Source organism: Wenzhouxiangella sp. XN79A, assembly GCF_012272825.1.
GTDB lineage: Bacteria > Pseudomonadota > Gammaproteobacteria > Xanthomonadales > Wenzhouxiangellaceae.
The window spans coordinates 48,133-134,731 of the sequence record NZ_JAAWWS010000156.1; the positions used below are offsets into that span (position 1 = coordinate 48,133).

Genomic DNA, 86,599 nt, shown 5'->3' on the forward strand with positions numbered 1-86,599 from the left:
GAAACGCTTGTAGCCCTGGGCAGCAACAACCCAGAGGTGAGCAAGACAGCAGAACCACAGCGGCCACGAGTGCACTAGCCAAGGCAGGGCCAGGCTGATCGTCACTGGTCGGCCACGATCGTCCACCGAAGCGGCCTGTGTTCGAACCGAGTCACCGGCAATGATCCGGCTTCGCCTCGGGTTCCAATGCCCCTGTACCCGGCAAGCCCTTCCATCTCCGCGGCACTTCGCGATTTTCCGCGCCACGACCCTCGCCGGAGGGCAAACCCCGACAGGTACGCGCGCTTGTAAAAAAGCCCTTTTGGGTACTTTTGTGGCGTTTGACAAAAGTACCTCGCCAGAAAGCGGACGAAGTCCGCGTGGCGAAACGCTTGTAGCCAAGGGAAGCAATAACCCAGAGGCAAGCAAACCGCCGAACGCAAGACATCCGCCCACCGAAGGGCCGTTCACCCAACCGAGCCGCAACCAACCATCCGGCTTCGCCTCGGGTTCCAGCCCCTCTGTACCCGGCAAGCGCTTCCCACTCCACGGCACGAAGCGATTCTTCGCGCCACAACCGTCACCGGAGGGCAACCCCCGCCCGGTGCGCGCGCTTGTAAAAAGAATTTTTCGGTACGTTTGTGGCGTTCGACAAAAGTACCTCCATTGACACCGGATCGAGCTAGCTGAATGCGCTAATGCACAGACTGATCAGCCCGCCGGAAAACAGGCCCAGTCCGAGCATGGCCAGGCCGTTGATCGACAGCACGGTCTGGAAATCGAACGGTGCGGTCACCGGCGTCGTGTTTTCCGGCTCGTCGAAGTACATCAGCTTGACCACCCGCAGGTAGTAGAAGGCACCGATCACCGCAGTGACCACGGCCAGGATGGCCAGGCCGGTGAAGCCGGCGTCGATCGCCGCGGCGATGACCTGCCACTTGGCGAAGAATCCGACGAACACCGGAATTCCGGCCAGCGAGAACATCAGCATCAGCATCATCAGCGCGAACCACGGGCTGCGTGCGTTCAGGCCTTTGAAATCGTCCAGGTTCTCGGCCTCGATCCCGTTGGCCGACAGCAGGATGATCATCGCGAACGCGCCCGCCGACATCAGCGCGTAGACCAGCGTGTAGAAGGTGGCCGCGGCATAGCCTGCGGGCGAGGCGGCCAGCAGGCCGAGCAGGATGAAGCCGACGTGCGAAATCGTCGAATAGGCCAGCATCCGCTTGATATTGCTCTGCGCGATCGCCACGACATTGCCCAGCACCAGCGACAGCGCCGCCAGCACCGCCAGCATGGCCTGCCAGTCCTCGTGCATCGGTCCCATGCCGTCAGCGAGCAGCCGGATGGCCAGGGCCAGGTAACCGATCTTCGGCAACGAGGCAATCAGAAGGGTCACCGCCACCGGGGCGCCGTGGTAGACGTCGGGCAGCCACATGTGGAACGGCACCGCGCCGAGCTTGAATGCGATCCCGACGACCAGGAAGACCAGCCCGAAGGCCAGCAGCGCATCACCCGAAGCAGCCTGACCCAGAGCGCCGGCAATCTCCGACAGGGCCAGCGAACCGGTCGCCCCGTAGATCAGGCTCATACCGAACAGCAGGATGCCCGAGGCCAGCGAACCGAGAATGAAGTACTTCATCGCGGCCTCGGCGCCACGCGCCGAATCGCGATTCAGTGCGACCAGCGCGTAGCTCGACAGCGCCAGCAGTTCCAGACCGAGATAGACGGTCAGCAGGCTCGAAGCGGAGATCATGATCATCACGCCGAGCAATGCGAACAGGCTCAACGAGTAGAACTCGCCCTTGTACAGTCCGGCCATGCGCAGGAAGTGCTTGGCGTAGACGAATACGCCGATCAGCACCAGATAGGCGAACAGCTTGAGGATATCGCCGAAGCGATCGCGCACGAAGGTCTCGCTGAATGCGGTGACCGTTTCACCGACCGGCATCATCAGCCGCAGCGTGATGATTCCGGCGAAGGCCAGCACCAGCAGCGCCAGCGAATGCGTCAGGCCGCGGCGCTCGTCGGAGACGAACAGGTCCGCGATCAGGACCACGCAGGCCATCGCGGCAATGAAGATTTCCGGCAGCGCGAGCTGCAGTTCCGAAACGATCATCAGTCGACCTTCGTTGTCATGATGTGGTCAACCAGGTTGGCCACGGAGGGTTCCATCAATTCGATCAGCGGATACGGCCACAGTCCCAGGCCCAGAGTGAGCAATGCCAGCACGGTCAGCAGCACCCACTCGCGGGCGTTCAGGTCCTCGAGCTCGGCGACCTTGTCGTTGCCGACTTCACCGTAGAACACCCGCTTGACCAGCCACAGGCTGTAGCCGGCACCGAGGATCAGGGTCATCGCCGCGAAGAAGGCGAACCACGGGTCGGCCTTGAACGCGGCCAGGATCACCATGAACTCGCCGACGAAACCGCTGGTGCCGGGCAGGCCCGAATTGGCCATGAAGAAGAACACCGCGAACATCGCGAACCACGGCATCACGTTGGCCACGCCGCCGTAGTCGGCGATCTCACGGCTGTGGACCCGGTCGTACAGCACGCCGACGGCCAGGAACATCGCACCGGAGATGAAGCCGTGCGAAATCATCTGCACCATCGCACCGGAAATGCCCAGACCGGCGCCGCTCAGCTCTCCGGTATTGCGGGCGATCGCGAAGGCCAGGAACAGACCCAGGGTGACGAAGCCCATATGCGAGATCGAACTGTAGGCGATCAGCTTCTTCATGTCGCTCTGGGCCAGCGCAACGAAGCCGATGTAGACGATCGCGACCAGCGACAGTCCGATCACCAGCCAGTCCAGCGCGCTGGACGCGTCGGGGGCGATCGGCAGCGAGAACCGGACCAGGCCGTAGCCGCCGATCTTCAGCATGACCGCGGCCAGCACCACCGAGCCGCCGGTCGGCGCCTCGACGTGGGCATCGGGCAGCCAGGTGTGGACCGGCCACATCGGAATCTTGACTGCGAAGGCAATCAGGAAGGCCAGGAACACCCAGATCTGCGCCTCCAGGCCGATCGGCAGCGAGTGCAGGTCGGCGATCGCGAAACTGCCGGCCTGCAGGTACAGCCAGATCAGCGCGATCAGCATGAACACCGAGCCGAAGAACGTGAACAGGAAGAACTTGATCGTGGCGAAGATCCGATTCGGCCCGCCCCAGATCCCGATGATCAGGAACATCGGCACCAGCATGGCTTCGAAGAACACGTAGAACAGCATGGCGTCGAGCGCCGCGAACATCCCGGTCATCAGACCCGACAGGATCAGGAATGCGCCGAGATACTGGTTGACCCGCTGCGTGACCGAGCCGGCGGCGATCACTACCAGCACCGTGGTCAACGCGGTCAGCACGATCAGCGGCAGAGAGAAACCGTCCACCCCCAGGTGGTAGTGGATATCGAACGCGGCGATCCAGACCACCTTCTCCTGGAACTGGTAGGCGGCGGTGCCGAGTTCGAAGCCGGCCAGCAGCACCAGGCTCAGCGCCAGCGCCCCCAGGCTCGATACCAGCGCGATCAAGCGGCCCAACGACGAGCGCGCTTCCGGAACGAACAGCAGGATCGCACCGGTAATGACCGGGATCCAGACAACCAGGCTCAGCAACGGCCAGCTCATGACACCCATGCGTGAATCAACCCTTCAGCAGCACGAACGCGAAGACCAGGGCCACCAGGCCGATGATCATGGCGAACGCGTAGTGATACAGGAAACCGGTCTGGACACCGCGCACGCGAGCGGCCACGGCGCCCACCAGGCGCGCCGATCCGTGCACGATCCAACCGTCGATGATCATCCGGTCGCCGCGGCGCGACAGGAAGCCGGCCAGCTTCAGACCGCCCCCGGTGACGATGTTCTGATAGAACTCGTCGAAGCCGTACTTGCGGTCCAGGACGGTCCACAGCCAGTGGAAACGGCGTTTGACGTTCTCGGCCACCGAGGGCTGGAACAGGTAGATCCAGGTCGACAGACCGACTCCGAGCATCGCCAGCCAGAACACCGGTGTGACGAAGCCGTGCAGCGCGAACGCGGCCGGGCCGTGGAAGTGACTTCCGACAGCGGCCACCGGGTCGTTCGCCGGGTCGATGTAGATCGCATCCGACAACGCGCCGCCGAACAGCAGCGGCTCGACGGTGAAATATCCCACCAGCAGCGAAGGGATCGCGAGCAGCACCAGCGGCAGCGTGACTACCCAGGGCGACTCGTGGGCGTGTGACAGCATCTCCTCGTCGGCACGCGGTTTGCCGTGGAAGGTCAGGTACAGCATCCGGAAGGTGTACAGCGCGGTCACCACGACGCCGGCATAGACCGCGAACACCGCGAACGACGCCCCGGTCCGGTCGATCTGCTTGACCGACTCGATGATGATGTCCTTGGAGAAGAAGCCGGAGAAGAACGGGAACCCGATCAGGGCCAGCGAACCGACCCAGGCGGTCACCGCGGTGATCGGCATGATCCGGCCCAGGCCGCCCATTTCGCGCATGTCCTGCTTGTGATGCATGGCGATGATCACCGAACCGGCGGCCAGGAACAGCAGCGCCTTGAAGAACGCGTGCGTCATCAGGTGGAAGATCGCCACCGAGTAGGCCGAAGCGCCGAGCGCCACGGTCATGTAGCCGAGCTGCGACAGCGTCGAGTAGGCGACCACGCGCTTGATGTCGTTCTGGACGATGCCGATCAGGCCCATGAACAGCGCGGTAATCGCGCCGATGATGAGGATGAAGCTCAGCGCCGTGGTCGACAACTCGTACATCGGCGAAAGTCGGGCGACCATGAAGATGCCGGCCGTGACCATGGTGGCGGCGTGGATCAGCGCCGAGATCGGCGTCGGGCCTTCCATGGAGTCCGGCAGCCACACGTGCAGCGGAACCTGGGCCGACTTGCCCATCGCGCCGATGAACAGACAGATGCAGATGAAGGTCATGACCGACCATTCGACCCCGCCGAATACCGTCATCGTCTGTCCGGCCACGGTCGGCGCGGCGGCGAAGACCTCGGCGTAGTCCAGCGAGCCCATGTACATCAGCACCGCGGCCACACCGAGCAGCAGGCCGAAATCGCCGCCGCGGTTGACCAGGAAGGCCTTCAGGTTCGCTCGGACCGCCGATTCCTTCTTGAACCAGAAGCCGATCAGCAGGTACGAGACCAGGCCGACCGCTTCCCAGCCGAAGAACAGCTGGAGAAAGTTGTTGGCCATCACCAGCATCAGCATGGCGAAGGTGAACAGGTTGATGTAGGCGAAGAAACGCTGGTAGCCCGGATCGTCCTTCATGTAGCCGATGGTGTAGACGTGCACCATGAACGAAACGAAGGTGACCACGACCATCATCAGCGCGGTCAGCGAGTCGATCAGGAAGCCGACTTCCAGTTCGATGCCGTCGACCACCGCCCACTTGTAGACCGTGTAGTTCAGGACCTCCCAGTCGGTCATGAAGACCTGCCAGGCCACCCAGGCCGACAGACCGAAGGAGCTGGCCACGGCCAGGATGGTCACGGTATGCGCTCCGCTGCGGCCGATCGGGTGGCGCAACAGCCCCGCGATGGCACTGCCGATCAGCGGCAGCAACGGAATCAGCAACAGAATCGTCTTGATATCCACGTGTCAGTTCGTCCGTACGGTTCGCGGCGGTCGGTTCGAAGGCGTCCGGAGCCCGGGCATCAACCCCGGAGCTCCTCGATGTCCTCGACGTTGATGGTCTGGCGATTGCGGAACAGCACCACCAGGATGGCCAGACCGATCGCGGCTTCGGCCGCAGCAACGGTCAGGATGAAGAACACGAAGATCTGTCCATCCATGTTGTCGAGGAAACGGGAGAACGCGATGAAGTTCATGTTCACCGCGAGCAGCATCAGCTCGATCGACATCAGCAGGATGATGATGTTCTTCCGGTTCAGGAAGATGCCCGCCACCCCGATCGAGAACAGGATCGCGCCGAGCGTCAGGAAATGGGCCAGCGTCAGCATGTCAGGAATCCTCCCCTTCGGACTCGACCCGGACCAGGCGAACGCGGTCCTCGCGGCGGATGCGCACCTGCTGGGACGGGTCCTGGTACTTGGTCTGCGGCCGGCGGCGATGGGTCAGCATGATCGCCGCAACGATCGCCACGAGCAGGATGAACCCGGCGATCTCGAACGGATACAGGTACTCGGTAAACAGCACCTCACCGAGCAACCGGGTGTTGCTGCCCTCGTCGGCGGCATGGACCAGGACCTGGCTGTCGAGGCCGCGCGACCATACCAGGATGAACAGCTGGGCCGCCATCGCCAGTGCCACCAGGATGCCGACGGGCAGGTAGCGTGCGAATCCGGCCTTCAACTTCGTGAGGTTGATGTCGAGCATCATCACCACGAACAGGAACAGCACCATCACCGCCCCCACGTAGACCAGCACCAGCGTGATGGCCAGGAACTCCGCTTCCAGCAGCAGCCAGATGCAGGCCGCCGAGAAGAAGCACAGCACCAGGAACAGCACCGAGTAGACCGGGTTGCGCGAGGTGATCACGCTGAGCGCCGACAGCGTCAGCACGCCGCCGAACAGGTAGAAGATGATTTCGATGATGGGCATGGTCGTCGTTTCGGTTCAGTACGTGCGGTCGTGCGCGAACACCGCTTCTGCGGTACGTCGGTCGGGTTCGGGCACGTTCACCTCTCGTTCGTGATAGTCGGCGGACCGCCGTCCGGACCCTGAAGCCGGACGGCATCCATGATGTTCAAGCGACGGTCAGCGGTACGGCGCGTCCTTGGCCCGGGCCGCGGCAATCTGCGGCTCGAGTCGGTCGCCGAGGGCCAGCAGCTGATCCTTGGTCACGATGTTCTCGCCCCGGTTCTCGAAGTGATACTCGGTGAAATCGGTCTCGACGATCGAGTCGACCGGGCAGCTTTCCTCGCAGAACCCGCAGTAGATGCACTTGAACAGGTCGATGTCGTAGCGCGTGGTGCGGCGCGTTCCGTCTTCGCGCTGGGTCGAATCGATGGTGATCGCCAGTGCCGGGCAGACCGCTTCGCACAGCTTGCAGGCAATGCAGCGCTCTTCGCCGTTCGGATAGCGACGCAGCGCGTGCAGCCCCCGGTAGCGCGGCGACTTCGGCGTCTTCTCCTCCGGGTAGCTCAGCGTGAATTTCGGGCGCGTGAAGTACCGGAACGTGACGTTCAGTCCCTTCATCAGCTCCAGCAGCATCAGTGAGCGGAAATACTGTCGAACGGCTTGCATGCTCAACCTCCGTACAGGCCGGTTACGCGGAACACGGCGGCGACCAGGATCCAGACGATCGTGATCGGGATGAAGACCTTCCAGCCCAACCGCATGATCTGGTCGTAGCGGTAGCGCGGGAACGTGGCGCGGAACCACAGGAAAAGGAACATGAACCCGACGGTCTTGATCAGGAACCAGTGAGCGCCCGGCTCTCCGATGATCGGCACGCCGGCGAACGGACTCAACCAGCCACCGAAGAACAGCAGCGCGGTCAGCGCCGAGATCAGGATCATGTTGGCGTATTCGGCCAGGAAGAACAGTGCGAAGGCGCTGCCCGAGTACTCGACGTGAAACCCGGCAACGATTTCCGACTCGCCCTCGGCGACGTCGAACGGCGCACGGTTGGTCTCGGCCACGCCGGAAATGAAGTAGACCACGAACAGCGGGAACAACGGCAGCCAGAACCAGCTCAGAAGCCCGCCCGACTGGGCGTTGACGATCGTCGACAGGTTCAGGCTGCCCGACAGGATGATGACGCCGACCAGCGCGAAGCCCATCGCGATCTCGTAGGACACGATCTGGGCCGCCGAGCGAAGGCAGCCGAGAAAGGCGTACTTCGAGTTCGATGCCCAGCCACCGACGATCACGCCGTAGACGCCCAGCGAGGTCATGGCCAGGATGTACAGCAGACCGGCGTCGATGTCGGCCAGCACCAGGCGATCCGAGAACGGCACCACCGCCCAGGCCGCGAAGGCCGGCACCAGCGTCAGCATCGGCGCCAGGATGAACAGGAACCGGTTCGAATTGGCCGGAAGAATGATCTCCTTGAGCAGCAGCTTGAACACATCGGCGAACGGCTGGAACAAGCCCTTCGGACCCACCCGGTTCGGACCGACGCGCGACTGCATGTAGCCGATGACCTTGCGTTCGGCAAGGGTGTAGTACGCCACTGCCAGGATCAGCGGCACCATGATCATCAGGACCTTGGCGACCGTCCAGGCCAGTACCGTGAATTGCTCGATCATCAGGCGGACTCTCCATTCGAGGCTTCGATCGCGAGCGGACCCCAGGCCGCGCCCAGGCGGCTGGACAGGCAGCTGGTGACCGGCAGCCAGGCCGCGCCCGGCGGCACGCCGTCGTCGTAACGGACCGGGGCGGTCACGGATACATCGCCCTGGCCGATCATCACGCGTTCGGCATCGCCGAGAGCCAGCGCGTCGCGCGCCGAGGGATGCAGCACGCAGTAGGCATGGTCGGCATGGTCGGTCGCCTGCAGCGCTTCGGCCCGGCGCAGCAGCGCATCCCCACCGAACATCGGCACCACGCCGACCCGCCACAACGGCGCCTCGGCCTGATCGGCGGCCTCGAACGCGCCGGCACCGAGTTCCGGAGACAGCGCCGGCGACTCGTCGAACACCGGATCGACCTGGTTCAGACCGGTGAACTCGAAGCCGTCGAGTTCGAGACGCTCACCGAGCACGCGCAGGATCTTCCAGCCGGGCCGCGCATCGCCCGGACTGCGTGCAGCGGCGGTCAACCACTGGCGGGTGCCGTCGGCATTGACGTAGCTGCCGTCGGTCTCCGGGGCCGGCGAAAGCGGCAACAGCACGTCGGCGACATCCAGAAGATCGGTGCCGGCGAAGCTGGCTACCGCGACCACCACTTCGGCAGCGTCGAGAGCCGCGCGCGACGCGGCCGGGTCGGCCAGATCGAATTCCGGCTCCAGGTCGTACAGCAGGTAGGCCTGGCGCGGCGAGGCGATCTGCTCGGCGGCGCTCAGGCCGCCGGTTCCCGGCACCGCACCGGCGCGCCATGCGCCCTCGGCATTGGCCGCGGCCGGCAGGAACATGCGGGCGGTCTCGAGCACCCGGCACAGCTCGTCGGCCAGCGCGCGCAGCACTGCGGCCTGGGGGTGGGCCGATGCGACGTCGCCCAGCAGCAGGCAGGCGCGCTCGGCGTCGCGCAGCGTCTCGGCCACCGCCCGGGCCGGTTCGTCCGGGACATGGCCGGCGACGAAGCGCCCGAGGTCGGAGTCCGGCACCGAGACCTCGCTGGCCTGGTAGGCGGCGTGCAGCACCCGGGCCAGGGTCACGACCATCTGCTGCGGCGGGACGATGAGGCGCTGCGTGAGGTCGTACGGAAGATCCCAGGCGATCGGGTTCAGGTCCATGATCCGGGCGCCGTGGCTGCGCCACGCGGTCCGCACCCGATGGTTCAGGATCGGCTGGTCGTGCCGCAGGTAGCTGCCGACCAGGAACACCGCGTCGGCCGAGGACAGGTCCTGCATCGGCCGGTCGAGCCGCGCGCGGCCGACGTTCGGATCTCGCGGATCGCTCACACGCAGGCGGTGATCGATGTTCGGCGTGCCCAGGCCGTCGGCCAGCTGCCGCAGCAGTCGATGCTCCTCGCTGGTCGCGCGCGGCGAAACCAGGACGCCGAGCTGGTCGGCCCCGTGCGTCGCCGTGGCGTTCCTCAAGGCCTGCGCGGCGAAGGCCAGCGCGGTCGGCCAGTCGACGGTTTCCCATTCGCCGTTGCGCTTGATGCGCGGGGCGGTCACGCGATCGTCGGCGGCCAGGCCGAAGTGACTGTAGCGGTCGCGGTCGGCCAGCCAGCACTCGTTGATGCGCTCGGCATCGCGCGGCACGCTGCGCATGATCTCGCCGCGACGCACGTGGTAGAAGAGGTTGGAACCGACGCAATCGTGTGTGCCGATGTACGGCTTGGCCGACATTTCCCAGGCGCGCGCGGAAAACCGGAACGGCTTGTTGGTCAGCGCGCCGACCGGGCACAGGTCGATGATGTTGCCGGACAACTCCGATTCGATGTTGCGCTCGATGAAGGTCGAGATCTCGGTCTTCTCGCCGCGATTGACATCACCCAGCTCGGCACTGCCGGCGATCTCCTCGAGGAACCGCACGCAGCGCGTGCAGTGGATGCAGCGCGTCATGTCGGTGGCGACCAGCGGGCCGAGGTTCTTGTCCTTGACCACGCGCTTGCGCTCGGTGAAGCGCGAGATCGAGCGGCCGTAGCCCATCGCCAGGTCCTGCAGCTCGCACTCGCCGCCCTGATCGCAGATCGGGCAGTCCAGCGGGTGGTTGATCAGCAGGAACTCCATCACGCCGCGCTGGGCATCGACGGCCCGGCGCGAGCGGGTGAACACCTTCATGCCGTCGGCCACCGGCGTGGCGCAGGCCGGCAGCGGCTTGGGCGCCTTCTCGACGTCGACCAGGCACATCCGGCAGTTGGCCGCGATCGACAGCTTCTTGTGGTAGCAGAAGCGCGGAATCTCGATGCCCGCCTGATCGGTGATCTCGATGATCATCTGGCCCTTGCGCGCCTGAAGCTCGCGGCCATCGACCTCGATCGTCACCGTATCCACCGGCTTGTTTTCGACAGTTGCCATGACTGAATCCAGTAAGACTCGATTTAACCGCGGATGAACGCGGATGAACGCAGATTGAAATGAAACACCCGGCAAACGAGAGCCTTGCCGTTCGAACGGCGCGACTCGATCTCGGTCGTGGACGTTTCAGGGGTTCTTTTCACGATTTTCATCTGCGTTGATCTGCCTTCATCTGCGGTTCGATTGTTGAATATGTGTCGACGGTCAGGCCGCGACGCCGAGCTTGTCGGCGACGATCGAGCGCTTGTGTTCGATCATGTATTCGAACTCGTGGCGGAAGTGGCGCAGGAAACCCTGCACCGGCCAGGCCGCCGCTTCGCCGAAGGCGCAGATGGTGTGCCCTTCGATCTGGCCGGCGGCCGAGGCCAGCAGGTCGATGTCTTCCGGCCGGCCCTCGCCGTTCAGGATGCGCTCGAGCACCCGGTACATCCAGCCGGTGCCCTCGCGGCACGGCGTGCACTGGCCGCAGGACTCGGCGTAGTAGAAGCGCGCGATGCGGGTGCAGGCCGCCACCATGCAGGTCGTCTCGTCCATGACGATCACCGCGCCCGAGCCGAGACCGGAGCCGGCCTTCTGCAGCGCGTCGTAGTCCATGGTGATGCCCATCATCACGTCGGCCGGCAGCACCGGCATCGACGAGCCTCCGGGAATCACGCCCTTCAGATCGCGGCCGTTGCGCATTCCGCCGCACATCGCCAGCAGTTCGGGAAACGGAGTGCCGAGCGGAATCTCGTGGTTGCCGGGCTTTTCGACGTGGCCGGAGACGGAAAAGATCTTCGGCCCGCCGTTGTTCGGCTTGCCGAGGTTCAGGAACCAGTCGGCGCCGTTGCGGATGATCGCCGGCACCGAGGCCAGCGTCTCGGTGTTGTTGATCGTCGTCGGTTTGCCGTAGATGCCGAAATTGGCCGGGAACGGCGGCTTGAAGCGCGGCTGGCCCTTCTTGCCTTCCAGCGACTCCATCAGCGCGGTCTCCTCGCCGCAGATATAGGCGCCCGCGCCCAGCGCGGTATACAGGTCGACATCGATGCCGGAACCCTTGATGTCCTTGCCCAGCAGCCCGGCGTCGTAGGCTTCCTTCAGTGCCGCCTCGAAGCGCTCGAACGGTTCGTGGTGGAATTCACCGCGAAGATAGTTGTAGCCGATCGTCGCTCCCATCGCATAACAGCCGATCGCCATGCCTTCGATGACCGCGTGCGGGTTGTAGCGCAGGATGTCGCGGTCGTGGCAGGTGCCCGGCTCGGATTCATCGGAGTTGCACAGCAGGTACTTCTGCCCCGGCGCCGAACGCGGCATGAACGACCATTTCAGGCCGGTCGGAAACCCGGCCCCGCCGCGCCCGCGAAGGGCCGATTTCTTGACTTCCTCGATGATGTCTTCCTGCGGCGTCTTCTCGCCGAGGATCCTTTCCCACGCCTGGTAGCCACCGTGCTTGCGGTAAGCGGCCAGCGACCAGCACTCGGGCTCGTCGAGGTGGGTGAAACAGACGTTGTGTTCAGCCATGGCTTGAATCACCTTGATTCGAATGGAACCGCAGATGAACGCAGATGGACGCAGATCGAAAACCACAGGAACGGAAGAACGCGCGTGGACAGCGCGACAACTCATGTTCGGGACCGGTCTTCGCTTTTGACTTCATCTGCGTTGTTCTGCGTTCATCTGCGATAATTCATTTCGTTCCGTCACTCGAGTCCGTCGAGGATCTCGTCGATCTTCTGCTCGGTCAGGTTCTCGTGGTAGTGGCCGTTGACGATCATCATCGGCGCGCCGGTGCAGGCGGCGACGCATTCCTCCTCGATCTTCAGGAAGATCCGACCGTCGGGCGTGGACTCGCCCATCCTGATGCCCAGCTTGTTCTCGACGTGTTCGACGACCTTGTCGGCGCCGCACAGCATGCAGGAGATGTTGGTGCAGATCGAAATCGAGTTCCGACCGACCGGCCTGGTTTCGAGCATCGAATAGAAGGTCGCCACCTCGTAGACCCACAGCGGCGGAAGCTCGAGGTAGTCGGCCACGGCGTCCATCAGGTCTTCGGTCAGGTAGCCGCCGTTCTGCACCTGGGCGGCGTACAGCGCCTGGATCAGGGCAGAACGACGTCCTTCCAGCGAATCGGGAAACTTGGTCTTCCAGTGGTCGATGGTCGAGCGGGTGTCGTCCGACAGCAGCTCGGCCTTGCCGGCCGCCGGGCTTTCGTGGGCCTGGAAACTCATCGATCGATTTCTCCGAATACGATGTCCTGGGTGCCGATCAGCGCAACGACGTCGGACAGCATGTGGCCGCGCGCCATTTCGTCCATCGCCGACAGGTGAGCAAAGCCGGGCGCACGCAGGTGAACCCGGAACGGCTTGTTCGCGCCGTCGGAGATCAGGTAGCAACCGAACTCGCCCTTCGGCGCTTCGACCGCGGCATAGGTCTCGCCTTCCGGCACGCAATAGCCCTCGGTGAACAGCTTGAAGTGGTGGATGAGGGCTTCCATGTCGTCCTTCATCTCTTCGCGCGAGGGCGGCGCGACCTTGTAATTGCCGACCATCACCGGGCCCGGATTGTCGCGCAACCAGCGGATGCACTGCTGGCAGATCCGGGCCGACTGGCGCATTTCCTCGACACGCACCAGGTAGCGGTCGTAACAGTCGCCGTTGACGCCGACCGGGATGTCGAAGTCGACATCGCGATAGCGGGCGTAGGGCTGTTTCTTGCGCAGGTCCCAGGCCACGCCGGAACCTCGCAGCATCGGGCCGGTGAAACCCAGCTGGCGTGCCCGCTCCGGGCCGACCACGCCGATGCCGACGTTGCGCTGCTTCCAGATGCGGTTGTCGGTCAGCAGCGTTTCGTACTCGTCGACGCGCTCGAAGAAGTCGGCCATGAAGGCATCGAGAAAGTCCAGCATCGAGCCTTCGCGCCACTCGTTCAGGCGCTTGACGTCGGGCGCCTTGCGGAAGCGGCTTTCGGCCACCTTGGGCATTTCGTCGGGCAGGTCGCGATACACGCCGCCGGGGCGGTAATAGGTGGCGTGCATGCGCGCACCGCTGACCGCTTCATAGCAGTCCATCAGCTGTTCGCGCTCGCGGAACGCATACAGGAACAGCGTCATCGCGCCCAGGTCCAGCCCGTTGGCGCCGATCCACATCAGGTGGTTCAGGATCCGGGTGATCTCGTCGAACAGCGTGCGGATCCATTGCGCGCGCTCCGGCGGCTCGATGTCGAGCAGCTGCTCGATGGCCCGCACGTAGGCGTGCTCGTTGCACATCATCGACACGTAGTCGAGCCGGTCCATGTAGCCGATCGACTGGTTGAAGGGCTTGGACTCGGCCAGCTTCTCGGTCGCGCGGTGCAGCAGACCGACGTGCGGGTCGGCGCGCTGCACGACTTCGCCGTCCATTTCGAGGATCAGGCGGAGCACACCGTGGGCGGCCGGGTGCTGCGGGCCGAAGTTCAGCGTGTAGTTGCGGATCTCGGCCATGTCACAGGCCTCCTTCGCGGCGGTCGAGCTGGTCGCCGACGTAGCGCGAATCCTGCCGGATCACGCGCGGCACCAGCACCCGCGGCTCGATCTCGGTCGGCTCGTAGACCACGCGCTTCTTCTCTTCGTCGTAACGCACGGTGACGTTGCCGATCAGCGGGAAGTCCTTGCGGAACGGGTGGCCGATGAAGCCGTAGTCGGTCAGCAGCCGGCGAAGGTCCGGATGACCTTCGAACATGATGCCGAACAGGTCGAAGGCCTCGCGCTCGTACCAGTTGGCCGAGGCCCAGACGTCGACCAGCGACGGCAGGGTCGGAAAGCCGGCATCCTGCGGGTGGCAGCGCAGCCGGACGCGATGGTTGTGCACCGTCGACAGCAGGTGCACGACCACGGCGAAGCGATTCGGGATCGCCTCGGCCTCGGGCCGGCTGGCCCAGTCGAAGCGGCCCGGACCGAGGTGGTCGACGCCGCGCGAGAATCCGCTGCCGGTGGCTTCGGCGGTTTCCCATTCGTCGTCGCCGTAGCCGAGGAAGTCGACGCCGCAGAGGTCGACCAGCATGTCGAACTCGAGCTCGGCGTCGTCGCGCAGGCGGGTACAGGTATCGACCCAGTCACGCGCCTGGACTTCGACGGTCAGCTGCCGGACCTGCTCGCGCACGGCCACGACCCGGTCGCCGAGCAGCGACTCGATGCGCTTGACGATCTTCTGGTTGCGTTCGGTGAACTGGCTCATGCGGCAGGCGCCATGATCGTGTTGGTCCGGCGGATCTTCTTCTGCAGCTGGATGATTCCGTAGACCAGCTGCTCGGCCGAGGGCGGGCAGCCGGGCACGTAGACATCGACCGGGACGATCCGGTCGCAGCCGCGGGTCACGGCGTAGGAATAGTGGTAGTAGCCGCCGCCGTTGGCGCAGGAGCCCATCGAGATCACCCATTTCGGGTCGGGCATCTGGTCGTAGACCTTGCGCAGCGCCGGCGCCATCTTGTTGCACAGCGTGCCGGCGACGATCATCACGTCGGACTGGCGCGGGCTGGGGCGGAACACCACGCCGAACCGGTCGAGGTCGTAGCGCGATGCGCCGGCGTGCATCATTTCCACCGCGCAGCAGGCCAGGCCGAAGGTCATCGGCCACATGCTGCCGGTCCGCGCCCAGTTGATCAGCGTATCGACCGACGTGGTGACCATGCCCCGGGCGAGCAGCGGGTTGCTGTCGGCATCGGGCCGGAGAATGTCGTCGACCTGGTTGAGTTCCGCAATCACTCCCATTCCAGCGCACCCTTCTTCCATTCGTAGATGAACCCGATCACCAGCACCGCCAGGAAGATGGCCATCGCGACCAGCCCGGTCATGCCGATCGCATCCAGCGCGACCGCCCACGGGAAGAGGAAGGCGATTTCCAGGTCGAAGATGATGAACAGGATGGCGACGAGGTAGAACCGCACGTCGAACTTCATGCGCGAGTCCTCGAAGGCCTCGAAGCCGCACTCGTACGGCGAGTTCTTCTCGGCATCGGGCCGGCGCGGTCCGAGGATGCCGCCGGCCAGGATCAGCGCCACGCCCATACCGGCCGCCACGCCCAGGAAGATCAGGATCGGAAAGTATTCGGTCAGCATGTCGTCTCGTTTCCTGCGAAGCCCCGGACCGGACCGCGTCCGGAAACGGGGCGGGATGAGAAGCGAAGCGCCCGGTGATCCCGGGCGTCTCGTCGTCATCCACGTCGTGTCGTGATCCTGGTGCCGAAGGCCGGACTCGAACCGGCACGGCCGTTAGGCCACTGCCCCCTCAAGACAGCGTGTCTACCAATTCCACCACTTCGGCAGGAACACGACGTGAACTCGAAAGTCGTTGAACTCGTTGCCCCGGTCAGCCGACCGGAGGCTCCGGAATCGTCTCGGCCTCGCTGTCCGATTCGATCTCCGTACCGGCCGCGTCGGGCTCGGCTTGCGGCTCGGCCTCATCGCCGGACGGCGCGCTGTCGAGCTGCTCGATGACGGCATCGACGGCCGCTTCCGGATCGTCTTCGGGCGCGGATTGCTCCAGCGCACCGACCACACCGAGGTCCTCCGACTGTCCGCCGCCACCGGCCGCGAGGACGGCCATGGCCAGGCTGATGCCGAAGAACCCGACGGCCAGCCAGCCGGTGGTGCGGGTCAGGAAGTTGCCGGCGCCGCGCGAACCGAACACGGTGCCCGAAGCACCGGACCCGAACGCCGCACCCATGGTCGCACCGGGCCCGCGCTGGACCAGAACGATGGCGATCAGGCCAGCGGCCAGCAGGACGTGCAACACGATCAGTACCGTAAACATGCGTGACTCAGATTCCGTGGTTGATTCTCGCTCCCGCGTTCCGGCGGGAAGATTCCGCGTCTCAGGCGACCGCGGCCTCGACGATGCCGAGGAACGACGCAGCGTCCAGCGACGCACCGCCGATCAGGCCGCCGTCGATGTCCTCGCAGGCCAGCAGGGCCGATGCATTCCCCGGCTTCATGCTGCCGCCGTAGAGGATCCGTATGCGGCCCGCTATTGTAGCACTCTCGTTCGCGAGGCGGGTTCGAATGAACGCGTGAATCTCCTGGGCCTGCTCCGGCGTGGCGGTCCGGCCGGTGCCGATCGCCCACACCGGCTCGTAGGCGACGACCGCCTGCTCGAAGGCCGCGATTCCGGCCTCGCGCACCACCGCGTCGATCTGCGCGCCGATCACCGCCTCGGCCTGGCCGGCGTCGCGCTGGACCAGGGATTCGCCGACGCACAGCACCGGAATCAGCCCGCCGTCGATCGCGGCGACGAACTTCGCGGCCACGATTGCGTCGGTTTCGCCGTGATCCTCGCGCCGCTCCGAGTGGCCGACCAGCACGAACTCGGCGCCGAAATCGCGCAGCATGGCGGCCGACACATCGCCGGTGTGGGCGCCGGACTCGCGCGGACTCAGATCCTGGGCACCGAGCGCCAGCTCGGCCGAGCCGTGGGCCGCGACCAGGGTCTCGCGGGCCGCGGCCAGGTAGGGAAACGGCGGCATCACCGCCACCTCGGGACCGACCGGCCGGCCGGCGAGGATGCCGGCGATCAGTTCGCGGGTCATGGCCTGCGATCCGTTCATCTTCCAGTTCCCGGCGATCAGCGGGCGGCGGTCAGGGTGCATGTCGACTCTCCTCGTCGGCGGCATGGGCATGGGCTTCGGGCTCGCGTCGGCACGGGGACCGGCGCGGCGGTCAAGGATAGGCGCGCGCGCCGCGCCGCGCAATGCACGCGGCCCGATCGGCCGTACTTGGCCCGTTCTTCACGAGGCCCCGACCATGATGATCCAGCGACCCTGCACACCCGACTCGGCCATCCGGAGGAACCGAAATGAATCGCCTGCTGACTTCGACCCTGCTGACCGGCGCCGCACTGGCGGCCACCGCGCTTGCGCCCGCACCGGCCGCCGCCGCGCCGGAGACCTACGTCATCGACACCCGCGGCGCACACGCCTTCGTCCAGTTCAGGATTTCGCACCTCGGCTTCTCGTGGCTGTACGGCCGCTTCAACGACTTCGAGGGCGAATTCACCTTCGACCCGGACGCCCCCGAGACGTCGTCGGTGGCCGTCGAGATCCGCACCGCCAGCATCGACAGCAACCACCGGCGCCGCGACGAACACCTGCGCGGCGAGGACTTCCTGAAGGTCGAGCAGCACCCGGTCGCGCGCTTCCGCTCGACCGCCTTCGTACCGACCGGCAAGGACCGGTACCGGCTCGAGGGCGAACTGACGATGCTCGGGCAGACCCGCGATCTGGCGATCGAGGTCGAACAGACCGGTGCCGGCGAAGACCCCTGGGGCGGGTTCCGGCGCGGCTTCGAGGGCACGACCACGCTCACGCTGGCCGACTGGGGCATCGATTACGAGCTGGGTCCGGAGGCGCGAACCGTACAGATGACCCTGACCATCGAAGGCATCCGCCGCGACGGCGAGACCTGAACAGGTCGGACCCGCGCGACCCGGACGGCCGCCGTCGGGGTCACTCCCCGGCGACGGTCATGCGTTCGATCAGGATCGACGGGGTCTGGACGTTGCGCCGGGTCTCGACATCGTTGCCGAGCGCGACGACTCCGGCGTACAGGTCCCGCAGGTTGCCGGCAATGGTGATCTCCTCGACCGGGTAGGCCACTTGCCCGTCCTCGATCCAGTAGCCCGACGCGCCGCGCGAGTAATCGCCGGTGACCAGGTTCACGCCCTGCCCCATCACTTCGGTCACGACCAGGCCGCGGCCCATCTGCCGGATCAGCTCGGCCTGCGAGGCCTTGCCCGGCCGGACCAGCAGATTGCGCACGCCGCCGGCGTTGCCGGTGGTCTCCAGCCCGAGTTTTCGTGCCGAGTAGCTGCCCAGCAGATAGCGGACCAGCCGACCGGCTTCGATCAGCGGCGCCGGCTTCGTGGCCACGCCTTCGGCGTCGAACGAACTCGACCGCGCTTCACCCGGCCGATGCGGATCTTCGTGGATCTGGACGAAGTCGGGGAAGATCGCTTCGCCGCGACGATCGAGCAGAAAGCTCGAGCGGCGATACAGGTTGCCGCCCGAGGCCGCGCCGACCAGGTGGCGAATCAACCCCAGCGCGGTGTCGGGCGTGAACAGCACCGGCGTCGGGCCGGTCGGCGCGCGGCGCGCGCCGAGCCGCTTCAGGGCCCGCTCCGCAGCGCCCCGGCCGGTGAGCTCGGGCGCGGCCAGGGCGTCGAAGCGGCCCTGGTCATCCCAGTCCCAGTCGCGCTGCATGCCGCGCTCATCGCGCGCCACCAGCACACAGCTCTGGCCGTAGCCGGTGTGCCGATCGGCAGCGAGAAACCCGTGGCTGTTGGCATACACGCCGATCGCTGCCGACGTCGAAACGCCGGCGCCCTCGGAGTTGTCGATCCGCGGGTCGACCTCGCGGCCGGCCGTCTCGATCGCCCGTGCGCGCTCGAGCAGTGCGTTCATGTCCGGCGTCGCGGGATGCCAGCAGTCGAAGTCCTCGATGCGTTCGGCCATGCGCTCGGCATCGGCCAGCCCGCCGGCCGGGTCGGGCTGGGTGTAGGTCGCGATCGCCAGTGCCTGCTCCACGGCACGCTCCAGCGCCTCGGGCGACAGGTCGCCGGTGGTTGCCGTGCCGCTGGCCTTGTTGCGATACACCGTCACCGTCACGCCGCGGTCGCGTGCTTCCTCCAGCGTGTCGACCTCGCCGAGCCGCACGCTGACCTCGCGGGCCAGGCTGGAGCTGACGCGCACCTCGGCCTGCTCGGCGCCGCCGGCCCGCGCCTTTCGCAGCAGGCCCAGGGCAATCTCCGACAGCATCGCCTGTTCGCCGTCCGGATCGACCAGCAGTTCATGGGCCCCGCGGGCCTTCGGTTCGGGCAGCGCGCTCATGCCGTACCTCCGACCGTCAGGCCATCGATGCGCAGGGTCGGCTGACCGACGCCCACCGGCACGCCCTGGCCGTCCTTGCCGCAGACGCCGACCCCGGCGTCGAGCTCGAGGTCGTTGCCGACCATCGCCACCCGGGTCAGCACGTCCGGGCCGTTGCCGATCAGCGTGGCGCCCTTCAGCGGCGCGCCGACCTTGCCGTTCTTCACCCGGTAGGCCTCCGAGGCCACGAACACGAACTTGCCGGAGGTGATGTCGACCTGCCCGCCGTTGAAGTTGACCGCATAGATGCCGTCGTCGACCGAGGCCAGGATTTCCTCCGGATCGTGCTCGCCGGGCCGCATGTAGGTGTTGGTCATGCGCGGCATCGGCAGGTGCGCGAACGACTCGCGCCGGCCGTTGCCGGTCGCCGGCATGCCCATCGCGCGGGCGTTGAGCTTGTCCTGCATCAGGCCGACCAACCGGCCGTCCTCGATCAGCGTCGTGCAGTGGGTCGGCGTGCCCTCGTCGTCGATGCTCAGCGAGCCGCGGCGACCCGGCAGCGTGCCGTCGTCGACCACCGTGCAGTGCTCGGTGGCCACCTTCTCGCCCATCTTCCCGTTGAACGCGGAAATGCCCTTGCGGTGGAAATCGCCTTCCAGGCCGTGGCCGATCGCCTCGTGCAGCAGCACGCCGGGCCAGCCCGGACCGAGCACCACGGTCATGAACCCGGCCGGCGCGTCCTCTGCGGCCAGGTTCAGCGTGGCCTGGCGGACCGCCTCGCCGGCCAGTTTCTGCCAGGCCTCGGGGCGCATCAGCTCATCGAGCGCGTAGCGCCCGCCGCCGCCGGCGTTGCCGGACTCGCGCCGGTCGCCTTCCTCGGCGATCACCCGGACATCGAGCCGGACCAGCGGCCGCACGTCGCCGGCCCGGGTGCCGTCGCTGGCCGCGATCAGCACCGATTCGTGCTGGCAGGCCAGCGAGACGTTGACCTGGGTGATGCGCGGGTCCAGCGAGCGGGCGTAGGCATCGATGGTACGCAGCAGGTCGACCTTGTCGGCCGAACCGCGCGCCTCGATCGGGTTGTCGGCCGAATACAGCGCCGGCGTATCGACACGGCGCGCGACCGGCAACTGCCCATCCTCGCCGCTGCGGGCGATCGAGCGCGCGCTGCCGGCGGCTTCGAGCAGCGCAGGCAGCGTGATCGCGTCGGCATAGGCGAACCCGCTACCGGTGCCGACCACCGCTCGCACGCCGACGCCCTGGTCGATGTGGAAGCCGCCGGCCTTGACGATGCCGTCTTCCAGGCTCCAGGTCTCGGTCTGGCGATTCTGGAAATACAGATCGCCGAAATCGACCCGCCCGGCGACCAGCCGGCCGAGCACGCGATCGAGGTCGTCCGGCTGGAGCTCGGCCGGGGTCAGAAGATGTTCGGTTGCCAGTTGCAGCATGTCGTGCTCACTTGAAGTCGTCGTTGAGGGCTTCGTTCGCGCCGTCGAAACCGGGAAGGTGTCCACACCAGAACACGGATGGACACGGATGAAGATCAGGAATTCGTCACCGTCGGACCACGCCGTTTCGTAGAAGGGCGGAGCAACGTCGACGGCGCCTTGGACCGCGCCGGGCGCGATCGTTCGTGATGCGTCCGTTTCCCGGGCAACGGGCCGCGCCGAACTTCACGTCCACTCATTATCGGTGTTCATCCGTGTTCATCCGTGGACAAACAAACCAGGCGCGTCCATGACCCGAACAGATATCCGGGCGCCGGCGCGGGATTCAACCTCCGCCGCCTTCGTCCGGGGGCGATTCTTCGCCCGGCAGGGCCTCGACGCCGCGGGCGCTGATCGGCACGATCGAGGGGTCGCTCCACGGGCCGGTGACCGCGTACTGGACCTCGGAAATGCCGCGCAGCGGCTTGTCGAGCAGCTGCTGCAGCGCGGCACCGGCCGCCGCGCCGATCGGGCCGCCGGTCAGCGCGCCGATGATCGGCAGGGTCGAGCCGACGCCGGGCTGGACGATCAGGGTCTGGTCGTAGGTGCGATCGACCAGGTCGGTGCGACCGCGCACCCGGACGATCGCCGCCGGCGCCTCGATCACCAGGTCGTCGGTCACCGCCTCGCCGTCGGCCAGCTCGAAGTGGCCTGCCACGCGGTCGAAGGTCAGGCCCTCGGCGAACACGTCGGTGAAGTCCAGCCGGAGCCGACGCGGGATCGAGTTCAGGCTGACCAGACCGAGCAGGCGGCCGGCGCCGGGCTGCGCTTCGGGAATCACGCCGTCGCCGATCACCAGGTCCAGCGCGCCGTCGAAGCGCTGAAGCGTGAAATCGAGCGGGCTGCCCGGCCAGCGACCGTCGAGCGTGATCACCGCCTGGCCGCGCTGCAGGGCCAGATCGAAGCCGGCCTCGTTCAACACGCGGCCGAGGCCGTCGGCGGTGAAGCGGAACCGCCCGCCGGCGGTCGGCCGCCCGTCTTCGCCGGACCGCCAGTTGCCGCTGCCGGTCAGCGCCAGCGCTTCGGACTCGGTCGCGAACTGCTCGATCTCCAGCCCGTCCGGCGCGGCGTGCGAATTCATCGTCAGCCGACCGAGCTCGAGCTCACCGAAGCGCAGATCGTCGATCCGCAGGTCGATCTCCGGGAGCCGGCGCGGGTCCAGCGTCGACGGCCGGCCGGGCGGCTCGTCGACCGCCGGCCCGCGCGGCCAGTGGACCCGCTGGAACTCCGCGACGATCGCCGGGATGCCGCTGCCGCCGCCCGGCAGTCGGACCCGGCCGGCCACCGCCGGGCCGTCGACGCCGAGCCGCCAGTAGTCGTCCTCCCGGCCCAGGTCCAGCGTCATCGCACCCAGCGAAGTCCGGCCGAGCCGCGCATCCTCGATCCGCAGCGCGACGCGGCCATCGACACGGGCCGCGGCTGCGGCCCCGGCCGCACCGCGTTCCAGCAGCGGCGCGGCCAGGCCCAGCCAGCCGCCGAGGTCCAGCACCGGCAGTTCGCCGTCGACGTCGAAGCGCCCGCTGGCCGGCAGTTCGGCCGCGCCCGAACCCAGACCGACGCCGATCCGCTCGGACCCCGACCACAGGACCTCGGCGCGGTCGACGAGATCGAGCCGGACCGGCGCGTCGGCCCGGCCGAGCGGCACGACCAGCTCGAACGGCCAGGCCGCGCCGGCCGCCTTGTTCATCGGCGCGGGCAGATCCAGCGACAGCCCGACCAGGTCGCTGGCCACGCGCAGATTGCCGCTGCCCTGGCTGCCGGCGCCGCCGCCGAGCACTTCGACGGCCAGCGGCACGGTGCCGGAGACCCGGTCCAGCCAGCCGGTCAGCGTCTGCGGATCGAGCCCGAAGGCGTCGTCGGGCAGCGCGCGGTCCAGCGGCCAGCGTCCGGCAAGATGCAGCGCGAAGCGCGGCGCGAAGTCGGCGCGAACATCCAGCGACAACGGCGTCCCGTCGCGCTCGACCTCGAGCCGGGCCGGGCCGAAGCCCGCGCGCTGGAAGCCGATCGCACCGCGGATCGCGTCCAGCCGGTAGCGCGGCGTGTTCCAGTCCAGCGCCGCACCGTTGAAGCGGACCGCACCGGCCAGCCGCCAGTCGCGCAGTCCGCGCATCGGCAGCCAGACCGCGGCCTCGGCCGAGGCCGGGCCGGACCAGCGACCGGCGTCCAGCGCCTCGCGGGCGCCGGCCAGCGGCAGCGCCCGGGTCAGTCGGGCCAGGTCGGCCGCACCCGCGCCCGGTGCGCTGGCCAGGTCCAGTTCGATTTCGGCGCTGGGCAGGTGGGCGATCCGGACCGTCGGGGCCCGCAGCGCCACGCCGGCCACGCGCCCGGCCTCGACCGCGCCGTCCATCGACGGGCCGAGAAACTCCAGCCGCCCGTGCAGGTCTTCGCCGCGCGGCCAGCCGCGCGCATAGTCCAGGGTCAGGCCCTCGAACCGGATCCGGCTGTTCAATGCGCCTTCCGCCATCGATCGCTTCCAGGTGGTCGGGTCGCCGAACAGCGTGGTTCGGGCCTCGACCCGCTCGACCGCGATCAGCGCGCGGGCCAGCCAGCGGCGCACGTCGGCCGGCAGCCCCTTCAGCGGCAGCCAGCGCTGCGGCCGCTCGGCGGCAAGGCGTGGGGTGTCGACCAGCAGGTCCAGCATCACGCCGGAGGTCCAGGACGGATCGGTCAGCACCCCGCCATCGACCCGCAGGACCCGCTCGGCATCGGCAATTTCGAGCCCGTCGAATTCGATCCGACCCGGCCGCCAGCCCAGCGCGCCGTCGCTGCGATCGAAACGGACCGGCTCCGGGAACAGCGTCGGCCAGTCGAGCGCGAGCGCGCCCGACGGCTGCAGGCGCAGCGCGTCGCCGGCGAGGCCGAAATCCAGTTCGTCGAGCTCGAGATCCAGCGATTGCGCTTCGAAGCCGGCCCGCAGCGCGCGGATCCGGCCCCGGGCGGCATGCGGCCGGCCCTCGGCGCCGGCGCCGAACGCGAAGTCGTGCAGCGTCCCGCCCAGCGCGCTCGGCACGTCCAGGCCGCGTCCGCGCCACGGGGCGACCCAGGCGTGCAGGCGGGCCAGGTCGACGAACTCGGCAGCCATTGCGTAATGCGCCCGATCGGTGCCGAGCGCGGCGCGCGCGACCCAGGCCTCGCCGGTGCCGGGATCGGCAAGCTCGAACCCGATCTCGAATCGCGTGCCCTGCCCGCGCAGCGCCGATTCCAGCCGCGCCCGCTCGACCGCCTCGTCGTCGACCCGTCGGACCAGGTCGAGATCGACCAGGCCGTCGAGCCCGTCGCGGGCGGTCCAGTCGATCCAGCCTTCGCCGGCCAGGACCAGGCCCGTACCGGCCTCCGGGTCGGCATCGATCTGCAATTCCGGGACGCGGGCATGGCCGTTCAGGCCGGTCAACCGGCCGTCGTCGAGGTCCAGCCGCAGCGCCACCCGGATCGGATCGCCGACCGCGCCGTCCGGACGGGCCAGCAGCTCCAGCGCGAGCCGGTTGCCATCGCGGGCCAGCGCGGCTTCCGGCACGTCCAGCGCCAGCGCCGGCAGCGCGCGTGGCTCGACCCGGATGCCGACCTCGCGCAGGGTCAGGTCGCCGGCGGTCAGGATCCGTTCCCAACCCCGCTCGATCCGGCCCTGCTCGAGCTGCCAGCTCCAGCGCCCGTCGGCGGCCTGGATCACGGCCACGTCCAGCCCCAGCGCAGCCAGGCCCAGCGTGTTGCGCGCCGGGCGAGCCAGGTTGTACAGGCGCAGCTGCAGCCGGGCCTGGTCGAGCTGCAGCAGCGGCGCCTCGGCCGAACCGATCTCCAGCCCGATCAACCGGATTTCCGGCGACATGCGCGGCCAGCGCGCGCGCAGCTCGCGGATGCGGACCGGCTGGTCCAGCGCGTCGCTCAGCAGGCGCTCGACCAGCGGGCGCGAGACATCGGCATACGGCGCCAGCAGCCGGCCGAGGCTGACCAGCGCCGCCGACACGATGATGATCACCGCCAGCGACTTCCAGAACACCCGCCGCAGCGCACGCAGGCGGCGGCGGGCCCGATCGCGGCGTTCCGACGAACGCGTCCGGCTCAAATCAGCGCCTCCGTCACAGCAGCACGACGTCGAATTGCTCCTGGCCGTACTGCTCCTCGGGCTGGAACCGGATGCTGGTGCCGAGCTGCTCGGTCAGTTCGGCGACGGTCCGGGTGTGGTCCTCGAGGATCTTGTCGACGACCTGGGGGGAGGCCATCACCATCAGTCGGCCGGTTTCGAACTGGCGCACCGCGCGCAGGATCTCGCGGAAGATCTCCGAGCAGACGCTGTCGACCGATTTCTGCCAGCCGCGCCCGTTGCAGTGCGGACAGGGTTCGCACAGGCGGTGCTCCAGGCTTTCGGTGGTTCGCTTGCGTGTCATTTCGACCAGGCCCAGCGGCGAGATCTCCGACACCGAGGTCCGGGCCGGATCGCGGGCCAGCGCCTGCTGCAGCATGCGCAGCACCTGGCGCTTGTGCTCCTCGTCGGTCATGTCGATGAAATCGACGATGACGATGCCGCCGAGGTTGCGCAGCCTCAGCTGCCTGGCCAGCGCCTGGGCCGCCTCCATATTGGTCTTGAACACCGTCTCGTCGAAGTTGCGCACGCCGACGTAGCCGCCGGTGTTGACATCGACGGTGGTCATCGCCTCGGTCTGGTCGATCGTCAGGTGGCCACCGGACTTCAGCGGCACCTCGCGCTTCAGCGCCCGCTCGATCTCGTCCTCGACGCCGAACAGGTCGAACACCGGGCCGGTGCCGGCGTGGGCGTCGATCCGGTCGGCCCACTCGGCGACGAAGGTGGCCGCGAAGGCCTGCGCCTGGCGCAGCGTGGTCGGATCGTCGATGCGCACGCGGTCGATGCCGCCGTGCATCAGGTCGCGGATCGCGCGCAGCGGCAGCGACAGGTCCTCGTAGATGCAGTCGCCGGGCTTCGGCTGGTCCGACATCCGACGCTCCAGGTCCCGCCACAGCGTGCGCAGGTAGAACAGATCGCGCTCGAGCTCCTCGCGCCCGACGCCTTCTGCGTTGGTCCGGACGATCAGCCCGGTTTCGTCATCGGCGCCGAGCAGGTCCTCGACCAGCGCGCGCAGGCGCGAGCGCTCCTCTTCGTTGTCGATGCGCAGCGAAACGCCGACCGAGCGCACGCCGGGCAGATAGACCAGAAATCGCGACGGCAGGCTCAGCTGGGTGGTCAGCCGCGCGCCCTTCGAGCCCATCGGATCCTTGACCACCTGGACCAGCACGTTCTGACCTTCGCGGATCAGCTCGCTGATCGGCGGCACGGTCGATTCGACCAGCTCGTCGTCCAGCGCGGCGCTGAGCTCCGGGCGCGGCCGGGCGATCTCGCCGGCGTGCAGGAACGCCGTCCGGCTCAGCCCGATGTTGACGAACGCCGCCTGCATGCCCGGCAGCACCCGCTCGACCTTGCCGAAGTAGATGTTGCCGACGTAGCTGATGTCGTCGGCGCGCTCGAGGTGGACTTCCTGCAGCAGCCCGTTCTCGACCAGCGCGACACGGCGCTCCGATGGGGTCACGTTGATCAGCAGTTCGTTGCTCACGGGGTTCGGGCTCGCGCGGGGTGGACGACGGACCGGACCGCCGATGCAGCGCGGACCCGGCCCGAAAGCATAGCATCCGGGGGGATCTGCACCCCTCCGGGCTCAGGCCGGGTCGAAGCCGGCGGCGCGCAGCAGTTCGGCGGTCTCGAACAGCGGCAGGCCGACCACCCCGGAATGACTGCCGTCGATGGTCCGGATCCAGGCCGCAGGCGCGCCCTGGATGCCGTAGGCGCCGGCCTTGTCCAGCGGGTCGCCGGAGGCCACGTAGCGGGCCATCCAGCCCTCGTCGAGCGCGGCGAACTCGACCGCGGTGACCGATTCGCGAACATCGATCCGGCCATCGGGGGCGCGCAGTGCCACGGCCGAGTGAACGTGATGGGTGCGGCCGGCCAGAGCGCGCAGCATCCGCACGGCGTCCTCTGCGTCGCTCGGCTTGCCGAGTATCGAGCCGTCGAGCACCACCGAGGTATCGGCACCGATCGTCCAGGCCGCGAGATCGAGCGCGGCCGCCTTCTCGCGCGCCATCCGCTGCACGTAGTGCGACGGCGATTCACCGTCGCGGACCGATTCATCGATATCGGCCGGCCGGACCTCGAAGCGCTCGATCAGCACGGCCAGCAGCTCGCGCCGGCGCGGCGAGCCGGAGGCCAGGACCAGGGTCGGGCTCGATTCCAGCGCGTCGTTCATGGATTCACTTGTGATAGGGGTGACCGGTGGTCACCGTCCAGGCCCGGTAGAGCTGTTCGGCCAGCAGCACCCGGACGAGCATGTGCGGCAGCGTCAGCGGCCCCAGCGACCAGCGCTGCTCGGCGGCGGCCAGCACGGCGTCATCCAGCCCGTTCGCACCGCCGACCAGCAGCGCGACCGTCCGGCCGTCCATCTGCCAGTTCTCCAGCCGCTCGGCCACGTCCTCGGTGCGCCACGGCGTGCCGCGGCCATCGAGCGCGATGACGCGGGCGCCGTCGGGGATCTTCGCCAGCAGCTTTCCGCCCTCGTCGCGGCGCACGTCGGCCGGCGAAGAGCCGCGCCCGGCGTCGAGTTCGACCAGGTCCAGGTCCAGGTGGGGCGGCAGGCGCTTGCGGTATTCGCCGAAGCCCTCGGCGATCCAGCCGGGCATCTTCCGCCCGATCGCGATCAGGGCCAGCCGCACGACGGTCGGACTACAGCGACTGGGCGGGCGGCGCGGCCGAGCGCTCGCGGGTCGAGGCGTCCCAGAGCTTCTCGAGGTTGTAGAAGGCCCGGGTCTGCGGGAGCATCAGGTGAACGACCACGTCGGCCAGGTCGACCAGCACCCACTCGCCGCCCTGCTCGCCCTCCACGCCCAGCGGCGGCGGCAGGCCCAGCGACTTCAGCTTCATGGTCAGGCGATCGGCCATGGCCTTGACCTGGCGGCTCGAGGTGCCGCTGGCCAGGATCATGTAGTCGGCGAAGGTATTGCGTTCGCGCAGGTCGAACACCTGGAGGTCCTGCGCCTTGGCGTCTTCCAGCACGGCGACGGCAAGATCGCGCAGGCGCTGGACGGATTCGGCATTGTCGGAGGGGTTCAAGAGGTCGGACCGTCTCGCTTCATCGAAAGAGGATGCCATTGTACGCCCGTCGACCCCTGCGCGCGACCACCCGCAGAATCGCGTACCGAGGCGCCGGAAGGCCGGCGCCGCAGAATGGAAACGACGCGCACTGCCCGGTCAGTTCGGGCAGCTGCCGACGTTGGACAGGCGGGTCAGCGTCCGTTCGGTCGCGTAACTGGTGTTGATCGGCGGACCGATCTCGAACTCGATCGACTCGTTGGCGCTGGTCAGACCGTCGAAGGAGCGCGAGACCGTTCCGACCGGACTGTTCGTGATCGGCCCCTCCTCGCAGTAGATGCACCAGCCGCGGTACTCGAGCAGCTCGAGCACCTTGACGTCGCCGCCCGGCTCGCTGACACCGAGCACACCGCTGGCCAGCAACCAGCGCGGCTCGCCGACCGCGTCGAAGTAGTAGCGCACCCAGGCCTCGGTGGTGGCGGTGTAGAGCAGCGTCACGCCGCCTTCGGTCACGCCCTGCGGGAACCAGTGGCCGAGCAGCTGCTGGGTCTGCCCGTCGATCTCGGGGCAGTTCAGGCCGTGGTCGGGGGTGAAGATCTCCGATCCGTGGTAGCCGTTCAGGCGCCAGTCGAAGATCAGCTCGGTCTCGCTGAGCGCGGTCAGCTGGATCTCGCCGACCACGTCGACCGTCTGGCGCAGGCCGTTGCTGGTCACCCGGAAGATCGGCTGGCGGAAGTACGAGCTGTCGGCCTGCGGCGACACGCTGTTGGAGATATAGAACGCAGCCCCGCCGTCCTCGTCGTAGGTGTACCAGGTCACGAAGGCGTTGTTGCCGGCCACCTGGTACTCGATGCCCTGGTTGATCAGCCGGTCGCGCGGGCTCCACAGGCCGCGCTGGGGCGGGATGCCCTCGTCCTCGGTCACCTCGGCGGTGACCGTGACCGAGGCCTCGGCGTTGGCGCCGTTGTCCATGACCAGGAAATACAAGCCGGACGGGATGGTGGAGGCAGCGCCCGATGGCGTGACGCTGGCCGTCCAGATGCCGCCCGACACGCTGCCTGTGGTCACGAACTCGCCCAGCGTCGGCAGCGGCGGCGGCGTGATCGACGGCCCGCCCGGCGGTCCGAAGTTCGCGTAATCGAATCTGCGGATCTCCAGCGACTCGATCGGCCCGTCCACGGTGATGTCGAGCCGTGTTGCAGTCGGCGGCACGGCGATGCCCGACGTCGCGTGGACCGTCTGCGGCGGAATGACCAGCGGATAGGCCTGGCCTTCGAACAGCGCCACGCCCTCGGGCTCATTGTCCGCGGTCCGATCCACGGTCACCGGGATCACGCCGACATTGGCCGTGAAGTCCGGCGACGAGGCGATGCCGACCGCGCCGATCCAGCGCTCGGTGCGGCGCATCGCCGGCTGGTCCCAGTAGACCGGCAGCGTCAGCGTTCCCCCCGGGTGCACCGCCGGACCGGATACGACCAGGCTCGGGTCGAGGTCCTCGCTGAGCACCGCGAACTCGAACGGCACGTTGTCGGTCGCGCCCGGAGAAGACGCCAGCCAGTTCTGGACCACGATCCAGTAGGTGCCCGGCAGGGGCGTCTCGATCTGGCATTTCTCGAGGTCGCTCGGCGTGGTGGATTCGCAGAGCAGTTCGCTCGGTTCCGGGTTGCCGTCGCCGTCGGCGTCGCGGCCGACGAACAGGTCGATGTCCTGCGAACCGGAAATGAAGGTCTCGACGTGCAGCAGCAGCGCATCGGCCGGCACGTCGACCAGCTCGACGGCCACGCCGGGTCCGCCGTCGAACGGATCCTGGTTGGACGTATCCTGCGACAGACCGACCACCCGCGATTCGGGCAGCGTCAGCGCGCTGGTTCGGTACAGCGCTTCGGACACCGCGCCGAGCTGTTCGATGACCAGCTCGCCGCGGCCGCGGTTGGTCTCGGTGGTGTAGTCCTGCTGGCCCGGCAGCACGCCGGCCGAGATGAACGCGCCGACCGGCAGCCGCTGCTGGCTCCAGACATCCCCGCCCGAGGTCAGCACGACCGCGCCGCTGGCCCAGGTACCGATCTCGGTGTCGCCCGGCGAGACGGTCACGGTCAGCGTCTGCGACTGGCCCGCGCTGAGCGTGAAGTCCGACGGTGACACGTCGATGTCCAGTGGGCCCTCGGTCGTCACGCTCCAGACGCCATCGCCGAGTGCGCGCACGGTCCGGGTGAACACGCAGTTGCCGGCGCAGCCGTCACTGGCGATGCCCGGCAGGTTCAGCTGGCCGGGATCACCGCCCAGCGAGGGATTGGCGTCCTCGAACTCCTGGATGCTGACCGGCAGGTACAGGCCGATGTTCGAGGCCCGGTCGACCCGGACCCCACCGGCGCCGCGCTCGATGGTGCTGGCCGGCGAGCCGTCGTCCAGCGTCACGGCCTCGGGGTCGGCGGTCGTCATCAGCGCAGAAAAGACCTGATCCGGCCCCCAGTCCGGGTGCGAGCGGCGCAGCAACAGCGCGGCTCCGGCCACGTGCGGCGACGACATCGAGGTGCCGGTCAGGAACGCGATGGAGTTCGTACCGTCCGCGCCGGCGGCGATGATATCGGTGCCCGGCGCGGTAATGTTCGGTTTCATGACGTTCGGTGCGCCGATCGACGGCCCGCGCGAACTGCTGGTGTTCAGTCGGCCGCCGAACTCGCCGCTCTCGACGCGCTGGGTACCGGTCAGTCGGCCCTGGTGCGCGCTGCCGCCGTCGAGCCAGCTGCGGATGCGATCGCCGGCCTCGTCGCCGAGGTGCATCGCCGGCAGGCAGTGGCGATCGCTGTTGACGCTTTCGCCCTCGGCATCGGTGTTGGCCAGGATCATTCCACCGGCGCCGGCGGCCAGCACGTTGCGGCCCTTTTCGATCCGCCCGTAGGTACCGCGGTCGCAGACCACGATCTCACCGTTGAAGGTGCCCGGCGCGAACGGATTGGTCGCGCCGCTGTTGTCGGCGCAGGTCGGGCCGAGTTCGGCCGTTCCGGTGCCGCACAAGGCGTTGCCGAAGTCGCCGGCGTAGACGATCGGGCGGATGTCGGTGCCGCCGGAAATGCCCGGGCCGGTCAGGGCGCCGAGCACGAAATTGCCGCCGGAGGCGTCGAACAGCCGGTTGGCGAGCACCCGGTCGTGGGTTGCGTTGGCCACCGCGAAGGCCCACGGCGCGTTGGCCGGCGTGCCGACGGTCCCTTCGCCCGGTCCGGAGTTGCCGGCCGAAGTGACCGCCACCACCCCGGCGGCACGCAGATTGAGGAAGATTTCCTGCGAGGTCGTGAACGACTGGCCGATGCCGGCCCAGGGGTCGGTCGGCGACCCGCCGATCGAATAGTTCAGCGCATCGACCTCATCGGTGATCGCCTGCTCCAGCGCCGCGGAGGTGTCGCTGCCGAAGCACACGAACGTGCCTTCGTCCGGGTCGTCCACGCAGGCCTTGTAGGAAATGATGCTGGCTTCCGGCGCTACGCCGGAGGTCGAGAAGAAGATCGGAATGTCCTCGCCGCCCGAGCCGAAGTTGAGCGTGAACGACCACGGCAGGCCGGCGGCGGTGCTGGCCACGTGCGACCCGTGCACGTCCGGATCCTTGCCGTCGGTGCCTTCGTCGGTGAAATCCCAGACACCGATCAGCTTGTCGTTGCACGGCACGTTCGGCTGATCGCACAGGCCGTAGAACTGCCCGCGCGGATTCTCGATCGTCGGCGTACCGGGCCGCGACGGGTCGAAGAAGGTCGATTCCCAGTTGATGCCGGTGTCGACCACGCCGATCACGGTGCCCTCGCCCCGGTTCGGCGCAACGATGTCGCCCTGGCCGGTCCAGTACCGGTCGGCGCCCATCCATTCCGGTCCGTTGTCGGTGAGCGGATAGTGGATGAACTCCGGCTCGACCGAGCGCACGCCCGGCAGCTCGGCCAGCGCGCGGGCCTCGGCCAGCGTCAGCTCGACGGCGAAGCCGTTGAGCACGTGACGATAGACGTGCTTCGGTTTGATCGCGCGGCCCAGGGTGGCCTCGGCGCGCGTCAGCAGCTCGGCGCGCGCGCGGTCCAGGTGGGTGACGTAGTCGACCACGGCCGGCACGTCGGTGTCGAGCTTCGGCGCGCCGGTGACTTCGGGCGCGGTCGGCGCGAAGCGCTTGGCCGTCTTGCGGCCCTGGTCATCGAAGGTGTCGATGGTGCCGCCGCGGAAGGTCGGGGTCGGCGCCGAGTCGAGTCGGACGATGAAGGTGCCGGCCTCGAGACCCTTGGCGACCTCGGGTCGCAGGTCGCTCTTCGCGCCGGCGACCGTCCCCCCGACGGTCAGCGCGAGCGCGGCGGCAGCAAGAAGAAGGCTTCGGATTCGAGAATGATTCATGGATGGATCTGCTCCAGTTGTGATTGCCAACGCGGCCCCGCCCCCGGGGCCATGAAACGAACACGAACTCACTGGCCGGTGTCGACCGGCACGCGCATCGTGACCAGCTCCTCGGCGCTGGTCGGATGAATGCCAATGGTGCGATCAAAATCGGCCTTGGTCAAACCCGCCCGCACCGCCACCGCGAAGCCCTGGACGATTTCGCCGGCATCGGGGCCGACCACGTGCAGGCCGACCACCCGATCGCTGGCGTCTTCGACCAGGATCTTCATCAGCGCCTTCTCCTGGCGCCCGGCCAGGGTGTAGCGCATCGGCGTGAACTCCGAACGATAGACCCGCAGCGGATCGAAGCGTTCCCGCGCCTCGTGTTCGGCGAAGCCGACGCTGGCTGCCGGCGGCTGGCTGAACACCGCCGAGGGCACGTGCTCGTGGTCGGCCTGGCGCGGCATCTCGCCGAACTGCGTATCGGCGAAGGCATGGCCCTCGGCCAGCGCCACCGGGGTCAGCTGGACGCGGTCGGTCACGTCGCCGACGGCGAAGATGCTGTCGACCGAAGACCGGCTGTCGCCGTCGACCTGCACGTGCCCGTTCCAGCCGAGCTCCACGCCGGCATCCTCGAGGCCCAGGTCGCCGACGTAGGGCGAACGTCCGGTCGCGAAGAACACCTGGTCATAGGTGCCGGTCGTATCATCCGTGTAGGTCACCTCGATCCGCCCGTCGTCGGCTCGCTCCAGCCGCGCCGGGCAGACTTCGGTGCGGATGTCCACGCCGCGCTGGCGCATGCCCGCATCGACCACCCGTCGGATGTCGTCGTCGAAGCCGCGCAGGATGCGATCGCCGCGATAGGCCACGGTCACCTTCGTGCCCAGGCCGTTGAAGATGCCGGCGAACTCGACCGCGATGTAGCCACCGCCGACGATCAGCAGGTCCTTCGGCTGCTCCGGCAGGTCGAACGCGTCGTCGGACACGATGCCGAGCTCGGCCCCGGGGATATCGAGCCGGGTCGGCCGACCGCCGACCGCGACCAGGATCGTCTCGGCCGTGAAACGGCGCTCGCCGACCTGCACGGTATGCGCATCGACGACCCGCCCGCGGCCTTCATGAACCGTCACGCCAGCGGCTTCGAGCATCCGCCCGTACACACCTTCGAGCCGGGTGATCTCCCTTTCCTTGGCCTCGACCAGCGCATTCCAGTCGAAGCGCGTCTCGCCGACGGTCCAGCCGTAGCCGGCGGCGTCTTCGAAGGCCTCGGAGAACTGGCTGGCGAACACCATCAGCTTCTTCGGCACGCAGCCACGGATCACGCAGGTGCCGCCGAGGCGCGATTCCTCGCACAGGCCGACCCGCGCGCCGTGGCCGGCCGAGATGCGCGCGGCGCGCACGCCGCCGGAGCCGCCGCCGATGACGAAGAGATCGTAGTCGTATGAATGCATCGATGAATTCCGGACGTCTGGGGAAGGTAGAATCGAGCGCGTTGGATCCGGCGCTGGAACGTGAACATCAAACAGGGACCGTCCGAACGGCCCGTTTCTTGCCGCGCCGGATGATACCGCACCGCCCGCGAAGCCTGACCGGAGAACCCTCGATGTCCGCTGCCCCGCTGCCCAGCTCGCTGCTCGACGCGTTCCGCGCGACGATCTACCGGGTGCGCCTGAACAGCGGCGGCGAGGTCGATCTGCACATCGATCAGCCGGCCGGCTGGCCGGACGAAGTCGCCGGATCGATCCGACGCTGGATGATCCTGACCGCCGACAACCCGGCCGCCGAGCAGCGCGACGAGGTCGCCAACCGCAGCGCCCGCGCCGAACTCGACGCCGCGCTGGCCGAGGCCCGGCTGCCGGTCCGCGGCATCACCCGCCACATCGACCCGGACGGTCGCTGGCCGGAAGAGCGCGGCCGGCTGATCGAGCTGCTGCGCTTCGACGACGGGCTGGCCCTGGCCCGGCGCTTCGGCCAGGCCGCCGTGGTCTGCGGCGAAGGCAACGGTCCGGCCCGGCTGGTCACGGTCTGTCGCGACGACCGGGCCTGCCGATGAGCGAACTGCTGGCCGCCGATGCCCTGGTCTTCGAGCGCGCCGGCGAAGCGGTGTTCGAGCCGGTCTCGCTGGTCGTGTCGACCGGTGACGTCCTGGCCCTGACCGGCCGCAACGGCGCCGGCAAGACCACCCTGCTGCGCGCACTGGCCGGCATTCTCCGACCGGCCGCGGGCACCCGCACCGCACACGCCGACTGCGCGTTCCTCGGCCACCTGCCGGCGGTCAAGCACGACCTGAGCTGCCGCGAGAACCTGGCCTTCGAGCGCGGCCTGGGCCCGGCCGGGCTGACCGAGGCCGAGGCGCTGGCGCGGGTCGGCCTGGCCGGCCTCGGCCGGCGTCCGGCCCGCGCACTGTCGGCCGGTCAGCGCCGCCGGCTGGGCCTGGCCCGGCTGCTGGTCCGGCGCACCCCGCTGTGGCTGCTCGACGAACCCTACGCCAGCCTCGACGATGACGGCTGCGCGATCGTCGATGCGCTGATTGCCGGCCAGGTCGATGCCGGCGGCGCAGTGGTCCTGGCCACCCACCAGCGCTTTCCCGACCACCCGGCGCTGCGCCGGCTGGCCGTGGTCGCCGCCGAGGCCGCGGCGTGAGCGGCTGGACCGAGGCCCGCGCGCTGCTGGCGCGCGACCTGCAGCTGGCCTTTCGCCGGCTGGGCCAGACGCTGCTGCCGCTGTTCTTCCTGTTCGCCGTGGTCGTGCTGATCCCGCTCGGCGTCGGCCCCGGCCCGGACCTGCTGGCGCGGCTGTCGGGCGGCATGCTGTGGGTCGCGGCCCTGCTGGCCAGCCTGCTGGCGCTGGAGCACCTGTTCCGGCCCGATCTCGACGACGGCTCGCTGGAACAGTGGTTCGTCGGCCGCCGCGAAGGCTACCTGGCCGTCTATGTCCGTCTGCTGGCCTACTGGCTGGTCACCGGGCTTCCGATCGTGCTGTTCTCGCCGCTGGCCGCGATGATGCTGAACCTGCCGACCCAGGCCCTGGGCACGCTGGTGCTTTCGCTGCTGATCGGCACCCCGGCGCTGACCCTGGTCGGCGGCCTGGCCGCGGCGCTGACGCTGACCACGCGCGGGGCCGGCGCGCTGCTGGCCATCCTGGTGTTTCCGCTGGTCGTGCCGCTGATGATCTTCGCCGCCGGTGCGGTCGGCCTGGCCGCCGACGGCTTCAGTCCGGCCGCTCACCTGGGTTTGCTGGCTGCCTTTACAATACTGTGTCTGACCCTGGCGCCGATCGGCATCCGCGCCGCGCTGAAGACGAATCTCGAATGATCTGGTCCACCCTCAAGCTCTGGTTCCACAAGCTCGGCTCGCCGCCCATCTTCAGCGTGTTCGCGCGCCGCGTCGCGCCCTGGTTGTGGGCCGCGTTCTTCGCCTGCACCCTGTACGGGGTGTACCTGGCGCTGTACGTCGCACCACCCGACTACCAGCAGAGCGATTCGGCCCGCATCCTGTACATCCACGTGCCGGCCGCCTGGCAGGCCATGCTGGCCTACGTGATCATGGCCGTGCTGGCCGCGATCGCGCTGATCTGGCGGATCCGCACCGCCGAGATCATGGCCATGGCCGCCGCCCCGATCGGCGCGGCGCTGACCCTGATCTGCCTGGTCACCGGCTCGCTGTGGGGCAAGCCGATGTGGGGCACCTGGTGGGAATGGGACGCGCGGCTGACCTCGATGCTGGTGCTGCTGTTCATCTACGTCGGCATCATGGCCCTGTATGCCGCCTACGACGACCCGCGCAAGGGCGCGCGTGTGGCCTCGGTGCTGGTCATCGCCGGGCTGGTCAACCTGCCGATCATCCACTTCTCGGTCGAGTGGTGGACCACGCTGCACCAGGGCCAGACGATCCGGATCTTCGGCGAGTCGAAGATGGACCCGTCGATGATCCCGCCGCTGATCTGGACCACGCTGGGCACCAAGTTCCTGTTCGGCGCCGCGCTGCTCGACCGCGCCCGCAACCTGCTGCTGGCCCAGGACCAGCACAAGGCCTGGGTCAGGCGCGAACTGGCCCCGGCGCTCGACGACAGGAAACAGCCGGCATGAACCGCGCCCGTCCGAGCGCAGCAACAATCGATTTCGAGGTGGATTTCCGATGATCCCCGAGCTGAACTATGCGCCGTTCGTCTGGTCCAGTTATGGAGTGTTCGCGGCCGTATGCGCGTGGCAGTTCCTGGCCCCGCTGATCCGCCGCCGGCGCCTGACCCGCCAGATCCGGGAACAGCTCGAAGAAGAACGCGCCGCGGCGGCCGTCGGTCGCCCCGCGCCCCGGTCATAAGGAGGCTTCGTCCATGACCCGCACCCGCAAGCGCCGCATGATGATCGTGCTGCTGATCCTCACCGGCATGTCGGTGGCCACGGCCGTGGCCATCACCGCGATGCAGAGCAACGTGATGTTCTTCGTCAGCCCGACCAACGTGGCCGAGCAGGAACTGGCCCCCGACCGCAAGTTCCGGCTCGGCGGCCTGGTCGCCGACGGCACCGTCGTCCAGTCCGGCGACAGCCTGGACGTGCAGTTCGACGTCACCGACGGCAACCACAACGTGACCGTCGTCTATACCGGCATCCTGCCCGACCTGTTCCGCGAGGGCCAGGGCGTGATCGCCCACGGCTACCTTCGCAACGGCCGCTTCGAGGCCTACGAAGTGCTGGCCCGGCACGATGAGACCTACATGCCGCCGGAAGTCCAGCGCGCGCTGGAAGAAGCCGGCCACCCGGCCGCCGGCGGCGAAAGCAAGCCAGCCTACGGAGCCGACGCATGAGCGGCCTGCCGCACGGCCTGCTCGGCGAACTCGGCCAGGTGGCGATGATCACCTCGCTGGCGATCGCCTTCCTGCTCGCCACGCTGCCGCTGATCGGCGCCTGGCGCAACGATTCGAAGCTGATGGCGCTGGCGCCGTCGCTGACCCTCGGCCTGTTCGTGTTCGTCACGCTGGCCTTCGGCATCCTGGTCACGGCCTTCGTCATCAACGACTTCACGATCGCCTACGTCGCCACCAACTCCAACCTGCTGCTGCCGGTGTACTACCGCGTGACCGCCGTCTGGGGCGGGCACGAAGGCTCGCTGCTGCTGTGGGTGATGATGCTGGCCGGCTGGATGATCGCCGTGGTGATGTTCTCGCGCTCGCTGTCGCGGCCGTTCCTGGCCCGCGTACTGGCCGTGATGAGCTGGATCGTGATCGGCTTCCTGCTGTTCACGATCCTGACCTCCAACCCGTTCCAGCGCCTGCTGCCCACGCCGCCCGACGGCGCCGATCTGAACCCGCTGCTGCAGGACCCGGGCATGATCTTCCACCCGCCGCTGCTCTACATGGGCTACGTCGGCTTCGCGGTGGCCTTCGCCTTTGCCATCGCCGGCCTGCTCGGCGGTCGGGTCGAGCGCGACTGGGTGCGCTGGATGCGGCCGTGGACGCTGGCGGCCTGGTCGTTCCTGACCGGCGGCATCGCACTGGGTTCGTGGTGGGCCTACTACGAGCTGGGCTGGGGCGGCTGGTGGTTCTGGGATCCGGTCGAGAACGCCTCGTTCATGCCGTGGCTGGTCGGCACCGCGCTGATCCACTCGCAGCTGGTCACGGAAAAGCGCAACGCCTTCCCGGCCTGGACCGTGCTGCTGGCCATTGCCGCCTTCTCGCTGTCGCTGCTGGGGACCTTCCTGGTCCGCTCCGGCGTGCTGACCTCGGTCCATGCCTTCGCCAACGATCCCGAACGCGGCCTGTTCATCCTGGCCTTCCTCGGCATCGTCACCGGCGGCGCCCTGCTGCTGTTCCTGCTGCGCGCGCCGAAGCTGGCCCACGGCGAGGGCTTCGACTGGTTCTCGCGCGAATCCCTGCTGCTGTCGAACAACCTGCTGCTGGTGGTCTCGGCGGCGATGGTACTGATCGGCACGCTGTACCCGATCCTGGTCGACTTCATGGGCTGGGGCCAGGTCTCGGTCGGCCCGCCCTACTTCGGCGCCATGTTCATTCTGCTGATGACGCCGCTGGTGCTGCTGCTGCCGTTCGGCCCGATGAGCCGCTGGAAGCAGGACCGCTGGGCCCGGGCCGCCAGGCCGCTGCTGATTCCGGCCGTCGTCGCCGTGGTCGCCGGCACCGTCCTCGCCTGGCTGCTCGATGCCTTCACGCTGCGCGCCGTGACCGGCTGGATCGGCGGGCTGTGGCTGATCTTCGGCGCGCTGGCCTTCGTCGCCCGCGCCCTGAAGTCCTCGTCGGGCTTCCTGCGCGGCCACTGGGGCATGACCGCAGCCCACCTCGGCGTCGGCGTGTTCGTCATCGGGGTCGCCATGGTCGAATCAGCCACCTCCGAGCGCGACTTCGCGTTCACGCCGGGCCAGACCATCGAAACCGCCGGCCTGGCCTTCCGCCTCGACGAGGTGGTCACCGTCAAGGGCCCGAACTGGGCCGCCGAGGAAGCCCGCTTCACGGTGCTGAAGAACGGCGAACCGGTCACCACCATGGCCCCGCAGAAGCGCCGCTATTACCGCTCCGGCCAGGTCATGACCCAGGTCGCGCTCAAGCCCGGCCCGTTCCGCGACCTGTACATCGCCATGGGCCAGCCGCTGGACAACGGCGCCTGGTCGATCCGCGTCCACGTCAAGCCCTTCATCCGCTGGATCTGGGGCGGCGCGGTGCTGATGCTGATCGGCGGCCTGCTGGCCGCGACCGATCCGCGCTACCGCCGGCTGGCCGCGCACGCGGCGAACAAGGCCGAGCGCGAACGGCTGCAGGGCGAGGTCGCGCCGGCGTGACGCGGCTGGTGGCCATTCCACTGCTGCTGTTCGGCGTGCTGCTGCTGTTGCTGTTCGCCGGGCTGAAGACCGCCGACCAGCGCCAGACCATACGCAGCCCGATGATCGGCAAGCCGGTGCCGGCCTTCGAACTGCCGTCGCTGGCCGAGCCCGGGCGCATGATCACCAACGCCGACCTGGCCGGCGAGCCGTACCTGCTCAACGTCTGGGGCAGCTGGTGCCCGGCCTGCCGGGTCGAGCACCCCTACATCGTCCGTCTCGGCGAAGAAGCGCCGGTGCCGCTGGTCGGCCTGAACTGGAAGGACGAGCGCCGCGATGCGCTGCGCTGGCTCGAGCAGTTCGGCGACGGCTGGGACCTGCAGATCGTCGATTTCGAGGGCGTGCTGGCCATCGACCTGGGCGTCTACGGCGCGCCGGAGACCTTTCTGGTCGACCACAACGGCGTCATTCGCCACAAGCACATCGGCCCGATCGACCAGCCCGTGTTCGACGACCTGATGGAACGCGCTGGCGGGCTGGCCGCCCTTGCCGACCAGGCCGCCGCCCCACAGACAGCGCAGGTAAGCGCGGGAGACACGCCATGACCGTCCGGACCCTGGCCGCAACACTGCTGATCGTCATGGCCACCGCGGTCTCGGCACAGAGCATGCCCGAGGGCCAGAACACCAACCCGATCCAGCCGCTGGACTTCACCAGCGAGACCGAGCGCGAGCGCTACCACTCGCTGATCGGTGAACTGCGCTGCACGGTCTGCCAGAACCAGGCGCTGTCGAGCTCCGACGTGCCGCTGGCCGCCGACCTGCGCAACACCGTCTACCGCCTGATCCGCGACGGCCGCACCGACTTCGAGATCCGCCAGTTCATGCGCGAGCGCTACGGTGACTTCGTGCTGTACGACCCGCCCCTGGCCGGCCACACCCTGCTGCTGTGGGCCGGTCCGCCGCTGCTGCTGATCATCGGGGCCGTGCTGTCGGTCGTCATCGTGCGCAACCAGCGCCGCCGCATGGCCGAGCGCGCCCCGGCCGAACCGCCCGCAGAGTCCTAGCCGCGGCCGTCAAGCCGCCGCATGGTCCGCTCAACCCCGGAGAGTCCTGACCCGTGTTCCTGTTCCTGAGTGCGCTCGCCTGTCTTCTCGCCCTGATCTTCGCGCTGGTGCCGCTGTTCCGTTCGACCCCGGAAGCGCGCGCTGTCCAGCGCCGTCTCGACGCACTCGATGAACTGAGGGGCGACCTGCCCGACGACGAGTGGCAGCGCCGCCGCGAAGCACTGGAGGCGGAGCGGGCTCAGCACGTCGGCCCGTCACGCCACGGCGTCACCGCGGTCTTCATCGCCGTGCTGCTGCCGGTGCTGGTCGTGCTGTTCTATCGGATTGCCGGCACGCCGGAGGCCATGGGGCCGACCGACCCGCAGGCCAGCGAGATCCGCGGCGCGCTGGGCGAACTGGCCGCCACGGTCAACGACGATCCCGACAACGTCGAGGCCTGGACCCGCATGGGCATGATCTGGAAGACACTGCAGCAGTGGCCGGCCGCAGAAGGCGCGTGGCGCCGCGTGCTGTTCCTCGACGAGAACAGCGCCATGGCCCGCGTCGAACTGGCCGAGACGCTGCTGTTCGCCTCCGGCCGGCCCGAGATGCCCGACGAGGCCCTGCTGCTGCTGACCGAGGCCGTGCTGCTCGACCCGAACAACCAGAAGGCGCTGTGGCTGTCCGGCATGGGTGCGTTCCAGCAGGGCCGCTTCGCCGACGCCGTGGCCGACTGGGAACGCCTCGATACCCTGCTGCCAGAAGGTAACGTCAAGGACCAGGTCCGCCAGCAGATCGACCGCGCCCGCGCCGCACTGGCCAACGAAGCCCATAACGGCATGATGGCCCCGACCGACCCGGGCAGCGCCGAGCCGACAACCGGGCCGGTGGCCGCCGAAGACGGCATCGAACTGACCGTCACCGTCGAACTCGCACCTGAAATCGCCGGCGCCGTCACCGGCAGCGAGACCGTGTTCGTCTTCGCCCGCGCCAGCAGTGGCCCGCCGCTCCCGCTGGCCATCGCGCGCTTCACCGCCGGCGACCTGCCCCGCACCGTCACCCTGACCGACGCCGACGCCATGGCACCCAACATGACCCTGTCGACCTTCGACACCTGGGACGTCGTCGCCCGCATCAGCGCCAGCGGCAACGCCACCGCGTCGCCGGGTGATCTTCAAGGCGTGCGCGAGTCGGTGACCGTCGAGGACGGCGAGATCGCGGTACGGATCAACGAGCGGGTGGAGTAAGGAGCCGAACGCATCGATCGACCGCGTGAACGGGCGAACTCGGATCCAATTGCATTAGAAAAGCGAAACCCTGTGCGAATCGGCAGCTCCTCACGAACGCCTGTTGGTTTCATTGATCGCACCACAACGTACTTTCGCCCAGTCCACGGTGCGAACGCCGGAAGCGGCATGAACGCGGACGAGATAACCGAAAGTATCGGGGTATTCAGCGGTGAATGCGGTCAACCAGGATACGTCATGCTGGCTGAAGCTTTTCGGGCTTCGCCCGGACCGACTGAGCTTCCACTCCATCACCAACCGCGGGTGATGAGCGGCGCGCCAGTTTTCATCCCACGCCGTTGCAAGAGCGTCGTTCCAGATCACCAGGTCTTTCGGAGCCGACTGCCGGGAACAGGCTCGAGGCTGGGGAACAGCCCCTTCGATTCGAACCTGAGCGAGATCGGATACCGCTGCACCTGGCTGAATTTGCGCGGCCAGGAACCTGTGCGCAAAGAGATTGACGCAATCGCGCTCCTTTCCCTGCCAACTCGCGCTGAGAAACCAGTGCGAGAAATCCTCCAGGGCATCTTCTACGAATCGATCGAGGCGACTGCGCATGTCCAGCTGAAGTCTTAACTCAGCGGCGCGGTTCTAGCCGCGTCCGGTGGAGGTCCGAAGGGCCGGAACGTACTTGAGCGACTTGCTTATGCGATTTGCTGTAGCGAGTTGGCAAGATCTCGGCCAGCTGTCGGTGGCGGGAGGGGCTTCCCCTCCTTGTGGTAAAGATCGATGATATCGTCCACGATCTGACAGAGTTGGTCGAAGACCTCCTTCTCGTCGTCGCCGTGGCAGCCGCCATAGACGAGGCCGGGTGCGCTACCCACAAAACACTGGTCTTCCTCCGACCACTCCACAATCTTGGCGTAGAGGGCACTTTCCTTCATTTCTTCGCCTCCTGGACGGCCTTTTCTACCGCCCGAATCTGGTATTTCCTGGCGTCATCTCCGAGTTTGCCGGAAATCGTCACAGGTTTCGACACATTCGGGTGGACGAAATTCCGGTGGCAACCCTTTCCACCCCGGTTCCGGAAGCCTGCCTTTTCGAGGCTCTTGACGAGTTCACGGACTTTGGGCGGCACTAGCGGCTCCTAGCTGGAAACCCCTTATCACATAACGTCTGAGCTAAGCGGCGCGGCTTTAGCCGCGTCCGGTGGAGGCCCGAAGGGCCGGAACGTACTTGAGCGACTTGTTAGGCATCATTGCCTTCGGCTTCCGAACTATGGGGGGACTTGTACCGCTCCAACATTTCGGGATTGTTCTGCGCGACCTGAAAGAAGAACTTGCTCATTTTTTGTAGCAGCCACCGCAACATCTGCTCAAGCGCCAATAACTCGGATTTCTCCAGATGCAAACCCTCGTTGAATTGGAAGTGCGGAAAATTGTACTCGCCATCTAGAACAGGAAATGTGCTCGTACGAAAGTGCATTTCTTCTTCGTCAGAATGCGCAATAATTTTCCTTCTCAGATGCATAATGCGGTCAAGAAGCTCTCGATGTCCCTGATTGAGTTTGATTCCCAGAGCGCGCAAGCTAAGCTGAGATCCGGCTCGCGAATTCTCAAGTGGTCTAGCCATAGAGATAATCAGCGTTGTTTCGAAGCAACGGAACTTCCTCAAATCGACCCGACTATACCTTTCTTCGAAGTCACACTCCTCAAGAAGAAATGTCAGCGCGGACAACGCCTGCTGCAGATCCCATGATGCGTAGATTGCCCTAATCAACTGCGCCTCAGTTATCCTCATGATGCCTAACCGTCTGAGCTAAGCGGCGCGGCTTTAGCCGCGTCCGGTGGAGGCCCAGAGGGCCGGAACGCAATTGAGCGACTTGTTATGCGGCATCTTACCCTCGCCGCAACTTATTGAATAAAAGGTACCCCAGGAACATACCACCAGCCACAATTACCGCGAAAATTGCCAAAACAAAAAGTGTGGCAAACAGCGCCCCGAAACCATGAACGGTGCTGCCGTTCCAGGTAACTGTTCCCGCACCAAAGACTCCCGCCAAGCCTAAAAGCCCAATCAACAAGCCCCAGCTACAGAGAAAACTGCCGACGAAATCCAGAAAATCGGCGCCGGCTTGTAATGGCTTGTGTTGCACGCCCTTTATGGCGTTCAGCTCGCCCTCCAGACTGGCAGCACGTTGCGATTTCTGTTCCATTGCGTCTGAGAGCTTCTTAGCTCGCTCGGGGTATGCTGCTCTATCAATACTGGACAAAGCTTGCTCCAGCTCTGCGATAGTGTATTTATCTATGTCACCCATAACCTGTTCCGCATAACTAGAAAATATGTGGCGAAAAGGCTGTGTAGCGAGTAGGCGTGCAAAAATGCTCGTTAGTACGCGTGTTTCCGCAGTCAGGAATTGCCAAGTATCTGATTTTCAACGCCCTGCCCCACAGTTCGTTCGGAGATATCCTGCACGAACGCCGCTTAGCGCGCAAGTTTCCTACGCGATTCCGGGTGATTTTCCGATGGTGCGTCGCGTTTCTTCGTGGCGGAATGGGATCCAGTCCTCACGCGGCAGCCCCGATGGCCGAGAAGCTTCTCGATCGAATGCGCCGGATCATCCGGGTCCGGCACTACAGCAGAAAGACCGAGCAGGCGTACCTGCGCTGGGTTCGGCGATTCATCCTGTTTCACGGGAAGCGTCACCCGAAGACGATGGGGGCCGAGGAGGTCACGGCCTTTCTGAGCCACCTGGCCGTCGAGCGGGGCTGCGCGGCTGCGACCCAGAACCAGGCACTGAACGCGATTCTCTTCCTGTACCGCCGAGTACTGGAGATCGAACTGCCCTGGCTCGACGAGGTGGTCCGGGCCAAGCGGCCGCAGCGGGTGCCGGTGGTGCTGACGGCGTCGGAGGTTCGGGCCGTTCTTGCACAGCTGCCGCCGCCCCACGATCTGATTGCGCAACTGCTCTACGGCTCGGGCCTGCGTGTGGGCGAGGCCGCCGCGCTCCGGATCAAGGACGTGGATACGGACCGCCGGTCGATCACGGTCCGGGACGGCAAGGGTGCCAAGGACCGCATCACGGTGCTGGCCGATCGCTGCATCGAGCCCATCGGCCGACAGATCGAACGGGCCGCCACGCTGGCCAGGCGGGACCGCGATCGGGGCGAAGGCGGCGTGATCCTGCCCTTCGCGCTGGCCCGGAAATACCCGAACGCGCAGTTCGACGAGGCCTGGATGTTCGTCTTCCCCGCGCGCCGGCTCAGCCGGGAACCGCGAAGCGGACGAATCGCTCGCTATCACGTGCTGACCGGTACGATTCAGCGCGCGATCAAGAAGGCGGCGCAACGCGCCGGCATTCGCAAGCCGGTGACCAGCCACGCGTTCCGCCACAGCTTCGCGACCCACCTGCTGGAATCCGGCGCCGACATCCGAACGATCCAACAACTACTGGGCCATTCCGACGTGCGCACGACGATGATCTACACCCACGTCGTCCAGCGCGGCGCGCTGGGGGCGCGGAGTCCCTTCGACGGTTGATCGACGGCGGATCGAAGAACGATCCCGCGGGCTAATCGTCTTCGCGAAGCACCATCCGCACCGCGCGGGCCTCTTCGCCCCACGGCGCGATGTTGGTCATCTGCAGCACCAGCGTGTCGTCGGGACGCTGGCTGAGCTTGATGCGCCAGTGCCAGTCGGGACCGGTGCCGGCGGGGTAGCTGTATTCAGCGGCCAGCAACGCGCCGTGGGCGGCGACGGGGGTCAGCGCTACGCCTTCGGGCTGGTGCCAGCTGTCGTGCCAGCGCAGGCCGTCGTCGGCCCAGGTCAGTTCGCCGGAATGGGGCGTGCCCTTGTAGACCCAGGTGTAGGTCATGCGGTCGTTGCCGACCTGCAGCGTCGCGTCGCTGGTCTCGCCCTCGTTGCCGCTGGGGTCGACCCAGAGTTCGGCGCGGCCCGACCACTCGCTGCCGGCCCGGGCCGCGGCCCATTCGTTCAGGTTCTGCATGGCGTCGTCCTCGCTGGCGTCGGCCGGGGCGGCTGCGGCAAGCAGCAGCACGGCGGCGATGATGCCGATCCGGTTCCAGGTGTTCATGACCGTGTTCCCGCTCTCTGCGCGCCGACGGGATGCGGCGCACGGGTCCAGCCTACTCCCAACCCTGCCGCCAGCGCGAGCGGTCGGTGAGCTCGCGCCAGTCGATCGCCGTCTCGCGCTTCGAGAGCACGGCCTGCAGCGTACAGGCCACGACGTTCTGCTCCTCGTCGTATTCGACCTCGGTGACCAGGAAGTGCTTCTCGCGGTTCACCGGTTCGACCGCGGTCCACTTGCTGTTGCGGAGTTTCTTCGGGTGGATGCGGTTCATGCGTTGGAGCCCGGGGCGTCTTCGAGCAATTCCCGGTGGACCCGGACCGCGGTGTTGCGGGGCCGGATGCGGTGCCCGCGCTGCTCGAGCCTGGCCCGACAGATCGACGCGCCGATCAACAGGATCAGCGACGAGTAGTTGACCCACAACAGCAGCAGCACCAGCGATCCGGCCGCGCCGTAGGCCGAGGCCGCGGCGGTGTTGGCCAGGTACCAGGCAATCAGGGATTTCCCGACAGTGAACAGCAGCGCGGTGATGAACGCACCGGCCAGCACGTCCTTCCAGGTCAGCACGACATCCGGAAGAATCCGGAAGATCGCGGCGAACAGCAGCGTGACGACGGTCAGCGAGAGCAGCGGCTCGACGCCGAGCATCAGCCAGGCCGGGATCGGCAGCCACTGCTCGGCGTGCGCGATGACGGCGCGCACGACCACGCCGAGCACCAGCGAGACCAGCAGCACGAAGCCGATCGACAGCACCATGGTCAGCGACAGCAGCCGGGCCTTGATGAAGATCCACAGGCTGTTCTTCGTCGGCCGGGGGGCGACGTCCCAGATCTGGTTCAGCGATTTCTGCATCTGGGCGAAGACGGTCGTTGCGCCGACGACGGTCGCGGCCAATCCGGCCAGCGTCGGCCACAGGCCGCTGTCCTGAATGTGCGAGTTGGTGATCGCGGTTTCGATCACGCCGACGGCCTGGGCGCCCATCACGGCTTCGAGCTGGCCCATCAGCTCGGCCCGCGCGGTGTCCTCACCCAGCACCAGGCCGAGCACCGCGACGACCAGGATCACCACCGGTGCGATCGAGAACACGGTGAAGAAGGCCAGCGCCGCGGCATAGATGAACGCCTGGCTGTCGAGCCAGTTCTTGCCGGCGGCCTGGAAGATCTCCAGCCAGTGGCGAACGAATCGCCCGATGGAAGAAGGACTCGAAAGCATCATGATCAAAGGATAACGGACTGACCGGAACCCGCGCTGGCGTCGGAAGACCTGCCTGCAGGAACGCTCTTCGCGCCTTCTTGGCCAATCGCGCCCGACCTGCCAGAATAGCCGGCATGACTGCCTCCAGATTTCCTCGCCGGGGTGCGCGCATGACCCGGCTCGAGACCTTTACCGATGCCGCCTTCGCCTTTTCCGCGGCGCTGCTTGCGATCTCGATCGACGAGGTGCCCTCCGACTACGACGGTCTGATCCTGGCGCTGAAGAGCACGCCGGCGTTTGCGGCCAGCCTGCTGGTCATCCTGTTCTTCTGGCACGGGCATCAGCGCTGGAGCGACCGCTACGGCCTGGAGGACACCTCCTCGGTCTACCTGACCTTCGGCCTGATCCTGATGGTCATGGTCTACGTCTATCCGCTGAAGATCCTGATGGGCAGCGGCTTTGCCTATCTCACCGGCGGCTGGCTGCCGTCGGAATTCGACTTCGACAGCTTTCGGCAGTTTCGCGTGCTGGTCTCGATCTACGGCAGCGGCTTCGCGGTGCTGTGCCTGATCATGGCGGGGCTGTTCTGGCATGCATGGAGACTACGCGCAGCGCTGGCCATGAGCGCCGAGGAAGCGTTCGATACACTCGGCGAAATGACCCTCTGGCTGTTCCCCGTCGTGTTCTCGATCGTGATCGTGGCCTTGATGTGGGCGATCCCGGATGAACAGGTCGCGATGGTCCCGTTCCTGTTCTTCCTGCTGGCCTTGTTCAGCCCGGTCAACAGCCGCATCGCCCGCGGCATGGCCCGACGCCGGTTCGGTCGATCGGATTGAGCGACGCCGGTCCGCCTCGCATCCGTCGACGGCGGCGGCAACGAGGCGCCGCTCCGCTTCCTTCCGGACCGGCGCCGTCACTGGGAGTGACCGTCTCGATCGCGGCGCCGCGCCTCGATCCGCTGCGCGATCCACCACGTCCCCAGGAACGCGATGCCGCCGAGGCCGATGCCGTAGACCGGCACCACCGCCAGCAGCAGCCCCGAGGTCGAGGACCCGGTCCGGGTGCCGTCGAGGTCGAGCATCCAGGCCAGGTGGGCCGGAATCGACACGGCCATTGCCGCCACCAGGAAGCCGATCGCGCCCCGGCGCACCGGCGCGTTGTGCTGCGAATGCCCGAGCCAGAACAGGATGCCGGCCAGGACCAGCGGAAGGGCATTCCAGAACACCCAGGGGTTGATCAGCACGCCTTCGGCGACGTAGATGAAGACCAGCAGCCCCACGAGAACGGCGATCAACGGTTTCACATCAACCCGCCTTCCGGCCGTCTTCCGGCCAGTCGCGGGCGCGGCGGTGGCGCGCCGGCCTGACACCTGCGGCCCGCTCATCGTCCCGGGCGCTGCCGGCGATCGTCCATTGCCGATCCGGACGATCGCGCCGGAGGGAAGCCACCCCGCGCTTCAGGAAGCCGCTGCGCTCGGCGCCTGTGCTCGCCCGGCAGGGCCCGCAGCCGTCCGCCTTGCGGCCGAAGCTCTCGGTGCTGTCGTGGGCCTCGGGTTCGAGGACATCCCGGCTGCCCGTCCCGGGCTCGAAGCCGGGCGGATGGGCGGCGGCGCGGATCGGCGGCCAGGCCGCCTCGCCGCTGTCGCCGCGCAAGGCCACGATCACGCCGCCACGCCGAACAGGCGGCCGACCCCGGCGGTCAGCGCCATGGCAAGCGCGCCCCAGAACATGACCCGGATCGCACCCTTGCCGATCGGCGCGCCGCCCGTGCGCGCAGCAATGCCGCCGAGCAGCGCCAGGAACCCCAGCGAGGACAGCGCCACCAGGCCGATCAGCAGGTCCAGCGGCGCCGCCCAGGCCACCAGCAGCGGCAGCGCGGCACCGATCGTGAAGGTGGCGGCGGAAGAAAGCGCGGCCTGCACCGGACGCGCAGCGACCGTGGTCGAAATGCCGATTTCGTCGCGCGCATGGGCCCCCAGCGCATCGTGCGCCATCAGCTGCTCGGCGACCTGGCGGGCCAGCGCCGACTCGAGGCCGCGCTGCTCGTAGATCTCGGCCAGTTCGCGCGTTTCGGACTCGGGGTGCTGCTTCAGCGACCTCGATTCCAGCGCCAGGTCCGCGCGCTCGGTGTCGGACTGCGAGCTGACCGATACGTACTCGCCGGCCGCCATCGACATTGCCCCGGCAACCAGTCCGGCCACACCGGCCAGCAGGATGCCCGAGTGCCCGGTGCTCGCCGCGGCCACGCCGATGATGAGGCTTGCGGTGGAGACGATGCCGTCGTTGGCGCCGAGCACGGCGGCGCGCAGCCAGCCGATGCGGTGAGAACGGTGGATCTCTTCGTGGGTCATGTCGTGCCCTCCTGTGCGAGTGGCGGGTCGGTCTTTCCCGGGCCCGTGAGGCCGGCCGACGCCCTCATCGGCTGCGTGTCATGGCCGCCTTCGAGCGCGGCTTCTTCGACTTCGGCGGCGGCAGTTCGGCGGCGGTGTCGATCAGCAGCTGCCGCAGCGTCTCGGTCTCGTCGAGCAGTTCATCGGCCACCGGATACGGCTTGGCACCCGGGTACGGCGGGCGCATCGGCAGGTCCGGGCCGTGTCGCTCGAGCGCCGGGGCGGCCTTGATGAAGCAGCTGCCCCGGCAGGCCAGCGCGATGAATCCGCCTTCGAAATGGACGCCGTACTCGCCGAACATCGCCCGGGCGGTCAGGCGCTCGGCCAGCCCGGCGGCATCGAGCAGGTGTCGATGAAACCGGGTCCGGTGGCCACCGGGGCACCTCGGCGAGCGGTGTCCAAGGACTCGATCATCGCGCACCCGGGCCCCGGCTGCAACGGAGCCGGCCCGTGGAAACAGCGAGCGCGGCATCGCTGGCGGGAGACGGTGTGCCTCGCACCTGCACGGCTCGAAAACGGTTGAGACTGTTTCCGGCGGAATACTGCATCCCATCCAGGAAACAACGATCGTTCGTTCAACACGAAGGGAGATTGACCATGACGTCCGCCACCCTCGCACGCGCTGTCGTGCTTACCGGCCTGCTCGGCCTCCTGCTGGCGCCTTCGGCCACCCCGGCGCAGGCGACCGCATTCGCCTACCAGGGCCAGCTGACCGACGCCGACGGCCCGGTGAACGGAACCTGCGATTTCGACTTCTCGCTGTGGTCGGCGTCGAGCGCCGGAAGCCAGGTCGGGACCGATGCAGCGCCCGGCCTGGCCGTTTCCGGCGGTCTGTTCACGGCCCAGCTCGACTTCGGCGCCGGCGCCTTCGACGGCAGCGAGCGGTGGCTGGAAGTCGTCGTGGACTGCGGCGACGGGCCGGCCACGCTTCCGCGCCAGCAGCTCACCGCATCGCCGTATTCGCTGACCAGCCTGTCGACCGTCGGCCTGCAGGGCCGCCCGGTCAGTGGTGCCGCGCCGGGCGCGGGCGAGGTGCTGGCCTGGGACGGAAACCAATGGGCGCCGGCGCCGGACCAGGACAGCGGCGGCGATATCGAGGCGGTGCTTCCCGGCGTCGGCCTGAGCGGCGGCGGGACCAGCGGCACGGTGGGTCTCGACGTCGAGTTCAACGAAGTCCAGCGGCGCGTCGATGACGCCTGCCCGGCCGGCTCCAGCATCCGCTCGATCGCTTTCAACGGCGACGTCGCGTGTGAACTCGATTCCGACACCACCTACAGCGGGGCCGATTTCGCGCTCAGCAACCAGCAGTGCCCGGCCGGTCAGTTCGTGACGGAGATCGATAGCGACGGCAACGCCGTCTGCGGCTCGACCGGCGGGTTGAGCATCACGATTCGAACGGATACGGTCACCGCGCAGAACCTGTCGGGCACGCAACAGCTGTTCGCCACGGCGAACTGCCAGGCCGGGGAATTCCTGACGGGGGGCGGTGCCTCCGCCTCGCCCCGGATGCGGTTGTACCGCTCGTACCCGCTGTCGGCAACCCGCTGGACCGTGTCCGCCCTGAAGCGCTCCGACGATGCCGCACCCGGCGAAACGCTGGAGCTGACCGCGTACGCCATGTGCGCATCGCTCTGACGCCATCGCCATGAGAACGCTTGCTGGAATTCTCATCGCGAGGGGCCTCGCCTCGGCCGGGTCGGCCGAGGCCGTCGAAGGGACTGCCGCCCGGGCCGTTACGCCGTGCCCTTCCACGCCGAGCGCTACGCTCGGTCGGCCGGACGCCTCGCAGACCCGATCGGGCGTCGCGGTATCGCTGACCGGCGGCTGCGGATACGCGACCGCAGTGACCGACCTCGACCTCTCGGGCACGCTGGCGATCGAACGCCCGCCGGACCTGCAAGCCTCGACCCCATTCGCGGAAGACCCGGCCGGCATGCCGACCCGGATGCTGGCGCCCGGGCAGATGGCGTTCGAATGCGTCTCGGCCACGGGGCTCGAAATCGGCTGAGACGTTTTCCGCCGAAATGCTGCATCCCTTTTCGAGGAAGCAACGATCGATCGTTCAACACAAGGGAGATTGACCATGACGTCCGCCAACCTTGCACGCACTGTCGTGCTTATCGGCCTGCTCGGCCTCCTGCTGACGCCTTCGGCCGCCCCGGCGCAGACGACCGCCTTCACCTACCAGGGCCAGCTGACCGACGCCGACGGCCCGGTCAACGCGACCTGCGATTTCGGATTCTCGCTGTGGACCGCGGCCAGTGGCGGGGTCGAGGTCGGGACCGACGCTGCGTCCGGGCTGGACGTTTCCGGCGGCCTGTTCACGACCGTGCTGGACTTCGGTGCTGCGGTGTTCGACGGTACGCCGCGCTGGCTCGAGGTTGCCGTCGACTGCGGCGACGGGCTGGCGACCCTGCCGCGCCAGCAGCTGAATCCCGCCCCCTACGCGCTGACCAGCATCTCGACCACCGCGTTGCGGGGCAGTCCGGTCAGTACGGCGACTCCGGCGACCGGCCAGGTCCTGACCTGGGACGGTGGTGCGTGGGCGCCGAGACCGGAAACGGGCGACATCGCCGGAGTCACCGCCGGCAACGGCCTGACCGGCGGCGGTACGACCGGAACGGTCGTACTGGACGTCGATCCGGCCAGCGTCCAGAACCGCGTCACGGGCTCCTGCCCCGCCGGCGAGAGCATTCGTGAAGTCAACGAGGACGGCAGCGTGGTCTGCGAAGCCGATTCGGTCGGCCTCACGGGCTACCAGTGGGTACGCGCCGTCGAGACCGTCGACCTCAGCGTGAACGAATGCGGTTCCGTTCGCGCCGAGTGTCCGTTCGGCAAGAAACTGATCGGGGCCTGGACCGGTTCCTCGAGCAACACCATCGTTCCGTCGGCCGGCAGCACCGGGATCCGGTCGGGAACACCACCCCGTCCGCCGTCCTCGTACAGCTCGTTGTTCTGCAACCTGTGCCGGGTCGGCGTCCAGGTCGGCTGCGGTGCCACACCGACCACGGCCACCATCCGCGTCGAGGCGATCTGTGTCGATGAATAAGCCAACCCCCATCCCGAACCGGGCTCTTCGCATGGCCCGCACGATGAGCGCCCTGGCGGCTTCGATCCTGCTGATCGAGGCATCGGCCCAGTCCGTCGAGTGGCGCAGCACCGACGCGGCGGCCGCTCGCCTGACCGACGGCACCTATACGCTGACGGCCACCCTCGGGCAGCCCGACGGAGGCGCACCGCAATCGGCCGGCGGCCTGACCCTGTCCGGCGGCTTCTGGCCGGTGGCCACGCTGGCCGACCTCGAACTCGACGCCACGGCGCTGACCGACCCCGTGATCGCCGGCACGCGCGCGGAGTACCTGCTCGAAGTTCTGAACCGCGGGGCCGCCTGGAGCACCGGCACCCTGTCGATCGCCTTGCCGGCCGACCTCGACTCGCCGGTCACCTCGGGATGCGCCGAAGATCCCGCCGGCGTTCCGACCTGCACCCTGCCGCTGCTGGCGCCGGGAGAGACCGCGAGCATCACGGTCGAGGCCGACGCCGCCGGCCTGCTGCCTCCGAGTCTGACCACCGACTACTCGATCGCGGGGACAGCGTTCGAATCGGACCCATCCGACAACGGGCTGCAGCTGGCGACACCGACGGGCGCAGACACGACGCTGACGCTGTCGAACACCGCCGATCCCGACCCCGCGGTGGCCGGAGGCACCTTGACCTACACGCTGAGCGTTGCCAACGGCGGCCCGTCGGACGATCCGGCGACTGCGCTGACGTCGACGTTCGACCCGGCGCTGGCCTGCGGTTGGACCAGCGTCGCGACCGGGGGCGCGGCCGGCAACACCGACGCGACCGCCCCGGCGGTGCTCGACGAAACCCTGCAGCTGCCGAACGGCGGCGCGGTGACCTACACGATCGAGTGCGCGATCGACCCGGCCCAGCAGGCGGCGTTGACCAGCCGCTTCGATGCCGTCAGCAGCGTCGATGCGGCCGACCAGGTCACGGCCGAAACCGTGACCGGCATCGACACCGTCGCCGACCTCGCGCTTTCGCTGGAGGTGTCGGATCCGAACCTCCTGGCCGGCGAGATCGTCGACTACCGCGTGTCGGTGCTCAACCTCGGCGTCTCGACGTCGCAGGCCCCCGAACTCGAATTGACGCTCGGCGATGGGCTGGTGTTCGACATGGCCGACGCCGGCTGCACGTTCGGAGGAACCGATACGGTGCGTTGCACTCTGGCCGACCTGCCGCCCGGCGACACCGCCGTCCGGACGATTTCGGCGATCAACGAGCCGTCGCGCGGGCCCCGCGAGGTCAGCGTATCGGTCGCCTCGACCACGCCGGATCCGGACCTCGAGAACAACTCGACGACGTTCACCGGCTTCTCGGTGGTGCCGATTCCGGTGGCCTCGCTCCCGGGCAAGCTGCTGCTGATGCTCGGGCTGCTGGCCTTCGGCCTGCTGGCGCTGCGTCGGGCCGGCGGCTGACGGTCCGGGCCGGGGCGGTCGAAGGTCAACCGGCGCCGGCGGCGGCCAGCACGGCTTCCGCACGGCGCCGGATCTCGGCGCCCTCGGCGAACTGCTGCTCCAGCACGGGGGCCGTGACCGATGCCAGCCGGCGGGCTTCTTCGATCCGTCCGAGCGCTGCGAGGGCCTGGGCGCGCAGGACGTCCAGAATGCGGCGCTTGGGGTGATCCGGCGCGAACGCCGTCGGGAACGAACGCTCGATCCGCTCGATGGTTGCAAGCGCCCGATCGGCCCGACCGGCGTCGAGGTCGATCCGGACCGCATCCATCCGGGCCCGGCGCAGACCGGTCGCCGCCATCGGCCCCAGGGCTTCGAGCGCGGCCACTGCATCCGCCATGCGGTCCATCGCCACGCCGTGCTCGCCCCGCGTCGCCGCGATCAGGGCGCGCTGGACCTCGGCGACCTGCCAACGATAGGCATTGTCCGGATGATGCTCGGCCAGCGCGGCCTGCGCGGCATCGAGCAGGGCCTCGGCTTCGTCCACGCCACCGCGCTTGATCAGCAGCCGGGCCAGGTTGACCCGGGCGCGGATCAGGGCCAGCGCTTCGGGCCCTGCCAGGTCCTGCCGAAGCCGGATCGATCGGCGGAACAGCGGCTCGGCCCGCGCAAGGTCACCATAGTCCTCGTACAGGCTGGCCAGGTTGTTGACCAGGAACACGTGCAGCAGCGGATCCCGCGCCGGGTCACGCTCGACGCTGGCCAGGGCGTCCCGGTAGGCACGCTCGGCGTCGCGGTAGCGCCCGGCGTCGTGATGGAGGTTGGCCACTTCATTGCCCAGCGAGGCCAGCGAGATCGAGTCGTCGCCGTAGACCGCTCGCAGCAGGCCGAGCAGTTCTTCGAAGACGGCGGCAGCTTCGGTCAAGCGACCGGCGCTCCGGAGCGCCCCGCCGAGGGTCTGCATCGAGCGCAGGCGCGACGGATGGCGGACGCCGAGCTGACGGGTCTTGGCCTCGATCACTTCTTCGAACACGTCGATCGCTTCGTCGTAGCGACCCTGCTCGGCCAATGCAATGGCCAGGTTGTGGCGAAAGCGGGTTCGCATGATGTCGTTCTGGCGGGTCTCGGGCAGCGTATCGGCCACCGCCAGCGCGCGCTGCGCCTGGAGCTCGGCCTCGCGATAGCGCTCGGTCTCTTCGAGCACGATGCCGTAGTTGTTGTACGCGCTCGCCAGCGCCTCGGCCGGCCCGCCCTCGTTCTCGAGGGTCTCGATGGCCGCGAGCAACCGAGCCTCGGCGTCGGCGTGCTCGCCGCGCTCCCGCTGAAGGTCGGCCAGTTCCAGACGCAGGTCCCAGGTCTCCTCGTCATCGCTTTCGACCCGACGGGCAAGGGCTGATTCATAGAGCGGGACCGCGTCGTCGAACAGATCCAGATTGCGATACGCCACGGCCATGCGGTGGAGCAGTCGGGCATGGACGGCCGGCGATAGGTCGGTCTGATTTCCGATTCGATCGACGCCGCGGTCGAGCAGCTCGCGCGCAGTCAGGGTCTCGCCCTGGTGCGTGGCCGGATCGGCGGCCCCGAACAGGTCGACCAGGTAGTCTGCGATCTGTTCGGTGGTGTCGACGGCCTCCAGGGCGGTGGTTCGCTCCTCGTCCAGCTTGACGGCCAGCGCGATCAGGCCCGCCAGCAACGCGGCGACGATCAGGCCCGACGTCCCGATCGATGCGGCCAGCGCCCGATTGCGCCGGGTGAACTTGACCAGCTGCTCGGCCCAGTTCGATCGACGGGCTCGCACCGGATGATCGGAGACCCAGCGCTCCAGATCATCGACCAATGCCGCAATACTCGGATACCGCTGGTCCGGCGCTTCGGCCATGGCCCGGTCGATCACGGCATCGAGGTCGCCGCGAACCCGGCGGGCTTCGCGCGGTCGGCGCTGTTCGACGAGCAGCGCCGAGGCCGACGCACGCCGGCCATCGCGCTGCGCCGCCGGGTCGTGCGGTGAGTGGCCGGTCAGCAAGCGATACAGCAAGGCCCCGAGGCTGTAGATGTCGGTGGCGATGGTGATGGCTCCACCGCGCAGCTGCTCCGGACTGGCGTAGGCGGGCGACAACGCTGCCCCGCCGTGAATCGTCCGGGCCGGATCTGCCGCCGGTGAAACGGAATGCGATCCGACCGCTCCGCCCGATGAAGGCGTGGTCTCGACGAGTCTTGCGATGCCGAAATCCAGCAATCGCACGCGACCGGTACGGTCGACCAGCACATTGTCGGGCTTGATGTCGCGGTGGATCACCAGGTTGGCGTGAGCGTACTGGAGCGCTTCGCCGACCTGTCGAACCAGCTCGACACGTTCGCGCAAGTCGAGCTTCTGTGCTTCGCAGTATCGTGAAATGCTGCAGCCGTCGACATAGTCCATCACGAGGTAGGGACGGCCGTCGGCCAGCGATCCCCCATCGAGCAGGCGGGCGATGTTGGGGTGATCGAGGTCGGCCAGGATCTGGCGCTCGCGCGAGAATCGCTCGGCCATTCCGTCGGCCATCGGCGCGTCCAGCACCTTGACGACCGCGGTCTGGCGGTACACCTCGTCGTCGCGCTCGACGAGATACACCGCCCCCATGCCGCCGCGGCCAAGCAGTCGCCGGATCGCCCAGCAGTCGACCCGCTCGCCGGACGCAAGCGTTCGGGGCAGCAGCGTTTCGGTGAAGCGGCGGAGCCGCCCGCCGATCGGATCATGCGCCCGATCGGCCGCGACCAGCCGGGTCAGCTCGGCGATCAGATCGGGCCGCTCCTCGGCGACCGTCTCGAGAAACTCCTCCAGAGCGTCGGCCTCGAGCGTTTCGGTCTGACCGAACAACCGCTCGAGGTCTCTCCAGGCATCGGGACCGAGCGTACTCATGCAGACGCATCCCCGACCCCGAGGCGCGAGGCGACGAAGGCCCGGGCCATCCGAAGGTCGCGATGAACACTGGCCCGGGATCGTCCGGTCACGCGGACCAGTTCGTCATAGCCGAGCCCGCCGAAGTAATGCAGTTCGAGCATGTCGAGCTTGGCCGGATCACGCTTTCCCAGCGCCTCCATCGCCGCCTCGAGCGCCAGCAGGTCGACGTTGGGGTCGGAACCTGCGACCGAGGATTCGTCCAGCGTGACCCGCACGGCCTGGCCGCCGCGCTTCTGGGCCATCCGCTGCTTGGCGTGATTGATCAGGAAGTTGCGCATCATCCGTGCAGCCAGCGCGAACAAGTGATCCCGGCTCTCGCAAGCCGGCGGTCGATCGAGCAGCTGCATGACGACTTCGTGCACCACGGCCGTCGGCTGCAGCGTGACCTGGTGGAGTTCGTGCTGCATCTGCCCGCCTGCGATCTCGCGCAACCGCTGATAGACGAGCGTCGAAAGCAGATCGCCGGCGGCGTCGCTGCCGGCCTTCCAGTCCGCCAGAAGCCGCGTGATCTCCGCGGGTGTACGTTCGCCTGTCGGTTCCACGGAATCGGACATGATGCACATGCAAAGCGCGACCGGGGCGAAGCTTCCACTCGATCGTCGACGCGTGAGTCAAGAGTATGCGAACTGTATGAAAACGCCGTCGTCCGCGCAAGGCCGTAGCGGTCGATCGAGGCCGGAAGGCCGCATTCGTCGACGCCACTTCGTCGCTTCGCTGCATCCGCCGCCGCGCCCTTCGACAGGTCCGGGCCATGCTTGGCGAGCGCCGGCGTGGCCTTGATGAAGAAGCCGTCCTGGCCGGCCAGCGCGGTGAATCCGCCTTCGACACGGACGCCGTGTTCACCGAACATCGGCCGGGCCGTCAGGCGATCGCCCGGCCCGACGCTACCGAGCAGCTGTCCGATGAAGCCGGGATCGACGGCCATGATCCGTGGCCGAACGATCGGTCGATTGCCGCCTTCTCAGCGCCCGATCGCCGGACGCGACTCAGGTCGCCGTCGTCCGCGCGGCGCGCCGGAACAGCAACGCCGCGACCAGGAACGCCGCGGCGAAGAACCCGTTCAGGCCGAGCAGCTCCAGCGCCGGGCTGTGGGGGCGGCCCAGCCCGGCAGCCAGGGCGTAGCCGCCGATGATCGTGGTCAGCAAGGCCATTGCGGCCAGGGTGCGCGCCATGCCCCGGGGCCGGCCGCGCGAGATCACCAGGCCGAGGACACCGACGGCGATCACAGCGAGGTACATCGCATTGGCCGGGTCGCCGTCGGCGCCGATGATGCCGACGCCGAGGCTCAGCCACACCAGCAGCAGCGACGAGACCAGGGCCCCGATCCAGGCCAGGCTGCGGGAAGCGGAGCGATCGAGCGTCATGGTGAATCCTCCGGGCCCGCTTGCATCCACCGCCGCGCCAGCTCCAGCGAGCCCAAGGCCGCGCCGCCACCGAAGAAGAAGGCCCAGACGGCATCGTCGAGCACCAGAGGCCAGGGTGCGATGCCGTCGCCGGACAGCAGGTTCATGGTCTGCAGGAACAGCGGCACGAAGATCGCCGTGCCGAAGGCGCCGCACAGCACCACCGGAATTCGACCCGAGGCCGCGAAGCGGCGGCGGCTGAGCAGCAGGCCGGTGCCCCACCAGAACACCGTGCCGCAGATGACGCCGATGACCGAGAAGCGAACGGCCAGCGATGCGACGATCTGCCAGCGAGGCACGCCGTCGCCGGCTTCGCCGGAGACCGCGAACATCGAAAGCACCAGGCCGATCGCGCCGAAACCGATGCCCCACAGGATCGCGTTGCGCACGCTGCCCTGAAACCGCCCGAATCCACGGGGCCCGGCCGCGCTCATCGATCGATCTCCGCGCGCGCCCTGCGCTGGCCGACCTTGCCGACGATCAGCGCGAGCACGCCGGCCACGATCAGGCCCAGGGGAATGGCGCCGGGCTCACCGTCGACGATGACCTTGCCGCCGGCCAGCACGGCGCCGAGCAGTGCGACCAGCGCGCCGGCAACGATCGGCCGACGGGTTCGGAACATGGACTGCATGGGGCGGACCCTCGATGTGGAGCAGACCGCCATCCTGCGGGGCGGATCGGGCAATGATCGGGCAATGATCGGGTACTGTCCGGACAATGATCGAACCGTGATCCGGCAACACGCCGATCGCGGCCGGCGACGGGCGCTTCGGCGCCCGGACCCTGGCGACGCTGGCGGGATGCCGACCGTGGCGCCGACGTCACAGCGCGTGGGCGGTGCTGGTCTCGATCCGGTACAGCAGCCGGTTGGCCAGTTCGGCGGCCAGCGGCTCGGGCAGGTACGGCACGGTCTTCTCGCCGTGCGGCAGGCGGATGACCAGCGTGGCCAGGCCGTGGCGGCGTTGATAGGGGCTGCGCGTGACCTTGACCTGCTGGCAGCGTGCGTCCTCGAACAGGATGATCGTCGTGCCGATCAGGCCCGCGCGCACCTCCAGGCCCTGGTCGCCGATGTGCACGCCCCAGCGCTTCCAGCGGAAGTGGACCAGCACCGCCGCGATCGCCGCGATCGCAAGTGCCGCGAGCGGCGACCACCACGGACCGCTGCCGAGCAGGAAATGCGCCGCCAGGATGGCCAGCAGCGGAAGCAGCACGACACGCTGCCAGAGGATGCGACGAAACCGGACGTGGATGCCCCGGAAGGCCGGCGGCGACCAGGCGCGACCGGCCAGTTCGGACGTGACCTGCTCCAGCCGCGCGGTCGGAATGCCGGGAACCAGGAAGCGCTTGTCCTGGTTCATCGGGTTCATCGCGTCGAGCGCGGCCTGGTGGCCGACCGCGTGCCAGCGGCCGAGCAGCCGGCCGAACGCGGTCTGGACCAGCTCCAGGCTGTGCAACTTGGACCGTTTCAGCGACTTCTCGCGCTTGTCGAGCAGTCCGTAGACGGCCTGCAGTCGCTCGGCGTCGCCGGTCAGCCGGTAGCCGTGGAAACGAACCCAGGCAATCAGGCCCGAGACCACCAGCCCGAGCGCGATGAAGGCAGCAATCAGCGCCAGCACGAGCCCGGCGGCCAGCCACGGCGCCGCCGACAGATCGCCGACGCCGACCAGGCCCGAACGCTCCAGCCACTCCACCGAGTCGACAACGCGGTCGCCGACCCGCTCGGCCAGGGGGCCGCCGACGACGCCGAGAATGATCCAGAGCTGGCTGGAGGTCATGCCGTAGCGGAACAGATCGCCGAACCCGGGCGCGAAGATCGCCGATTCGGCGGCGTCGAGATCGTCGCCCTCGCCGTCTGCGGGCTGCGCATCGGCCGCGGGAGCCCGCCGGTGCGCCCCGGCAATGCGATCGCGCAGCGCCTGCGCCTCGTCTGTGCGGATGCCCGGAAGTTCGACCTCGGTCTGCGCCGCCCCCGGCGTCTCGAGGTTGACGCGGATCAGCCCCAGCGGCTTCAGGTACAGCGGCTGGCTGAACGCGACGTTCTGGACTCGCTCGAAGCGGACCTTGAGCTCCTTGATCTCGAACAGGCCCTTGCGGACGCGAATCGCGTTGTCGGCGATCAGGAACCGGAAGCGGCGGTGATAGATCAGCGTGCCGAGCAGCCCGATCAGCAGCAGGCCACCGGCGATCAGTGCGATTTCGCGCAGTCCGAGGGCGTCGGAGACGACCGCGCCGGTGCCGCCACCGATGACCAGGAACAGGTTCTCGCGCACCGCCTTCTGCGCGCCGCTGATGTACATCGCGATGACCGCGGCGGTCGGCAGGCGTTCCCAATCGGGGCCGACGGTCCCGGCCGGTTCCGGCTCGGCGGTCTCGTTCACGCGTCGAGCTCGTCCCGGCGGTCGCCATCGTCGCTGGCCAGCGCATCGCGCAACCGGATCTGCTCGGCCAGGTGCTCGCGCAGCGTGTCGGCGGCCTCGGCGTCGAGGCCGATCAGCGTCAGGTCGGCGGTGATGCCGCCGGCGGTGAACAGCTTCAACCGGGCCAGGCCGCGCCAGCGTTCGACCGGGCCGCTGGAGGTCTCGACATGCTGGATGCGGGCGAACGGCAGGGTGGTGACCGAGCGCCAGAAGATGCCCTCCTTCGCCGCGATGTCGTGCGCGCGCACCGCCCAGCCGCGATGACCGGCGTCGACCCAGCGGTAGATGCCGATCAGCACGGCCAGCAGCAGCACGCCACCCGGTATCAGCAGCCCGGCCAGCAACGGCAGATCGGGAAGGAAATTCATGGCTGTACCCACCAGCACGAACGGCAGCCAGTAGAGCAGCGTGGTGATCACGGTGTAGCCGCGGAAGCGCTCGGCGACCGGTTCGAACTCGAGCTCGCGGTAGTCCGGCAGCGCCTCGCGGGGCGTCTGCGGATTCTCGAACGCGTCGGTTTCGTGAAGGGCGTCGTCCATGGCCTTGTCCCAGTGCTTCCGATGAGTCGGCACCGGCATTGTCGCCGATCCGGCGGGATCCGTCGTGTGCCGGAAGTCCGTGCCGGCGGTTGACCGCGGCGGGTCAGCCGCGAACGCCGCTGTCGTGCCAGCCCGAGGTGATCGGGTAGCGCCGGTCGCGGCCGAAGGCCTTGCGGGTCACGCGCGGGCCCGGCGCGCCCTGGCGGCGCTTGAACTCGGCCATGAGCACCAGGCCGGCCACCCGGCGGACCATGGCCTCGTCCAGCCCGGTGGCCTCGACGATGTCGGAGATCGGCCGGTCCTCTTCGACGTACAGCTCGATGATGCGGTCGAGCAGCGGGTACGGCGGCAGGCTGTCGTCGTCGCGCTGATCGGGTTTGAGCTCGGCCGACGGCGGGCGGTCGATGACGCCGGGCGGAATCGCCGGAGACTGTTCGTTGCGCCAGTTCGCCAGCTCGTAGACCATGCCCTTCAGGCAGTCCTTGATCGGGCTGTAGCCGCCGCACATGTCGCCGTACAGCGTGCTGTAGCCGACCGCCAGCTCGCTCTTGTTGCTGGTCGCCAGGACCAGGTGCCCGAACTTGTTGGAAAGCCCCATCAGCAGCATGCCGCGGGCACGGGCCTGCAGGTTTTCCTCGGCGATGTTCTCCGGGCGACCCTGGAACGGGCCTTCGAGCTGCTGCAGGCCGGCCTGGAAGATCGGTTCGATCGAGATCGTGTCGGTCGCAAGCCCCAGCAGGTCGACCTGCTCGGTGGCCAGGATCAGCGACAGTTCGCTGGTGTGACGCGACGGCATCAGGATGCCGTGGACGCTCTCGCCGCCCAGTCCGTCGGCGGCCAGCGCGGCGCAGATCGCCGAGTCGATCCCGCCGGACAGGCCCAGCACCACCGAGCGGAAGCCGTTCTTGCGCACGTAGTCGGTCAGTCCGCGCTGCAGCACCCGCCAGGTCACCGGCAGGCGATCGGTCTCGCCTTCGGGCCAGTGCAGATACTCGAGCCGGCCGGCGCCGGCGTGGAAGCCGACGTGCAGCAGCACCTCGTCGCACAGCGCGGCCGGCGGAGAGAGCGTGCCGTGGCCGTCGATGCAGAGCGAATGGCCGTCGAAGACCAGCTCGTCCTGGCCGCCGACGCAGTTCAGGTACAGGATCGGCAGGCCGGTCTCGGCATGGCGGGCCTTCAGCACCTGGCCGCGGTCGATGTGCTTGTCGTGGTAGTAGGGCGAGGCGTTCGACGACAGCAGCAGTTCGGCACCGGCCTCTTTCGCGGCGCGCGCGGCCTCCGGCGCCCAGGTGTCCTCGCAGATCAGCACGCCGACCTTCACGCCCTTGATCTCGACGACCAGCGGGGTGTCGCCCTGGACGAAGTAGCGCCGTTCGTCGAACACGGCATAGTTCGGCAGGTCCCACTTGTCGTAGGTGCCGAGCACCGAGCGATCGCGGATCCAGGCCGCGGCGTTGTAGCGCTTGTCGCCGTCGGCGCGCGGATAGGTCAGCACCACGTCGATGCCGTGGACGGCCTGGACGATTTCGTGGAACAGGGTCTCGGTTCGCCGCATGAAGCCCGGCCGCAGCACCAGGTCCTCGGGCGGGTAGCCGGTCAGGGCCAGCTCGGGGAACAGGATCAGGTCGGCGCCCAGTTCGTCCCGGGCCCGCTCGATCGAGGCCAGGATCCGGTCCCGGTTGGACGTGATGTGCCCGACGAGGAAATCGTCCTGGGCCAGCGCGATCTTCAGCATCGGGTCGGTTTCCGCGATGGACGGAGGGTCGGTCTTTCGACCGGTTCACCCGCGCCGGCGGCCGGCGCGGATGCGATCGGGCGCGTCAGCCCTTCAGCCGGTCGGCAATCGCCGTGCCCAGCTCGACCGGCGAACGCACGGTGGTCACACCGGCTTCTTCCAGCGCGGCGTACTTGGCCTCGGCCGTGCCCTTGCCGCCGGCGATGATGGCGCCGGCATGGCCCATCCGCTTGCCGGGCGGCGCGGTGACGCCGGCGATGTAGCCGACCACCGGCTTGGTCACGTTCTCGGCGATGAATTCGGCCGCTTCTTCCTCGGCCGTGCCGCCGATCTCGCCGACCATGATGATGCCCTCGGTTTCCGGGTCTTCCTGGAACAGGTCGAGGCAGTCGATGAAGTTCATGCCGTTGATCGGGTCACCGCCGATGCCGATGCAGGTGGTCTGTCCGAGACCGGCATTGGTGGTCTGGAACACCGCCTCGTAGGTCAGCGTGCCGGACCGCGACACGATGCCGACCTTGCCGGGCTTGTGGATGGCGCCCGGCATGATGCCGATCTTGCACTCGCCCGGGGTGATGATGCCGGGGCAGTTCGGGCCGATCAGGGTGACGTCCTGATAGTCGGCCAGCGCGGCCTTGACGCGCATCATGTCCAGCACCGGGATGCCCTCGGTGATGGCCACGATGATCCGGACGCCGGCGTCGGCGGCCTCGAGGATCGCGTCGGCCGCGAAGGGCGGCGGCACGAAGATCATCGACGCATCGGCGCCGGTTTCCTCGACGGCCGCCTCGACGGTGTCGAAGACCGGCAGGCCCAGGTGTTCCTGGCCGCCCTTGCCGGGGGTCACGCCGCCGACCAGGCGGGTGCCGTATTCGATGGCCTGTTCGGAATGGAAGGTGCCCTGCGAGCCGGTGAAGCCCTGGCAGATCACGCGGGTGTTCTTGTTGACCAGTACGCTCATTGAAGTCTTCCTTCAGGCTGCCGCTTCTGCAGCCTTTCTCGTATTCGTTTGTCAGGCCGCCGCTTCGACGGCCTTCCGGGCACCGTCGTTCAGGTCGTCGGCGGTGATGATCTTCATGCCGCTGTCGGCCAGCAGCCGCTTGCCCTGCTCCACGTTGGTGCCTTCCAGCCGCACCACCACGGGCACCTCGACGCCGACGTCCTTGACCGCGCCGATGATGCCCTCGGCGATCAGGTCGCAGCGCACGATGCCGCCGAAGATGTTGACCAGGATGGCCTGGACGTTGTCGGACGACAGGATCAGCTTGAAGGCCTCGGTGACGCGTTCCTTGGTCGCACCGCCGCCCACGTCGAGGAAGTTGGCCGGCTCGCCGCCGGCCAGCTTGATGACGTCCATGGTGGCCATGGCCAGGCCGGCGCCGTTGACCATGCAGGCGATGTTGCCGTCCAGGGTCACGTAGTTCAGGTCGTGCTTGCTGGCGGCCAGCTCGGTCGGGTCTTCCTGCGACTCGTCACGCATCTCGACCAGGTCCGGATGACGGAACAGCGCGCTGCCGTCGGCATTGATCTTGGCGTCCAGGGCGCTGAGGTTGCCTTCGCCATCGATGATCAGCGGGTTGACCTCGACGATCGCCAGGTCCTTGTCGATGAACAGCTTGTACAGGCTGTCCATGATCTTCGTGAGCTGGCGGACCTGCTTGGCGTTCAGGCCCATGCCGAAGCCGACCTGGCGGGCCTGGTAGGGCATGAACCCGGCCGCGTTGTCGACCGTCACGCGGATGATCTTTTCCGGGGTTTCCTCGGCGACCTGCTCGATGTCGACGCCGCCGGCAGCCGAGCCCATGAACACCACGGCGCGCTGGCCACGGTCGACCAGCGCCGACAGGTAGAGCTCCTGCTTGATGTCGGTGGCCTCGGCGATCAGTACCGAGTTCACCGGCAGCGCGCGCCCGCCGGTCTGATAGGTCTCGATGGCCATGCCGAGCATCGTCCCGGCGATCTCGCGGACCTCGTCGAGGCTGTTGGCCAACTTGACGCCGCCGGCCTTGCCGCGGCCGCCGGCGTGGACCTGGGCCTTGACCACCCACTGGCTGCCGCCCACCGCTTCGGCGGCCTTGACTGCTTCGTCGGCCGTGGTGGCCAGTTCGCCGCGCGGCACCGGAATGCCGTAGGCAGCGAACAGGTCCTTGGCCTGGTACTCATGAAAATTCATGCTGGATTCCCATTGCTTGGATCGTTGTGAGGTCGCGTAGGACGGCCGCTTCGGACCGCCGGCCGGCAAGGCTGCGCCGGCAACCGACGAAATATAACAAAACAGCCACGCCCGCAGGGTCCGGCCGAGCCCGAATGCCTTTGCCATCCGGCCCCGATCCGCTATAGTGCATGCAGGCACGAGGATCAGACCATCACCGGGGGATTCGCGTGAGCGACCTGTTCCAGAAGACCGCCGCCGACAGCGATCTGACCCGTCGATCGCTGAACTACCTTGCGGCCTTCCGACTCGCCCTGTCCGCGGTGGTCGTCGCGGTTGCCTTCGGCGGGTTTTCCGACCCCATCGCCGCTGAATACAAGCTCTTCCTGTCGCGGGCCGCGGGCCTGACCTACGTCGGTGCGGCGCTGGCCTTCGCGTTCTTCCAGTGGCGACCGATCCACGATTACCAGGAGCTGGCCAAGTTCTCGCTGGCCACCGACATCGTCCTGCTGCTGCTGGTGCTGCACTGCTTCGGCGGGCTGGCCAGCGGGCTGGCCATCCTGCTGATCTTCGTGGTCGGCATCGCGGGCCTGCTGCTGCCGCTGATCACCGCCCTGTTCTTCGCCTCGCTGATCTCGCTGGGCATCCTGCTGGAGGCCTGGCTGGCGATGACCGCCGGCTCCTCGGAGTCGCTGGCGCTGCAGGCCGGCATCTACGGGATCGCGACCTTCGTGACCGCGCTGGGCTGCTCGCTGCTCGGCCGCTGGGGGCGCGAATACCAGCTGCTGGCCGAGCGCCGCCGCAACGACCTGGTCGGTCTCGAGCAGGTCAACGACCTGATCATCCGCCGGATGCGTTCCGGCGTGCTGGTGGTCGACGCGGAACTGAAGATCCGCCAGATGAACGAATCGGCCTGGTACCTGCTGGGCAGCCCGCCGGTCAGCGAGGACCGGCTCAACGTGATCGCGCCGGCGCTGGTCGAGCGACTGAACCTCTGGCGCAGGACCGGCCGGGCCGAGGACGAGGGGCTGCTGCTGAAATCGACCCAGGCCGCCGTGGTGCCGCAGTTCGTTCGGCTGCCCGGGGTGGTCGGCGAGGCCACGCTGATCTTCCTCGAGGACACCTCTGTGGTCAGCCGACGTGCACGCGACCTGGCCCAGGCGTCGCTGGCCCGCTTGTCGGCGTCGATCGCCCACGAGATCCGCAATCCCCTGGGCGCACTGAGCCACGCCGCCCAGCTGCTCGGTGAATCGCCGGACCTGCCGAAACAGGACCAGCGCCTGATCAGGATCATCCACGACCACACCGTACGGATGAACGACATCGTCGAGAACGTGCTGAAGCTGTCGCGCCGCGAACGGGCCAGCATCGAGCAGGTCAACATTTCGGACTGGCTGCGGACCCTGGCCGAGGAGTTCCGCGGCCAGCACCGGCTGCCCGAGTCGCGGATCCGGGTCGAAGCGCCGAAAAGCGAGATCCAGGTGCTGATGGACCCGACCCAGCTGCAGCAGGCGGTGAGCAACCTGATGGAGAACGCGCTCCGGCATGCCGGCAGCGACACCCACCAGCCCACCGTCACCCTGCGCCTGAGCCCGATCCGCGGGCACCGCGAGATGGCGCTGGACATCATCGACGACGGCCCGGGCATCCCGCTGGAGAAACGCAGCCAGATCTTCGAGCCGTTCTTCACCACCCACAAGCAGGGCTCCGGCCTGGGCCTGTTCCTGGCCCGCCAGATGTGCGACGCCAACGCCGCCCCGCTGGAATATGTTCAAATCCCGAATGCAGGGGCCTGTTTCCGGATCCTGCTGCGCCGGGCCGGCCGCGACGACGCGGCCCCGGCCACGCCGCACGCGAAACTGGCCGACGCCTGATGTCCCGTCTCGAAGAGGCTTTGGAACACCGATGAGTCAACCCCGTGCACTGGTCGTCGACGACGAACCCGATCTTCGCGAGCTGCTCGAACTGACCCTGTCCAGGATGGGCGTGGAGGTCGAAACCGCCGAAGACCTGGCCGACGCCCGGCGCAAACTCGGCGCCGGAACCTTCGACTTCTGCCTGACCGACATGCGGCTGCCCGACGGCAACGGCCTGAGCCTGGTCAAGGAGATCAGCCGCGACATTCCCGACATGCCGGTTGCCATGATCACCGCCTACGGCAAGGTCGAGGACGCGGTCACCGCGCTGAAGTACGGCGCCTTCGACTTCGTCTCCAAGCCGGTCGATCTGGAAGCCCTGCGCAACCTGGTCCGGACCGCGATCAAGCTTCGCGAGGACGACGCCGAAAAGGCCGGAACCGCCGCTGAACCCGGGGCATCGGAGGGCGAAAGCGCTCCAGCGTCCGGCGAGTCGACCGATGCCGCTCCCGACGCTGCGCGCCAGGGCGTGATCCTGGAGCGGATGATCGGGCGTTCGGATTCGATCAAGCGGGTCCGCCAGACCATCGTCAAGCTGGCCCGCAGCCAGGCGCCGGTGATGATCAGCGGCGAGTCCGGCACCGGCAAGGAGCTGGCGGCTCAGTTGATCCACGACCTGAGTCCGCGCACCGAAGGGCCGTTCGTGGCGGTCAACTGCGGTGCGATCCCGTCGGAACTGATGGAAAGCGAGTTCTTCGGTCACCGCAAGGGCAGCTTCACCGGCGCCGACGCCGACAAGGACGGCCTGTTCGTGTCGGCCAACGGCGGTACGCTGTTCCTCGACGAGGTCGCCGACCTGCCGCTGAACATGCAGGTCAAACTGCTGCGGGTGATCCAGGAAAAGCGGGTCCGTCCGATCGGCGGCAAGGAGGAAGCGCCGATCGACGTGCGCATCCTGTCGGCCTCGCACAAGGCGCTGAAGCCGCTGGTCGACAGCGGCGACTTCCGTTCCGACCTGTATTTCCGACTCAACGTCATCGAGCTGCCGCTGCCTGCGCTGTCGGATCGCCAATCCGACATTCCTCTGCTGATCGAGCATTTCCTCGCCGTGATTTCGGAACAGTGGGGGGAAGCACCGAAAGGCCTGCAGCCGGCCGCGCTCGACGAGCTCTGCCGGCACCAGTACTCGGGCAACGTGCGCGAGCTGTTCAACATCCTGCAGCGCGCGGTCACCCTGTGCGACGGGCAGACCATCGAGGTCGACGACCTGCAGCTGCAGCGAACCCGGCTCGACGACGGCGACGACCTGCCGACCGACCCGGGCGAGCGCAGCCTCGACGACTACATGGAAAACATCGAGAAGCGGATTCTCGAGAACGCCCTGAAAGACGCCAAGTACAACAAGACCGAGGCCGCGCGCCGGCTCGGCATCACCTTCCGCTCGCTGCGCTACAAGCTCGACAAGTACGGGATCGAGTAAGCCCCCTCGGCCTGCCCGGCCGCCCGCCGGCCGGGGCCGGAAACGAGAACGCCGCCCGCGGTCGAGACCGGGGCGGCGTTCCTTGTGGCGCGAAGCGCGCCGGACCTTCGATCGGTCTACTGGATCGAGGTGGTCTGGGTCGAGCTGTCGTCGCCGGTGTTGATCCGGGTCTCGCTCGAGTTGGTCACGGTCACCGTGCCGGAAATCACATCGCTGCCCGGCACCGCGCCGCTGCCGACGTCGATCGGCACCGTCAACACCGCGGCACCCGGCGAATCGGCCTGCAGCGAGGCGACCGACCAGACCCCGGCGGTGTAGCTGCCGAGCAGGTTCGATGTCACCGAACCCAGCGTCACATCGGCCGGCAGCACGGTGGCCAGGTCGAGGTCGATGACCGAAGCGTCGGACGGGCCGAGGTTCACCAGCTGGAATTCATAGATGAGCGTACCGCCCGGGGCCACCGGGTCCGGCAGCTCGAGCGAGGTCACGCGCAGGTCGATTTCGCGATCCACCGTGGTCTGCGCCTGGTCGCCCACCAGCGGGTCGACGAGCACCTGGCCGGGATCGACCGTGACGTTGCCGAAGTCGGCCTGGACGAGCTCGCCGTCCGGTGCCGACGGGCCGACGTCGTACCACAGCGAAGCGGTGGCCGACTGGCCGGCCGGCAGCGTGGCGATGGACCAGGCCCACAGGTTCGGGTCGGTGCCGTCCTGGACCAGCGTGCCCAGCGACACCGCAGGCGTTACCGTCACATCGACGGGCAGCGAGAGCACGATGTCGGCGTCGATGTTGTCGGCATCGAAGGTGGTGTTGTTGTTGGTCAGCGTGAACTGCTGGAAGGCGTTGCCGGGGTTGCCGCCGGGCGCGCTGCCGGCCACCACGCCGGCGTCGGAGGTGCTGGCCACCGTCAGGTCCACCGTTTCCGGCCCGATCACGTCCAGGCAGCGCTGGGTGATGCTGCTGCCGGCGATCGAGACCTGGGCGCCGGGCACGCCATCGACCGAGACCAGATCGACGCAGAACGCATCCACGCCCGGCTCGAAACTGTCGATGCTGAACTCGAACAGCAGCTCCTCGTCGAGCGAGCCGATCAGCGGCGACCAGGTCGGCGGCAGGAAGTCGTTGTCCGACTCGATCAGCGTCACGCCGCTGCCACTCGGATACTGCAGCGCGATGTCGACGACCGAATTCAGCGTCGACGGCCCCTGCGGCGAGGCGAGGACCGAGAAGTTCACCGCAGCCGGGCCGGCAGTAAGATCGATCTGGCTCTGCGGGAAGCTGACGATGGTGAACTCGAGCGCGGCCTGCTTGATCACGTCGAGATCGGCGCCGGCGGCGTTATCGGCCGGGTTGATGTCGGCAACCGTCGGTGAGTCGATGACGGCATCGGCGGTCGCCAGCTCGCCGATCGTGGCCGCGGCATCGGCGGTGAAGAGCAGCTGCATCTCGACCTGCGCACCGGCATTCAGGTCGCCGATCGACCAGGTGCCGCTGCAGTTGGCGTCGAAGGCGAAGCCGGCGCCGCCGGAGACCACGCTCGGGCAGCCGATCGAGCCGCTGCCAGGCAGCAGTACGTCGAGATCGACGGTTACCGAAGTGGCATCGAGCTGGCCGGTGTTGGCCGCGCGCAGCGCCAGCGTGGTGCCGGCGCCGCCGGCGACCAGGTCCAGCGCGCCACCGCCGGGCACGGTGTCCCAGCTCACGCCCAGGTCGGCGGCGATCGGCTCGAAGTCGCCGGAAAAGATCGGCGTCCCGCCGGGCGCGCAGACGAGCACGGCACAGTCCGGACCGTTGCAGTCGTTGATCCTGGCATCGCTGGTGACGATGCTCAGCGTGACCGGGTCACCGGAAATGGCCGCGCCCAGCTGCATGATGCTGCCGTCGGCCTCGACGACGTACTCGCCATCGACGTCGCCCGGCAACTGATCGAGCGCGAACACGAAGTCCCCCGGCTGCGGAATCGGCAGCGTGACCGCCGGTCCGTCGGGGTTCGGCACGCAGCGCAGGTCGTCCCAGGCAGTCTGCACCTCGAGACGACGGGCGGACGGGCGGTACACGATCGAATTGATCGGGCTCTCGGTCTCGATGGCCGGCTGACCGTCGACGCTGAGCTGGACCTGGCCATGTGCGGGTACGGACAGCAGCCCGCCGAGGACCACGCCGAGGGAAAGCAATCGGTTCATAGGGTTCGCCAAATGTAATCAATGTGTTGCGTGCCGGGTGCTATTATCACACAAGCATCCGTTAAAACCTCATTCAGGCACGGCAAAAGATTCGCTCGCAATCGGGAAACGATGTGCGATGCGACGCACGCACTGCGCTCGGACGCGTGGCGCGCGCCACAGTTCCTGCAGATCGACGGATTCACCCAACGCCCCAACCCGACGATTCGAATGACAGCCACAGGGAACCACCTTGCCGCGCGGACGTCGACGCCGCCGGACATCAACCTCGTTTCACACCGGACCGCCGATTCGAACACCTGGATCGGCGCCTTCCGCGCGGTCCGCGAAAGCACCGAACACCTGGTCGCGAGCCTCGGTGCCGAAGACCAGAACCTCCAGGCCATGCCGGAGGCCAGCCCGATCAAGTGGCACCGCGCGCACACGACCTGGTTCTTCGAAACCTTCATCCTGGCCCGCGAAATCGATGGCTGGCAGCCGGTCGACCCGGCCTACTGCGAGCTGTTCAACAGCTACTACAACGGCATCGGACGGCAACACCCGCGCGCACGCCGGCACCTGATCGCGCGCCCGGACCACGCCGAGGTCACCGCCTACCGGCAGCGGATCGACGATGCGCTGGTCGACTGGCTCGAGCGCGCCGATTCCGACGTCGTGGCCCGCGTCGCGCCTCGCCTGGTACTCGGACTGAATCACGAGCAACAGCACCAGGAACTGATCCTGACCGACTACAAGGCCGCGCTGCCCGACAATCCGCTCGGCCGTCCGCTGGGTGCACCGCCGGTCAAGGCCGCAACGCCCGCCGGCGATGTCGGGGCCGACTGGGTCCGGTTCGCCGGCGGCGAGGTCGAGATCGGTCACGCCGGGCCGGCCTTCGCGTTCGATAACGAAACCCCGCGTCACAAGGTCATCCTGAACCACGATTTCGAACTGGCCCGACGCCCGGTCACCTGCGGTGAATGGCGCGCGTTCATCGACGACGGCGGTTACCGCGAGCCGCTGCTGTGGCTGTCCGACGGCTGGGCCTGGCTCGCCGAAACCCGCACCTGCGCGCCGGCCTACTGGCGCGAGGACGGCCGGATCCAGACCCTGGCCGGCGTGCGCGAGGCCAGCGACGACGAGCCGGTTACCCACATCAGCCTGTACGAAGCCGCGGCCTACGCCGAGTGGGCCGGCGCGCGGCTGCCGACCGAGGCCGAATGGGAGCACGCGGCTAGCGGCCGGCCGGTCCGGGGCCACTTCGCGAATCGCGGCCGTTTCCACCCCGAAGCCCTGTCGGCCGAGCCCGGCGACGACTTCGAACAGCTGTTCGGCGGTGTCTGGGAATGGACCCAGTCGGCCTACCTGCCCTACCCCGGTTTTGCCCCGGCGCCCGGCGCGGTGGGCGAGTACAACGGCAAGTTCATGGCCAATCAGATGGTACTGCGCGGCGGCAGCTGCGCAACGCCGGCCGGCCACGTGCGGGCCAGTTACCGGAACTTCTTCTATCCGGCCGATCGCTGGCAGTTCACCGGCCTGCGCCTGGCCAGGAGCGCCCGATGAACGACACCCCGACCGATTCGATCCACGCCGCTTCGACGGCGACCGATCAGGACGCGAGCGACGACGGGACGACGACCGCGAAGTCGAACGACCTCCCCGATCCGAGTCGCGAGTTTCTCGCCGACGCGATCGCCGGGTTGCAGGGCCAGCCGCGCACGCTGCCGTGCAAGTACCTGTACGACGAACGCGGCTCGGAACTGTTCGAGCAGATCTGCGCGACCGACGAGTACTACGTGACCCGCGCCGACCTGGCGCTGCACGAGTCCTGCCTCGACGCGATCGCCGCGCAGGTCGGCCCCGATGCCCACATCATCGAATTCGGGTCGGGAGCCGGAATCAAGATCCGGCGGCTGCTCGAGACCTGCCAGCGGGTCCGCGCCTATTCCCCGATCGAGATTTCCGGCGAGGCGCTGGCGATTTCCGTCGCCCGGCTCGCCGACGGCTTTCCGCACCTGGAGATCCTGCCGCTGGAGGCCGATTACACCCAGCCGCTGCCCGACGGAGTGTTCCGCCTCGATCCGCCGGCGCGCCGGCGCGTGGTGTACTTCCCGGGCTCGACGATCAGCAACTTCGAACGTGGCGAAGCACGTGACTTTCTCGGCCGCATGGCACGCATCGCCGGTGCCGGCGGCGGGGTGTTGATCGGGGTCGACCTGGTCAAGGACGTCGACCGCCTGCGCGCAGCCTACGACGACGACGCCGGCGTGACCGCAGCGTTCAACCTCAACCTGCTGGAGCGGCTGCGCAGCGAGTTGGGCGCCGGGATCGAGCTCGATGCGTTCAGTCACGAAGCGCGCTGGGACGCCGAACGCCAGCGGATCGAAATGCACCTGGTGGCCGAGCGGCCGACGGTCATCGTCCTGGCCGACCGACGCTTCGAGTTCCAGGCCGGCGACAGCATCCACACCGAGAACAGCCACAAGTACACGATCGAAGGCTTCCGCGAACTGGCTCGCTCGGCCGGCCTGGTGCCGGTCGAGACCTGGCTCGATCCGGATGGCCTGTTCAGCATGCACTACCTGGAACCGGCCCCGGTCGGCTGACCGGGCCGAGCCAGGCGCCTTTGCGCCGCGTTCAGGGGCTCGACGATGCCGAAGACGCTCCCGGCGCAGGCAGGGGCTCGGGGGCGCGGCCCTGCTCCAGCCGCAGCGCGTTGCGGTAGCAGCGCGTGGCGGCCTCGAGCTGGCCGCCTCGATCGAACACCCGCGCCAGCGCGGCAAAGGCCTCGGCGTCCGGCCGCGCGCGGACCGCGGCCTCGAGATGCTCGCGCGCCCGTTCGTCCTCGCGCGCGTCGAGGTAGAGCCGGCCCAGCGCCAGCTGCAGCGCGGCCGACTCCGGTGCACGCGCCAGCCACTCGCGACAGTGCTTGATGCGGGCCGCGCGATCGGCCTCGTCGGCCTGGGCGTACAGCACCAGCAGGTCGTCGTCGAGGTCGCCGGCCAGCACCCGGCGCAGCTCCGGCTCGGCCAGCTCGGCACGATCCAGTTCCAGCGCTCGCCGGGCGAACGCGGCAACCACTTCCGGACGTTGCTTCAGCCCGCCCTTCAGCGCACGCCAGGTCGACTGCAGCGCAGCGACGTCGTGGGCGGCGGCCAATTCGCGCCCGGCCGCCAGCTCGACCAGGCCCTGCGCACGCTCGGCATCGACCAGGTCGGCCTTGCGCATGGCCGGCACCAGCAGGCGCAGCTCGTGCCAGCGCTCGGCCTGCTGGTAGGCCTGCAGCAGCAGGCGCAGCACGCCTTCGTGCTTCGGTTTCTTCAGGTGCAGCTCTTCGAGCGGCGCGATGGCGCCCTCGGCATCGCCGTCGGCCAGCAGCAGGCGGGCCCGGGTCAGCTGGGTGATGAAGTGCTTCTGACCGAAGCGACGATCGGCGTGCTCGAGGTAACCGTCGCGCCGCTGCTCGGCACCCTGCCCCTGCGCGGCCCGCGCCGCGGCCAGGTAGCCGGCGGTCGATCCATGGTGGGCCAGGGTCTTGTTCAGCGCGCGCTCGGCGTCGGCCCAGCGGCCCTCGGTCAGGGCCATGAGCCCGCGATCGAGATTGCGGCGGTCGCGCGCATCGCGCAGTGTTCGCGCCGCTCGGCCGGGCGCCCGCAGCAGCGCGACGACCACGGCCAGCGCCAGCCAGGACAGCAGCACGCCGCCGACCAGCACCAGCAGCGACATCTGCAGCCGCCAGCCGCCGAACTCGACCAGCACGTAGCCGGGGTCGTCGAGAAGCCGCGGCGCCAGCCAGGCCCCGCCGATCACCGCCAGCGCCAGGACCAGCAGCAGGACGATCAGAACGACCAGGCGCTTCATTCCTCCCGCTCCAGCGCCGCGTCGAGGCCGTCCAGCACGTCGTCGTAGGCGGCCGGCAGGGCCGGCGGCTCGGGCTCGGCGCCGAGCTCGTTCAGGCGCTCCAGCGCGTCGCCGACGATGGTCGTGTCGCGATCGAAGTACCCCGTGACGGTCTGGCGAGCATCGTCGACCAGGGCCGCGGCCGTGGCCCAGTCCTGGCGGGCGGTCGCGATCGCCGCGGCCTCCAGTATCGAGGTGATCCGGCTGCGCGCCCGGTCCAGCTCGACCGGCGTCGGCGGCGCATCGTCGATGGTCTCGACCTTGACCAGCGCGCCGAACGCGCCGGCCACGCGGTCGCGCCACGTGGCCGACGATGGGTCGCCGGGGCCGGGCGACGAGGTCGTTTCGTCCGTGACGGTCCGCGACGCGCTCGGCCAGTCGGCGGCGCTCGCGGCCAGCCGCTGCAGCGCAGCGACCCGGTCGGCGGTATCCGGGCCCTGCAGGCGTTCGGCGCTTCGCAGCAGCCGGTCCATGGCCTCACCGGCGGCCGCGTCCGGCCCGATGTCGGCCAGCCGGGCTGCCGCGCGCTGCCAGGCCGCGCGCGCGGCGCCGGCGTCGGCGTTCAGCATCCAGGCATCGCGGCCCTGGACCAGCAGCGCGCGGGCGTGCACAGCCGCCAGGCGGCGGGCACGGGCCTGGCCGATCGCCTCGAGATCGGCCCCGAGGCTGCCGAGCTGGTCCTGCAGCGCTTCCACCCGCTGTTCGATCCGCTGCTCCAGCGAGCCCATCCTCGCCTCGAGGCTGGCCTCGCCGCTGGACTGGCTGCCTTCCAGCCGCCCGATCCGACGCGCCAGCGCGTCGAGCGCGTCGGGATCGCGTTCGGCCGCCTCGCGGACCTCGGCCAGGGCCTGTTCCAGTGCGGTGATGTCGGACTCCAGGCCCGCGCGAAGCTGTCCACGCTGCTCGTCCAGCGTATCGACCCGTCCGGCCAGCGCCTCGAGCCGACCGTCCAGTGCATCGAATTCATCGGCCCCGATCCGGTTTTCGTTCGTCGGCGCATCGTCGGCCGGTGCCCAGAACGGAAAACCGGCCAGCGCCAGCGCTCCGAGGGCGATCAGCAGCGCCAGCCAGGCAAGACCGCGACCGCCGCCGGTTCGCTGGGTGCTGTCCGGCGTGGCGGGCGTGGTGGAGGCGCGCCCGGAGGCAGCGCCGGACGTCGACCGGCTCGATTCGGGCGACGCATCGTCGTCCGAGGCCGGCGGCCGGGCCGCCGAGGCCGAGGGATCGGCCTCGCGGCCGGCCGGCGTGCGCGAGTCGTCGGAATGCTCGCTCATGGGACCCATCCGTTTCGAAACCGCATTCGATGCTACCGGAACTTCGCCCCGAGCGGGGTCACGGACCCGGGGCGAGGCCGGTCAGCCGCTCGACGGCGACCCGCAGGGCGGTATCCGACGCCCCATCGGCCTGGACGATTTCGCCGATCCCGAGTGCCCGGGCGCGCGCGGCCAGGCGCGCCGAAGAGACGACGAATCGACCGGCTCGCCAGCGGCGACGCAGCGGTTCCGGCAGGGTCTCGGCCAGGCGCTCCAGCGTGGCCGGACTGCTGACGAGGGTGATCACCGACCGATCACCGCCGAGCGCCTCGAGCAGGGCCGGCGGCGGTTCGAGCGGTACGCGACGGTACGGGGCGAGCACATCGACCGTCGCACCTCGCGCGCGCAGGGTTCGGGCAATCCGGGTGCGGCCACCCGGCGCGGCCAGGATCACGAATCGACGACCCTCGATCCGCGCGGCGGCCAGCTCGGACAGGGCCAGCACGTCTTCACTGGTGCCGCCGCTGGCCGGATGAACGACCGCCATGCCGGCCTCGCGCAGCGGTCCGGCCGTGCCCGGCCCGGGTGCCACGAGCCGGCAATCGGCCAGGCGCTCGGTGCCGAGGGCGCGCAGCGCGACGGCAGCAGCGCGCGGGCTGGTGATGACCAGCCCGTCGACCGGCCGGCAGTGCTCGAAGGCCTCGGCCAGGGCGCGCTCGTCGACCGGCTCGAGCGCGAACATCGGCGCCCGGATCACGGCCAGGCCCGCCTCCGACAGCACTGCGCCCAGCGAATCCTCGTCGGTTCCGGCGCGGGTCACCACCACGAGCGGGGCGGCCCGCTCGCTGTCGCCGGGCCGGTCATTCATCGGCGATGTCCGGCGCGCACGTGCTCGGGCCCGGCCGGCGACGGGAATCGACCGAAGCGATGCGCGCAGTTCGAAGTGGCCGATCCGGCCGGCGCAGAAAAAGAAGAAGCCCGCTGGCGAGAGCGGGCTTCTGGGATAGATTCCGGGTGTCTGACGAAGCCGACCAACGTGCAGGGGGCTTGCGTGTTGGCGTTGGCAGTAGGGGGACGCACATCAATCAGCAACGTCGTGGACGACACCCGGAAAAGCGAATCGTGTCTTGCAGCGTACTGCAACCCTAGTGCATGTCGTGTGAAACCTGCCCCTCTCTCACTCTATGACTCGATTGTGGCACAGCCGATTCGGCGTGTCCAGCCCCAGTTTCGACCCCGATTCTACGACTTTAGTCCAACAAGAATCGCCTCGCCACCTTCGGCCAGCAGCCGCTCGGCGGCCCGACGTCCCAGCGCATCGGCCCGGCCGGCCGGGCCTTCCAGTTCGACCTCGACCCCGACACCCCGCTCGCCGCCCAGCCGCGCGCGCAGGCGCAGTCGCTCGCCGTCGAGTTCGGCATGGGCCGCCAGCGGCATCCGGCAGTCGGCGCCGAGCCGGTCGACGACCGCACGCTCGGCGGCCACCGCGGTGCGCGTGGCTTCGCAGGACACCGCGGCGAGACGGGCCCGGAGCTCGACATCGTCGGCCCGGCATTCGATCGCGATCACGCCCTGTCCGGGTGCAGGCAGCCAGCGATCGGTCGACAGCTCGATCGCGGTGGCCGGCTCGACGCCGAGCCGGCGCAGCCCGGCCGCGGCCAGCACGGTGGCATCGATCCGGCCCTCGAATACGGCGTTCATGCGCGTCTCGACGTTGCCGCGCAGCGGCACGATCTCGAGGTCGGAACGAAGCGCCTCGAGCTGGCGGATGCGGCGCAGGCTGGAACTGCCGACCCGGCTGCCGGGCGGCATCCGCTCGATCGGCGTGGCGTCGCGGGTGATCCACAGGTCGCCGGCATCGGCGCGCGGCAGCCAGGCGGCCAGCACCAGGCCGTCGGGCATCCGCGCCGGCACGTCCTTGAGCGAATGCACGGCGAAATCGGCCCGACCCTCGACGATGGCATGCTCCAGCTCCTTCAGGAACAGCCCCTTGCCGCCGATCTCGGCCAGCGAGCGGTCGAGCACTTCGTCGCCGCGCGTACTCATCGGCATCAGTTCCACCGCGAGATCGGGGTGCGCCTCGACCAGCCGATCGCGGACGTGCTCGGATTGCCACAGGGCCAGGCGACTCTTGCGCGTGGCGAGATAACGGGGATTCATCGGCGGCATCGGGGTCTCGTTCGGAGTTTCGGTTGGAATCTCGGGCGCGATTCAGTGCGGGTCATCGTGGCCGGTCAGCAGCCGCTTCACGGCCGCGTGGTTGCGGCGCGACACCTCGGGCTGGTAGTCGATGCCGGCCAGCGTGACGCGCTCCACGCCGCCGGCGTCGCGAAACAGCGAGCGAACGTGCCGCCGGTTGACCAGCGCCGCACGATGGACGCGCAGAAACTGCTCGGGATGGCGCGCTTCGAGCTCCTTCAGCGTGGCGTCGGCCAGCGCCCGACCCTCGGTCGAATGCACGACGGTGCACTTGTCTTCCGACGACAGCGCGCGGACCTGGTCGAGCGGAATCCGCAGCCGCCGCTCGCCGACCCGTGCCGAGAGCATCGGGCCCTCCGCGTCGTCGGCCGGGCGATCGCCGCCGGTGCGTGCCGCAAAGCGCTGAAGCGCCGCGCGCAGCCGTTCCCGACGAACCGGTTTGACCAGATAGTCCAGCGCCGCGACGTCGAACGCGTCGACCGCGTACTCATCGTGCGCGGTCACGAAGATCACCGCCGGCGGCGAATCGAGCCCGCGCAGCGCACGGGCCAGCTCGATGCCGTCGATCCCGGGCATTTCGATGTCGAGCAGCAGCAGATCGGGGACGAGCTCGCGGCAGCGCTCGAGCACGCGGTCGGGCCTGGATTCACAGCCGACCACCTGCACACCCGGCTCGCCGCGCAACAGGCCGACCAGGCGCTCGACGGCCAGCGGCTCGTCGTCGACCACCATCACCGGGCGCGCCGGACCCGGCGTCATCGCTCGGCTCGCCAACGGGCGTCGAGCCAGCGATCGATCGCGGTGATTTCATCGGGATGCACGCCGTGCTGCATGACCCAGGCCTGCCACTGCACCTCGACGTCGGCCGCGGCCAGCGCTTCGGCCGCGTGCCGGCCCAGCGCCATCGGCACGATCGGATCGACGCTGCCGTGGCCCATGAACACCGGCGCGCGGCGACCGGCCTCGGTCGACCAGCGGCTCAGCCCGTCGCCATCGAGCAGGTAGCAGGACAGCGCGATCACGCCGGCCAGGGTTTCGCGCTGCGCCAGCCCGCAGCGCAGCGCGATCGCCCCACCCTGGGAGAAGCCGGCCAGCACGATCCGCGCCGCCGGCACGCCGCCTTCGATCTCGCGGTCGATCAGTCGCTGGACCCTGGCCTGCGAGTCGGCAATGCCCTCGACATCCTGGTCACGGGCAATGTCGAAGCCCAGGATGTCGTACCAGGCGCGCATCGCCATGCCGCCGTTGACCGTCACCGGCCGGACCGGCGCGTGCGGGAACACGAACCGGACCGAACGGCCCGCGGTGGCCTGCCGGAGCTGCGGTACAATCGGCTCGAAATCGTGGCCGTCGGCGCCGAGCCCGTGCAGCCAGATCACGCTGCAGGACGGGTCGGGACCGGTTTCGGTCACGATGCATTCCAGTTCATTCGATTCGAGGTGGCTCATGCAACGGATTCTACCCGCTGCACTCCGCATCCTGTCCGCGGCGCTGCTTGCCGCGCTGCTGCTCGGCGGTTGCGGGCTGAAGGTCGACCTGGTGCTGCCCGAAGCCGCACCGGCCGAGGCCGACGACGACCGCGAGCCGGAGGACGACGAGGCATGAAGCGCATCCCCGAACCCGAGCTCATGGACAGCCAGGACCAGGTCGAGGCCTATGCCGCGGCCGACTTCGCCGACGGCAACCGGGCCTTCAGCGAGCGCGTCGCCGAGGCGCTGGCCGGGGCCGCGGCGGGCACGCTGATCGACCTCGGCTGCGGGCCCGGCGACATCTGCCGGCGGCTCGCCGCCGCGCTGCCGGCCTGGTCCATCGAAGGCCTGGACGCCGGCCCGAACATGCTCGAGACGGCCGAGCGCGACACCGTCGGTTCACCGCACGCCGACCGCATCCGCTATCGTCTGGCCCGACTGCCGGACCCGTCGCTGGCCTCGTCGGCCTACCAGGCCGTGGTCTCCAACAGCCTGCTGCACCACCTGCCGGACCCGAGCGCGCTGTGGCAGGCCGTCGTCCAGCTCGCCGCACCCGGCGCCTACGTGCAGGTCATGGACCTGGACCGTCCCGACACTCCGACCGCGGCACGCTCGCTGGTCGAGGCCTACGCCCGGGACGAGCCCGAGGTGCTGCGCGAAGACTTCTTCAACAGCCTGTGCGCGGCCTGGACCGCCGAGGAAGTACGCGACCAGCTCGCTCAGGCCGGCCTTGCGCTGGCCGTCGAGCGAGTCTCCGACCGACACTGGCTGGTGCACGGTCGCCTGCCGGCATGACCACCGACCGCGCGCCGGTCCGGTTCGCCAAGCTCGAAGGCCTCGGCAACGATTTCATGCTGGTCGACGCGCGCAGCGGCGCGCCCACGCCGCCGCTGGACCCGGCCATCCTGCGCCGGCTCGCCGACCGCCGCCTCGGCGTCGGCTTCGACCAGTTCCTGCTGCTGCTCCCCAGCCGTGATGACGCGGCATTCGCGGTCGTCATCCACAACGCCGACGGCAGCCCGGCCGAGCAGTGCGGCAACGGCATGCGCGCGCTGGCCGCGTGGCTGGACGCGCACGACCAACTGCCCGAGCACGGCCTGGTGGTGGCCACCCCGGCCGGTCCGGTCCATCTCGACCGCGCCGAGCCGATCGACGGGCAGGCGGCCTGGAGCGCCGAGCTGCCCGGCCTGCAGCTGCTCGAACGCGGGCCGGGACGGCGCGAGGTGCGGTTGGGCAACCCGCACCGCGTGCTGCGCGTCGACGTACCGCCCGATGCCGAAGCGCTGGCCGCCGCGTTCCGCGCCGAGCCCGACGCGGCCGGGCTGAACCTCGGGCTGGCCTGCGCCGTCGATCGCCACCGCATCGCGCTGCGCGTGCACGAGCGCGGTGCCGGGCCGACCCCGGCCTGCGGCAGCGGCGCCTGCGCGGCCGCGGCCTCGATGATTGCCTCCGGCGAGGTCGACCGGCCGGTGCGCGTCGATCAGCCCGGCGGAAGCGTTGTGGTAGATTGGCAACCCGGCGAGTCCCGGGTCCGACTCACCGGCCCGGCCCGCCCGATTTTCGAAGGATGGATCGCATGGCCGAACCCGACGCCCCCGAACTGACCCCCTCCGCCGACCTCGACCCCGAGCGTGTCGCCGACTGGCTGGCCGCCCACCCCGGCTTCCTGGCCGACCGCCCGGAACTGGCCGAGCGGCTCTCGCTGCCGGACGCCGACAGCGCGGTATCGCTGACCGAGTTCCGCAGCCGGCGACTGGTCGAAGAGAATGACCGCCTCAAGCTGCAGCTGGCCGAACTGGCTTCCAACGCCGGCCGCAACGAGGACCTGACCCGCCGACTGCACGTGCTGACCCTGGCCCTGGCCGAGGCGCCCGACGCCGTGGCATTGTTCGACGAACTGGCCGGACGGATGACCCGCGATTTCAGCGCCGAGGTCCTGCACCTGCGCCTGAGCGACGCACCGGATGTCGCCGTCGAAGGCGTGCACATCGAGGGCTGGCCCGCCGAGCGCCCGGACTGGCTGCGCGCCCTGCTCGACGAAGGCCGACCGGAATGCGGCCGGCTGACCCGCGCCAAGCGCGATTTCCTGTTCGGCGACGAGGCCGAGGGCATCGGCTCGGCAGCGCTGGTGCCGCTGGCCGACGACGGCCTGCTGGCGATCGGCGCAAGCGACCACGACCGCTTCCAGCCCGGCATGGGCACGCTGTTTCTCGAACTGCTGGGTGAAACGCTGGCCCACCGCCTGCGCGCCCTGGCCGCCGACGGTGAGCGCCGCCGACGCGCCTGATTCCGAGGCGCCGGCCGGCGAAGTCGCCGAGGCGGTCGTCGCCTTTCTCGCCGACGCCGAGCGGGCCGGGCGACTCAGCGCCCGATCGCTCGATGCCTACCGCCGCGACCTGAAGCGGCTTGTCGCCTGGGCCGGCCGGCGCGGCATCGACCGCCTGGACCAGCTCGACCTCCACGCGCTGCGCGGCTTCGCCGCCGCCGAGATGCGCGCCGGGCTCGACCCGCGCACGATCCAGCGCCGGCTCTCGGCGGTCCGCAAGTGGTTCGGCTGGCTGCTGCGCGAAGGCCGGGTGGCCGGCAACCCGGCCGCCGACCTGCGCGCGCCCCGGGTCCGTCGCAAGCTGCCGACCACACTCGACCCGGACCAGGTGCTGAAGCTGCTCGAGCTGCCCGGCACCGGCCCGCTGGACGTGCGCGACCGCGCGCTGATGGAGCTGTGCTATTCCTCGGGCCTGCGCGTCAGCGAACTGGCCGACGCGCGCTGGTCGCGACTCGACGAGCGCGAGGGCCTGCTGCGGGTGATCGGCAAGGGCAACAAGGAGCGGATCGTGCCGGTCGGCCGGCACGCACTGACCGCGCTGGCGGCCTGGCGACCAGTGCACCTGGAGCGCACCGGCGGCGGCCAGGACATCATCTTCACCACCCGCACCGGCACACCGCTGAGCGTGCGCAGCATCCAGCAGCGGATCACCCAGCGCGCCCGCGAGCAGGGCCTGGACCAGCACGTCCACCCGCATCAGCTCCGCCACTCCTTCGCCTCGCACATCCTCGAATCGTCCGGCGACCTGCGCGCCGTCCAGGAACTGCTCGGCCACGCCAACCTCACCACCACCCAGATCTACACCCACCTCGACTTCCAGCACCTGGCCGAAGTCTACGACCGCACCCACCCCCGCGCCCGCGGTCGCCGCTAAGCCGGACTCGGACAGGGAAAAGCGGGAAGGAAACCGCAGTTGAACGCAGATAAGGCTCGAGAGCGAACGGCGCAGCCGGCGGAATCGCTCTTCCTGAACCCTGAACCCTGAACCCTGAACCCTGAACCCTGAACCCTGAACCCTGAACCCTGAACCCTGAACCCTGAACCCTGAACCCTGAACCCTGAACCCTGAACCCTGAACCCTGAAACCGGAAACCGACCACTCGAACCGGAGCGTCCACGGACATCACCGCCCCCGCGAACTCCCCCGCCCTTCATCTGCGCTCATCCGCGCTCATCTGCGGTAAAGACCCGACTCGACCACCGGCGCTCAGCCGCCTTCGTCCTCTTCGGCCTCGGGCGGCAACGCCTCGAGGGTCGCCATGAGCTCGTGCACGATGGTGCGGGCGCGGGCTTCGAAGGTTTCGGGGACCTGCACACGGATGGCGCTGTAGCTGTCCTGCACGCCGAACAGCGAGGCATGACCGGCCGAGCCCAGGTGGACGGGAATGCCCTCGGCGTCGAGCTTCATCCGGACCAGCTGGGCCAGCGCGGCGTCGTGGACCTTGCGGATCGTGACCAGGGCCATCCAATTGCTCTCCTTCCGGCGTGGCTTCCGATTCTGCCGCAGATCGGTCGACGGCAGCGTGTTTCCCTGCCGCAGCCCAGGGCGCGGGACCGAGGCGATCGGCCGGCCGGTCCTCATCGACGCGCCTGCGCGCCATCGATCGGGCGTCAGGGGTACCATCGTACTCCGGACACGCAAGGGAACACCGCACGTGAGCGACGCATCCATTCTCGTCGGCAAGGGCGCCGAGCAGATTCGCCTGCAGGGGCGCTACGCCAACCGTCATGGCCTGGTCGCCGGGGCCACCGGCACCGGCAAGACCGTCACCCTGATGGTCCTGGCCGAGGGCTTCTCGCGGATGGGCGTGCCGGTGTTCATCGCCGACGCCAAGGGCGACATCGCCGGGCTGGCCGCGGCCGGCAGCCCGCACCCGAAGATCGACGAACGGATCGAGACCATCGGCATCGAGCACTACGTCCAGGAGCCGAACCCGGTGGTGCTGTGGGACCTGTGGGGCGACCTCGGCCACCCGGTGCGAACCACGGTCACCGAGATCGGGCCGGTGCTGATGGCCCGGATGCTCGAACTCAACGAAACCCAGGAAGGCGTGCTGAACGTGGCCTTCCGGGTCGCCGACGAGAACGGCCTGCTGCTGCTCGACTTCAAGGACCTGCGCGCCCTGCTCGCCCACGTGGCCGAACACCGCAAGGAAATCAGCGGCGAGTACGGACTGGTCAGCACCGCCAGCATCGGCGCCATCCAGCGCGCATTGCTGCGGCTGGAGACCGACGGCGCCGAGCGGTTCTTCGGCGAGCCGGCACTGGCGCTGACCGACCTGATGCGCCAGGACCTGTCCGGCCGCGGCATCATCAACGTACTGGCCGCCGAGCAGCTGATCCTCAAGCCCAAGCTGTACTCGACCTTCCTGCTGTGGCTGCTCTCGGAGCTGTTCGAGCAGCTGCCGGAAGTCGGCGACGCGGACACGCCGAAGCTGGTGTTCTTCTTCGACGAAGCTCACCTGCTGTTCGACGACTGCCCGCCGGCGCTGCAGGACCGGGTCGAGCAGGTCGTTCGGCTGATCCGGTCCAAGGGGGTCGGGGTGTACTTCTGCAGCCAGAACCCCGACGACGTGCCCGACGAGGTGCTCGGCCAGCTCGGCAACCGGGTCCAGCACGCGCTGCGCGCCTTCACCCCGCGCGACCAGAAGGCCGTGCGGGCCGCGGCCGAGACCTTCGTCCCGAACCCGGCCATCGACGTCGAACAGGCGATCACCACGCTCGGCGTCGGCGAAGCGCTGGTCTCGATGCTGGCCGACAAGGGCGTGCCGCAGCCGGTCGACCAGGCGCTGATCGCCCCGCCGCGCTGCCGGATGGGCGTGCTGTCGGCCGAGGAACGCGCGGCGGTCCGATCCCGCTCGCCGATCGGCCCGAAGTACGACCAGGCCGTCGACCGCGAATCGGCCCACGAGATGCTGGCCCGGCAGGCCGCAGCAGCCGCCGAGGCGGCGGCCCGGGCGCAGGCGCAGGCCGAAGCGGACGCCCAGGCCGAGGCGAGCGCCAGGACCAGTGCGCCGCGACCGGAACGCCGCTCCAACCGGCAGTCCGCCGGCGAGGCGATGCTGAAATCCACGCTGCGCTCGATCGGCACGACGCTGGGCCGCGAACTCAGCCGCGGCCTGCTCGGGGGGCTGTTCGGCAAGCGGGGGCGCTGAGCACGGTCCGGCTTGAGCCGGGGCCCGGCCGGCCCCACTTCACGGGTTCACGTCCAGCACGGAACCCGGCATGGAGCAATTTCACGGCACGACCATCGTCTCGGTTCGCCGAGGCCACCAGGTCGTCATCGGCGGGGACGGCCAGGTCACCCTCGGCGACACGATCATGAAGTCCAACGCGCGCAAGGTGCGCCGGCTGTACAAGGGCCAGGTGCTGGCCGGCTTCGCCGGCGCCACCGCCGATGCCTTTACCCTGTTCGAGCGTTTCGAAGCCAAGCTCGAGCAGCACTCGGGCCACCTGACCCGGGCCGCCGTGGAGCTGGCCAAGGACTGGCGCACCGACCGCCTGCTGCGCCGGCTCGAGGCGCTGCTGGCCGTGGCCAACCACGAAGCCTCGCTGATCATTTCCGGCAACGGTGACGTGATCGAGCCCGAACAGGGGCTGATCGCGATCGGCTCCGGCGGGCCGTATGCACAGGCCGCGGCCACCGCGCTGCTTCGCCATTCCGACGCCGACGCCGAGACCATCTGCCGCGAGGCCCTCGGCGTGGCGTCGGAGATCTGCATCTACACCAACGGCAACCACGTGATCGAAACGCTGGACCTCGAACCAGGGAATTCCGACTGATGTCCTACATGACCCCGCGCGAAATCGTCCAGGAACTGGACCGCCACATCATCGGCCAGAGCGCCGCCAAGCGCGCCGTGGCCATTGCGCTGCGCAACCGCTGGCGCCGGATGGAAGTCGACGAGAAACTGCGCCCGGAGATCACGCCGAAGAACATCCTGATGATCGGCCCGACCGGCGTCGGCAAGACCGAAATCGCCCGCCGCCTGGCCGCGCTGGCGCGCGCGCCGTTCGTCAAGGTCGAGGCGACCAAGTTCACCGAAGTCGGCTACGTCGGCAAGGACGTGGAGTCGATCATCCGCGACCTGGTCGAGGTGTCGATCAAGATGGCCCGCGACCAGGCCATGAATGCGGTGCGCTCGCGCGCCGAGGACGCGGCCTGCGAGCGGGTCGTCGACCTGCTGCTGCCCAGGCGCGCCACCAGCGGCTTTGCCAACTCGCCCGTCGAACCGGTGGAAGACCAGAGCGGCACCCGCCGCAAACTGATGCAGAAGCTGCTGGCCGGGGAGCTCAACGACAAGGAGATCGACGTCGAAGTGCAGATGAACATCGGCGTCGACATCATGGCCCCGCCCGGCATGGAGGAAATGACCCAACAGCTGCAGCAGGTCTTCTCCAACCTGTCCGGCGACCGCCGCAAGACCCGCCGGATGAAGGTCCGCGACGCGCTGCCGCTGCTGATCGAGCAGGAAGCGGCCGCGCTGATCAACGACGAGGAGGTCAAGCAGCAGGGCCTGGACAACGCCCAGCAGAACGGCATCGTGTTCATCGACGAGATCGACAAGGTCTGCCGTCGTGCCGAAGGCGGCAGCAGCGGCGAAGTCTCGCGCGAAGGCGTGCAGCGCGACCTGCTGCCGCTGGTCGAGGGCTGCACCGTCAACACCAAGTACGGTCCGATCAACACCGACCACGTCCTGTTCATCGCCTCCGGTGCATTCCACCTGGCGAAACCGTCGGACCTGGTGCCCGAGCTCCAGGGCCGACTGCCGATCCGGGTCGAGCTTCGCGCGCTGTCGGCCGAGGACTTCGAGCGCATCCTGACCGAACCGGATGCTTCGCTGACCGAGCAGTACCGCGCGCTGATGGCCACCGAGGGCGTAACGCTGGACTTCAGCGAGGACGCGATCCGGCGCATCGCCGAGATCAGCTTCTCGGTCAACGAGAGCACCGAGAACATCGGCGCACGCCGGCTGCACACCGTCATCGAGCGGCTGCTCGACGAGATCTCCTATACCGCGCCGGACCGCTCGGGCGAGACGCTGACGATCGACGCCGACTACGTCAACGAGCACCTCGGCGACCTGGCCGCCGACGACGACCTGAGCCGCTACATTCTCTAGCCCGCATTGTTCATGAATCGCCGCGATGATTGCGCCGGCAATTGTTCGCACAGGGGATGTTCCGACCGAGCGGAATACCATGCTGTATTTCCGAGCGAGGAAGATTCGCTGTGCGGACAAGGACCAAGCAAGGGCGCGAGCTCATTAATGAATAATGCGGGCGAGTGG

At 68.4% G+C, this 86,599-nt stretch carries 84 protein-coding genes and 1 tRNA gene; 29 read left to right on the forward strand and 56 right to left on the reverse strand.

What is annotated here, in order from left to right; genetic code table 11:
• Window positions 1–661 precede the first annotated feature (661 nt).
• The 17 genes from nuoN to tpiA form a co-directional block, all read right to left on the reverse strand.
• The gene (gene nuoN / locus HFP89_RS11185) at window positions 662–2,098 is read right to left on the reverse strand and encodes an NADH-quinone oxidoreductase subunit NuoN (RefSeq protein ID WP_168717745.1); all 1,437 of its coding nucleotides are present in this window, start codon (window positions 2,096–2,098) and stop codon (window positions 662–664) included.
• Window positions 2,098–3,606, reverse strand: coding sequence for an NADH-quinone oxidoreductase subunit M (locus HFP89_RS11190; RefSeq protein ID WP_168717746.1), 1,509 nt, complete (start codon window positions 3,604–3,606; stop codon window positions 2,098–2,100). Before HFP89_RS11190 ends, nuoN begins: the two co-directional genes overlap by 1 nt.
• Window positions 3,607–3,622: 16 nt before the next feature.
• Complete coding sequence (gene nuoL, locus HFP89_RS11195; protein WP_168717883.1) at window positions 3,623–5,581, reverse strand: NADH-quinone oxidoreductase subunit L; 1,959 nt, start codon at window positions 5,579–5,581, stop codon at window positions 3,623–3,625.
• 65 nt (window positions 5,582–5,646) lie between these two features.
• Entirely contained in the window at window positions 5,647–5,952 is a 306-nt protein-coding gene (nuoK, locus tag HFP89_RS11200; RefSeq protein WP_168717747.1) for an NADH-quinone oxidoreductase subunit NuoK, read from the reverse strand.
• A gap of 1 nt (window position 5,953) precedes the next feature.
• A complete protein-coding gene (locus HFP89_RS11205) occupies window positions 5,954–6,553 on the reverse strand; it encodes an NADH-quinone oxidoreductase subunit J (RefSeq protein ID WP_168717748.1) in 600 nt (199 codons plus the stop codon).
• A gap of 156 nt (window positions 6,554–6,709) precedes the next feature.
• Entirely contained in the window at window positions 6,710–7,198 is a 489-nt protein-coding gene (gene nuoI / locus HFP89_RS11210) for an NADH-quinone oxidoreductase subunit NuoI (RefSeq protein WP_168717749.1), read from the reverse strand.
• A 2-nt stretch (window positions 7,199–7,200) separates the two neighbouring features.
• Window positions 7,201–8,205 (reverse strand): NADH-quinone oxidoreductase subunit NuoH, encoded by a 1,005-nt coding sequence (gene nuoH, locus HFP89_RS11215; protein WP_168717750.1) that lies wholly within the window; start codon window positions 8,203–8,205, stop codon window positions 7,201–7,203.
• Window positions 8,205–10,583 carry an NADH-quinone oxidoreductase subunit NuoG gene (gene nuoG / locus HFP89_RS11220; RefSeq protein WP_168717751.1) on the reverse strand — a complete coding sequence of 793 codons (2,379 nt, stop codon included), beginning with the start codon at window positions 10,581–10,583 and terminating at the stop codon, window positions 8,205–8,207. Before nuoG ends, nuoH begins: the two co-directional genes overlap by 1 nt.
• 204 nt (window positions 10,584–10,787) lie before the next feature.
• On the reverse strand, window positions 10,788–12,083 hold the full coding sequence (gene nuoF / locus HFP89_RS11225) for an NADH-quinone oxidoreductase subunit NuoF (protein ID WP_168717752.1): 1,296 nt from the start codon (window positions 12,081–12,083) through the stop codon (window positions 10,788–10,790).
• A 179-nt stretch (window positions 12,084–12,262) separates the two neighbouring features.
• Window positions 12,263–12,790, reverse strand: coding sequence for an NADH-quinone oxidoreductase subunit NuoE (gene nuoE / locus HFP89_RS11230; RefSeq protein WP_168717753.1), 528 nt, complete (start codon window positions 12,788–12,790; stop codon window positions 12,263–12,265).
• Complete coding sequence (locus HFP89_RS11235; RefSeq protein ID WP_168717754.1) at window positions 12,787–14,040, reverse strand: NADH-quinone oxidoreductase subunit D; 1,254 nt, start codon at window positions 14,038–14,040, stop codon at window positions 12,787–12,789. Before HFP89_RS11235 ends, nuoE begins: the two co-directional genes overlap by 4 nt.
• Before the next feature lies 1 nt (window position 14,041).
• Entirely contained in the window at window positions 14,042–14,773 is a 732-nt protein-coding gene (locus HFP89_RS11240; RefSeq protein ID WP_168717755.1) for an NADH-quinone oxidoreductase subunit C, read from the reverse strand.
• Window positions 14,770–15,306, reverse strand: coding sequence for an NADH-quinone oxidoreductase subunit B (locus tag HFP89_RS11245; protein WP_206212337.1), 537 nt, complete (start codon window positions 15,304–15,306; stop codon window positions 14,770–14,772). The genes HFP89_RS11240 and HFP89_RS11245 overlap by 4 nt, the downstream gene beginning before the upstream one ends.
• Window positions 15,297–15,653 (reverse strand): NADH-quinone oxidoreductase subunit A, encoded by a 357-nt coding sequence (locus tag HFP89_RS11250; RefSeq protein WP_168717757.1) that lies wholly within the window; start codon window positions 15,651–15,653, stop codon window positions 15,297–15,299. Before HFP89_RS11250 ends, HFP89_RS11245 begins: the two co-directional genes overlap by 10 nt.
• A gap of 118 nt (window positions 15,654–15,771) precedes the next feature.
• A tRNA-Leu gene (locus HFP89_RS11255) sits at window positions 15,772–15,858 on the reverse strand.
• Between the two features lie 45 nt (window positions 15,859–15,903).
• On the reverse strand, window positions 15,904–16,347 hold the full coding sequence (gene secG, locus HFP89_RS11260) for a preprotein translocase subunit SecG (RefSeq protein WP_168717758.1): 444 nt from the start codon (window positions 16,345–16,347) through the stop codon (window positions 15,904–15,906).
• A gap of 61 nt (window positions 16,348–16,408) precedes the next feature.
• Entirely contained in the window at window positions 16,409–17,179 is a 771-nt protein-coding gene (tpiA, locus tag HFP89_RS11265) for a triose-phosphate isomerase (protein ID WP_168717759.1), read from the reverse strand.
• 206 nt (window positions 17,180–17,385) lie between these two features.
• On the opposite strand from tpiA, the gene HFP89_RS11270 reads away from it, so the two are divergent.
• A complete protein-coding gene (locus tag HFP89_RS11270) occupies window positions 17,386–17,994 on the forward strand; it encodes a YceI family protein (RefSeq protein WP_168717760.1) in 609 nt (202 codons plus the stop codon).
• Window positions 17,995–18,034: 40 nt separating this feature from the next.
• On the opposite strand, the gene pmbA is transcribed toward HFP89_RS11270, so the two are convergent.
• The 9 genes from pmbA to gor form a co-directional block, all read right to left on the reverse strand.
• Window positions 18,035–19,414, reverse strand: coding sequence for a metalloprotease PmbA (gene pmbA, locus HFP89_RS11275; RefSeq protein WP_240956335.1), 1,380 nt, complete (start codon window positions 19,412–19,414; stop codon window positions 18,035–18,037).
• Complete coding sequence (gene tldD, locus HFP89_RS11280) at window positions 19,411–20,841, reverse strand: metalloprotease TldD (protein WP_168717761.1); 1,431 nt, start codon at window positions 20,839–20,841, stop codon at window positions 19,411–19,413. Before tldD ends, pmbA begins: the two co-directional genes overlap by 4 nt.
• A 325-nt stretch (window positions 20,842–21,166) precedes the next feature.
• Window positions 21,167–24,940, reverse strand: coding sequence for a YhdP family protein (locus HFP89_RS11285; RefSeq protein WP_168717762.1), 3,774 nt, complete (start codon window positions 24,938–24,940; stop codon window positions 21,167–21,169).
• A gap of 13 nt (window positions 24,941–24,953) precedes the next feature.
• Window positions 24,954–26,441 carry a ribonuclease G gene (gene rng / locus HFP89_RS11290; RefSeq protein ID WP_168717763.1) on the reverse strand — a complete coding sequence of 496 codons (1,488 nt, stop codon included), beginning with the start codon at window positions 26,439–26,441 and terminating at the stop codon, window positions 24,954–24,956.
• Between the two features lie 102 nt (window positions 26,442–26,543).
• Complete coding sequence (locus HFP89_RS11295) at window positions 26,544–27,128, reverse strand: Maf family protein (RefSeq protein ID WP_168717764.1); 585 nt, start codon at window positions 27,126–27,128, stop codon at window positions 26,544–26,546.
• A gap of 4 nt (window positions 27,129–27,132) precedes the next feature.
• Entirely contained in the window at window positions 27,133–27,591 is a 459-nt protein-coding gene (gene rlmH, locus HFP89_RS11300; RefSeq protein WP_168717765.1) for a 23S rRNA (pseudouridine(1915)-N(3))-methyltransferase RlmH, read from the reverse strand.
• Window positions 27,592–27,601: 10 nt separating this feature from the next.
• Window positions 27,602–27,988 (reverse strand): ribosome silencing factor, encoded by a 387-nt coding sequence (rsfS, locus tag HFP89_RS11305; protein ID WP_240956337.1) that lies wholly within the window; start codon window positions 27,986–27,988, stop codon window positions 27,602–27,604.
• 138 nt (window positions 27,989–28,126) lie between these two features.
• Window positions 28,127–32,329, reverse strand: coding sequence for a S8 family serine peptidase (locus tag HFP89_RS11310; RefSeq protein ID WP_168717767.1), 4,203 nt, complete (start codon window positions 32,327–32,329; stop codon window positions 28,127–28,129).
• A gap of 68 nt (window positions 32,330–32,397) precedes the next feature.
• Window positions 32,398–33,762 (reverse strand): glutathione-disulfide reductase, encoded by a 1,365-nt coding sequence (gor, locus tag HFP89_RS11315; protein WP_168717768.1) that lies wholly within the window; start codon window positions 33,760–33,762, stop codon window positions 32,398–32,400.
• 152 nt (window positions 33,763–33,914) lie between these two features.
• Between gor and HFP89_RS11320 the strand changes: the two genes are divergently transcribed.
• The 10 genes from HFP89_RS11320 to HFP89_RS11365 are packed head-to-tail and all read left to right on the forward strand — an operon-like array spanning window position 33,915 to window position 41,367.
• Complete coding sequence (locus tag HFP89_RS11320; protein ID WP_168717769.1) at window positions 33,915–34,364, forward strand: DUF3293 domain-containing protein; 450 nt, start codon at window positions 33,915–33,917, stop codon at window positions 34,362–34,364.
• Window positions 34,361–34,954, forward strand: a complete 594-nt coding sequence (gene ccmA / locus HFP89_RS11325) for a heme ABC exporter ATP-binding protein CcmA (RefSeq protein WP_168717770.1) — start codon at window positions 34,361–34,363, stop codon at window positions 34,952–34,954. Before HFP89_RS11320 ends, ccmA begins: the two co-directional genes overlap by 4 nt.
• Window positions 34,951–35,625, forward strand: coding sequence for a heme exporter protein CcmB (ccmB, locus tag HFP89_RS11330; RefSeq protein ID WP_168717771.1), 675 nt, complete (start codon window positions 34,951–34,953; stop codon window positions 35,623–35,625). The genes ccmA and ccmB overlap by 4 nt, the downstream gene beginning before the upstream one ends.
• On the forward strand, window positions 35,622–36,398 hold the full coding sequence (gene ccmC / locus HFP89_RS11335; RefSeq protein ID WP_168717772.1) for a heme ABC transporter permease CcmC: 777 nt from the start codon (window positions 35,622–35,624) through the stop codon (window positions 36,396–36,398). The genes ccmB and ccmC overlap by 4 nt, the downstream gene beginning before the upstream one ends.
• Before the next feature lie 49 nt (window positions 36,399–36,447).
• Window positions 36,448–36,630 (forward strand): heme exporter protein CcmD, encoded by a 183-nt coding sequence (ccmD, locus tag HFP89_RS11340; protein WP_168717773.1) that lies wholly within the window; start codon window positions 36,448–36,450, stop codon window positions 36,628–36,630.
• 13 nt (window positions 36,631–36,643) lie between these two features.
• Complete coding sequence (gene ccmE / locus HFP89_RS11345) at window positions 36,644–37,114, forward strand: cytochrome c maturation protein CcmE (protein ID WP_168717774.1); 471 nt, start codon at window positions 36,644–36,646, stop codon at window positions 37,112–37,114.
• Window positions 37,111–39,096 (forward strand): heme lyase CcmF/NrfE family subunit, encoded by a 1,986-nt coding sequence (locus HFP89_RS11350; protein ID WP_277347514.1) that lies wholly within the window; start codon window positions 37,111–37,113, stop codon window positions 39,094–39,096. The genes ccmE and HFP89_RS11350 overlap by 4 nt, the downstream gene beginning before the upstream one ends.
• Window positions 39,093–39,680, forward strand: a complete 588-nt coding sequence (locus HFP89_RS11355) for a DsbE family thiol:disulfide interchange protein (protein ID WP_168717775.1) — start codon at window positions 39,093–39,095, stop codon at window positions 39,678–39,680. The genes HFP89_RS11350 and HFP89_RS11355 overlap by 4 nt, the downstream gene beginning before the upstream one ends.
• Window positions 39,677–40,141 (forward strand): cytochrome c-type biogenesis protein, encoded by a 465-nt coding sequence (locus HFP89_RS11360; protein WP_168717776.1) that lies wholly within the window; start codon window positions 39,677–39,679, stop codon window positions 40,139–40,141. The genes HFP89_RS11355 and HFP89_RS11360 overlap by 4 nt, the downstream gene beginning before the upstream one ends.
• A 53-nt stretch (window positions 40,142–40,194) precedes the next feature.
• Window positions 40,195–41,367: a hypothetical protein gene (locus HFP89_RS11365; RefSeq protein ID WP_168717777.1), complete on the forward strand. Its 1,173-nt coding sequence runs from the start codon at window positions 40,195–40,197 to the stop codon at window positions 41,365–41,367.
• A 90-nt stretch (window positions 41,368–41,457) separates the two neighbouring features.
• On the opposite strand, the gene HFP89_RS11370 is transcribed toward HFP89_RS11365, so the two are convergent.
• The 5 genes from HFP89_RS11370 to HFP89_RS11390 all read right to left on the reverse strand — a co-directional run bounded on the left by HFP89_RS11370 (window position 41,458) and on the right by HFP89_RS11390 (window position 43,663).
• Window positions 41,458–41,964: a hypothetical protein gene (locus HFP89_RS11370; RefSeq protein WP_168717778.1), complete on the reverse strand. Its 507-nt coding sequence runs from the start codon at window positions 41,962–41,964 to the stop codon at window positions 41,458–41,460.
• A gap of 86 nt (window positions 41,965–42,050) precedes the next feature.
• Window positions 42,051–42,290 carry a hypothetical protein gene (locus tag HFP89_RS11375; RefSeq protein ID WP_168717779.1) on the reverse strand — a complete coding sequence of 80 codons (240 nt, stop codon included), beginning with the start codon at window positions 42,288–42,290 and terminating at the stop codon, window positions 42,051–42,053.
• Window positions 42,287–42,484 carry a type II toxin-antitoxin system HicA family toxin gene (locus HFP89_RS11380; RefSeq protein WP_168717780.1) on the reverse strand — a complete coding sequence of 66 codons (198 nt, stop codon included), beginning with the start codon at window positions 42,482–42,484 and terminating at the stop codon, window positions 42,287–42,289. The genes HFP89_RS11375 and HFP89_RS11380 overlap by 4 nt, the downstream gene beginning before the upstream one ends.
• Before the next feature lie 110 nt (window positions 42,485–42,594).
• Window positions 42,595–43,146 (reverse strand): hypothetical protein, encoded by a 552-nt coding sequence (locus HFP89_RS11385; RefSeq protein WP_168717781.1) that lies wholly within the window; start codon window positions 43,144–43,146, stop codon window positions 42,595–42,597.
• Between the two features lie 97 nt (window positions 43,147–43,243).
• Window positions 43,244–43,663 carry a hypothetical protein gene (locus HFP89_RS11390; RefSeq protein WP_168717782.1) on the reverse strand — a complete coding sequence of 140 codons (420 nt, stop codon included), beginning with the start codon at window positions 43,661–43,663 and terminating at the stop codon, window positions 43,244–43,246.
• A 236-nt stretch (window positions 43,664–43,899) separates the two neighbouring features.
• On the opposite strand from HFP89_RS11390, the gene HFP89_RS11395 reads away from it, so the two are divergent.
• Complete coding sequence (locus HFP89_RS11395) at window positions 43,900–44,886, forward strand: integron integrase (protein ID WP_168717783.1); 987 nt, start codon at window positions 43,900–43,902, stop codon at window positions 44,884–44,886.
• Between the two features lie 31 nt (window positions 44,887–44,917).
• Here the strand turns inward: HFP89_RS11395 and HFP89_RS11400 are convergent, their stop codons facing one another.
• From HFP89_RS11400 to HFP89_RS11410, 3 genes are read right to left on the reverse strand one after another with little or no spacing between them, the layout of a single operon-like run.
• Window positions 44,918–45,439, reverse strand: coding sequence for a DUF1579 domain-containing protein (locus HFP89_RS11400; RefSeq protein ID WP_168717784.1), 522 nt, complete (start codon window positions 45,437–45,439; stop codon window positions 44,918–44,920).
• Window positions 45,440–45,491: 52 nt separating this feature from the next.
• Window positions 45,492–45,707: a TIGR02450 family Trp-rich protein gene (locus tag HFP89_RS11405; RefSeq protein WP_168717785.1), complete on the reverse strand. Its 216-nt coding sequence runs from the start codon at window positions 45,705–45,707 to the stop codon at window positions 45,492–45,494.
• Entirely contained in the window at window positions 45,704–46,648 is a 945-nt protein-coding gene (locus tag HFP89_RS11410) for a YihY/virulence factor BrkB family protein (RefSeq protein ID WP_206212340.1), read from the reverse strand. Before HFP89_RS11410 ends, HFP89_RS11405 begins: the two co-directional genes overlap by 4 nt.
• Before the next feature lie 113 nt (window positions 46,649–46,761).
• On the opposite strand from HFP89_RS11410, the gene HFP89_RS11415 reads away from it, so the two are divergent.
• Window positions 46,762–47,463, forward strand: coding sequence for a TMEM175 family protein (locus HFP89_RS11415; RefSeq protein ID WP_168717786.1), 702 nt, complete (start codon window positions 46,762–46,764; stop codon window positions 47,461–47,463).
• 77 nt (window positions 47,464–47,540) lie between these two features.
• On the opposite strand, the gene HFP89_RS11420 is transcribed toward HFP89_RS11415, so the two are convergent.
• The 4 genes from HFP89_RS11420 to HFP89_RS16195 all read right to left on the reverse strand — a co-directional run bounded on the left by HFP89_RS11420 (window position 47,541) and on the right by HFP89_RS16195 (window position 49,437).
• A complete protein-coding gene (locus HFP89_RS11420) occupies window positions 47,541–47,930 on the reverse strand; it encodes a hypothetical protein (RefSeq protein ID WP_168717787.1) in 390 nt (129 codons plus the stop codon).
• A gap of 1 nt (window position 47,931) precedes the next feature.
• Window positions 47,932–48,291: a hypothetical protein gene (locus HFP89_RS11425; RefSeq protein WP_168717788.1), complete on the reverse strand. Its 360-nt coding sequence runs from the start codon at window positions 48,289–48,291 to the stop codon at window positions 47,932–47,934.
• Window positions 48,288–48,977: a VIT family protein gene (locus tag HFP89_RS11430; RefSeq protein WP_168717789.1), complete on the reverse strand. Its 690-nt coding sequence runs from the start codon at window positions 48,975–48,977 to the stop codon at window positions 48,288–48,290. Before HFP89_RS11430 ends, HFP89_RS11425 begins: the two co-directional genes overlap by 4 nt.
• A 64-nt stretch (window positions 48,978–49,041) precedes the next feature.
• Window positions 49,042–49,437: a TfoX/Sxy family protein gene (locus HFP89_RS16195; RefSeq protein ID WP_206212341.1), complete on the reverse strand. Its 396-nt coding sequence runs from the start codon at window positions 49,435–49,437 to the stop codon at window positions 49,042–49,044.
• Between the two features lie 176 nt (window positions 49,438–49,613).
• Between HFP89_RS16195 and HFP89_RS11440 the strand changes: the two genes are divergently transcribed.
• The 4 genes from HFP89_RS11440 (at window position 49,614) to HFP89_RS11455 (ending at window position 53,500) form a co-directional block, all read left to right on the forward strand.
• Complete coding sequence (locus tag HFP89_RS11440; RefSeq protein ID WP_168717791.1) at window positions 49,614–50,651, forward strand: hypothetical protein; 1,038 nt, start codon at window positions 49,614–49,616, stop codon at window positions 50,649–50,651.
• A gap of 208 nt (window positions 50,652–50,859) precedes the next feature.
• Complete coding sequence (locus HFP89_RS11445) at window positions 50,860–51,024, forward strand: hypothetical protein (RefSeq protein WP_168717792.1); 165 nt, start codon at window positions 50,860–50,862, stop codon at window positions 51,022–51,024.
• 75 nt (window positions 51,025–51,099) lie between these two features.
• Complete coding sequence (locus tag HFP89_RS11450) at window positions 51,100–52,065, forward strand: hypothetical protein (RefSeq protein ID WP_168717793.1); 966 nt, start codon at window positions 51,100–51,102, stop codon at window positions 52,063–52,065.
• 31 nt (window positions 52,066–52,096) lie between these two features.
• Window positions 52,097–53,500, forward strand: a complete 1,404-nt coding sequence (locus HFP89_RS11455; RefSeq protein WP_168717794.1) for a DUF11 domain-containing protein — start codon at window positions 52,097–52,099, stop codon at window positions 53,498–53,500.
• 25 nt (window positions 53,501–53,525) lie between these two features.
• Here HFP89_RS11455 and HFP89_RS11460 read toward each other — a convergent pair whose 3' ends face one another.
• From HFP89_RS11460 to sucC, 10 genes are all read right to left on the reverse strand, one after another.
• Complete coding sequence (locus HFP89_RS11460) at window positions 53,526–56,375, reverse strand: serine/threonine-protein kinase (protein ID WP_168717795.1); 2,850 nt, start codon at window positions 56,373–56,375, stop codon at window positions 53,526–53,528.
• Window positions 56,372–56,971, reverse strand: a complete 600-nt coding sequence (locus HFP89_RS11465) for an ECF-type sigma factor (protein WP_168717796.1) — start codon at window positions 56,969–56,971, stop codon at window positions 56,372–56,374. The genes HFP89_RS11460 and HFP89_RS11465 overlap by 4 nt, the downstream gene beginning before the upstream one ends.
• Window positions 56,972–57,403: 432 nt before the next feature.
• Entirely contained in the window at window positions 57,404–57,781 is a 378-nt protein-coding gene (locus tag HFP89_RS11470) for a hypothetical protein (RefSeq protein WP_168717797.1), read from the reverse strand.
• Complete coding sequence (locus HFP89_RS11475) at window positions 57,778–58,254, reverse strand: hypothetical protein (protein WP_168717798.1); 477 nt, start codon at window positions 58,252–58,254, stop codon at window positions 57,778–57,780. Before HFP89_RS11475 ends, HFP89_RS11470 begins: the two co-directional genes overlap by 4 nt.
• On the reverse strand, window positions 58,251–58,451 hold the full coding sequence (locus tag HFP89_RS11480; RefSeq protein WP_168717799.1) for a hypothetical protein: 201 nt from the start codon (window positions 58,449–58,451) through the stop codon (window positions 58,251–58,253). The genes HFP89_RS11475 and HFP89_RS11480 overlap by 4 nt, the downstream gene beginning before the upstream one ends.
• 190 nt (window positions 58,452–58,641) lie before the next feature.
• Window positions 58,642–60,198, reverse strand: coding sequence for a PH domain-containing protein (locus tag HFP89_RS11485; RefSeq protein WP_168717800.1), 1,557 nt, complete (start codon window positions 60,196–60,198; stop codon window positions 58,642–58,644).
• Window positions 60,195–60,776, reverse strand: coding sequence for a PH domain-containing protein (locus HFP89_RS11490; protein WP_168717801.1), 582 nt, complete (start codon window positions 60,774–60,776; stop codon window positions 60,195–60,197). Before HFP89_RS11490 ends, HFP89_RS11485 begins: the two co-directional genes overlap by 4 nt.
• 103 nt (window positions 60,777–60,879) lie before the next feature.
• A complete protein-coding gene (locus tag HFP89_RS11495) occupies window positions 60,880–62,511 on the reverse strand; it encodes an NAD+ synthase (protein WP_168717802.1) in 1,632 nt (543 codons plus the stop codon).
• A gap of 85 nt (window positions 62,512–62,596) precedes the next feature.
• Window positions 62,597–63,472 (reverse strand): succinate--CoA ligase subunit alpha, encoded by an 876-nt coding sequence (gene sucD / locus HFP89_RS11500; RefSeq protein WP_168717803.1) that lies wholly within the window; start codon window positions 63,470–63,472, stop codon window positions 62,597–62,599.
• Window positions 63,473–63,523: 51 nt separating this feature from the next.
• The gene (gene sucC / locus HFP89_RS11505) at window positions 63,524–64,684 is read right to left on the reverse strand and encodes an ADP-forming succinate--CoA ligase subunit beta (RefSeq protein WP_168717804.1); all 1,161 of its coding nucleotides are present in this window, start codon (window positions 64,682–64,684) and stop codon (window positions 63,524–63,526) included.
• A gap of 209 nt (window positions 64,685–64,893) precedes the next feature.
• On the opposite strand from sucC, the gene HFP89_RS11510 reads away from it, so the two are divergent.
• Window positions 64,894–66,537 (forward strand): ATP-binding protein, encoded by a 1,644-nt coding sequence (locus tag HFP89_RS11510; RefSeq protein ID WP_168717805.1) that lies wholly within the window; start codon window positions 64,894–64,896, stop codon window positions 66,535–66,537.
• Window positions 66,538–66,568: 31 nt separating this feature from the next.
• Window positions 66,569–67,999: a sigma-54 dependent transcriptional regulator gene (locus tag HFP89_RS11515; RefSeq protein ID WP_168717806.1), complete on the forward strand. Its 1,431-nt coding sequence runs from the start codon at window positions 66,569–66,571 to the stop codon at window positions 67,997–67,999.
• Between the two features lie 116 nt (window positions 68,000–68,115).
• Here the strand turns inward: HFP89_RS11515 and HFP89_RS11520 are convergent, their stop codons facing one another.
• The gene (locus HFP89_RS11520; protein ID WP_168717807.1) at window positions 68,116–70,182 is read right to left on the reverse strand and encodes a DUF11 domain-containing protein; all 2,067 of its coding nucleotides are present in this window, start codon (window positions 70,180–70,182) and stop codon (window positions 68,116–68,118) included.
• A 210-nt stretch (window positions 70,183–70,392) separates the two neighbouring features.
• Between HFP89_RS11520 and egtB the strand changes: the two genes are divergently transcribed.
• Together egtB and egtD are read left to right on the forward strand one after the other, a co-directional pair.
• Window positions 70,393–71,724, forward strand: a complete 1,332-nt coding sequence (gene egtB, locus HFP89_RS11525; protein ID WP_168717808.1) for an ergothioneine biosynthesis protein EgtB — start codon at window positions 70,393–70,395, stop codon at window positions 71,722–71,724.
• Complete coding sequence (gene egtD, locus HFP89_RS11530) at window positions 71,721–72,767, forward strand: L-histidine N(alpha)-methyltransferase (RefSeq protein WP_168717809.1); 1,047 nt, start codon at window positions 71,721–71,723, stop codon at window positions 72,765–72,767. The genes egtB and egtD overlap by 4 nt, the downstream gene beginning before the upstream one ends.
• Before the next feature lie 31 nt (window positions 72,768–72,798).
• Here egtD and HFP89_RS11535 read toward each other — a convergent pair whose 3' ends face one another.
• The 6 genes from HFP89_RS11535 to HFP89_RS11560 form a co-directional block, all read right to left on the reverse strand.
• Window positions 72,799–74,022: a heme biosynthesis HemY N-terminal domain-containing protein gene (locus HFP89_RS11535; RefSeq protein WP_168717810.1), complete on the reverse strand. Its 1,224-nt coding sequence runs from the start codon at window positions 74,020–74,022 to the stop codon at window positions 72,799–72,801.
• Window positions 74,019–75,335, reverse strand: a complete 1,317-nt coding sequence (locus HFP89_RS11540) for a uroporphyrinogen-III C-methyltransferase (RefSeq protein WP_168717811.1) — start codon at window positions 75,333–75,335, stop codon at window positions 74,019–74,021. The genes HFP89_RS11535 and HFP89_RS11540 overlap by 4 nt, the downstream gene beginning before the upstream one ends.
• 58 nt (window positions 75,336–75,393) lie before the next feature.
• A complete protein-coding gene (locus HFP89_RS11545) occupies window positions 75,394–76,182 on the reverse strand; it encodes a uroporphyrinogen-III synthase (protein ID WP_168717812.1) in 789 nt (262 codons plus the stop codon).
• 374 nt (window positions 76,183–76,556) lie between these two features.
• A complete protein-coding gene (gene hemC, locus HFP89_RS11550) occupies window positions 76,557–77,474 on the reverse strand; it encodes a hydroxymethylbilane synthase (RefSeq protein ID WP_168717813.1) in 918 nt (305 codons plus the stop codon).
• Window positions 77,475–77,525: 51 nt separating this feature from the next.
• Window positions 77,526–78,272, reverse strand: a complete 747-nt coding sequence (locus tag HFP89_RS11555; protein ID WP_168717814.1) for a LytTR family DNA-binding domain-containing protein — start codon at window positions 78,270–78,272, stop codon at window positions 77,526–77,528.
• Window positions 78,269–78,961: an alpha/beta fold hydrolase gene (locus HFP89_RS11560; protein ID WP_168717815.1), complete on the reverse strand. Its 693-nt coding sequence runs from the start codon at window positions 78,959–78,961 to the stop codon at window positions 78,269–78,271. The genes HFP89_RS11555 and HFP89_RS11560 overlap by 4 nt, the downstream gene beginning before the upstream one ends.
• Between HFP89_RS11560 and HFP89_RS11565 the strand changes: the two genes are divergently transcribed.
• From HFP89_RS11565 to HFP89_RS16345, 5 genes are read left to right on the forward strand one after another with little or no spacing between them, the layout of a single operon-like run.
• Window positions 78,960–79,118, forward strand: coding sequence for a hypothetical protein (locus tag HFP89_RS11565; RefSeq protein WP_168717816.1), 159 nt, complete (start codon window positions 78,960–78,962; stop codon window positions 79,116–79,118). The two genes, HFP89_RS11560 and HFP89_RS11565, sit on opposite strands and share 2 nt — an antisense overlap.
• On the forward strand, window positions 79,115–79,777 hold the full coding sequence (locus tag HFP89_RS11570; protein WP_168717817.1) for a class I SAM-dependent methyltransferase: 663 nt from the start codon (window positions 79,115–79,117) through the stop codon (window positions 79,775–79,777). The genes HFP89_RS11565 and HFP89_RS11570 overlap by 4 nt, the downstream gene beginning before the upstream one ends.
• Entirely contained in the window at window positions 79,774–80,586 is an 813-nt protein-coding gene (gene dapF, locus HFP89_RS11575; RefSeq protein WP_168717818.1) for a diaminopimelate epimerase, read from the forward strand. Before HFP89_RS11570 ends, dapF begins: the two co-directional genes overlap by 4 nt.
• Complete coding sequence (locus HFP89_RS11580; RefSeq protein WP_168717819.1) at window positions 80,559–81,269, forward strand: DUF484 family protein; 711 nt, start codon at window positions 80,559–80,561, stop codon at window positions 81,267–81,269. The genes dapF and HFP89_RS11580 overlap by 28 nt, the downstream gene beginning before the upstream one ends.
• On the forward strand, window positions 81,205–82,182 hold the full coding sequence (locus HFP89_RS16345) for a tyrosine recombinase XerC (protein ID WP_346775235.1): 978 nt from the start codon (window positions 81,205–81,207) through the stop codon (window positions 82,180–82,182). Before HFP89_RS11580 ends, HFP89_RS16345 begins: the two co-directional genes overlap by 65 nt.
• 333 nt (window positions 82,183–82,515) lie before the next feature.
• Here HFP89_RS16345 and HFP89_RS11590 read toward each other — a convergent pair whose 3' ends face one another.
• Window positions 82,516–82,773 (reverse strand): DUF2007 domain-containing protein, encoded by a 258-nt coding sequence (locus tag HFP89_RS11590; protein WP_168717710.1) that lies wholly within the window; start codon window positions 82,771–82,773, stop codon window positions 82,516–82,518.
• A gap of 190 nt (window positions 82,774–82,963) precedes the next feature.
• On the opposite strand from HFP89_RS11590, the gene HFP89_RS11595 reads away from it, so the two are divergent.
• The 3 genes from HFP89_RS11595 to hslU all read left to right on the forward strand — a co-directional run bounded on the left by HFP89_RS11595 (window position 82,964) and on the right by hslU (window position 86,431).
• Entirely contained in the window at window positions 82,964–84,463 is a 1,500-nt protein-coding gene (locus HFP89_RS11595) for a helicase HerA-like domain-containing protein (RefSeq protein ID WP_346775236.1), read from the forward strand.
• Window positions 84,464–84,533: 70 nt separating this feature from the next.
• The gene (hslV, locus tag HFP89_RS11600; RefSeq protein WP_168717821.1) at window positions 84,534–85,091 is read left to right on the forward strand and encodes an ATP-dependent protease subunit HslV; all 558 of its coding nucleotides are present in this window, start codon (window positions 84,534–84,536) and stop codon (window positions 85,089–85,091) included.
• Window positions 85,091–86,431, forward strand: coding sequence for an ATP-dependent protease ATPase subunit HslU (gene hslU / locus HFP89_RS11605; protein ID WP_168717822.1), 1,341 nt, complete (start codon window positions 85,091–85,093; stop codon window positions 86,429–86,431). The genes hslV and hslU overlap by 1 nt, the downstream gene beginning before the upstream one ends.
• The last annotated feature ends 168 nt before the right edge of the window (window positions 86,432–86,599 follow it).

Coding starts and splice junctions, on each gene's coding strand:
- nuoN (WP_168717745.1), bottom strand. CDS start 2,098: ATGATCGTTTCGGAACTGCAGCTCGCGCTGCCGGAAATCTTCATTGCC.
- HFP89_RS11190 (WP_168717746.1), bottom strand. CDS start 3,606: ATGAGCTGGCCGTTGCTGAGCCTGGTTGTCTGGATCCCGGTCATTACC.
- nuoK (WP_168717747.1), bottom strand. CDS start 5,952: ATGCTGACGCTGGCCCATTTCCTGACGCTCGGCGCGATCCTGTTCTCG.
- HFP89_RS11205 (WP_168717748.1), bottom strand. CDS start 6,553: ATGCCCATCATCGAAATCATCTTCTACCTGTTCGGCGGCGTGCTGACG.
- nuoI (WP_168717749.1), bottom strand. CDS start 7,198: ATGCAAGCCGTTCGACAGTATTTCCGCTCACTGATGCTGCTGGAGCTG.
- nuoH (WP_168717750.1), bottom strand. CDS start 8,205: ATGATCGAGCAATTCACGGTACTGGCCTGGACGGTCGCCAAGGTCCTG.
- nuoG (WP_168717751.1), bottom strand. CDS start 10,583: ATGGCAACTGTCGAAAACAAGCCGGTGGATACGGTGACGATCGAGGTC.
- nuoF (WP_168717752.1), bottom strand. CDS start 12,083: ATGGCTGAACACAACGTCTGTTTCACCCACCTCGACGAGCCCGAGTGC.
- nuoE (WP_168717753.1), bottom strand. CDS start 12,790: ATGAGTTTCCAGGCCCACGAAAGCCCGGCGGCCGGCAAGGCCGAGCTG.
- HFP89_RS11235 (WP_168717754.1), bottom strand. CDS start 14,040: ATGGCCGAGATCCGCAACTACACGCTGAACTTCGGCCCGCAGCACCCG.
- HFP89_RS11240 (WP_168717755.1), bottom strand. CDS start 14,773: ATGAGCCAGTTCACCGAACGCAACCAGAAGATCGTCAAGCGCATCGAG.
- HFP89_RS11245 (WP_206212337.1), bottom strand. CDS start 15,306: ATGGGAGTGATTGCGGAACTCAACCAGGTCGACGACATTCTCCGGCCC.
- HFP89_RS11250 (WP_168717757.1), bottom strand. CDS start 15,653: ATGCTGACCGAATACTTTCCGATCCTGATCTTCCTGGGCGTGGCGGCC.
- secG (WP_168717758.1), bottom strand. CDS start 16,347: ATGTTTACGGTACTGATCGTGTTGCACGTCCTGCTGGCCGCTGGCCTG.
- tpiA (WP_168717759.1), bottom strand. CDS start 17,179: ATGCACCCTGACCGCCGCCCGCTGATCGCCGGGAACTGGAAGATGAAC.
- HFP89_RS11270 (WP_168717760.1), top strand. CDS start 17,386: ATGAATCGCCTGCTGACTTCGACCCTGCTGACCGGCGCCGCACTGGCG.
- pmbA (WP_240956335.1), bottom strand. CDS start 19,414: ATGAGCGCGCTGCCCGAACCGAAGGCCCGCGGGGCCCATGAACTGCTG.
- tldD (WP_168717761.1), bottom strand. CDS start 20,841: ATGCTGCAACTGGCAACCGAACATCTTCTGACCCCGGCCGAGCTCCAG.
- HFP89_RS11295 (WP_168717764.1), bottom strand. CDS start 27,128: ATGAACGACGCGCTGGAATCGAGCCCGACCCTGGTCCTGGCCTCCGGC.
- HFP89_RS11310 (WP_168717767.1), bottom strand. CDS start 32,329: ATGAATCATTCTCGAATCCGAAGCCTTCTTCTTGCTGCCGCCGCGCTC.
- gor (WP_168717768.1), bottom strand. CDS start 33,762: ATGCATTCATACGACTACGATCTCTTCGTCATCGGCGGCGGCTCCGGC.
- HFP89_RS11320 (WP_168717769.1), top strand. CDS start 33,915: ATGTCCGCTGCCCCGCTGCCCAGCTCGCTGCTCGACGCGTTCCGCGCG.
- ccmA (WP_168717770.1), top strand. CDS start 34,361: ATGAGCGAACTGCTGGCCGCCGATGCCCTGGTCTTCGAGCGCGCCGGC.
- ccmC (WP_168717772.1), top strand. CDS start 35,622: ATGATCTGGTCCACCCTCAAGCTCTGGTTCCACAAGCTCGGCTCGCCG.
- ccmD (WP_168717773.1), top strand. CDS start 36,448: ATGATCCCCGAGCTGAACTATGCGCCGTTCGTCTGGTCCAGTTATGGA.
- ccmE (WP_168717774.1), top strand. CDS start 36,644: ATGACCCGCACCCGCAAGCGCCGCATGATGATCGTGCTGCTGATCCTC.
- HFP89_RS11350 (WP_277347514.1), top strand. CDS start 37,111: ATGAGCGGCCTGCCGCACGGCCTGCTCGGCGAACTCGGCCAGGTGGCG.
- HFP89_RS11360 (WP_168717776.1), top strand. CDS start 39,677: ATGACCGTCCGGACCCTGGCCGCAACACTGCTGATCGTCATGGCCACC.
- HFP89_RS11370 (WP_168717778.1), bottom strand. CDS start 41,964: ATGCGCAGTCGCCTCGATCGATTCGTAGAAGATGCCCTGGAGGATTTC.
- HFP89_RS11375 (WP_168717779.1), bottom strand. CDS start 42,290: ATGAAGGAAAGTGCCCTCTACGCCAAGATTGTGGAGTGGTCGGAGGAA.
- HFP89_RS11385 (WP_168717781.1), bottom strand. CDS start 43,146: ATGAGGATAACTGAGGCGCAGTTGATTAGGGCAATCTACGCATCATGG.
- HFP89_RS11390 (WP_168717782.1), bottom strand. CDS start 43,663: ATGGGTGACATAGATAAATACACTATCGCAGAGCTGGAGCAAGCTTTG.
- HFP89_RS11395 (WP_168717783.1), top strand. CDS start 43,900: ATGGGATCCAGTCCTCACGCGGCAGCCCCGATGGCCGAGAAGCTTCTC.
- HFP89_RS11400 (WP_168717784.1), bottom strand. CDS start 45,439: ATGAACACCTGGAACCGGATCGGCATCATCGCCGCCGTGCTGCTGCTT.
- HFP89_RS11405 (WP_168717785.1), bottom strand. CDS start 45,707: ATGAACCGCATCCACCCGAAGAAACTCCGCAACAGCAAGTGGACCGCG.
- HFP89_RS11410 (WP_206212340.1), bottom strand. CDS start 46,648: ATGATGCTTTCGAGTCCTTCTTCCATCGGGCGATTCGTTCGCCACTGG.
- HFP89_RS11415 (WP_168717786.1), top strand. CDS start 46,762: ATGACTGCCTCCAGATTTCCTCGCCGGGGTGCGCGCATGACCCGGCTC.
- HFP89_RS11430 (WP_168717789.1), bottom strand. CDS start 48,977: ATGACCCACGAAGAGATCCACCGTTCTCACCGCATCGGCTGGCTGCGC.
- HFP89_RS11440 (WP_168717791.1), top strand. CDS start 49,614: ATGACGTCCGCCACCCTCGCACGCGCTGTCGTGCTTACCGGCCTGCTC.
- HFP89_RS11450 (WP_168717793.1), top strand. CDS start 51,100: ATGACGTCCGCCAACCTTGCACGCACTGTCGTGCTTATCGGCCTGCTC.
- HFP89_RS11455 (WP_168717794.1), top strand. CDS start 52,097: ATGGCCCGCACGATGAGCGCCCTGGCGGCTTCGATCCTGCTGATCGAG.
- HFP89_RS11460 (WP_168717795.1), bottom strand. CDS start 56,375: ATGAGTACGCTCGGTCCCGATGCCTGGAGAGACCTCGAGCGGTTGTTC.
- HFP89_RS11465 (WP_168717796.1), bottom strand. CDS start 56,971: ATGTCCGATTCCGTGGAACCGACAGGCGAACGTACACCCGCGGAGATC.
- HFP89_RS11470 (WP_168717797.1), bottom strand. CDS start 57,781: ATGACGCTCGATCGCTCCGCTTCCCGCAGCCTGGCCTGGATCGGGGCC.
- HFP89_RS11475 (WP_168717798.1), bottom strand. CDS start 58,254: ATGAGCGCGGCCGGGCCCCGTGGATTCGGGCGGTTTCAGGGCAGCGTG.
- HFP89_RS11480 (WP_168717799.1), bottom strand. CDS start 58,451: ATGCAGTCCATGTTCCGAACCCGTCGGCCGATCGTTGCCGGCGCGCTG.
- HFP89_RS11490 (WP_168717801.1), bottom strand. CDS start 60,776: ATGGACGACGCCCTTCACGAAACCGACGCGTTCGAGAATCCGCAGACG.
- HFP89_RS11495 (WP_168717802.1), bottom strand. CDS start 62,511: ATGCTGAAGATCGCGCTGGCCCAGGACGATTTCCTCGTCGGGCACATC.
- sucD (WP_168717803.1), bottom strand. CDS start 63,472: ATGAGCGTACTGGTCAACAAGAACACCCGCGTGATCTGCCAGGGCTTC.
- sucC (WP_168717804.1), bottom strand. CDS start 64,684: ATGAATTTTCATGAGTACCAGGCCAAGGACCTGTTCGCTGCCTACGGC.
- HFP89_RS11515 (WP_168717806.1), top strand. CDS start 66,569: ATGAGTCAACCCCGTGCACTGGTCGTCGACGACGAACCCGATCTTCGC.
- HFP89_RS11520 (WP_168717807.1), bottom strand. CDS start 70,182: ATGAACCGATTGCTTTCCCTCGGCGTGGTCCTCGGCGGGCTGCTGTCC.
- egtB (WP_168717808.1), top strand. CDS start 70,393: ATGACAGCCACAGGGAACCACCTTGCCGCGCGGACGTCGACGCCGCCG.
- egtD (WP_168717809.1), top strand. CDS start 71,721: ATGAACGACACCCCGACCGATTCGATCCACGCCGCTTCGACGGCGACC.
- HFP89_RS11535 (WP_168717810.1), bottom strand. CDS start 74,022: ATGAAGCGCCTGGTCGTTCTGATCGTCCTGCTGCTGGTCCTGGCGCTG.
- HFP89_RS11540 (WP_168717811.1), bottom strand. CDS start 75,335: ATGAGCGAGCATTCCGACGACTCGCGCACGCCGGCCGGCCGCGAGGCC.
- HFP89_RS11545 (WP_168717812.1), bottom strand. CDS start 76,182: ATGAATGACCGGCCCGGCGACAGCGAGCGGGCCGCCCCGCTCGTGGTG.
- hemC (WP_168717813.1), bottom strand. CDS start 77,474: ATGAATCCCCGTTATCTCGCCACGCGCAAGAGTCGCCTGGCCCTGTGG.
- HFP89_RS11555 (WP_168717814.1), bottom strand. CDS start 78,272: ATGACGCCGGGTCCGGCGCGCCCGGTGATGGTGGTCGACGACGAGCCG.
- HFP89_RS11565 (WP_168717816.1), top strand. CDS start 78,960: ATGCAACGGATTCTACCCGCTGCACTCCGCATCCTGTCCGCGGCGCTG.
- HFP89_RS11560 (WP_168717815.1), bottom strand. CDS start 78,961: ATGAGCCACCTCGAATCGAATGAACTGGAATGCATCGTGACCGAAACC.
- HFP89_RS11570 (WP_168717817.1), top strand. CDS start 79,115: ATGAAGCGCATCCCCGAACCCGAGCTCATGGACAGCCAGGACCAGGTC.
- dapF (WP_168717818.1), top strand. CDS start 79,774: ATGACCACCGACCGCGCGCCGGTCCGGTTCGCCAAGCTCGAAGGCCTC.
- HFP89_RS11580 (WP_168717819.1), top strand. CDS start 80,559: ATGGCCGAACCCGACGCCCCCGAACTGACCCCCTCCGCCGACCTCGAC.
- HFP89_RS11590 (WP_168717710.1), bottom strand. CDS start 82,773: ATGGCCCTGGTCACGATCCGCAAGGTCCACGACGCCGCGCTGGCCCAG.
- hslV (WP_168717821.1), top strand. CDS start 84,534: ATGGAGCAATTTCACGGCACGACCATCGTCTCGGTTCGCCGAGGCCAC.
- hslU (WP_168717822.1), top strand. CDS start 85,091: ATGTCCTACATGACCCCGCGCGAAATCGTCCAGGAACTGGACCGCCAC.